This is a genomic window from Pseudomonas sp. BT-42-2 (assembly GCF_025847435.2).
Taxonomy (GTDB): domain Bacteria; phylum Pseudomonadota; class Gammaproteobacteria; order Pseudomonadales; family Pseudomonadaceae; genus Aquipseudomonas; species Aquipseudomonas urmiensis.
On the sequence record NZ_JAOYTM010000004.1, the window covers coordinates 113140 to 217843 of the forward strand.

The 104704-nt window shown below is 60.2% G+C and carries 136 protein-coding genes, 1 tRNA gene and 6 pseudogenes (2 of these 143 running past the window's edge); 77 read left to right on the plus strand and 66 right to left on the minus strand.

What is annotated here, in order from left to right:
- Together serS and cysG are read left to right on the plus strand one after the other, a co-directional pair.
- On the plus strand, window positions 1-238 hold the end of the coding sequence (gene serS, locus OIU19_RS02915; protein WP_264233184.1) for a serine--tRNA ligase. It extends 1043 nt beyond the left edge of the window; the window shows 238 of its 1281 coding nt (coding positions 1044-1281); its start codon lies off the left edge, out of view; it ends in the stop codon at window positions 236-238.
- The gene (gene cysG, locus OIU19_RS02920; RefSeq protein WP_264233185.1) at window positions 239-1630 is read left to right on the plus strand and encodes a siroheme synthase CysG; all 1392 of its coding nucleotides are present in this window, start codon (window positions 239-241) and stop codon (window positions 1628-1630) included. It abuts the gene before it with no gap.
- A 336-nt stretch (window positions 1631-1966) separates the two neighbouring features.
- Here the strand turns inward: cysG and OIU19_RS02925 are convergent, their stop codons facing one another.
- The 5 genes from OIU19_RS02925 to OIU19_RS02945 form a co-directional block, all read right to left on the minus strand.
- Complete coding sequence (locus OIU19_RS02925) at window positions 1967-3277, minus strand: OprD family porin (protein ID WP_264233186.1); 1311 nt, start codon at window positions 3275-3277, stop codon at window positions 1967-1969.
- A 111-nt stretch (window positions 3278-3388) separates the two neighbouring features.
- Window positions 3389-3787 (minus strand): PPC domain-containing DNA-binding protein, encoded by a 399-nt coding sequence (locus OIU19_RS02930; RefSeq protein WP_264233187.1) that lies wholly within the window; start codon window positions 3785-3787, stop codon window positions 3389-3391.
- The gene (locus OIU19_RS02935; protein ID WP_264233188.1) at window positions 3784-4335 is read right to left on the minus strand and encodes a hypothetical protein; all 552 of its coding nucleotides are present in this window, start codon (window positions 4333-4335) and stop codon (window positions 3784-3786) included. The genes OIU19_RS02930 and OIU19_RS02935 overlap by 4 nt, the downstream gene beginning before the upstream one ends.
- Window positions 4332-5915 carry an acyl-CoA synthetase gene (locus OIU19_RS02940; RefSeq protein ID WP_264233189.1) on the minus strand — a complete coding sequence of 528 codons (1584 nt, stop codon included), beginning with the start codon at window positions 5913-5915 and terminating at the stop codon, window positions 4332-4334. The genes OIU19_RS02935 and OIU19_RS02940 overlap by 4 nt, the downstream gene beginning before the upstream one ends.
- Window positions 5912-7081, minus strand: coding sequence for an acetyl-CoA acetyltransferase (locus tag OIU19_RS02945; RefSeq protein ID WP_264233190.1), 1170 nt, complete (start codon window positions 7079-7081; stop codon window positions 5912-5914). Before OIU19_RS02945 ends, OIU19_RS02940 begins: the two co-directional genes overlap by 4 nt.
- A 390-nt stretch (window positions 7082-7471) precedes the next feature.
- Between OIU19_RS02945 and OIU19_RS02950 the strand changes: the two genes are divergently transcribed.
- Genes OIU19_RS02950 through OIU19_RS02960 form a run of 3 tightly spaced genes read left to right on the plus strand, consistent with a single transcriptional unit; the run spans window position 7472 to window position 11187 of the window.
- Window positions 7472-8503 carry a TRAP transporter substrate-binding protein gene (locus tag OIU19_RS02950; RefSeq protein ID WP_186557752.1) on the plus strand — a complete coding sequence of 344 codons (1032 nt, stop codon included), beginning with the start codon at window positions 7472-7474 and terminating at the stop codon, window positions 8501-8503.
- Window positions 8503-10383 (plus strand): TRAP transporter large permease subunit, encoded by a 1881-nt coding sequence (locus OIU19_RS02955; RefSeq protein WP_264233191.1) that lies wholly within the window; start codon window positions 8503-8505, stop codon window positions 10381-10383. The genes OIU19_RS02950 and OIU19_RS02955 overlap by 1 nt, the downstream gene beginning before the upstream one ends.
- 12 nt (window positions 10384-10395) lie before the next feature.
- Window positions 10396-11187 carry an SDR family NAD(P)-dependent oxidoreductase gene (locus tag OIU19_RS02960; RefSeq protein WP_264233193.1) on the plus strand — a complete coding sequence of 264 codons (792 nt, stop codon included), beginning with the start codon at window positions 10396-10398 and terminating at the stop codon, window positions 11185-11187.
- A gap of 206 nt (window positions 11188-11393) precedes the next feature.
- Here the strand turns inward: OIU19_RS02960 and OIU19_RS02965 are convergent, their stop codons facing one another.
- Window positions 11394-12317: a LysR family transcriptional regulator gene (locus OIU19_RS02965; protein WP_264233194.1), complete on the minus strand. Its 924-nt coding sequence runs from the start codon at window positions 12315-12317 to the stop codon at window positions 11394-11396.
- 161 nt (window positions 12318-12478) lie between these two features.
- Between OIU19_RS02965 and OIU19_RS02970 the strand changes: the two genes are divergently transcribed.
- Window positions 12479-13528 (plus strand): sigma-54-dependent Fis family transcriptional regulator, encoded by a 1050-nt coding sequence (locus OIU19_RS02970; RefSeq protein WP_264233196.1) that lies wholly within the window; start codon window positions 12479-12481, stop codon window positions 13526-13528.
- 88 nt (window positions 13529-13616) lie between these two features.
- Window positions 13617-14399, plus strand: coding sequence for an SDR family NAD(P)-dependent oxidoreductase (locus tag OIU19_RS02975; RefSeq protein WP_186555080.1), 783 nt, complete (start codon window positions 13617-13619; stop codon window positions 14397-14399).
- A gap of 65 nt (window positions 14400-14464) precedes the next feature.
- Here the strand turns inward: OIU19_RS02975 and OIU19_RS02980 are convergent, their stop codons facing one another.
- The 8 genes from OIU19_RS02980 to OIU19_RS03015 form a co-directional block, all read right to left on the minus strand.
- Window positions 14465-15427 carry a glutathione S-transferase family protein gene (locus OIU19_RS02980; protein ID WP_264233198.1) on the minus strand — a complete coding sequence of 321 codons (963 nt, stop codon included), beginning with the start codon at window positions 15425-15427 and terminating at the stop codon, window positions 14465-14467.
- 96 nt (window positions 15428-15523) lie between these two features.
- Complete coding sequence (locus tag OIU19_RS02985) at window positions 15524-16537, minus strand: glycosyl transferase family protein (RefSeq protein ID WP_264233199.1); 1014 nt, start codon at window positions 16535-16537, stop codon at window positions 15524-15526.
- Window positions 16534-16869: a TusE/DsrC/DsvC family sulfur relay protein gene (locus tag OIU19_RS02990; RefSeq protein ID WP_264233201.1), complete on the minus strand. Its 336-nt coding sequence runs from the start codon at window positions 16867-16869 to the stop codon at window positions 16534-16536. Before OIU19_RS02990 ends, OIU19_RS02985 begins: the two co-directional genes overlap by 4 nt.
- Window positions 16866-17162 (minus strand): sulfurtransferase complex subunit TusB, encoded by a 297-nt coding sequence (gene tusB / locus OIU19_RS02995; protein WP_264233203.1) that lies wholly within the window; start codon window positions 17160-17162, stop codon window positions 16866-16868. The genes OIU19_RS02990 and tusB overlap by 4 nt, the downstream gene beginning before the upstream one ends.
- Window positions 17162-17521 (minus strand): sulfurtransferase complex subunit TusC, encoded by a 360-nt coding sequence (gene tusC / locus OIU19_RS03000; protein ID WP_186555085.1) that lies wholly within the window; start codon window positions 17519-17521, stop codon window positions 17162-17164. Before tusC ends, tusB begins: the two co-directional genes overlap by 1 nt.
- 1 nt (window position 17522) lies before the next feature.
- Complete coding sequence (tusD, locus tag OIU19_RS03005; protein WP_264233205.1) at window positions 17523-17915, minus strand: sulfurtransferase complex subunit TusD; 393 nt, start codon at window positions 17913-17915, stop codon at window positions 17523-17525.
- Window positions 17916-18063: 148 nt separating this feature from the next.
- On the minus strand, window positions 18064-19443 hold the full coding sequence (locus tag OIU19_RS03010) for a nucleobase:cation symporter-2 family protein (RefSeq protein WP_186555087.1): 1380 nt from the start codon (window positions 19441-19443) through the stop codon (window positions 18064-18066).
- A gap of 231 nt (window positions 19444-19674) precedes the next feature.
- The gene (locus OIU19_RS03015; protein ID WP_186555088.1) at window positions 19675-20346 is read right to left on the minus strand and encodes a Bax inhibitor-1/YccA family protein; all 672 of its coding nucleotides are present in this window, start codon (window positions 20344-20346) and stop codon (window positions 19675-19677) included.
- Between the two features lie 124 nt (window positions 20347-20470).
- Here OIU19_RS03015 and OIU19_RS03020 point away from each other — a divergent pair.
- A tRNA-Ser gene (locus tag OIU19_RS03020) sits at window positions 20471-20558 on the plus strand.
- Window positions 20559-20668: 110 nt separating this feature from the next.
- Here the strand turns inward: OIU19_RS03020 and OIU19_RS03025 are convergent.
- From OIU19_RS03025 to OIU19_RS03060, 8 genes are all read right to left on the minus strand, one after another.
- Window positions 20669-21730: a tyrosine-type recombinase/integrase gene (locus OIU19_RS03025; RefSeq protein WP_264233206.1), complete on the minus strand. Its 1062-nt coding sequence runs from the start codon at window positions 21728-21730 to the stop codon at window positions 20669-20671.
- A 1-nt stretch (window position 21731) separates the two neighbouring features.
- Window positions 21732-21977, minus strand: a complete 246-nt coding sequence (locus tag OIU19_RS03030; protein WP_085614919.1) for a DUF4224 domain-containing protein — start codon at window positions 21975-21977, stop codon at window positions 21732-21734.
- A 39-nt stretch (window positions 21978-22016) separates the two neighbouring features.
- Window positions 22017-22397, minus strand: coding sequence for a hypothetical protein (locus OIU19_RS03035; protein ID WP_264233210.1), 381 nt, complete (start codon window positions 22395-22397; stop codon window positions 22017-22019).
- 52 nt (window positions 22398-22449) lie between these two features.
- Entirely contained in the window at window positions 22450-22857 is a 408-nt protein-coding gene (locus OIU19_RS03040; RefSeq protein ID WP_264233211.1) for a hypothetical protein, read from the minus strand.
- 120 nt (window positions 22858-22977) lie between these two features.
- Window positions 22978-23370 carry a DUF2591 domain-containing protein gene (locus OIU19_RS03045; RefSeq protein WP_264233213.1) on the minus strand — a complete coding sequence of 131 codons (393 nt, stop codon included), beginning with the start codon at window positions 23368-23370 and terminating at the stop codon, window positions 22978-22980.
- Window positions 23367-23879 (minus strand): hypothetical protein, encoded by a 513-nt coding sequence (locus tag OIU19_RS03050; RefSeq protein WP_264233214.1) that lies wholly within the window; start codon window positions 23877-23879, stop codon window positions 23367-23369. Before OIU19_RS03050 ends, OIU19_RS03045 begins: the two co-directional genes overlap by 4 nt.
- Complete coding sequence (locus OIU19_RS03055; protein ID WP_264233216.1) at window positions 23876-24145, minus strand: hypothetical protein; 270 nt, start codon at window positions 24143-24145, stop codon at window positions 23876-23878. The genes OIU19_RS03050 and OIU19_RS03055 overlap by 4 nt, the downstream gene beginning before the upstream one ends.
- Window positions 24142-24330 (minus strand): hypothetical protein, encoded by a 189-nt coding sequence (locus tag OIU19_RS03060; protein WP_264233218.1) that lies wholly within the window; start codon window positions 24328-24330, stop codon window positions 24142-24144. The genes OIU19_RS03055 and OIU19_RS03060 overlap by 4 nt, the downstream gene beginning before the upstream one ends.
- Before the next feature lie 174 nt (window positions 24331-24504).
- Here OIU19_RS03060 and OIU19_RS03065 point away from each other — a divergent pair, with 174 nt between their 5' ends.
- Window positions 24505-24807 (plus strand): hypothetical protein, encoded by a 303-nt coding sequence (locus tag OIU19_RS03065; RefSeq protein WP_264233220.1) that lies wholly within the window; start codon window positions 24505-24507, stop codon window positions 24805-24807.
- A 46-nt stretch (window positions 24808-24853) separates the two neighbouring features.
- On the opposite strand, the gene OIU19_RS03070 is transcribed toward OIU19_RS03065, so the two are convergent.
- Window positions 24854-25777, minus strand: a complete 924-nt coding sequence (locus tag OIU19_RS03070; protein ID WP_264233222.1) for a hypothetical protein — start codon at window positions 25775-25777, stop codon at window positions 24854-24856.
- Window positions 25778-25852: 75 nt separating this feature from the next.
- Here OIU19_RS03070 and OIU19_RS03075 point away from each other — a divergent pair, with 75 nt between their 5' ends.
- Together OIU19_RS03075 and OIU19_RS03080 are read left to right on the plus strand one after the other, a co-directional pair.
- Window positions 25853-26101 carry a hypothetical protein gene (locus tag OIU19_RS03075; protein ID WP_264233224.1) on the plus strand — a complete coding sequence of 83 codons (249 nt, stop codon included), beginning with the start codon at window positions 25853-25855 and terminating at the stop codon, window positions 26099-26101.
- A gap of 217 nt (window positions 26102-26318) precedes the next feature.
- Window positions 26319-26588 (plus strand): hypothetical protein, encoded by a 270-nt coding sequence (locus OIU19_RS03080; RefSeq protein ID WP_264233226.1) that lies wholly within the window; start codon window positions 26319-26321, stop codon window positions 26586-26588.
- 59 nt (window positions 26589-26647) lie between these two features.
- Here OIU19_RS03080 and OIU19_RS03085 read toward each other — a convergent pair whose 3' ends face one another.
- Together OIU19_RS03085 and OIU19_RS03090 are read right to left on the minus strand one after the other, a co-directional pair.
- Window positions 26648-27271: a hypothetical protein gene (locus OIU19_RS03085; protein ID WP_264233228.1), complete on the minus strand. Its 624-nt coding sequence runs from the start codon at window positions 27269-27271 to the stop codon at window positions 26648-26650.
- Between the two features lie 13 nt (window positions 27272-27284).
- Window positions 27285-27803 (minus strand): NUMOD4 motif-containing HNH endonuclease, encoded by a 519-nt coding sequence (locus tag OIU19_RS03090; protein ID WP_264233229.1) that lies wholly within the window; start codon window positions 27801-27803, stop codon window positions 27285-27287.
- A 113-nt stretch (window positions 27804-27916) separates the two neighbouring features.
- Here OIU19_RS03090 and OIU19_RS03095 point away from each other — a divergent pair, with 113 nt between their 5' ends.
- Complete coding sequence (locus tag OIU19_RS03095; RefSeq protein ID WP_114942612.1) at window positions 27917-28321, plus strand: hypothetical protein; 405 nt, start codon at window positions 27917-27919, stop codon at window positions 28319-28321.
- On the opposite strand, the gene OIU19_RS03100 is transcribed toward OIU19_RS03095, so the two are convergent.
- The 12 genes from OIU19_RS03100 to OIU19_RS03155 form a co-directional block, all read right to left on the minus strand.
- The gene (locus OIU19_RS03100; RefSeq protein WP_264233234.1) at window positions 28293-28838 is read right to left on the minus strand and encodes a hypothetical protein; all 546 of its coding nucleotides are present in this window, start codon (window positions 28836-28838) and stop codon (window positions 28293-28295) included. The genes OIU19_RS03095 and OIU19_RS03100 overlap by 29 nt on opposite strands.
- Window positions 28839-29070: 232 nt before the next feature.
- Complete coding sequence (locus OIU19_RS03105) at window positions 29071-29583, minus strand: hypothetical protein (RefSeq protein ID WP_264233236.1); 513 nt, start codon at window positions 29581-29583, stop codon at window positions 29071-29073.
- Between the two features lie 8 nt (window positions 29584-29591).
- Window positions 29592-30209 (minus strand): lambda exonuclease family protein, encoded by a 618-nt coding sequence (locus tag OIU19_RS03110; RefSeq protein WP_264233239.1) that lies wholly within the window; start codon window positions 30207-30209, stop codon window positions 29592-29594.
- Window positions 30210-30212: 3 nt separating this feature from the next.
- The gene (locus tag OIU19_RS03115; RefSeq protein WP_264233241.1) at window positions 30213-30971 is read right to left on the minus strand and encodes an ERF family protein; all 759 of its coding nucleotides are present in this window, start codon (window positions 30969-30971) and stop codon (window positions 30213-30215) included.
- 7 nt (window positions 30972-30978) lie between these two features.
- Window positions 30979-32103, minus strand: coding sequence for a hypothetical protein (locus OIU19_RS03120; protein WP_264233242.1), 1125 nt, complete (start codon window positions 32101-32103; stop codon window positions 30979-30981).
- A gap of 286 nt (window positions 32104-32389) precedes the next feature.
- Complete coding sequence (locus tag OIU19_RS03125; protein WP_264233243.1) at window positions 32390-32605, minus strand: hypothetical protein; 216 nt, start codon at window positions 32603-32605, stop codon at window positions 32390-32392.
- Complete coding sequence (locus OIU19_RS03130; RefSeq protein WP_264233245.1) at window positions 32602-32793, minus strand: hypothetical protein; 192 nt, start codon at window positions 32791-32793, stop codon at window positions 32602-32604. The genes OIU19_RS03125 and OIU19_RS03130 overlap by 4 nt, the downstream gene beginning before the upstream one ends.
- Window positions 32790-33218, minus strand: coding sequence for a hypothetical protein (locus OIU19_RS03135; RefSeq protein ID WP_264233247.1), 429 nt, complete (start codon window positions 33216-33218; stop codon window positions 32790-32792). The genes OIU19_RS03130 and OIU19_RS03135 overlap by 4 nt, the downstream gene beginning before the upstream one ends.
- Before the next feature lie 305 nt (window positions 33219-33523).
- Window positions 33524-33988 (minus strand): hypothetical protein, encoded by a 465-nt coding sequence (locus tag OIU19_RS03140; protein WP_264233248.1) that lies wholly within the window; start codon window positions 33986-33988, stop codon window positions 33524-33526.
- Between the two features lie 416 nt (window positions 33989-34404).
- Complete coding sequence (locus OIU19_RS03145) at window positions 34405-35283, minus strand: hypothetical protein (RefSeq protein ID WP_264233249.1); 879 nt, start codon at window positions 35281-35283, stop codon at window positions 34405-34407.
- Window positions 35264-36079, minus strand: coding sequence for a HipA family kinase (locus tag OIU19_RS03150; protein WP_264233251.1), 816 nt, complete (start codon window positions 36077-36079; stop codon window positions 35264-35266). The genes OIU19_RS03145 and OIU19_RS03150 overlap by 20 nt, the downstream gene beginning before the upstream one ends.
- Complete coding sequence (locus OIU19_RS03155) at window positions 36036-36713, minus strand: helix-turn-helix transcriptional regulator (RefSeq protein ID WP_256806470.1); 678 nt, start codon at window positions 36711-36713, stop codon at window positions 36036-36038. The genes OIU19_RS03150 and OIU19_RS03155 overlap by 44 nt, the downstream gene beginning before the upstream one ends.
- Window positions 36714-36818: 105 nt before the next feature.
- Here OIU19_RS03155 and OIU19_RS03160 point away from each other — a divergent pair, with 105 nt between their 5' ends.
- The 38 genes from OIU19_RS03160 (at window position 36819) to OIU19_RS03345 (ending at window position 62422) form a co-directional block, all read left to right on the plus strand.
- The gene (locus tag OIU19_RS03160) at window positions 36819-37022 is read left to right on the plus strand and encodes a Cro/CI family transcriptional regulator (protein WP_161551469.1); all 204 of its coding nucleotides are present in this window, start codon (window positions 36819-36821) and stop codon (window positions 37020-37022) included.
- 30 nt (window positions 37023-37052) lie between these two features.
- Entirely contained in the window at window positions 37053-37247 is a 195-nt protein-coding gene (locus OIU19_RS03165) for a hypothetical protein (RefSeq protein ID WP_016487783.1), read from the plus strand.
- Between the two features lie 428 nt (window positions 37248-37675).
- Entirely contained in the window at window positions 37676-38401 is a 726-nt protein-coding gene (locus tag OIU19_RS03170; RefSeq protein ID WP_372353285.1) for a Rha family transcriptional regulator, read from the plus strand.
- Complete coding sequence (locus tag OIU19_RS03175; protein WP_264233255.1) at window positions 38398-38637, plus strand: hypothetical protein; 240 nt, start codon at window positions 38398-38400, stop codon at window positions 38635-38637. The genes OIU19_RS03170 and OIU19_RS03175 overlap by 4 nt, the downstream gene beginning before the upstream one ends.
- On the plus strand, window positions 38637-39443 hold the full coding sequence (locus tag OIU19_RS03180) for a hypothetical protein (protein WP_264233677.1): 807 nt from the start codon (window positions 38637-38639) through the stop codon (window positions 39441-39443). Before OIU19_RS03175 ends, OIU19_RS03180 begins: the two co-directional genes overlap by 1 nt.
- Window positions 39433-40239: an ATP-binding protein gene (locus OIU19_RS03185; RefSeq protein WP_264233256.1), complete on the plus strand. Its 807-nt coding sequence runs from the start codon at window positions 39433-39435 to the stop codon at window positions 40237-40239. The genes OIU19_RS03180 and OIU19_RS03185 overlap by 11 nt, the downstream gene beginning before the upstream one ends.
- Window positions 40239-40400 (plus strand): hypothetical protein, encoded by a 162-nt coding sequence (locus OIU19_RS03190; protein WP_264233257.1) that lies wholly within the window; start codon window positions 40239-40241, stop codon window positions 40398-40400. Before OIU19_RS03185 ends, OIU19_RS03190 begins: the two co-directional genes overlap by 1 nt.
- On the plus strand, window positions 40397-40585 hold the full coding sequence (locus OIU19_RS03195) for a hypothetical protein (RefSeq protein ID WP_264233258.1): 189 nt from the start codon (window positions 40397-40399) through the stop codon (window positions 40583-40585). Before OIU19_RS03190 ends, OIU19_RS03195 begins: the two co-directional genes overlap by 4 nt.
- 187 nt (window positions 40586-40772) lie before the next feature.
- Window positions 40773-41072: a hypothetical protein gene (locus OIU19_RS03200; protein WP_264233259.1), complete on the plus strand. Its 300-nt coding sequence runs from the start codon at window positions 40773-40775 to the stop codon at window positions 41070-41072.
- On the plus strand, window positions 41069-41407 hold the full coding sequence (locus tag OIU19_RS03205) for a hypothetical protein (RefSeq protein WP_264233260.1): 339 nt from the start codon (window positions 41069-41071) through the stop codon (window positions 41405-41407). The genes OIU19_RS03200 and OIU19_RS03205 overlap by 4 nt, the downstream gene beginning before the upstream one ends.
- Window positions 41400-41867 (plus strand): recombination protein NinB, encoded by a 468-nt coding sequence (locus OIU19_RS03210; RefSeq protein WP_264233261.1) that lies wholly within the window; start codon window positions 41400-41402, stop codon window positions 41865-41867. Before OIU19_RS03205 ends, OIU19_RS03210 begins: the two co-directional genes overlap by 8 nt.
- 91 nt (window positions 41868-41958) lie before the next feature.
- Complete coding sequence (locus OIU19_RS03215) at window positions 41959-42261, plus strand: nuclease domain-containing protein (RefSeq protein WP_054904553.1); 303 nt, start codon at window positions 41959-41961, stop codon at window positions 42259-42261.
- Complete coding sequence (locus OIU19_RS03220) at window positions 42258-42617, plus strand: endodeoxyribonuclease RusA (RefSeq protein ID WP_264233262.1); 360 nt, start codon at window positions 42258-42260, stop codon at window positions 42615-42617. Before OIU19_RS03215 ends, OIU19_RS03220 begins: the two co-directional genes overlap by 4 nt.
- A 112-nt stretch (window positions 42618-42729) precedes the next feature.
- Window positions 42730-43428: a hypothetical protein gene (locus OIU19_RS03225; protein ID WP_264233263.1), complete on the plus strand. Its 699-nt coding sequence runs from the start codon at window positions 42730-42732 to the stop codon at window positions 43426-43428.
- A gap of 130 nt (window positions 43429-43558) precedes the next feature.
- Complete coding sequence (locus OIU19_RS03230; RefSeq protein ID WP_264233265.1) at window positions 43559-44182, plus strand: hypothetical protein; 624 nt, start codon at window positions 43559-43561, stop codon at window positions 44180-44182.
- 307 nt (window positions 44183-44489) lie between these two features.
- Window positions 44490-44879, plus strand: coding sequence for a putative holin (locus OIU19_RS03235; protein ID WP_046854952.1), 390 nt, complete (start codon window positions 44490-44492; stop codon window positions 44877-44879).
- Window positions 44876-45178: a phage holin family protein gene (locus OIU19_RS03240; RefSeq protein ID WP_264233268.1), complete on the plus strand. Its 303-nt coding sequence runs from the start codon at window positions 44876-44878 to the stop codon at window positions 45176-45178. Before OIU19_RS03235 ends, OIU19_RS03240 begins: the two co-directional genes overlap by 4 nt.
- Before the next feature lie 79 nt (window positions 45179-45257).
- Complete coding sequence (locus OIU19_RS03245; protein WP_264233270.1) at window positions 45258-45731, plus strand: hypothetical protein; 474 nt, start codon at window positions 45258-45260, stop codon at window positions 45729-45731.
- A 156-nt stretch (window positions 45732-45887) separates the two neighbouring features.
- Complete coding sequence (locus tag OIU19_RS03250) at window positions 45888-46499, plus strand: putative metallopeptidase (RefSeq protein ID WP_264233272.1); 612 nt, start codon at window positions 45888-45890, stop codon at window positions 46497-46499.
- Between the two features lie 31 nt (window positions 46500-46530).
- A complete protein-coding gene (locus tag OIU19_RS03255; RefSeq protein WP_264233273.1) occupies window positions 46531-47007 on the plus strand; it encodes a DUF2280 domain-containing protein in 477 nt (158 codons plus the stop codon).
- On the plus strand, window positions 46982-48310 hold the full coding sequence (locus OIU19_RS03260; protein WP_264233275.1) for a terminase large subunit: 1329 nt from the start codon (window positions 46982-46984) through the stop codon (window positions 48308-48310). The genes OIU19_RS03255 and OIU19_RS03260 overlap by 26 nt, the downstream gene beginning before the upstream one ends.
- Window positions 48310-49761, plus strand: a complete 1452-nt coding sequence (locus tag OIU19_RS03265) for a DUF4055 domain-containing protein (protein ID WP_264233276.1) — start codon at window positions 48310-48312, stop codon at window positions 49759-49761. Before OIU19_RS03260 ends, OIU19_RS03265 begins: the two co-directional genes overlap by 1 nt.
- The gene (locus OIU19_RS03270) at window positions 49688-50779 is read left to right on the plus strand and encodes a phage head morphogenesis protein (protein WP_264233278.1); all 1092 of its coding nucleotides are present in this window, start codon (window positions 49688-49690) and stop codon (window positions 50777-50779) included. The genes OIU19_RS03265 and OIU19_RS03270 overlap by 74 nt, the downstream gene beginning before the upstream one ends.
- A gap of 39 nt (window positions 50780-50818) precedes the next feature.
- Window positions 50819-51562, plus strand: coding sequence for a hypothetical protein (locus tag OIU19_RS03275; RefSeq protein ID WP_264233280.1), 744 nt, complete (start codon window positions 50819-50821; stop codon window positions 51560-51562).
- An 80-nt stretch (window positions 51563-51642) separates the two neighbouring features.
- Entirely contained in the window at window positions 51643-52416 is a 774-nt protein-coding gene (locus OIU19_RS03280; protein WP_264233282.1) for a hypothetical protein, read from the plus strand.
- 3 nt (window positions 52417-52419) lie between these two features.
- Window positions 52420-53397 (plus strand): major capsid protein, encoded by a 978-nt coding sequence (locus OIU19_RS03285; protein WP_196184275.1) that lies wholly within the window; start codon window positions 52420-52422, stop codon window positions 53395-53397.
- Window positions 53398-53444: 47 nt separating this feature from the next.
- A complete protein-coding gene (locus OIU19_RS03290; RefSeq protein WP_264233285.1) occupies window positions 53445-53885 on the plus strand; it encodes a HeH/LEM domain-containing protein in 441 nt (146 codons plus the stop codon).
- A gap of 3 nt (window positions 53886-53888) precedes the next feature.
- Window positions 53889-54266 carry a hypothetical protein gene (locus OIU19_RS03295; protein WP_264233288.1) on the plus strand — a complete coding sequence of 126 codons (378 nt, stop codon included), beginning with the start codon at window positions 53889-53891 and terminating at the stop codon, window positions 54264-54266.
- A 3-nt stretch (window positions 54267-54269) separates the two neighbouring features.
- Complete coding sequence (locus tag OIU19_RS03300) at window positions 54270-54662, plus strand: hypothetical protein (RefSeq protein WP_264233289.1); 393 nt, start codon at window positions 54270-54272, stop codon at window positions 54660-54662.
- A 1-nt stretch (window position 54663) separates the two neighbouring features.
- Complete coding sequence (locus OIU19_RS03305; protein WP_264233290.1) at window positions 54664-55338, plus strand: hypothetical protein; 675 nt, start codon at window positions 54664-54666, stop codon at window positions 55336-55338.
- On the plus strand, window positions 55335-55763 hold the full coding sequence (locus OIU19_RS03310) for a DUF4128 domain-containing protein (protein ID WP_264233291.1): 429 nt from the start codon (window positions 55335-55337) through the stop codon (window positions 55761-55763). Before OIU19_RS03305 ends, OIU19_RS03310 begins: the two co-directional genes overlap by 4 nt.
- A 38-nt stretch (window positions 55764-55801) precedes the next feature.
- A complete protein-coding gene (locus OIU19_RS03315; protein ID WP_264233292.1) occupies window positions 55802-56461 on the plus strand; it encodes a phage tail protein in 660 nt (219 codons plus the stop codon).
- Between the two features lie 9 nt (window positions 56462-56470).
- Complete coding sequence (locus OIU19_RS03320) at window positions 56471-56854, plus strand: phage tail assembly chaperone (protein ID WP_186554896.1); 384 nt, start codon at window positions 56471-56473, stop codon at window positions 56852-56854.
- A gap of 62 nt (window positions 56855-56916) precedes the next feature.
- Complete coding sequence (locus tag OIU19_RS03325; protein WP_186555068.1) at window positions 56917-57168, plus strand: DUF1799 domain-containing protein; 252 nt, start codon at window positions 56917-56919, stop codon at window positions 57166-57168.
- 3 nt (window positions 57169-57171) lie between these two features.
- Complete coding sequence (locus tag OIU19_RS03330; RefSeq protein WP_264233294.1) at window positions 57172-60567, plus strand: phage tail tape measure protein; 3396 nt, start codon at window positions 57172-57174, stop codon at window positions 60565-60567.
- Window positions 60567-60905: a phage tail protein gene (locus OIU19_RS03335; RefSeq protein WP_264233296.1), complete on the plus strand. Its 339-nt coding sequence runs from the start codon at window positions 60567-60569 to the stop codon at window positions 60903-60905. Before OIU19_RS03330 ends, OIU19_RS03335 begins: the two co-directional genes overlap by 1 nt.
- A gap of 9 nt (window positions 60906-60914) precedes the next feature.
- On the plus strand, window positions 60915-61664 hold the full coding sequence (locus OIU19_RS03340) for a phage minor tail protein L (protein ID WP_264233297.1): 750 nt from the start codon (window positions 60915-60917) through the stop codon (window positions 61662-61664).
- A 2-nt stretch (window positions 61665-61666) separates the two neighbouring features.
- Window positions 61667-62422 carry a C40 family peptidase gene (locus OIU19_RS03345; protein ID WP_264233298.1) on the plus strand — a complete coding sequence of 252 codons (756 nt, stop codon included), beginning with the start codon at window positions 61667-61669 and terminating at the stop codon, window positions 62420-62422.
- Between the two features lie 217 nt (window positions 62423-62639).
- Here OIU19_RS03345 and OIU19_RS03350 read toward each other — a convergent pair whose 3' ends face one another.
- Complete coding sequence (locus OIU19_RS03350) at window positions 62640-63092, minus strand: aspartyl protease family protein (RefSeq protein WP_264233299.1); 453 nt, start codon at window positions 63090-63092, stop codon at window positions 62640-62642.
- Between the two features lie 580 nt (window positions 63093-63672).
- Between OIU19_RS03350 and OIU19_RS03355 the strand changes: the two genes are divergently transcribed.
- The 6 genes from OIU19_RS03355 to OIU19_RS03380 are packed head-to-tail and all read left to right on the plus strand — an operon-like array spanning window position 63673 to window position 70558.
- The gene (locus OIU19_RS03355) at window positions 63673-64263 is read left to right on the plus strand and encodes a tail assembly protein (protein ID WP_264233301.1); all 591 of its coding nucleotides are present in this window, start codon (window positions 63673-63675) and stop codon (window positions 64261-64263) included.
- A 56-nt stretch (window positions 64264-64319) separates the two neighbouring features.
- On the plus strand, window positions 64320-67895 hold the full coding sequence (locus tag OIU19_RS03360; RefSeq protein WP_264233302.1) for a phage tail protein: 3576 nt from the start codon (window positions 64320-64322) through the stop codon (window positions 67893-67895).
- The gene (locus OIU19_RS03365; protein WP_264233303.1) at window positions 67892-68206 is read left to right on the plus strand and encodes a hypothetical protein; all 315 of its coding nucleotides are present in this window, start codon (window positions 67892-67894) and stop codon (window positions 68204-68206) included. Before OIU19_RS03360 ends, OIU19_RS03365 begins: the two co-directional genes overlap by 4 nt.
- Complete coding sequence (locus OIU19_RS03370) at window positions 68206-69081, plus strand: hypothetical protein (protein ID WP_264233306.1); 876 nt, start codon at window positions 68206-68208, stop codon at window positions 69079-69081. The genes OIU19_RS03365 and OIU19_RS03370 overlap by 1 nt, the downstream gene beginning before the upstream one ends.
- 14 nt (window positions 69082-69095) lie before the next feature.
- Window positions 69096-69953 (plus strand): phage tail protein, encoded by an 858-nt coding sequence (locus tag OIU19_RS03375; protein WP_264233308.1) that lies wholly within the window; start codon window positions 69096-69098, stop codon window positions 69951-69953.
- Complete coding sequence (locus tag OIU19_RS03380) at window positions 69953-70558, plus strand: tail fiber assembly protein (RefSeq protein WP_264233309.1); 606 nt, start codon at window positions 69953-69955, stop codon at window positions 70556-70558. The genes OIU19_RS03375 and OIU19_RS03380 overlap by 1 nt, the downstream gene beginning before the upstream one ends.
- 29 nt (window positions 70559-70587) lie before the next feature.
- Here the strand turns inward: OIU19_RS03380 and OIU19_RS03385 are convergent, their stop codons facing one another.
- Window positions 70588-71451, minus strand: coding sequence for a hypothetical protein (locus OIU19_RS03385; protein WP_264233310.1), 864 nt, complete (start codon window positions 71449-71451; stop codon window positions 70588-70590).
- 178 nt (window positions 71452-71629) lie between these two features.
- Here OIU19_RS03385 and OIU19_RS03390 point away from each other — a divergent pair, with 178 nt between their 5' ends.
- From OIU19_RS03390 to OIU19_RS03410, 5 genes and pseudogenes are all read left to right on the plus strand, one after another.
- Window positions 71630-72052, plus strand: a complete 423-nt coding sequence (locus tag OIU19_RS03390; protein ID WP_264233312.1) for a structural protein — start codon at window positions 71630-71632, stop codon at window positions 72050-72052.
- Window positions 72049-72567, plus strand: coding sequence for a DUF2514 domain-containing protein (locus OIU19_RS03395; RefSeq protein ID WP_264233314.1), 519 nt, complete (start codon window positions 72049-72051; stop codon window positions 72565-72567). Before OIU19_RS03390 ends, OIU19_RS03395 begins: the two co-directional genes overlap by 4 nt.
- 362 nt (window positions 72568-72929) lie before the next feature.
- The gene (locus OIU19_RS03400) at window positions 72930-73976 is read left to right on the plus strand and encodes a TDP-N-acetylfucosamine:lipid II N-acetylfucosaminyltransferase (RefSeq protein ID WP_264233316.1); all 1047 of its coding nucleotides are present in this window, start codon (window positions 72930-72932) and stop codon (window positions 73974-73976) included.
- Window positions 73977-73978: 2 nt separating this feature from the next.
- Window positions 73979-74557 carry an acyltransferase gene (locus OIU19_RS03405; protein ID WP_264233318.1) on the plus strand — a complete coding sequence of 193 codons (579 nt, stop codon included), beginning with the start codon at window positions 73979-73981 and terminating at the stop codon, window positions 74555-74557.
- Between the two features lie 92 nt (window positions 74558-74649).
- A pseudogene (locus OIU19_RS03410) lies at window positions 74650-74823 on the plus strand (DUF2514 family protein); the annotation flags it as partial.
- A gap of 33 nt (window positions 74824-74856) precedes the next feature.
- On the opposite strand, the gene OIU19_RS03415 reads toward OIU19_RS03410, so the two are convergent.
- Window positions 74857-75468: a hypothetical protein gene (locus OIU19_RS03415; protein WP_264233320.1), complete on the minus strand. Its 612-nt coding sequence runs from the start codon at window positions 75466-75468 to the stop codon at window positions 74857-74859.
- 161 nt (window positions 75469-75629) lie between these two features.
- Between OIU19_RS03415 and OIU19_RS03420 the strand changes: the two are divergent.
- Window positions 75630-75755 (plus strand): annotated as a pseudogene (locus OIU19_RS03420) (DUF2514 family protein); the annotation flags it as partial.
- A 4-nt stretch (window positions 75756-75759) separates the two neighbouring features.
- On the plus strand, window positions 75760-75969 hold the full coding sequence (locus OIU19_RS03425) for a hypothetical protein (protein WP_372353283.1): 210 nt from the start codon (window positions 75760-75762) through the stop codon (window positions 75967-75969).
- On the opposite strand, the gene OIU19_RS03430 is transcribed toward OIU19_RS03425, so the two are convergent.
- Entirely contained in the window at window positions 75963-76628 is a 666-nt protein-coding gene (locus OIU19_RS03430) for an SOS response-associated peptidase (protein ID WP_264233322.1), read from the minus strand. The genes OIU19_RS03425 and OIU19_RS03430 overlap by 7 nt on opposite strands.
- Before the next feature lie 107 nt (window positions 76629-76735).
- Here OIU19_RS03430 and OIU19_RS03435 point away from each other — a divergent pair, with 107 nt between their 5' ends.
- Window positions 76736-77029, plus strand: coding sequence for a hypothetical protein (locus OIU19_RS03435; RefSeq protein ID WP_186554871.1), 294 nt, complete (start codon window positions 76736-76738; stop codon window positions 77027-77029).
- A pseudogene (locus OIU19_RS03440) lies at window positions 77026-77232 on the plus strand (hypothetical protein); the annotation flags it as partial. The gene OIU19_RS03435 and the pseudogene OIU19_RS03440, both read left to right, overlap by 4 nt.
- Here OIU19_RS03440 and OIU19_RS03445 read toward each other — a convergent pair.
- Complete coding sequence (locus OIU19_RS03445; protein ID WP_186554869.1) at window positions 77230-77505, minus strand: hypothetical protein; 276 nt, start codon at window positions 77503-77505, stop codon at window positions 77230-77232. The pseudogene OIU19_RS03440 and the gene OIU19_RS03445 overlap by 3 nt on opposite strands.
- Window positions 77506-77658: 153 nt before the next feature.
- Between OIU19_RS03445 and OIU19_RS03450 the strand changes: the two genes are divergently transcribed.
- Window positions 77659-77931 carry a hypothetical protein gene (locus OIU19_RS03450; RefSeq protein WP_264233325.1) on the plus strand — a complete coding sequence of 91 codons (273 nt, stop codon included), beginning with the start codon at window positions 77659-77661 and terminating at the stop codon, window positions 77929-77931.
- 794 nt (window positions 77932-78725) lie between these two features.
- On the opposite strand, the pseudogene OIU19_RS03455 reads toward OIU19_RS03450, so the two are convergent.
- The 5 genes and pseudogenes from OIU19_RS03455 to OIU19_RS03475 all read right to left on the minus strand — a co-directional run.
- Window positions 78726-79376: pseudogene (locus tag OIU19_RS03455) on the minus strand (tyrosine-type recombinase/integrase); the annotation flags it as partial.
- A gap of 40 nt (window positions 79377-79416) precedes the next feature.
- On the minus strand, window positions 79417-79659 hold the full coding sequence (locus OIU19_RS03460; RefSeq protein WP_264233327.1) for a DUF4224 domain-containing protein: 243 nt from the start codon (window positions 79657-79659) through the stop codon (window positions 79417-79419).
- 252 nt (window positions 79660-79911) lie between these two features.
- Window positions 79912-80223: a site-specific DNA-methyltransferase gene (locus OIU19_RS03465; protein WP_264233329.1), complete on the minus strand. Its 312-nt coding sequence runs from the start codon at window positions 80221-80223 to the stop codon at window positions 79912-79914.
- Between the two features lie 259 nt (window positions 80224-80482).
- Entirely contained in the window at window positions 80483-81157 is a 675-nt protein-coding gene (locus OIU19_RS03470; RefSeq protein WP_264233331.1) for a polysaccharide lyase family 7 protein, read from the minus strand.
- Between the two features lie 159 nt (window positions 81158-81316).
- Window positions 81317-81496: a hypothetical protein gene (locus tag OIU19_RS03475; protein WP_264233332.1), complete on the minus strand. Its 180-nt coding sequence runs from the start codon at window positions 81494-81496 to the stop codon at window positions 81317-81319.
- Window positions 81497-82014: 518 nt separating this feature from the next.
- On the opposite strand from OIU19_RS03475, the gene OIU19_RS03480 reads away from it, so the two are divergent.
- The gene (locus OIU19_RS03480; protein WP_264233333.1) at window positions 82015-82338 is read left to right on the plus strand and encodes a DUF1654 domain-containing protein; all 324 of its coding nucleotides are present in this window, start codon (window positions 82015-82017) and stop codon (window positions 82336-82338) included.
- A gap of 166 nt (window positions 82339-82504) precedes the next feature.
- On the opposite strand, the gene OIU19_RS03485 is transcribed toward OIU19_RS03480, so the two are convergent.
- The 6 genes and pseudogenes from OIU19_RS03485 to OIU19_RS03510 all read right to left on the minus strand — a co-directional run.
- The gene (locus tag OIU19_RS03485; RefSeq protein WP_264233334.1) at window positions 82505-82816 is read right to left on the minus strand and encodes a hypothetical protein; all 312 of its coding nucleotides are present in this window, start codon (window positions 82814-82816) and stop codon (window positions 82505-82507) included.
- A 38-nt stretch (window positions 82817-82854) separates the two neighbouring features.
- The gene (locus OIU19_RS03490) at window positions 82855-83712 is read right to left on the minus strand and encodes a S24 family peptidase (protein ID WP_264233336.1); all 858 of its coding nucleotides are present in this window, start codon (window positions 83710-83712) and stop codon (window positions 82855-82857) included.
- An 80-nt stretch (window positions 83713-83792) separates the two neighbouring features.
- A complete protein-coding gene (locus OIU19_RS03495; protein WP_264233338.1) occupies window positions 83793-84353 on the minus strand; it encodes a hypothetical protein in 561 nt (186 codons plus the stop codon).
- 60 nt (window positions 84354-84413) lie between these two features.
- Window positions 84414-84764, minus strand: a complete 351-nt coding sequence (locus tag OIU19_RS03500) for a DUF5329 domain-containing protein (protein ID WP_264233681.1) — start codon at window positions 84762-84764, stop codon at window positions 84414-84416.
- Between the two features lie 65 nt (window positions 84765-84829).
- Window positions 84830-86416 (minus strand): phospholipase D family protein, encoded by a 1587-nt coding sequence (locus OIU19_RS03505; RefSeq protein WP_264233340.1) that lies wholly within the window; start codon window positions 86414-86416, stop codon window positions 84830-84832.
- 411 nt (window positions 86417-86827) lie between these two features.
- Window positions 86828-86986 (minus strand): annotated as a pseudogene (locus tag OIU19_RS03510) (DUF1264 domain-containing protein); the annotation flags it as partial.
- Window positions 86987-87291: 305 nt separating this feature from the next.
- Here OIU19_RS03510 and OIU19_RS03515 point away from each other — a divergent pair.
- The 3 genes and pseudogenes from OIU19_RS03515 to OIU19_RS03525 all read left to right on the plus strand — a co-directional run.
- A complete protein-coding gene (locus tag OIU19_RS03515; RefSeq protein ID WP_264233342.1) occupies window positions 87292-87657 on the plus strand; it encodes a hypothetical protein in 366 nt (121 codons plus the stop codon).
- A 403-nt stretch (window positions 87658-88060) separates the two neighbouring features.
- Window positions 88061-88474, plus strand: a complete 414-nt coding sequence (gene arfB, locus OIU19_RS03520; protein WP_264233343.1) for an alternative ribosome rescue aminoacyl-tRNA hydrolase ArfB — start codon at window positions 88061-88063, stop codon at window positions 88472-88474.
- A 136-nt stretch (window positions 88475-88610) separates the two neighbouring features.
- Window positions 88611-88895, plus strand: a pseudogene (locus OIU19_RS03525) (membrane-bound PQQ-dependent dehydrogenase, glucose/quinate/shikimate family); the annotation flags it as partial.
- Window positions 88896-88952: 57 nt separating this feature from the next.
- Here OIU19_RS03525 and OIU19_RS03530 read toward each other — a convergent pair.
- The gene (locus tag OIU19_RS03530) at window positions 88953-89138 is read right to left on the minus strand and encodes a hypothetical protein (protein ID WP_264233345.1); all 186 of its coding nucleotides are present in this window, start codon (window positions 89136-89138) and stop codon (window positions 88953-88955) included.
- Between the two features lie 338 nt (window positions 89139-89476).
- The gene (locus OIU19_RS03535; RefSeq protein WP_264233347.1) at window positions 89477-90394 is read right to left on the minus strand and encodes a LysR substrate-binding domain-containing protein; all 918 of its coding nucleotides are present in this window, start codon (window positions 90392-90394) and stop codon (window positions 89477-89479) included.
- Window positions 90395-90537: 143 nt separating this feature from the next.
- Between OIU19_RS03535 and OIU19_RS03540 the strand changes: the two genes are divergently transcribed.
- From OIU19_RS03540 to OIU19_RS03550, 3 genes are all read left to right on the plus strand, one after another.
- Complete coding sequence (locus OIU19_RS03540) at window positions 90538-91029, plus strand: GNAT family N-acetyltransferase (RefSeq protein ID WP_264233348.1); 492 nt, start codon at window positions 90538-90540, stop codon at window positions 91027-91029.
- Between the two features lie 68 nt (window positions 91030-91097).
- Window positions 91098-91451, plus strand: a complete 354-nt coding sequence (locus OIU19_RS03545) for an SH3 domain-containing protein (RefSeq protein WP_264233350.1) — start codon at window positions 91098-91100, stop codon at window positions 91449-91451.
- Between the two features lie 467 nt (window positions 91452-91918).
- Window positions 91919-92113 carry a hypothetical protein gene (locus OIU19_RS03550; protein ID WP_264233352.1) on the plus strand — a complete coding sequence of 65 codons (195 nt, stop codon included), beginning with the start codon at window positions 91919-91921 and terminating at the stop codon, window positions 92111-92113.
- 129 nt (window positions 92114-92242) lie between these two features.
- Here OIU19_RS03550 and OIU19_RS03555 read toward each other — a convergent pair whose 3' ends face one another.
- A complete protein-coding gene (locus OIU19_RS03555; protein WP_264233355.1) occupies window positions 92243-93142 on the minus strand; it encodes a LysR family transcriptional regulator in 900 nt (299 codons plus the stop codon).
- A 100-nt stretch (window positions 93143-93242) separates the two neighbouring features.
- Here OIU19_RS03555 and OIU19_RS03560 point away from each other — a divergent pair, with 100 nt between their 5' ends.
- Complete coding sequence (locus tag OIU19_RS03560; protein ID WP_264233357.1) at window positions 93243-94004, plus strand: TSUP family transporter; 762 nt, start codon at window positions 93243-93245, stop codon at window positions 94002-94004.
- A 1-nt stretch (window position 94005) separates the two neighbouring features.
- Here OIU19_RS03560 and OIU19_RS03565 read toward each other — a convergent pair whose 3' ends face one another.
- From OIU19_RS03565 to OIU19_RS03580, 4 genes are all read right to left on the minus strand, one after another.
- A complete protein-coding gene (locus OIU19_RS03565; RefSeq protein WP_264233359.1) occupies window positions 94006-95430 on the minus strand; it encodes a sensor domain-containing diguanylate cyclase in 1425 nt (474 codons plus the stop codon).
- 150 nt (window positions 95431-95580) lie between these two features.
- Complete coding sequence (locus OIU19_RS03570) at window positions 95581-97410, minus strand: SLC13 family permease (RefSeq protein ID WP_264233361.1); 1830 nt, start codon at window positions 97408-97410, stop codon at window positions 95581-95583.
- 149 nt (window positions 97411-97559) lie between these two features.
- On the minus strand, window positions 97560-97958 hold the full coding sequence (locus OIU19_RS03575) for a glycine zipper domain-containing protein (protein ID WP_264233363.1): 399 nt from the start codon (window positions 97956-97958) through the stop codon (window positions 97560-97562).
- 74 nt (window positions 97959-98032) lie between these two features.
- Entirely contained in the window at window positions 98033-98209 is a 177-nt protein-coding gene (locus OIU19_RS03580) for a hypothetical protein (RefSeq protein ID WP_264233691.1), read from the minus strand.
- 219 nt (window positions 98210-98428) lie between these two features.
- Between OIU19_RS03580 and OIU19_RS03585 the strand changes: the two genes are divergently transcribed.
- On the plus strand, window positions 98429-99589 hold the full coding sequence (locus OIU19_RS03585; RefSeq protein WP_264233365.1) for a GGDEF domain-containing protein: 1161 nt from the start codon (window positions 98429-98431) through the stop codon (window positions 99587-99589).
- A 1-nt stretch (window position 99590) separates the two neighbouring features.
- On the opposite strand, the gene OIU19_RS03590 is transcribed toward OIU19_RS03585, so the two are convergent.
- Complete coding sequence (locus OIU19_RS03590; protein ID WP_264233367.1) at window positions 99591-99896, minus strand: RcnB family protein; 306 nt, start codon at window positions 99894-99896, stop codon at window positions 99591-99593.
- Window positions 99897-100012: 116 nt separating this feature from the next.
- On the opposite strand from OIU19_RS03590, the gene OIU19_RS03595 reads away from it, so the two are divergent.
- Complete coding sequence (locus tag OIU19_RS03595; protein ID WP_264233369.1) at window positions 100013-100363, plus strand: hypothetical protein; 351 nt, start codon at window positions 100013-100015, stop codon at window positions 100361-100363.
- Here OIU19_RS03595 and OIU19_RS03600 read toward each other — a convergent pair.
- Window positions 100350-100739: a GFA family protein gene (locus tag OIU19_RS03600; RefSeq protein WP_264233371.1), complete on the minus strand. Its 390-nt coding sequence runs from the start codon at window positions 100737-100739 to the stop codon at window positions 100350-100352. The two genes, OIU19_RS03595 and OIU19_RS03600, sit on opposite strands and share 14 nt — an antisense overlap.
- A gap of 108 nt (window positions 100740-100847) precedes the next feature.
- Between OIU19_RS03600 and OIU19_RS03605 the strand changes: the two genes are divergently transcribed.
- Window positions 100848-101669: a bifunctional 2-polyprenyl-6-hydroxyphenol methylase/3-demethylubiquinol 3-O-methyltransferase UbiG gene (locus OIU19_RS03605; protein ID WP_264233373.1), complete on the plus strand. Its 822-nt coding sequence runs from the start codon at window positions 100848-100850 to the stop codon at window positions 101667-101669.
- On the opposite strand, the gene OIU19_RS03610 is transcribed toward OIU19_RS03605, so the two are convergent.
- The 4 genes from OIU19_RS03610 to OIU19_RS03625 form a co-directional block, all read right to left on the minus strand.
- Window positions 101670-102437 carry an SDR family oxidoreductase gene (locus OIU19_RS03610; RefSeq protein WP_264233374.1) on the minus strand — a complete coding sequence of 256 codons (768 nt, stop codon included), beginning with the start codon at window positions 102435-102437 and terminating at the stop codon, window positions 101670-101672.
- Between the two features lie 23 nt (window positions 102438-102460).
- Window positions 102461-103528 (minus strand): phosphotransferase family protein, encoded by a 1068-nt coding sequence (locus OIU19_RS03615; protein ID WP_264233376.1) that lies wholly within the window; start codon window positions 103526-103528, stop codon window positions 102461-102463.
- A gap of 302 nt (window positions 103529-103830) precedes the next feature.
- Window positions 103831-104148 carry an SCP2 sterol-binding domain-containing protein gene (locus OIU19_RS03620; protein WP_186555108.1) on the minus strand — a complete coding sequence of 106 codons (318 nt, stop codon included), beginning with the start codon at window positions 104146-104148 and terminating at the stop codon, window positions 103831-103833.
- A 54-nt stretch (window positions 104149-104202) separates the two neighbouring features.
- Window positions 104203-104704, minus strand: partial view of a histidine phosphatase family protein gene (locus tag OIU19_RS03625; RefSeq protein ID WP_264233378.1) — the 3' portion only. 209 nt of this gene lie beyond the right edge of the window; the window shows 502 of its 711 coding nt (coding positions 210-711); the start codon falls outside the window, past its right edge — the gene reads right to left on this strand; it ends in the stop codon at window positions 104203-104205.

Sequence of the window (104704 nt, forward strand, 5' to 3'; positions counted from 1 at the left end):
GTACCGCGAGATCAGCTCCTGCTCCAACTGCGGCGACTTCCAGGCGCGCCGGATGCAAGCGCGCTGGCGTAACCCGGAAACCGGCAAGCCGGAGCTGGTGCACACCTTGAATGGCTCGGGCCTGGCAGTCGGCCGGACGCTGGTGGCGGTGCTGGAGAACTACCAGCAGGCCGACGGTTCGATCCGCGTACCGGAGGTGCTCAAGCCGTACATGGGTGGCGTCGAGGTCATCGGCTAAATGGATTACCTGCCGCTGTTCCACAAGCTGCAGGGCGGCCGCGTGCTGGTCGTCGGCGGTGGCGAGATTGCCTTGCGCAAAGCGCGCCTGCTGGCCGATGCCGGCGCCGCGTTGCGGGTGGTCGCGCCTGAAGTCGACGCTGAGCTTGCCGCCTTGGCCCGCGAGGGTGGCGGTGACGTCCGTGTGCGTGGCTATCAGGTCGCCGACCTGGACGGTTGCCGGCTGGTGATCGCCGCCACCGACGACCCTGCGCTCAATGCTCAGGTTTCGGCTGAGGCCCAGGCCCGCAGCCTGCCTGTCAATGTGGTGGATGCACCGGCCTTGTGTACGGTGATCTTCCCCGCAATCGTCGACCGTTCGCCCCTGGTGGTGGCAGTGTCCAGCGGCGGCGATGCGCCGGTGCTGGCCCGCTTGATCCGGGCTAAGCTGGAAGCCTGGATTCCTTCGGCGTATGGCGAGTTGGCCGGTTTGGCCGCGCGTTTTCGGCACAAGGTCAAGTCGCTGTACCCGGACGTCAATCAGCGTCGCGGCTTCTGGGAGACGGTTTTTCAGGGGCCGATTGCCGAGCGCCAATTGGCCGGGCAGGGCGCCGAAGCTGAGCGCCTGTTGCAGGCGATGGTCGATGGCGCGCCGGTGCAGCAGGGCGGTGAGGTGTATCTGGTCGGCGCCGGCCCGGGTGATCCGGACCTGCTGACCTTTCGCGCCTTGCGCCTGATGCAGCAGGCGGACGTGGTGTTGTACGACCGTTTGGTGGCACCGGCGATCATCGAGATGTGCCGGCGTGACGCCGAGCGCATCTATGTCGGCAAGCGCCGCGCCGATCATGCTGTGCCGCAGGAAAAGATCAACCAGCTGCTGGTCGACCTGGCCAAGCAGGGCAAGCGTGTCTTGCGCTTGAAAGGCGGTGATCCATTCATCTTTGGCCGCGGTGGCGAAGAGATCGAAGAGCTGGCCGAGCAGGGCATCCCGTTCCAGGTGGTGCCGGGAATTACCGCGGCCAGTGGATGCTCTGCCTATGGCGGAATTCCACTGACTCACCGCGACTATGCCCAGTCGGTGCGCTTCGTCACCGGGCACCTGAAGGATGGCACCAGCAACCTGCCGTGGGATGACCTGGTGGCGCCGGCGCAGACCCTGGTGTTCTACATGGGCTTGGTTGGCCTGCCGACCATTTGCGCCGAACTGATCCGCCATGGCCGCGCTGCCAGCACCCCCGCGGCGTTGATCCAGCAGGGCACCACGCGCAATCAGCGGGTGTTCACCGGCACCCTGGCAGATTTGCCAGAGCTGGTGGCGCGTCACGAAGTGCATGCGCCGACCCTGGTGATTGTTGGCGAAGTGGTGCAGTTGCGCGAGAAGCTAGCGTGGTTTGAAGGCTCGCAGCAGGTCTGAAACATCGTGGGAGCGGGCTTGCCCCGCGATAGCTTCAGAACCAGCGACATCGTTGCCTGATCTGGCGCTATCGCGGGGCAAGCCCGCTCCCACGTGTTTATGGGGTCAGGCAGATTTGTCGGAGCGGGTGGCGCGTCATGAAGTGCATGCGCCGACCCGGGTGATGGTCGGCGAAGTGGTGCAGTTGCGCGAGAAGCTGGCGTGGTTTGAAGGCTCGCAGCAGGTCTGAAACGTCGTGGGAGCGGGCTTGCCCCGCGAAAGCTTCAGAACCAGCAACATCGTTACCTGCCCTGGCGCTATCGCGGGGCAAGCCCGCTTCAACGTGATGTTATGGGGTCAGAACAACGGCAGCGAATAGCTCACCATCAGCCGGTTCTGGTCCTGATTCCATTCGCTGGGCACGCCACTGCGCAGCATCCCATTGCGCCAGCTGAACGCCAGCCCCTTGAATGTCCCGCCTTGCACCACGTAATCCAGGGCAATGTCCCGTTCCCACTCTTTCTCATCGCCGCCTGCGGCCATGCGGATGTTGGTCCCCTTCAAATACGTCACCGAAGCCACCAGCCCCGGTACGCCGAGCGCGGCGAAGTTGTAGCCATACTGGCCAAACGTGGTGCGCTCACCGGCACGGGTGAAGCTGGTTACCAGGCGGTCGGTGAACAGGTAGATGCTCGACCCTGCCGCCCCCTCACCGGTATTGCCCTGGTTGAGCTGGACGAAGTTGCCACTGTCGGAAACCCGTTGATGGCCAAGCAACACTGAGTGCCCACCCAGGGCATAGGTGAACATGGCGCTCCAGGTATCGTTGTCGATTTTGCCCGGGGTATCGGCCAGCCCGCTCACCTGATAGCCATCGGCACGGCCGGCCGCTGAGTCGTTGCGGCCATCGGCATCGGTCTTGAAGTAACGCAGGTCGGTGGTCAGCGATTGGTTGTCCGCCAGTGCCCATACATGTACCAGGCCGCCAAAGTGCTGCACGTAGTAGTCTTCCAGCTGGGCGGCGTAGTACTGCAGCTTGAGCGCCTTGGTCAGCTGGTAATCGGCGCCGGCAAACAGGAATTGGTTGCTCTGCTGGGTGCCACCGGCCACCGCCAGCCCGGAGCGATTGGTCGAGCCGCGCCCAGTGGTGTGCTCAAGGCGTCCGCCCGTCAACGTCAGGCCATCGAGCTCTTGCGAGGTGATCATCCCGCCTTCGAAGGTCTGTGGTAATACCCGGCCATCGTTGGCCACCAGGATCGGCAGCTTCGGCTGCAAGGTGCCATAGCGCGCCTCAGTCTTGGAGAAACGCAGCTTGCCGGTCACCCCCAGCCGGCTCCATTCGTCCACAGCGCCGCCATCGCTGTCGTCCGGAATCATCGAGCTGCCGCGATGATTACCCGCGCCGCCATCCAGGCGTACCCCCAGCAAGCCCAGTGCATCGACACCAAAGCCGACGGTCCCGTCGGTGAAGCCAGACTTGTAGTCGAGCAGAAAACCTTGCGCCCATTCGGCGGTCTTGCTCTGCCCGGCAGCGCCTGGGCGGTCACGGAAATCGTTGTTGAAGTAGTAGTTGCGCAACGTCAGCGTGGCCTTGCTGTCGCCGATGAAGTCCGCCTGGGCGGCGGGAACCAGCAGGGCGCTGGTGGCGGTCAGCAGGGAAAGGTGCATGAAGGGCTTTCTTGTCATTGTTGTTTTCCTGATGCAGGGAGGCGCCCAAAACACAGGCGCAAGTGGGCCGGGCGCGGTCACACCCGGGTGAAACTGGGGGCTTGGTCTGGCTCAATCAGGCAGCCATTCCTGCAAGGTCAGCTCAATGGTGATGAACGACAGGTTGCGGCCACGTTGCAGCCTGCCGGCGAAGATATTGCCGTCGGCGTCGGCCACCACCGCTTGCACGCGGCTTTCGCCCAGGGCGATCTCACCGCTGAGGCTGAGAATCTCCACTCCAGGCCCCGGCACGTGGATGTCCTGCATGCCACTGCGGCCCAGGTAGTGCAGCTCGGCGTCGATCAGGCTGCCCAGCCCGCCGCGCAATACCGCCAGGCTGATGCTGTGGCTGGCACAGAGCGCCTCGGCGCTGTCGATGATGTCTTCGTTGGGCTTGAGCCGGGCCACTACCAAGCGGCCCAGGCGGCCGCTTTGTACCTGGGATTCAGTCTGGGTTGCTGCAAGGTTCATGACGCCTCCTGGAACACCGGATGGAGCAGGTTGAAGTGGGTTTCAGCGTCGGGCTGGACCTGATAGGCGACCTGATCGAACAGGCACAAGCGCAGCACCAGCGGTTCGCTGCCGACAATCAGCCGGTCGAGCACCAGGTGGCCGCCATGCTGCTGGCCATCGCGGTCGAGAAAGCCCGCGTGGCAGTGCAGCAGCGGTGCTCCAGCGGCGTCGCGACCGACGGTCAGTGCGCCGCTGACGAAGGTGATGTAGCCATCGAGGACCACCGCTTGGCCATAGTCGTAGGGCCGCTGTTGGTCTTGGGTGGTGACCATGCGGTGATAGCTCAGGTGCGCCGCACCGCCACACAGGATGCGCCCGACTGCGCTGCCATAGCGACGGCCCGCAAGCACCTTGAGCAGGCCTTCAGCGACATTGCAGGCCAGCGGCAGGACCACGCGCAACTCCTCGCTGGCGGGTATTTCGCAGTCCAGCAGGCGCGGCTGTTGTGGCTCGCCGCCATGAATGAACACGCGCACGCCGGCGCGCTGCTCGAAATGCGGGGTCATAGGGCAGGCTCCTCGCTGGCTTCGAGCAGGGCGCGGATCTGTTTCTTGACGATCTTGCCGTAGCCCGACTTGGGCATTTGCGACCAGCGGACAAAGCGCTTGGGCCATTTGTAGCGGGCCAGGCGCGGCTGCAAATGAGCCAGCAGCTGCTCGTCGCTGACCTCGGCTGTGACCACGATCACCGCACAGCCACATTCACCCCATTTCTCGTCAGGTAGCCCGAGCACAGCAACTTCGTTGACCGCCGGATGGGTGAGCAGGGCCTCTTCGATCTCCCGTGGGTAGACGTTGGAGCCGCCGGAGATGTACATGTCCGAAGCGCGGCCGGTGATGAACAGGTAGCCTTGCTCGTCGAGGTGGCCGAGGTCGCCGGTGTGGAACCAGCCAAAACGAAAGCACGCCGCGTTGGCCTCGGGGTTGTTGTAGTAGCCAGCAAACACCGCCGGGCCGCGCACGCAGATTTCGCCATCGCTGCCGGTGGGCAGTTGATTGCCATGCTCATCGAGGATCGCCACCTGCATGCCGGTGCGCGGGTAGCCGCATGAGCCGACTTTGGCCTGCGGTCCGTCCTCGGCGTCGTGGCAGTCGGCAGGCAGCACGGTGATGTTGCCGGTGACCTCGCCCAAGCCGTAGTACTGCACCAGCACCTTGCCCAGGGTGCGCAGGGCGTGGCATTGATCGGCACGGTACATCGGTGCGCCGGCATAGATCACATAGCGCAGGCTGCTGTGGTCGTAGCGCTCGACGGCCGGGTCTTCGGTGAGCATCTTGACGATGGTCGGCACGGTGAACAGGTTATCTATCCGGTGCTCCTGGACCAGGCGCCAGGCCTCGTCACAGTCCAGCCGGTCACTGGCGGGCAGCACGCAAGCGGCGCCGCGGGCGACGTTGATCAGCGCGTGGATGCCAGCGCCGTGCGACAGCGGTGCGAGCACCAGCGAGCGCGATTGCGCGTTCAGCCCAGGCATCAGGTCGGCCAGATGGTTGTTGATCACGAAGGCCATTTGCCCGTGGGTCAGCACTCCGGCCTTGGGGTGGCCGGTGGTGCCGGAGGTATAGAAGAACCACAGCGGATCGTGATAACTCACTTCCGCTGCGCGGAAATCCGCTTGCAGCGCAGCGCCCTCATCGAGCAGCGCGTCATAGCTCAGCTCGCCTGTACGTGGCGCGCCGATGGCGATGACCTGTTGCAGGGCAGGGGAGGCAGCGCGTACGGCGTCGACGTAATGCGCCATGCCTTCGTCGTAGAGCATCGCCACCGCGCCACTTGAGCTGCCCAGGTAGGCCGCCTCAGGCGGGGTGATGCGCACGTTGGTGGGCACCCAGACCATGCCTAGGCGAAACGCCACCCAGGCGCTCTCGAACAACTGCAGGTTGTTGCGCGAATGCACCAGCAGACGATCACCCTTGCCCAGCCCGCGCGCGCGCAATGCCGCGGCAATGCTGTCGACCCGGGTCAGCAATTGGCGCCAGCTGTAGCTTTGCCCTGCGCGGATGAAGCCCGGCGCGTCGGGCAAGCGGCGGGCGATCTGGGCAAGCAATTCGCCCAGGTTCATCACATTGTCGATACCGGTGATCATTGCACGGCCTCCAGGATGCTCACGTAATTGGTGACCGCCGCGCCGCCCATGTTGAACACCCCGGCGCGGTCAGCCCGAGGCAGTTGCATGTCGCCGGCCTGCCCCGTCAGCTGCATGGCGGCCATCACGTGCATCGAGACGCCACTGGCGCCGATCGGATGGCCCTTGGACTTGAGCCCGCCCGAGGGGTTGATCGGCAGGCGGCCGTCCTTGCGGCTGATGCCTTCGGCGATGACCCGCGCGCCCTGGCCGCGTTCGGCCAGGCCCATGGCCTCGTATTCGAGCAGTTCGGCGATGGTGAAACAGTCGTGGGTTTCCACCAGCGACAGGTCCGCCAGCGTCAGCTCGGCGAGGGCCAGGGCCTGCTGCCAGGCCCGCGCTGCACCTTCGAAAACCGTCGGGTCGCGCCGCGACAGCGGCAGGTAGTCATTGACCTGGACCGCTGCGCGAAAGCGCACGGCGTGTTGCTGGCCGTTCAGCGCGTCGACCCGGCTGATCACCAGCGCGGCCGCGCCATCGGTGATCAGCGAGCAGTCACTGCGCTTGAGCGGGCCGGCGACAAATGGGTTTTTCTCCGAGGGGGTGCGGCAGAAGTCGAAGCCGACATCGCGGCGCATGTGCGCGAAGGGGTTGAGCGCGCCGTTGGCGTGGTTCTTGGCGGCGATCATGGCCAGCGCATCGGACTGGTCGCCATAGCGCTGGAAGTAGGCCTGGGCGATGTTGCCGAACACGCCGGCAAAGCCATTTTCGATCTGCGCTTCCTCGCGGGCATAACAGCACTTGAGCAGGATCTTGCCGACCTCGGCGGTGGGCAGGCCGTTCATCTTTTCAAAGCCCACCACCAGCGCATGCCGGGATTGCCCGCTGAGCACCGCCTGCAACGCCGAATGGATCGCCGCGGAGCCTGTCGAACAGGCGTTTTCCACCCGCACCGAAGGGGTGAAGCGCAGCGCCGGCAGGTGGTTGGCCAGCAGTGCGGAAGGGAAGTCTTGGTAGATCAGGCCGGCATTGAAATGGCCGACATGCACCGAGTCGATCTGCTCGGCATCCAGGCGGGCATGGCTGAGGGCGCCGATGGCGGCGTCGGCCATCATCTGCTCGGGGTCGATATCGGGAAACTTGCCGAAGGCGGAGTGGTACCAGCCGCTGATAACAGGCGAATCCATGAGGTGCGTCCTCGCTTGATGGAGAGTGCGAGGTCGATAGCAAGGGTGGTGCCAAGGTCTTTTCGAGGCGTCTGCGCTGAGGCTTTGGCGCGTGTCCAGGGTGTCCATTGGTAGCGTTTAGCCGCCTACAGGTGTCGCCTTGGCCGCGCAGGCGACAGTTCAAGGAGACACCTGTTACACCCAAGCGCCGCGGATGCCAGCTCGATCACACTATCTCTACCCGCCGGGTGAAATTTTATTTGCTAGCTAAAACATAGGCTTGAATAGCTTCAGCGGTCTTTGCACGGCGCTGCGCGGAGGTGCTGGCGAGCAGTGGCACCCGTATTGCTAACAACACCTGCATCGTCGCTGCAATTCGATCAATAAGAACAAATAGGTCAGGAGAGCTTCATGAGCGATTTCACCCGCCGTTCCTTCATCAAGACGGCCTCACTGGCATCGGCCGCTGTCGCTGCCGCCGGTATGGGCCTGTACAGCGGCAATAGCCGCGCCGCCGACTTCAAGCTGAAGTTTGCCAACAACCTGCCCATCAGCCACCCGATGAACATCCGTGCCCGGGAAATGGCCAAGGCGATCAAGGAGGAAACCAACGGCGCGCTGAGTGTGCAGGTGTTCCCCAGCAGCCAGCTGGGCAGCGATACCGACACCCTGGCCCAGGTGCGCTCTGGCGCGGTCGACCTGTTCTCGCTGTCACCGGTGATCCTCGGCACCCTGGTGCCGTCGGTGCAGATCAGCGCGGTGGGTTTTGCCTTCAAGGACTACCAGCAAGTCTGGAGCGCGATGGACGGCGCCCTTGGCGAGCACGTGCGCGGTGAGATCGCCAAGACCGGTACGCTGTTCGCCTATGAGCGGATGTGGGACAACGGTTTTCGCGTCACCACCACCAGCACCCGGCCGGTGGCCAGCCCCGATGACCTGCGCGGGATGAAACTACGGGTGCCACCGAGCCCGATCATCATGTCGATTTTCCGCGCCCTGGATGCAGCGCCGACCAGCATCAACTTCGCCGAAGTCTACTCGGCGCTGCAGACGCGCATCGTCGAGGGCCAGGAGAACCCGCTGACCCTGGTGTCCTCGGCCAAGCTCTATGAAGTGCAGAAGTACTGCTCGCTGACCAACCATGTCTGGGACGGTTTCTGGATGCTCGGCAACAGCGCCTCCATCGGGCGGCTGCCGCCTGAGCTGCAAGCGGTGCTGCGCAAGCACATCGAGGCGGCGGTGCTGGCCCAGCGCGATGACCTGGCCAAACTGGAAGGCACTACCCGCGACACCCTCAAAGGCAAGGGCCTGGAGCTGGTCGACTCGCCCGCCGAGCCGTTCCGCGCCAAGTTGCGCAGCGCCAATTACTACGCCGACTGGCACGAGAAGTTCGGCGACGAGGCCTGGGCCATTCTTGAGCAGTTCTCCGGGAAACTGGCCTGATGAGCGCGCCAGCGGTCACGGCCTCCAACGTTTCGCAGCGCCTGCCGGCCCGGGTGCTGATCTGCCTGAACACCTGGACCATGCGCGTGGTCGGGGTCATCGCCGTCACCTTGATGGTGATCGAGACCCTGGTGCTGCTGGCGGGGGTGATCGCCCGCTATGTGCTGCACAGCCCGTTGATCTGGTCCGACGAGCTGGCGTCGTCGCTGTTCATCTGGCTGTCGATGTTCGGCGCGGTGCTGGCGCTGGACCGTGGCGAACACATGCGCATGTCGGCCGTGGTGAACAAGTTGCCGGCTGCCTGGCGCGGCTTCAGTGAAACCTTGTCGGCGCTGATTGTCTGCCTGTTCGTGGCGATGATCATTTCTCCGGCGATGCAGCATTCGCATGAGCAAATGTGGATTACCACGCCTGCCTTGGGCATCCCTGACGGGGTGCGCGCGGCAGCACTGCCGGTGGGCGCGGTACTGATGCTGTTGGCGGCGGTAGCGCGCATGGCACGCTATTCGACAGTGCGCCAGTTCATGGCCGGGCTTGCGGTGGTGGCGGTGGTGGGGGCGGCGTTGTGGCTAGCCCAGCCATTGCTGGCGGCGATGGGTAACTACAACCTGGTGGTGTTCTTCCTGGTGCTGCTGGGGGCGTGCGTGTTTGGCGGTATCCCGATTGCCTTCGCCTTCGGTACGGCGACCATGGCCTACCTGGCCCTGGCCACCCATGCGCCGCTGTCGATCGTGGTCGGGCGCATGGACGAGGGCATGTCGCACATGGTGCTGTTGGCGGTGCCGCTGTTCGTCCTGCTGGGGGTGGTGCTGCAACTGTCGGGCATGGCCCGCACGCTGATCGACTTCATGGCCTCGCTGCTCGGCCATGTGCGCGGGGGCCTTCAGTACGTGCTGTTGGGGGCGATGTTCCTGGTGTCGGGGATTTCCGGCTCCAAGGTCGCCGACATGGCTGCGGTGGCACCGGCCTTGTTCCCCGAGATGAAGCGGCGCGGCTCCAAGCCAGAGGAGCTGGCCGCGCTGCTGTCGGCCACCGGGGCGATGACCGAGACCATTCCGCCAAGCCTGGTGCTGATCACCATTGGCGCGGTGTGCAGCGTATCGATCACCGCGCTGTTCATTGGCGGCTTGATGCCGGCGGTGGTCGCAACGGTCGCTATCGCGGTGGTCTGCTGGTGGCGGTCGCGCAAGGAAGACGGACCGAAGATCGAGCGCGCACCGCTGTCGCGGGTGGCCAAGACCTTCCTCATTGCCTTGCCCGCATTGGCGCTGCCGCTGCTGATCCGCGTGGCGGTGCTCGAAGGCGCCGCGACCGCCACTGAGGTGTCGACCATCGGCGTGGCCTACGTGGTGTTGGTCGGCCTTGCCATGCACCTGTTCATGCGCCACATCGAGTTCGCCCGGCTGTACCCGATGCTGCTGGAAGCGGCGGCGCTATCGGGGGCGATTTTGCTGATCATCGGCATGGCCTCGGCCATGGCTTGGGCACTGACCCAGTCCGGGTTCTCTGCCTCGCTGGTCGAGCTGATCGAGGAAATCCCTGGCGGCACCTTTGGCTTCATGTTCGTCACCATATTGGTGTTCCTGATTCTGGGCAGCGTGCTCGAGGGCATCCCGGCGATCGTGCTGTTTGGCCCGTTGATGTTCCCGTTGGCGGAAATGCTCGGTATCCATCCGGTGCATTACGCCATGGTGGTGATCCTGGCGATGGGCGTGGGCCTGTTCGCACCGCCTCTGGGGGTCGGCTTCTATGCCGCCTGCGCAATCAGCAAGACCTCGTCCGATCACGTTATACGCAGGGTTTGGGGTTACCTGGGGGCCTTGCTGGTGGCCCTGGTGGTGGTGGCCTGCTTCCCGTGGATTTCCATTGGTTTCCTTTAAGAGAGGGCTGTCATGAGCCAAGCTGCGAAAACAACGATGTATGCGCCAGCCCACGGCCGGGTTGCGCTGGTGACGGGGGCTGCGATGGGTATCGGTGCGGCCATCGCCGAACGCCTGGGCCACGACGGCCACAGCGTGGTGGTGGCCGATATCAACCTGGCAGCCGCCGAGGAGATGGTCGCCGGGCTGCGGGTGCAGGGCATCGAGGCCCTGGCCATGGCCATCGATGTGGGCGATGCGCAGTCGATCAGTGCACTGTTTGCCCAGTTGCGCGAGCACTATGGGCGCTGCGATGTGCTGGTCAACAATGCTGGCGTCGCCCGCACCCAGGCGTTTCTCGATACCGAGCTTGAGGGTTGGCAACGGCTGATGAACATCAACCTGACCGGCACCTTGCTGTGCAGCCAACAGGCGGCGCAGTTGATGCGCGAGCAGGGCTGGGGGCGGATCATCAACGTCGCTTCGATCAGTGGCATGCGCGCGAGCATGGGACGTACTGCTTATGGCACGTCGAAGGCAGCGGTGATTGGCCTGACCCGGCAGATGGCGATTGAACTGGCTGAGCATGGCATCACGGTTAACGGCATTGCACCGGGGCCGGTGGATACGCCACTGACCCAGACCCTGCATTCGGCGGCGACGCGTGAGTCGTATGCGCGGGCGGTGCCACTGCGCCGCTATGGTACGCCGGCGGAGATGGCGGGGGCGGTGGCGTTTCTGGCTTCTGAGGATGCTTCGTACATCAGCGGGCATGTGATTCCGGTGGATGGTGGCTTCATGGCTTCGGGGATCCTGGAGATCTGATCCGGCAGTGCCGGCCTCATCGCGGGGCAAGCCCGCTCCCACGCCCCCCGGTACGATGGCTGAACCCGGGGAGCGTGGGAGCGGGCTTGCCCCGCGATGAGGCCAGTGCCGCCACCCCTGCAATCACCCCCCGGTACGATGGCTGAACCTGGGTAGCGTGGGAGCGGGCTTGCCCCGCGATGAGGCCAGTACCGACACCCTCGCAATCAACCCTCCAACCCCCGCTGCGCCAGATCCTCGCGCGTTGCCTGCTCGCCCGCCTGCAACGCCGTCTCGACAAAGGTGGCAATGCACGGGTTGTGGTTATCGGCCTTCCACACTGCCACCACTTCGATCACCGGCGCGTGCTTCAACGGCTTGAAGCTGGTGGTGGCCAGGCGCATGTTGCGCATCGAGCGCGGCACGATGGCGACCCCTAAGCCTTCACCCACCAGGTTGACGATGGTCTGCTGCATGTTGATCTCCATGCCGATGTTCGGCGTCACGCCGTGCTGCAGGCAGTAGTTGAAGATCATGTCGTGCAGCGCCGGGGCAATCCGCCTGGGCACGATGATGAACGGCTCGCCGGCCAGCGCTTGCGGGTCGATCAGCTCGTGTTCCATCAAACGATGCCCAGGCGGTAGCACCAAGGTCATTTCTTCGCGGTACAGGGTCACCGTCTCCAGGCCACTGCAATCCTGCGGCCGGTACATGATCGCCACGTCCTTGTTGCCACTGCTGATGTCCTGGGCCAGGTCCAGCGGCAAGGTCTCGGTCAACTTGAGGTTAACCTGCGGGTACAGCGCTGCGTAGCGGCGGGTGATGGCCGGGGTGATGCTGTAGGCGGTCGACATCATGAACCCCACCGATAATTCGCCAGCCGCCCCGCGCGCAGCGGCCAGGGCATTGCGCTTGGCCTGCTCGAAGGCGGCGAACACCGTGCCGGTGTCCAGGTAGAAGCGCTGGCCGGCTTCGGTCAGCTCGACCCGGCGCCGCGAGCGATCGAACAATTTCACCCCCAGTTCCTCTTCCAGCAGGGCGATCTGCCGCGACAACGGCGGCTGCGAGATGTGCAGGCGCTCGGCAGCGCGGCCAAAATGCAAGGTCTCGGCCAGGGTGCGGAAGTAATGCAAATGGCGCAGTTCGATCACGTTGATGCTCGCAAAGGTATCAATGGATGCTTGATTATGTATTGGAAAATATAAGTGCGCCTACCTAATGTGATCAGGCAACACCCCTTCGGCCCCGGCCGCGCCACAAGCGTCGCCCGCCGACATAGTCACAAGCTATAGAACAATAAAAGGTGACGCTGATGCATTCCCTGACTGACCCTGCTGTGCCGTACGCCACCACCGCCGAAACCGATATCGCCCATGACAGTGACCCGCAGGTGCGCCAGGCCTTTCGCCGCGCGTTGCGCCTGATGGAGCGTGGCATTGCCGTGCTGATCCGGGGCGAAACCGGCACCGGCAAAGAGATTCTTGCCCGTGCCCTGCATGCACACAGTCAACGGCGCAACGCCCAACTGGTGGCGCTCAACTGTGCCTCGATCCCCGAGACGCTGATCGAAAGCGAGCTGTTCGGCTACAGCCGTGGTGCCTTTTCCGGCGCGTTGCCGGGTGGCAAGAAGGGCAAGGTCCAGCAGGCGGATGGCGGCACCTTGTTTCTCGATGAGATCGGCGATATGCCCTACGAGCAGCAGACCCGTCTGCTGCGGGTGATCGCCGAGCGTGAAGTGACCCCGCTGGGCGCCGAACGCAGCCTGCCGGTGAATTTCGCCTTGGTCTGCGCCACCCACCAGGACCTGACCGCGCGGGTGGCCGACGGCAGTTTTCGCGAGGATTTGTTCTATCGCATCGCCACTGGCGTGGTGGAGCTACCGCCGCTGCGCGAGCGCACCGATCGCGGCGAGTTGCTGTGCAACATGGTTGCTCATGAACTGCCCGGTTGCGATCCGCGCCAGGTGATCAGCGCTGAAGTCTGGTCGCTGCTGCTGACCCACGCCTGGCCCGGCAACCTGCGCCAGATGCGCGCGGTGATCCGCTATGCCTGTGCGGTGATGGAAGGTGCGCGGATCCAGCGCGGCGATCTGCCGGTGGACTTCCTCGCCCAGTTGCCGCCTGCCTCAGGCGCAGTACGTGCGCTGATGCCGAATGTCACGCCGATTCGCCCGCTTCGCCCGACGCACGCAGGCGATGAGCGCGCCGATGTGCTCGAAGTGCTGCAAGCCTGTCGCTGGAACATGTCGGCGGCGGCGCGTGAGCTGGGTATCTGCCGGCCATCGCTGTACCGGGTGCTGCGGCGCCTGGATATCCCTCCGCTCAAGGAACAGTTGGCGCTGGGCGCCTGCCGCAACGCCTGATCCGCATCACCCACTGATCGCACAGATCCAACGCCCCTTGCCGTGCAGGGGGCGGGCCTGACTTCGACCTCATGAAGGAATAACAACAATGAATGCCGCTGCCGCTTACGCCCCTTTGAACTTCACCCTGACCGGTCGCACCGCATTAGTGACGGGCGCCGCCCGCGGGATTGGCCACGCCATCGCCGTCGCGCTTGGCCACTGCGGGGCGCGGGTCGCCTTGGCCGATCTTGACCCACAGGCCGCGGAGCGTGCGGCCGAACTGCTGCGTGCACAGGGGATCGAGGCTATTGGCGTGGGGGTGGATGTGGCAGAGGAGCAGCAGGTACAGGCGATGGTCACGCAGGTCGAGCGACTGTTCGGTGGCGTCGATATTCTGGTCAACAACGCCGGAATCGTTTCTACCGCGCCGCTGCTGGAGCTGACCACGGCGGAGTGGAATCGGGTCATGGCCATTGACCTCAATAGCGTGTTCTTTTGCGTCAAGGCGGTGCTGCCGGGAATGATGGATCGGCGTGCCGGGCGGATCATCAATATCGCCTCGGTGGCCGGTAAGCGCGGGGGAGGGTTGTTGGGCAACAGTTGCTATGCGGCGGCCAAGGGTGCGGTGATCGCCCTGACCAAGGGCCTGGCGCGTGAGGCGGGGCCGTTCGACATTACTGTCAATGCGGTGTCGCCGGCACTGACTGATACCGAGATGACCAGCGTGCTGGCGCCGCAGGCTCGGGCCCAGGTGCTGGCGCAGATGCCGCTGGGGCGTGCTGGGACGCCACGGGATATTGCTGCGGCGGTGTGCTTCTTGGCGTCGGCGGAGGCAGGCTTTGTCACCGGCGAAATCATGGATGTGGATGGCGGGTTCATGCGCGACTGAGCGATGCTACGGGCGCGAAGGTTGGAGGCGCGGGACAAGCCCGCGCCTCCATATCGATGTCTACCTTAGCGGCCCTGCCAGATGCCGTGGCCAGTGAGGCGCTCACGATCATGGGCCAGGCTGAAGTCCTGTAGCGGCCCTTTAGGCACGATGCCATTGGGGTTGATGGTCTTGTGGCTCATGTAGTAGTGCTTCTGGATATGCTCCATATCCACGGTGCCTGCCACTCCAGGCCACTGATACAGCTCACGCAGCCAGTTGGACAGGTTCGGGTAGTCGCTCAACCGGCGCAGGTTGCACTTGAAGTGGCCATGGTAGACGGCATCGAAACGCACCAGCGTGGTGAACAGGCGCACGTCGGCCTCGGTCAGGTATTCACCGGCCAGATAGCGCTGGCGGCTGAGCAGCGCTTCCAGGTAGTCCAGTTCGTTGAACACCTCGTCGAACGCCGCTTCATAGGCCTCTTGGGTGGTCGCGAAACCTGCCCGGTACACGCCGTTGTTCACTGCCGGATAGATGCGCTCGTTCAACGCTTCAATGGTTGGGCGCAGCGCTTCGGGGTACAGGTCAAGACGATTGCCGGTCAGCTCATCGAAGGCACTGTTGAAAATGCGGATGATCTCGGCCGACTCGTTGTTGACGATGCGCTTTTCCTTCTTGTCCCACAGCACAGGCACGGTCACTCGGCCGGTGTAATTGGGGTCATCCTGGGTATAGCGCTGGTGCAGGTAGTCGAGGCCGTCGAGCTGATCGCCGCTGGAGCCATTTTGCTTATCGAAAGTCCAGCCGTGCTCGCCCATCAGCCAACTGACCACCGAGACGTCAATCAGCGGCTCCAGGCCTTTGATCGCGCGGAAAATCAGGGTGCGGTGTGCCCACGGGCAGGCCAGTGACACATACAGGTGATAGCGGCCGGCTTCGGGGGCGGGCAGCTGATTACGCCGTTGTGCGTTCTCGCGCTGGAACGCGCCGTCCTTGCTGGTCTGGTACCACTGGTCATGCCAGCGGCCATCAATCAAAAGGCCCATGGTGAGCTCCTCGGAACAAAGTTGTTTGTCGTTGGAGCCCAGTCTAGGGCTTATCGTTCGAATAAATAGCGCAAAGACTGCGCTGTTCTTATCGAATTAATTGATATTTTTGCGCTCTGCCCAGTAAACACGGGCATTGCTGAAAGCTTGCTCGCGATCTTGCCCAAGCCCGCGCAGGGCCAGGGCCATGGTTGAGATCACCGCCATTTCGCCGTAGCTGTCTTGCGCTTCGCGGCGCCAGACCGCAAGCAGTTGCTCAGGCTGCAGGCTGGCCGGTTTGACATGGCGCTGGGCGCTCATGGCCGGCCACTCTTCGTCCCAGTTCTCGCCGCCGCTGGTGCCGTACAGATGGCTGGCAACGTCCGGGTTGATCTCGATCTCGCCGCCATCACCTTTGATCACCACGGCGTGGTCGCCCAGCAAACGGCTGGCCTCGCGGTGCACCGCCTGGTAGCCAGGGTGGAAAATGCTTTGCAGGCCGCAACGCGCTGCCAGCGGATTGAGCACCCGCGCCAGCGAGTGAATCGGCGAACGCAGGCCCAAGGTGTTGCGCAGATCGATCATCCGCTGCAGCTGGGGCGCCCAGTCCTGCAACGGGAAGAAGGCCAGGCGCTGTTCATCGAGGGCGTTGCAGACCGCTTGCCAGCTGCGGCACAGCGGAATTTCCAGCAGAGTCAGCAACTGCTCGGTGTACATCCGGCCTGCGGTGTGGGCGCCACCGCCATGCAGCATGATCCGCACGCCATTGCCGGCCAGGCACTTGGCCGCCAGCAAATACCAGGGTAGATGGCGCTTCTTGCCGGCGTAGCTGGGCCAGTCCAGATCGACAGCGATGTTCGGCGCTTGCAGGTGCGTGCGCAGCGCCTCGGTGAACCCGGCCAGCTCCTCGGCGCTTTCTTCCTTGTGCCGCAAGAGCATGAGGAAGGCGCCCAGCTGGGTATCCTCGACCTTGCCTTCGAGCAGCAGCGCCATCGCCGCGCGGGCCTCTTCCCGGGTAAGGCCGCGGGCGCCGCGCTTGCCTTTGCCTAGGATGCGCACGAATTCGGCGAAGGGGTGTTCGGCTGGGGTTTCCAGGGTGAGCGGGCGCGGCTCGGTGCAGAGTTCGGTCATATGCAATTGGTCGGCTTGGGCAGGCCCGCCAGCTTGGCGGCGAGTTTGGCGGGAGTGCCGTTGAACAGGCGATTGAGGTGTGGGCTGTTGCCTTTTTCCGCGCCCAGCTTGAGTGCGGTGTACTTGATCAGCGGGCGGGTGGCTGGCGACAGCTCGAACTCCTGGTAGAACTGGCGCAGCAGTTCGAGGATCTCCCAGTGATCCTGGCTCAGGGCGATGTCTTCGCGCGCAGCCAAAGCCTCGGCGACGGCGGGGGACCAGTCGTGCAGGTCGACCAGAAAGCCGTCCTTGTCCAATGCGATCTGCTGATCGCCGACAGTCAGGGTGCTCATAACCAGCTATTTACCTTGTCATACTTGAGCGACAGCGCAACGAAGGCTGGGTAGTCCACGGCTTTGGCCAAGGCGCTATCAATGCCGCGGGCCTGCAGGTCTTCGTCGAGCGCGTACAGCCGAGCCTCCAGGCTGGCCGCTTGCAACAGCCGCTGTGGCTCAGTGCCGTTACGCAGGGCGTAGACCGCATCGCCGCACAACAGCAGCGCATCGTCAGCACCCAGCAAGCGCAGGCAGCTTTGCAGGCGGTTGTCGCCAAACGGTGAGTGGGCAATTACATGCAGGGTCGTCATCAGAGCGTTACCACCTGGTCGAATCGGGCAATCAGTGCGGCCAGGGCCGCGTCGTCCAGTACTTCTACCGGCAGCGCCAGTTCGCCACTTTCCAGGCCGCGCTCGGCCAGGCTATGACCGCAGGCGAACAGCGCTTCGACGCCAAACATCGGCAGTGCCTGCAGGTTGGCCGCAAGGTTCTTCTGCTGCACCTGTGCCGGTTGCTGACCTTCGGCCAACTGGAATACGCCATCATCGAGAAAGAGCATGCCCAGCGGCAGGTCGAAGGCGCCGCCGGCCAGGGCAATGTCCAGGGCTTCGCGGGCAGAAGGGCCGTTCCACGGTGCCTGACGGCTGATGATCAATAAGGATTTGGCCATTTCAATCGCCTCCGAAACAGACCAGGCGGTCGGCCATTTGCGCCGCCTCGTGCAACTGGCCAAGGCCCGACAGCTCCCACGGCGCTGGCAGGTTCACGGCGGGGCGCTGGTAGCGGTTGGCTTCGCTCTCGTCCAGCACGCCACGGCGCAGGGCCGCGGCGATGCACACCACAGCGTCGAGCTGATGCTCGCTGATGAAAGTGCGCCACTGCGCGGCGACGTCCAGTTCATCCTGGGGTGCGACGACGTTGGCCGAGGCGCTGTGCACCCCGTCCTGATAGAAGAACAAGCGGGCAATCTCATGCCCGCCGGCCAGCGCCGCCTCAGCGAAGCGCAGGGCGCGGCGCGAGGAGGGCGCATGGGCTGGGGAAAAAACCGCAATGGCGAATTTCATGGGAGGCTCTTGCAACGTAATGCGGCCATGATAAAGCAAAAAAGCCCGGATAGAGTGCGGGGCAAGCCCGCTCTCACGTCAACCCTACCAACAGGACGAGCAACGTGAGAGCGGGCTTGCCCCGCGATAGCTAACGGTCAGTCGACGCTTAGTGCTGATCCTTGCTCTCTGGCAGGAACCAGTTCAGCACCAGGGCGCAGATGCCGCCGGTGGCCACACCCGACTCGAGCACGTTACGCAGCGCTGCGGGCATATGCGCAAGGAACTCCGGCACCTGCGCCACGCCCAGGCCCAGCGCCAGGGACACGGCAATGATCAGCAGGGCACGGCGATCCAGACGGGTGCTGGCCAAGATATTGATACCCGAAGCCGCCACGGCGCCGAACATCACCATCGCCGCGCCACCCAGCACTGGCTCAGGCACTGCCTGGATTACCCCGGCAACGCTTGGGAACAGGCCGAGCAACACCAACATGGCTGCGATCCAGATGCCGATATGACGGCTGGCGATACCGGTCAGCTGAATCACCCCATTGTTCTGGGCGAAGATCGAACTGGGGAAGGTATTGAACACCCCGGCCAGCAGCGAGTTGGCGCCGTTGACCAGCACACCGCCCTTGATCCGCTGCATCCACAGTGGCCCTTCGACCGGCTCGCGCGACACCTTGCTGGTTGCAGTGACGTCACCAATGGCTTCCAGCGAAGTTACCAGGTAGATCACCAGCATCGGAATGAACAGCGCCCAGGAGAAGCTCAGGCCGAAATGCAGCGGCATCGGTACCTGGAACACAGCAGCCTCGTGCATACCGGTAAAGTCCAGGCGGCCCAGATAGCCGGCCAGGGCATAGCCAACTGCCAAGGCAATGACGATGGCGCAACTGCGCATCCACACTACCGGAATGCGGTTAAGCACCACGATAATCGCCAGCACCACGCCCGACAGCAGCAGGTTCTCGCCATTGGCGAAGGTGCCATTGCCCATCGCCGTGAAGCCACCGCCCATGCTGATCAGGCCCACCTTGATCAGGGTCAGGCCTATCATCAGCACGACGATGCCGGTCACCAGCGGGCTGATCAGGCGTTTGACGAACGGCAGGATGCGCGACACGCCCATCTCGACGAACGAACCGGCGATTACCACGCCGAAGATCGCCGCCATTACCCCTTCAACCGGCGTGCCTTGCTTGACCATCAGCGCACCACCGGCAATCAATGGCCCGACGAAGTTGAAACTGGTGCCCTGCACAATCAGCAGCCCCGCACCAAACGGGCCGAAGCGCCGGCACTGGACGAAGGTGGCGATACCCGAGATCACCAGCGACATCGACACGATCAGGTTGGTATCGCGTGCCGACACGCCTAATGCCTGGCAGATCAGCAGGCCCGGGGTCACGATCGGCACGATGATCGCCAGCAGATGCTGCAGTGCAGCCAGCATGCCGATCAGCGGCCGCGGCTTGTCCTCAAGGCCAAGGACCAGTTCATTGGCAGGCGCTGGCGCGCCGGGCCCGTGTTCGATGGAACTCATGGGAAGCTGCCCCGGAAGAAAAAAGGAGCGCATTCTACGGGGCGCTAGGCAATTGGGGTAGGCCCCAGGCTCATTTGTCGCTTACTGGCCGATTTCGTGTTCGCCCCCCGCAGTTTCAACCGGTGGGAGCGGGCTTGCCCCGCGATGAGGCCAGCGCATACAACACACCTTCTGGGGCGCACAAAAAAGCCCGCCGAAGCGGGCTTTGCGTTACTCGATTACCACCATCGATCAGTCATCACGACCCATGATGCCAAACAGCTGCAGCAGGCTGATGAACAGGTTGTAGATCGATACATACAGGCTGATGGTCGCCATGATGTAGTTCCGCTCGCCGCCATGAATGATGGCGCTGGTCTGGAACAGAATGCAGACCGACGAGAACAGCACGAAGCCAGCGCTGATCGCCAACTGCAGGCCGCTGATCTGGAAGAAGAAGCTGGCAACCACAGCGCCGAGCAGGACGAAGAAGCCCGCGGTGATGAAGCCGCTGAGGAAGCTCATGTCCTTACGGGTGATCAGCACGTAGGCCGACAGGCCACCAAACACCAGCGCGGTCATGGCAAATGCCGAGCTGACCACTTCAGCGCCACCGGCCATGCCCAGGTAACGGTTGAGGATCGGGCCAAGGATGAAGCCCATGAAACCGGTGAGGGCGAAGGTGGAAACCAGGCCCCAGACCGAATCACGCAGCTTGGCGGTGAGGAAGAACAGCCCGTAGAAGCCGATCAGCACCACGAAGATGTTCGGGTAACCGACGCGCATCTGCTGCGCGACGAACGCCATCACACCGCTGAAGGCGAGGGTGAGCGCCAGCAGGCTGTACGTGTTGCGCAGGACCTTGCTGACCTCCTGCTGCTCGACCTGCTGGCCGTGTTGTACGGCATAATCCTGTTCGCGCATGGCGACACTCCTGTGGGGTTGAAACCTATGGATGCTGTGAGCATACCAGAGCCGCCGCAGGCCGCGACACAGAGAGTTTGACAGCTTGTTACATTACGGTATTATGGCGCCGCAAATCTGTTCCGGAAGCGTGGCCGAGTGGTTTAAGGCAACGGTCTTGAAAACCGTCGATGGGCAACTATCCTAGAGTTCGAATCTCTACGCTTCCGCCATATTCAAAGCCCTGATTATTCAGGGCTTTTTGCGTTTTTGGGACATAGGAAAACTTCCCATGGGAACACCCTTGGGAATGGTTTATTTCGGAAGCGCTTCCGATACTTTCTTACTTGGTCGGTTTCGCCAGGGCTCCAACTCGACGATATACCCGCTCGGTAATGTCGCCCTTGGTGTGGCCCAGCAGCAGGCTAGCGTGGTCGACATCGACGATTTCGGATGCTGCTTTCGGGCGGATGTCACGGAACTGGAATTGGCTAATACGGCCAGCCAGCACCTGGTCGCCTGCGGCTACCGCTTGTTTCACCGCTTCCTCTCGGGCATCGTCCCAGCGATGGCGAAGCATGGCGGCCGTGACGCGTTTTCCCGATTCGGTAAGCAAGAGATACGGCGAACCGTGCGGCGCGTTCCGCTCCAGCATCTTCCGGATTAAGGCGCCCAGGCCGCTTTCGACCCCATCCACTTCGAGCATGATTCTCAGCTTCTTGTGGGTCTTCTTCTGCTTCACGCCGAGGGCTTTATCCTCGATGTCATCCCTTCTCATCACCAGCACGTCCGCCGGACGCTGGCCCGTCAAATACGCCAGGTCCATGGCGTCCTTCAGCTCACCCACCGCTTTCGCGTAAACCGCGTTCCAGATCGCATCGTTCGCATAGAAGTCCCTGGGCACTTCCTTGTTCTTGCGGACTCCCTGACATGGGTTCTCTTTGGAGGTGAGCCCCCATTCACGTGCAGTGTTGTATACGTGGGATAGCAAGGCGATCTCCCTATTTGCGCGTACGGGCGCCGATCGTGCATCCCGGTACCGGGCGACAAGCGCTGGCGTGATGGCCTCGATGGGAGCTTTGTCGAAGAATGGCCGCAGTTGGCGGAGCTCCGCGAGGTTGTCTTTCTGCGTACGCTCTCCCTTCTTGGGGATGATGTCTCGCTCGTAGCGATCAAAGATCGCTCCCATCAGCAGCAAGTCACGCGGTTTTTCCCGGGCTTCCAGTTCGGCCCATTTCATTCTGGCCAGACTGAGGTCCGTGCCCAGGGCGATTTCCTTGCCGTCCTTGTCGCGGTAGTAGTAGCTGATCCACGCCTTGTTTGGGTTCTTTTTGCTCTTGCTGGTGCGCTTGCGCCGGTACACGCCCGGCGGCAAATCCCTGTTCTCTGTGCTACGGGGGCGCATATCACCTCACCTTTGAAAAGTCTGGCGTCCAAGCTGGCACGGGGGGCGGGGGTGGCGGTGCCAGCGGCACCACCTCAAGGGTTACGCCCAACTTCATGCGGGCATATTGGCGACCCACTAGGGGCCGGCCGCCGCGGCTCTCGACGAAGTGCCAGCCGCGCTCGTTGAGCCAGCGGCGCTGCCAGCCCCTGGCCTTGTAGCCGGTCAGGTCGGCCAGCTCTTCGTCCGAAAGGATCTCGGTTTCCATGGGATGGTCTCCACGCCGCCGGTGGCGGCAGGTTGGTGGTCAGGACTTGGCCGGGAACCACTCGTTGTCGTATTCGAACTGCGTTACGCGCCTTGGCTCGATGTGAGGAAGTGATTGCTTGAACTCGTGGATTGAGCCGTGCGCACCGGTGAAGTCCTTCACCTCCCGCAGGAACACCTCTTTGAAGATCTGCAGCAGGTGATCAGCAGCCTCCTCGGCAGCTTCTTCGCGATAGAATCCAGCGATGGTTATTCCGTCATCAACTAGCCAGACAGTCCTCCTTGGGCCTGTCTCAACCTTTTGGATCTTCTCGGCCATCTGCTGATGGGCGTAGCGGATCTGATCCAGCGACATCTGGCTGATCCACTCATCAGTTCCAATGCGCTGGGTGTGTCCGTAATCGCACTTGATTTCAGGCATGCGGACATCCTCGCCCGCGCATGTCGGCGGGCTTGAGTAGTAGGGGGATGGGTTAGGCTTGTGGCGCGGTCGACTCTTGCCACTCGATGATGTCGGCGCCGAAGTCTTTGCTGGTGAAGGTGATGTTCCCGAACGGCCAGCGATAGGCGAATGGGCCGGTGCGCTCGCAGTTGGCCAGGACGCTGCCGCAGGATAGGCGGATGTCGATCCGCTCCAGTCCAGGATCCTCTTCTGGATCTGGCGGGCACCAATTGCCTGCGAGCTTGCGGATCTTCTCGACAACGGCGTCGATCTCGAATCCGCCCCGCGATTGGCCGACAAGCGATGCAACTCGCCACATGCCGGTTTGCCAGCGGTCTTTCCTGACCAGAGCGCCGTCTTCGCGGAACTCGTAATCTTCAACCTTGGCGTCGCGAAACTCCGGCTTCCTGAAGTCCAGTTCTGTCACTTCTCGGCTCATCGCGGCCCCCTGTAGATCAGGTAGGGCATGTAGGCGAGGGCGATCATTTGCGTTCCTCTTTGGACGGATGAACCGGGCACGGCCAGCGCAGTGAGCCGTCGCCGGATGGGCAGGTGCAGGTCATGGCATCAGCTCCTTGGGCACTTGGGCGGTATCGCCGAGCCTGGCGGCGACGATGGCGCGGCAGGAGGCGATCAGAGCGCTGTCACCAGCCTGGCAAAACTCCCCTTTGTCGGTGATTACCCAGCCAGCCCAAACATCGTCAGTGCTTTGTGGGCAATGAAGGCTGACCATATGCTTCTCGATCAGCGGCCCGCCCAGCGCCCAGTCATCCCACGGGTTGTACCGCACCTCGCGAATCGTGACCTCGCCGGTGTAGCGGACGAACACCCGCCACGGGTTGCCGTAGATGGGTGGGGCGAGGAGCACATCTAGGCCTTCCGCCTTGCCTACGGCCCAGCCCAGCTGCTCGCCGACCAGGTCTGCCGTCTTCACTTCGATCAGGTCGGTCATCGCTGCACCGCCTGCCAGAAAGGCCCCTTGTTTGTCACCAGGCCCTTCCGCTTCAGGCGCTGGCACGCCTTACTGATCTCCTCGCGAGACTCTCGGATTGCGCCGCGCATTGCGTGGGCAGTTGAGCCCTCAATGCGAAGCAAGTGCCCCAGAATTCGCTCATCTGTGCCGCCATTGAGCATTCTCTGGCCATACTTGGCCGCAACTGTCGCCACTGCCAAACGCAGAGCACTCATCCGCGCGCCGGGTTCGTCTGCATGCGACACCTCACTTTGCTTGAAGCCGACATAAGGAACATGTGTTGTGGCGCGAGCGAGGTGATGCAAGCAGCAGATGTCCATCCTGAGCTTTGCGATGATGAGCATTGTCTGCCGGTCATCCTGCATCGGCAGCCAAATCTCGCGGCCTGTCTCGGGATCGTCGTAGTAGAAGGCGTCACTGCCGCGCCGGTACTCCAGTTCGAAGCCCAGGGCCTTGGCCGACAGCTTGATGATTTCGTCTTCTGTCACAGCTCATACCTCTCATCAATCCAGCGCCCAGGCGCCAGAGCGTGTGTAGGTTCGGGTTGGGTTTCGTGCGGGGAGAGCTGGCGCTGGTTGCCGGCCTGCAGCTGGCTGTCGGGGATGCAGCTCAAGCCGCCGAAATAGGACCAGCACGTCACTGCGCGCTGGTCGTCGTGAAACACCTGGAAGACATAGGGCAGGCCTTTTGTTTCGCTAGGGTCTGCGCTGGCGCCGGTGGCCAGCAGCAGGAGGCAGAGGGCGAGGCGGGTCATTCCTTCACCTCGATCGTCACGTCGTCGTGGATGCACTCGATGTCGCGGAGATCGTCGTCATCAATCTGCGATTCCCTCAGGTCGTTGCTTTCGAGAAGCTCCTGAACTTCGTCGTCCGGCACGTCGTGCAAGACCCTTTTGAAGTTCACGATGGCTCTTCCGGTCAGGATGATTGTTTTTGGCACAGGCACTCCTTGGCCGCCATATCGCGGCTGAAAGTTGTACAAGGGAAATGGTGAGGTACAGGGTTTAGGTCCGGTGGTCCGATTCAGCTCACAACCCCGCGTAAAGTGGTTGCTCGCCGCTTGTGGAGGACTATGGTGGCTTAGTGCATACAACTAAAGTCGAAGGAGGACGACATGAGAATTCGCGGTGGTGTTTTTTGGTCTTGGGCTGACCCGACGCTTCACCATAGGACTCATGACGAAACACTGGATGACGGAACATTCATAGATGTCCAGGTGCGACTGTCGCGGATAGGCAACACGCAGATGTTTATTGGGGTCTATGCGCCTTCAGGCATGCCATTGCATGAAGAGGCCTTTGATTCTCGCCCTGGCGAGTCAATGACCAGGGCAATGGCGTGGGGCGTTGGCCTTGCTCGCCGGGTTGCTACTGAGGGTGCCCGGAGCACGCCTCGTGCTGCGACCTGCTCGAAATAGAGGGGAGAGGGGTTACAGCGTAAGGAGTACAGAAGTACTCCTATGGTCAAACTGAAGGGTTTTCTTGGCAGCGACGGCATTTGCCGCACGCGGTGCCGAGCTGCCAAGCGCCTTTGCACACTGGCTCGTCTACCTCCGACGGCGCGCTATGCCCCGCACTGGCGGAAAGCATGTCGCGCAGCTCGGCGCGGGTTTTGGCTCTCTCTTCAGGGTCAACGTTGGCCCAGTGGTAGCCACTGATCTTCCGTAGCATCGCATCCCGCCCAGCCAGCTGGGTGCACGTATTGAACTCATTGCGCCGCGACTCTTGGAGTTCCAGGCGTAGGGCGTTGATATCGCTTGTTGCGGTCGGGTCGCCCTTGGTGCGCTCAACGATGAACGCGACGATGTCAGATAGGTAACCGGTGGCCACGGATGGCTGCCCATTGGAGGCCGCGACAAGGCGCTCGACGTATGCCTTGATGTCGCCTATGGCGTTCTTGGCGTGGCGATGGTTGAGGGCGTTGGTGTCTGCGCGGGACTTTTGGCGCTCAACCTCGCCGGTATCGAACATCGGCCCGACCGGCACCGCCGGCAGCCCAGTCGCCTCTGCATCCCGCTCTGCCTCTTCTTTGGTCCACCAGATGGCTGTACCAACCATCCAGGCTATAGGCTCGGCGTGTTGTGGGCTGGGCTCAGGTGCAAGGTGGTGCCAGGTATCGACCTTGAACTCTGCGGGGCGCAGTCCGAGCCGGGTACCGTCTTCCATGATTGCTGTGACGGCGCCATGGCTGTTCGTCCACACGGGATAGGTTTGACCTGCCTTCGCCACCGGCGCATCGCCCTTGATGTAGGCGAGCCCGATGCCCGGCATAGGGTCGGCGGTGACGGTCTTCAGCATCCGGACCGTGCGCGGCACTCGATCTCCGAAGGGGTAGCTACCGCTGCGCTTGTGCAGTGCTGGGCAATCGATTTGGTTTTCTGTGGGCATCGTAAATCCTCGGATCCTGGATAATTCGGCTGCTGATGTGCTTTGCTAGCAGCTCACAACCACAGAGCAGTGTTTATGAGCACTAAATTTGTCGGGGGCGCAGCTATTTGGGCTGGCGCTTCTCAACTGCAGGGCGGCTACTACGCGGTTCTTGGCGTTCAGCGGGGAGATGAGCGTTCTCTTCATGCAGTGATTCGCAATCCGAGCTATCCAACTCTCGAGCGCGCTTTCGAGGAGGCGCTAAAAGCGGTAGAAACCGTTGAGGCAGTCAGTGCTGAAAACTTGATCACTCTTTCAGGCGGGCTCGAGATCCAAGCGGCCTGAATGTCTCCACCCTCGCCGGGGAGGCGTTATCGTTGAATAGGGGAAGGCTCTGGCGGGCAGCGCTTGGGTGGCGTTACTCGTTGAAGTGGGGTATTGATTGCGTGCGCTGTAGCTGGGAGGTTTCAGGGGCTCGGCGCGCCAACGGTTGTTGCAAAGATTTGCGGCAACATCACGCAATCAATTTGAGGTCGAAGCTATGGGTATTGCGAAGAGACACATGGAAGAGATGGAAGATAAAAGAAACCTGGCACTTCGGATCGCCGTTGACGCCGGCGTTTTGGACGAGTGCGAGTATCACGATGGGACATACACCGAAGGGTCAAACGACATCGAAGAGGCTTATAAGCTCGGAAACGCACGAATCACTAGCGGTGAACTCGAAGGTGCTTTCGACAGCCGACGAGAAATGACGGATCTCATCAAGGAGGTTGTCACCGAAAACTGCGCCGATGAATGCTATTCCTGCGCTCGGCACCGGGACGAATAAAATAGCCGGTTAGCTGGCACTGCCCGATCAGGTTTTCGCTGGCGGGCAGCGCCGGAGCGTCACGGGCAGTTGTTCGCGCCGCAGTTCTGGCAGTCGTTGAGGAATCGGCCGTCCCAGCTGATGAAGCGGCCGCAGCCGTGGCAATTGAGCGGTCGCTCCCAGGGCTTGCGCTGCTTTCTTGGCACCACCAGCTCAATGCCGGTGCCTTGCAGGGCCTCTTTGATATTCACGTCCCGCTTGTGCACCAGACGCCTGGCCTTGGCCTCAAGGTAAGAAAACGGCCAGATCACCGCTTCCTCTGGGGTGTTGCCGATCGATTCAGCGGCCTCAAGGGTGAGCGGGTGTGCCTTCTCGAATCGGAACGTGTGACCTATTGGCCACCTGGCAAATGCAATGTCGTTACCGTTCCAGCGCCCTGGCACTTGCAGGACCACAATGCATCCTGGGCTCAGGTGGTCGCGGGCTTCGTCCAGGCTGATGTACTGGTGGTCGACGCCGAGATGTGCGCGGGCATCAACGTAGTCCTTCGGCCAGGGAATGTCGGTATCGCGGTGGCCGCAGGCCTGCTCCTGGGTGAACAGTTCGGCCTTGCCGAGGCTGGTGGTGTAGCCGCCGCCCAAGGCCCAGAACATCAGCCCATCCCCGACATCGGTACGGCTGTCCTGCAGGTAGAACTGGGTCATGGCTTTCTCCTCTTCACGCCTTCATTGGCATGCAGTCATGCCAGCGATATCCGCCATGACGACGGCGCCGGCCTTCAATGCATCGCTGAATTGACCCGCGATGGAAGCCATCTTCCAGGGCTTGGCGAATGCTCGGGTAGCAGAGCGATACCGGGCCGCTGGTGCTTTCAGCAACCACTGGGCGCACGCGCTTCAGCAGCACTCGGCATGCATGGATGTTGTTCTCGCCGGATGAGGTCCATTCGAGGTTCTCACGGCAGTTGTTGTCCTTGGCGCCATCAATGTGGTTGACGTGAGCAAGGCCATCCGGGTTTGGCAGGAACGCCTCTGCCACGAGGCGGTGGACATACACATTGGTCCGTTGGCCCTTGATGCAGAGCACCAACTTCATGTATCCGCCCCGGTCGGCAAACTGCTTCAGCAGACGTTCAGGCACTCGGCCTACGCCTTGGGCTACCGATTTGACCTGACCTTGGGAGCTGACCAGGTAGGATGACTCGAAGCCGGGAACCGGCCTCCATTCTGGATGCATGGGTTATCTCCCGAGCATGCGCCGCCCTCCGTGGCCGGATGCGGCATGGTGGCAATTTGGTTTGGGATGGGGTATTACGGGTGACCGGCATGGGGCCGGGTCAAGGAAGTCATATGCCAATCACAATTACATTCGACATAGAAAATGCTTCGGTCAGAGACTCTAACGACCGAAATCGAATTTATGCGGCCTTTGAAAGGCTTGGATGGGAGAACATCGGCGGCTCTGCTTGGCGCTATCCAGCGCTGGGTAGCGAGAACCCTTCCGAAGATTGGTTCAACCACGTGATCCCGGCAATGATGTACTTCCGGAGCATGGTTGAGCACGCTGGCTTAAATGTCACGACGTTCACCGTGGACGCTCACTCTGAAGCCGGGTTCCGTGGTAAGCAGCAGCCCAACATTGGGGCTGCAATCCAGCCTGCCGCTCAAATCGAGATGTATGAGAGTGGTGCGGATAAGCTGTCTGAAGAAAGGCTGCGCCGCTTCATCAGTGATGCTGCAAATAGCTTGAACTGATTTCCAGTGCCGGCTTGATCACTTCATCCCCCGGATCCTGCTGAATCATCAGCATGCTCTTCCGGTCGAAGGCCAGAGCCAGGCGCGGCGATATGCTGATCTCGTGTCGCGGCGGGGTAAGAAATTTCGCCGCGTGCAGCCTGCCCAGCGCGTGTATGCCGTGAATCAAAGCCTCGATCATCTGGCTGTATGTTGCGTCAGCCCAGCCGCAGATCGCCCGCAGGTGCTGCCCAGTCCGCTTCCTGGCTGAAAGCCGAATTGGCTCAGTCCGCGCCACAGATCTGTGAGCTTCGATTTCGTGGCGCGCGATCCGGAACAAGGCGTGATGCCCGAGCGCTTCGATGTGATGAATCATCAGCGTCATCGCCTCGCCCTGTTCCTCGATCCCGGCCCACTCCATCAGCTCCAGCAGGGCCTGTTTAGTCCCTGGTCGAACCTTCAAGCGCAGGTCTTCTTCCTGTAGGAGCTCGGCTTTCTCGCGCCGCCGCCTGTCCCGCTCTTGCGATGTCATCGCCATACGGCACCTCCTTCAATCCGCTTGGCGGTAGGTTGAACTGCTCACGCCGCCTGTGTAGCTGTAGGGCGCGCTTCATTTTCATGCGATAGCTCCATGTCCATGTCGTTCCAGCCGGCAAGGAACCAGGAACCGTTTACCGTGGTTGGTGCGAATGGGTTGGCCAGCTTTCCGCCGCCGTTTCGGCGACATTCTCGCCCTAGGTAATACATAGTTGGGTGAACGCCACGCTTGCTCATGATTTCGCCCAGCGCTTCTGGTTTGGAATCTCGATTCCGTACTTGCTGGCGATCCGATTGACTGTGGTGTGTCCAATCTCAAGCTTTTGCGCAGCGCTATTGCGCGATGACCCTGAGGCAAGAAGCTCTCGGATACGCTCTGCCAGCATGGCATCGCGCTCTTCAGCATTCGCGTTTGGTGTGTGCTTGCCTCGGTTGCCTGGAACAAACGCAAAACCGAATCGCTTTGCCATGTCCCAAAGCGAGGACTGGGAGACCCTGAGCTCTTGCGCAGCCTCGCGACATGTCATGGTCTTAGCCATCTCCGCCACCATTTCGGCTCGCGCCCTGGCCCTTTCCTGCCTAGTGCCATCCTGCACTGGTTGTGGTCCACGTCGTCTTTTGGGTGCTGGATCTGGATGCTTGCGCTGAGGTAGAGGCTGGTAAGTGAAGCCCTCCAGAACAACGAGCTGACCGCCAGATGCAAAGAAGGCCGCTTTGGCGGCCTCCAGGTCGATTGATGGGTTCATGCTGCCCCCTATGCTGCGATGCCGAGCACCCGATTCATGCGCTCGTCGAGGATTTCGTAGAAGGTCTTAACGCGCTCCGACAGCTTTCGGATCATCGCCTCGTCACGGTATGCGCGCTTAACGAACAGCGGCATGCCCGGCCAGTAGCAGATGAAGTCGATCCACTCGCGCTCCGACACCCACAGGCCGCCCTGGCACTGGGCGACGTGCTCTTTCGGGATCTCGCCGCCCAGGATCACGTCGACCTGCAGCTTCGGAAGCTTGGTCTTGATCTCGGTGAGGCCCTTATCGCCGACCAGGGCGTCTGGCGAGTAGCCGATTCCGTGGTTGAGGATGATCCCGACCTCGGTCGTTTCTACCTCTTCGCTGTCGCAGTAGAGGTCCCGCGCAACCCCTTCCAGTTCATGACCGCGCTCGGTGTGGCGGTTGCCGCTGAAAGGGTCAGCTGCTTCGCCGGTGATGCGCTCGCCGATCAGCGTGTTCATATAGGTAAAGGCGCCGGCACCGAAGCCAGCCTCGCCCCTGCCATTAACCAGCAGGCAGTCAAGCTCGCTGCAGGTGATGATGCCAAGGCGCAGGTCAAGCCAGGCCTGGGTACCTTGTTCGACGTCTGAGATGATCTGCATGGTTTACTCCTGCGGACGGTTGGCCGACTTGGTGAGGCGGGCGAGCACAGCATCGAACTCGGATTTGTAGACGTTGGCGGCGCAGCCGTACTTGGCCGTAAAGTGGTCGACCAACACTTGACTGCATTTCTTCAGCAGCGCATCGAGCTGTGCTGCTTGTCGCGGGGTGATAACCGGCTCGACAGGATCCTGCGTAGGAACAGCCCCTTGGCCGTCATCGTCTTCGCCGGTTGTGGTGAAGTTCAGCAGCGCACCTGCTGTATAGCGCTTCCCGTAGCTAACCGAACTGGCAACGGCCTGGACGGCATTCTTGCTACCAGTAGCATCGGCTGGCAGCAGGATTGAGGTCGTTTCCCTGTGTCCATCGCGATGGCTAAGCACCCCCTCAACCTCGATGCCTTTGTCGGTACGTGGAATTCGGAAGGTGAGTGCAAAGCCGTGCCTCGCCAGGATGGGCTTCAGCTCTTCGTTGATGTCCTCCCACAGGGCGTAGGTGGATTGGACGTTCTTGTACTTGTCCTTGATGGCCCCGCGCTCACGGATAACAGGAAGCTCTTCTTGCATTGCCGCTAGAGCGGCATCGAACGCTTGCTGAGCCTGTTGTGCCTGGTGCTGGCGGTGCATGGCCATCAATCGCTCCATCTTGTCGATGTCTGCGTTTGGCGACATTGCGACCTGCTGGATGATCTGCAGGATGGTCGCCGACTCGGCAGCTACAGCCGGCGACTGGGATTGGGGTTCGACCCTGGCTACGTTGCTCATAGCGACCTCAGAAGTTAATGGTGATGTTCGGTACTTCGCGGCGGGCGATCTTGAGAACGATGGCCCTTGCCAACTCCTCGGTGATGCTCAATGTCATCAAAGCTGTTTTGGCCTCGCCCATGACCTTTGCCTTGTGGGCCTGGTCGCGCTCGCGGGCTTCTTGCTGGCGGAGGATCTCGGCGGCCGCTGCATCGGCACGGCGGCGCTCGTCCTGGCGGGCCTGCTCCGCTGCTTCTTCGGCCCGGCGTGTCGCTGCCTGGCGCTCTTCCTCTGCTTGGCGCAGCGCTGCCTGGCGGTCGGCTTCGGCCTGAGCGGCAGCGCGCTCTGCTTGCTCGGCCTGCAACTTGAGCTGAAGGCGCTGGTTTTCGGCTTCGCGTTCTTGCGCAGCTGCCTGGTCAATCAGTTCCTGCTCCCGGCGGGCAGCTGCTGCGCGTTCGTTGGCGGCACGCTCATCAGCTTCACGCTGGGCCTTTTCTGCCGCCTCGCGAGCGATGGCAGCTTCCCGGTCGGCTTTCTCTCGGGCTTCGGCTTGTGCGCGAAGCTGGGCCAGTTCTGCCTGCTCGGCTTCGAATGCCTCCCGCTTGGTCAAAGCAGCGCGCAGCGCGGTAAGCACCTTATCTTTCACGGCGCCGGCCTCGGCCTCGAATTCCTCCCAGTGGGCGCCCAGTTGCATGCCCTCCGCCTCAGCTATCAGGCCTTTGATATGCAGCGAGGACAGTTCGCCCAAGTCATCTGCAAGGGTCTTCAGCCAGTTCAGGCGGTCGTTGTGGCGGTCGATGCGTGCATCCTCGGCGGCTTCCCACTCGGTGAGCGGCCGGCGCGTTTCGTCCCGCAGTGCGTCCATCTTGGTCACGAACTCGCGCAGCTCAGCCTCGACCACCTTCGGCATTTCCTTGAGACGGCGCAGGTAGTCGCGGCCCGGCTTCTCGACCGCGGTCTTAGACTTGCTGACCTTGGCAGCCAGGCTGGCGATGCGCTCGCGGCCCTTGCGGGTTTTCAGATCAGGCACTTCGCCCAGGACCTCACCCTTAACCAGATCGATGAATTGCTGAAGGCCGCCGGCCACGTAGATGGCCGGGGCGTTGTCTTCGCTGATCTCTTCGATCGCGATCAGTTTCTGTTCTGCGGACATTAGAAAACCTCGCGCCAGGCCGGCGCCGTCAGTTGAAAGGGGAAATGCCAGCTCACCCAGGCACGGAGGTACGCTCCAGGCCATGGCTGCGGCGGATGCTTGCGCGCTCTCGCCGCTTACGCTCCCGAAGGGGTACGGCTATCCCGAAGGCCCGCCGTGCGCCGGGTGTGAATTCAAGAAGTGATGGTGCCGGCAAGAGCGCTCAGGAGGAGCCAGCCGGTGCAGAAGGTGAGGGCGATGAAGCTGCCGCGCCAGGTAGCGAATCGGCGGGCCCGCTGGTACCCAGTCACGCCCGGACCTCGTAGGCCAAGGTGCACATGCCGCAGAGGTAGGCCCGGCCCGACCAGGCCGCCGGGTTCTCGATGTGTGCCAGGCGCGCTTGATTCATGGCGTCCGCCATGGTCAGGCCCTTGAACACCAGCAGGATGCGGTCATCTGGCAGGGACTGCGCAGCCTCGGCCACCTGTTCGTCGATGATCGACGGGAAAATAGGCGTGGTCATGCAACCTCCTTGCGCCCATCAACGATCTTGTTGAGGCGCCCGCAGTAGTGGTTGAACTCTTCGATGGTGATGCGCTGGTCGGCCAGCATTTCAGTCAGCTGGCGCTGGATATCTGCGCCCCAGCTGAGTGATGTGGCGGGATGCATGAACGCATCCAGCTGCTGGTCAATCAGGACATGCGGACTCAAAATCCACACTCCTGAACATCCAGCACTCTGTCCCGCTCTGCGGCTACAGCCTTGGCGGCAATCGGGCGCAGCAAGTCACTGGCGATGTCCTTGAGCACGCCAGGCCCACCCAGTAGGTAGCTGCACAGCTCCATGATGAAGCCCGAGCTGCCGGTGCCCATGCCCGCCATGACCAACTTGCCGAAGGCGTCCTGCTGGTCCAGGCCGTCGATCTGGCGATTGTTCAGGTGGTCCTGAACCGCCCGGGCCATGTCTGCCTGAGTGATTTCGCCGCACTCGCCGCGGTAACCCCAGCTGACTCGATACCCCAGGACCAGCTGAGCCGCGTGCGTTTCGATCCACTCCGCCTGGGCGGATTCATCGTCGCTCACCGCCGGCGGCATCCGGTGGTCGTACTCAAACTGTGCTGCTCGAAGTGCGCCCATGGCGTCCTCCTGGTGGTTGTGTGCGGCCGCATTGGCCAGGAGCCAGGCGCGGGTGACCAAACCCACCGTGAAAGGTGGCCTGGCGCCTGCCAATGCGGTCGGGGTGAAGGGAAGGGGGGGCGGGATGCATCGGTGGCCACTCTCCGGGGCAAACCGGGTGTCGGGACACCTCACCAACGGGCGAGACGCTACCCACGCTCACAATTCGCGGCGATCAACTCGCGTTCAGAGTGGCCACCGATGCAGCCTGCGATGGGGAGCAGGGCATCTGGCAGTTAACGACAGGCTGTCGTGGCGCTGGTTGTTCAGTTGAAGTAGCGCCGCTCCAGCGTGATCTTCTCCGCTTGCGGCACCGGCGTAACGTTGTACCGATAGGCGTCCGTGGTTTCATCGATCACGAAGTTGAAGCGGTGAGCAAGCTCGCGAAGCGCCTCAAGCGAGATTGAAATGACCAAGCCGTTGAAGCTGGTCGAGACCGTGTCGATGCCAGAGGCCTTAAGCACGTGGCCTGGATTGCTGCTCCAGGCGCCGGTGACCTCCTCGACGCTGCCGTCGCGCATCTTGAACTTGCCGCCGCAAGCGCCACCGCTGCCGGCAGAGCAGTAATCGACAAGGCCTTCGCCCTGAGCCAGGTAGAGCGAACCGAAGCGGTCGTAGACCAAGCCGGCCTGAATCTCGTCGCGGACGTTCTGATCGCCGCGAAGCCGCATGTTCCAGCGGCGGTTGTACCAACTCAGCTCAACGCTGGTAACGGCATCTACGATTTTCATGCGTGTTCTCCAGTGGATTCCCCCTGATGCGCCCCGCTTGAGGCGCACCGGGGAATCGTCTGTGTTGCTGTCCCATTACCGCCGGGATGGCGGGGCGCATTGCATGCCCGGGTCGTTCTCTCGGTTAAGGCGTTTCACCTTCGTCAGCCGTACAGGGTGATCCCTGTCGTGGGCAGCCTTTCGGGGCTGTCTGGCGCCGGTCGCCGGTAGAGGCAATGCGGTCTGTTGGTTGTTGCGCTGATTGTTAAAGAGCGGTGAGGCTTGAGGGCCTCCCGAGGGGCTGTGTAGCGCCTCGATGGAGATAAATATATCCATGGGATATACATTGGTCAACTCCATTGGATATAAAAATTTCTTTGGGAATGAAAAAGCCCGCGCTAGGCGGGCTCATCTTGGGGGGAGTAATTCCGTAAGGGCTAAGCTACGGCGCGCTCCAGCCTCTGGATTTCTTTCGCACCGTCGAATGCGCTGTGAACCGTGAGCAGGTCAAAACCCTTCTTCTCAGCCATGTCTTGGAGCTGCAGAATTCGTTCGTTGTAGCTTTTTCTGGTAGTCGGCCTCGATGACTCAATGCTTGATTCATACGGAACCACCAGCATCATTGCAGCGCGATGCTCATGTCGGATAAGGGCATCATGGTCCTTGAGCTGTTCAAGCCTGAAAACCTTCGCTGTAGCGGTTTCGAATAGAGACCCAAGGCGATAGTTGGGAGAAATGCTACAAACGTTCACCGCTACCCTTGAAGAGAAGTAGTCGCACTGAAGAGAAAGGGATGCTCCGCGAATCGTCACGTCAACCATAGCATTGAAATAAGGGGTCAAGCCGGCGTCAACCCGTTCCATTGCTTTGCAGACGCGCTTCCAATAGGAAGAGCGATCATGGCTAGATTTTCCTCCCTCCGCATGAATATGACTGAGGCTTGAGCACAGATCGGATCCTTGAGAGATGACGTCCTGCAGGTCATAACCAATCCCTTCGCGAGCCTCACCAAATATCACTCCGTGAATGCCTGAGGTTTGGCCCTTGATGAATCCCCGTTTTGCATGGCGCATAGCCTTGGTAAGCGCGAGGCTCATCATAGCCTTCATACCAGGAGCGGAGTCACCGTAGAGGCATTGAAGCGCTTTATCAGTGATGGTCAGCTCGCCAGCAACTTGACCGTTTGCCGCAGCCACAATTCCTATGGTCAGTCGCTCGCCGGATTCGACGACGGGCTCGAGATAGACTGGAGCCCATTGGGCTTCGCAGGATGGGAATTCCGGGATTCCCTCAAAATCAGGCACGTGGACGTTCATTGGATAGATCTATGTGAACTTGGCGGAGTCCTAGGCCGCTTTCTAGCAGCGCAGGCATATGGCTGAGTCGGTCCTGTAGGAACTGCATTACTTCGGTAACGTGAGCTTCAGTGACCTTGCATGGGCCTGGGAGAGACCCGCTGCCATGAGCATGGTAGTCGATCTCAGAGAGGCAAAGGGCCTCCTCTTTCAGGCGCTGCTCGGTCCTGCGAAGCTCGAAATTGCCCAAGTCTTCGGATAAGCGAGCAAGTAGGTAATTCTGGACCTTTTCATGCGCTCGAACAATCGGGTGACGTAGCGCTTCCTCGTGGTCAATGAGCCAAATTTTTCCATCGGCGCCCATGAGAATGTTGCGGAGGTTGCGGTCCCCGTTGGCGATCAACTCATCGAACACGATAGCCATACGCACGTGAGCCCACTTGTTAAGCAGGTCATTAACATCATCTAGCCTGGCGATGCGAGAGATAGGTGCCGCGCCGCAGTCCAGACTCGCTACGCAGAGCTCGTAGTCTGATGCGGTACCGACCGTCTGGCCGCGTGCATATACGGGAATCGTTACGGGGATCGGAAGCCCCAACGATTGCCCTAAGAGCGAGCTCAGCACCTCTGCGTAAATCAGCTTTGCTGGGAGCATCTTCACGTAGGCGTTGAATCGTTCGCGACCTTTTACCTGGACGGTGCCATAGTAAAGGGGATGCTGCCCACAGACCGATGGGTCCGACACACGCTTACCTGTTAGGAACAGCCCTAGATCAATCTGGCTTGGAACCCGTTTTTTTGTTTCGAGCATGGACATTTTTGCTGCCCTGTTCCTTCAGATTTTCTTTGGTTTCTCCATGCTTAACCATGGAGAGGAGGTCATCAGGGCTGCCTCCGCTTTCTGCAGCCTTGAAGGCTGCCCCGATAAGGCCTGCGATATGGCCTGAAAAGCTCGTTCCAGGCTCAATACCATTCATGTGAATGATTTCATTGCGAAGCTTGATTAGGGTCTCAACCTGCCTCCGAGTCAGGCTTTTTGCCGAAGCCTGAGCAGCTATCACAGAAATGGCAGCCGTGACCTCTAGAAGCAGCTCGTCCGCATGCGAAACCCATCGCGATGTAGTTTCTGGCTCTCTCGGCAAGCCCTCTGGGAACATCGTTGAGGCTATCGCTTTGATCTCGGCATCCAGTCTCTTGCTATACCTCCCAACCGGTATTCCAGTTAGGGAGTAGATTTTTGCGGCCATTTCCTTATTGAGCGGCCTCTTTCCGTTCAGATGACCGTTCAGGTTCCCCTGGGTCATTCCTAGCTCTGCGGCCAGTTTGTCCTGGGTGAGCCTCATGTCCTTCGGCAAAGAGGCGTTGTGAACCCTAAGCGCCTCTTTAAGGGCGGCGCACTCGGCTTTTTCCCAGTCTTCCAGCTCTCGCCGGTCAGTGCTCGATCTCGTCATTCCGCAATCCTATTGCCATTGGAAATACTTTGCTATTTCCAATGGGCTTGATAAAAATATCCCTTGGATATAATCTTGAGCCGAACACAACCTGAGGGCGATGACATGCGCCGCATACCTCTCAGCCAATTCGCAGATGAGCAGGGGCAGACCCGAGCGGCATGCCTGCTCGGCATGACTCAGGGAGCCCTGAACAAAGCTCTTCGAGTTGGCAGATCGATTTTCGTGAATGAGGGCCCTGATGGCGCCTTCACAGCAGAAGAGTTGCGTCCGTTTCCGGTCCAGTCCGCGAAAAGAAACGCCGCTTAACCAATTCCAACCGCAAGGAGCAGTACCTGTATGGCCTATCACGACCAAAGTCACCTGAAAGACCGGGAGATTAAGTCGCGCTACGACGAGGAGACCTATGAGGCGCTTAAGGCCGTAGCTCGGCTGCACAAGCTTCAGCTGGCTGTCTTCGTGCGCATGTGCGTCGAGGAAAAACTGGAAAGCATCATCGAGAGCGATGTTAACGACAAAAGCCAGACGGCCTGAAGTCCCGGAAGGAGGCCTACGTGCACGAAACCACGATCTGCCATGGGATCGATGGACGCCTCTACGAAAAGCTTGTGCGACTGGCGAAGCAGGCAGGCATGTCGCCTGAGCAGTACGCCGCAAAGCTTGGAACAGAGCGCTTCTTCGAGAAGACCAGGCCGAGGGGATCCGGAAAAATCCGAAACCTTCCGGTGCCACAAAGGAGTCAGGACTCAATAGGGCCTGAAAAAGGAGGGACTGATGAAGGCCCAGACTAGCGAATCCGCCGAATCGCGGACACAAAAAAGCCGCCTGGCGGGGCGGCTTCTTCTAAGTACAGCGGTAACTCATCTGTGAGGTGAATCATGACTGAATCGAAACTCTCAGGCAAGGGGCTCATCAGTCCCGCGCCACAAAATGAAGGTAATGAAAACGTGGCGCGGCAAACCATGAGTTCGCGAGAGATTTCCGAACTCACCGGAAAACGCCATCCAGACGTGAAGCGCGACATCCAGGCAATGGCTTCCGACCTGAAAGTCGATGTGAGCAGTTTTGCTCACATTTACCTGGATGGCCGCAATCGCAGGCAAACCGAATACCTCCTCGACCGTGAGCACACTGAGTGCCTGCTGACTGGCTACAGCGCCATGCTGCGTATGCGCGTAATTCGCCGCTGGCGGGAGCTTGAGACGATAGTTCTTGATCCGGCCAAAAAGGTGAACGGCGCCAAGGTCAACGGCGAGATCGCGATTTTTGAATGCTACACGCGCCTGCTCAAGCCTTCGCCTTCCAGCCAAATGGCCATGTTGAACAGGATCGCCGCCAACAACGGCCTGGAATCCAGCTTCTTGCCTAGCTACGCCATCGATGCGGCTCCAGATGCTACTGACGGCTCATCCATGCAAACCCTGCCTCTGACTGATCTGCTGAAAGATCGGGGCATTCGCAGCACGGCCAGGGTATTCAACCGGTACCTAGCCGAAAAGGGGATCATCAAGAAATGCCAGCGAAACAGTACTAAGCGCGGCGTCGTGGAGTTCTGGGCGATCACTGAAAAGGGCCTTCATTTCGGAAAGAACCTAACCAGCCCTAACAGTCCACGCGAAACCCAGCCTCATTGGTATGTCGAGCGGTTCGATGAACTGGTGGAGCTTGTAGGGAAAGGTCGCCCATGAAGCTCGTGACGATCGTTGTAAAAAATCCTGTCGATCCGATACGCCTGGGCATGCAAGTCGTTGGAGGCCGGGTCACTGCTGCTGGAGTGGGTGATTACTGTGCTTACACCGAGCTTATGGAGGCCGCTCAGGATCTCGTGCTGCTGCTCGAGAACGGAATCCCGCCTGGGCATGAGTCTCTCGACGCGGCAGTGCGAACTGCCCGCGAGATAATCACCAAGCTGGAGGCCCAATGATGGCCCGTTCAAGAAATATCAAGCCAGGGTTCTTCTCGAACGAACACTTGGCAGAGCTGGACTTTGCCACTCGCCTCCTGTTCATCGGGCTATGGACCGAAGCTGACCGGGAGGGGCGCCTGGAAGATCGCCCGCGCCGCCTGAAAATGGCCCTGTTCCCGGCTGACAATGTCGACCTCGATCGTATGCTCGACGACCTGGATCATTTGGGCTTCATCAAGAGGTACACCGTTGGCGAGCTCAAGGCCATCCAGGTGGTGAATTGGGCGAAACACCAGAACCCGCACATCAAAGAGGCGAAGAGCACTATCCCTGAAATGCCCGTAGTAGACGCATGCCAGGGAAAGCATGAGGGAAGCACGGTGCAAGCACCAGACTCGCACAGTTCTTTCCCTGCTGATTCCCTCTCTCTTGATTCCGGATTCCTGATTCCTGATTCCCTCAACTCGTCGCCCGCGCCGGTGGATTCCGCCGTTTTGTTTTCGCGGTTCTGGAAGCTGTACCCGCGCAAAGTCGGGAAGGACAAAGCCGAGAAAGCCTGGGCAAAGCTCAAGCTGACCACTGAGTTGTTCGACACCATCGTCACGGCTCTGGCGAAGCATTGCCTGTTGCCTGGCTGGACCAAGGACAAAGGCCAATTCATCCCGCACGCGGCCACCTGGCTCAACGGGAAGCGTTGGGAGGACGAGGTCGAGGTTCCTGCTGACAACGTCCACCACCTGCCCACCAGCCGTCATCACGGCTTCGCTGAGCGCGACTACACCTCAGGCTTGAAGCGTCGGGAGGACGGCAGCTATGCGCTCTGAAAAAGTCGTCCAGATCGATCAAGGCGCAGTCGTTGCCCGCATCCAGCCAGCCGAGTGTGAGAAGCACGGCCCCTTCGAGCAGAAGGTAACCATGCTGATGGGCAAGGCTCTGCGAAGCCACTGCCCTGAATGCGCTCGAATCGCCAAGGAGGAGCGCGAATCCCGCGCCGAGGCCGAACAGGCCCTGAACGTTCGTTTGGCGATCTCCCGCAAGCTGGGCGACTCGCTGATCCCGAAACGCTTCGCTGATCGCTCGCTGGCGAACTACAAGGCCGACCACAAGGGCCAGGCCGAGGCTCTCCGCTTCTGCCGGCACTACGTGAAGACATTCGATCAGATCGCCGAGACCGGCCGTTGCATGGTGCTGCTGGGCAAGCCCGGTACCGGCAAGACCCACCTGGGCGCTGGCATGGCAAACGACCTGATGCGCAACACCTCACATTCAGCCGTGTACCGCACTGTCGGCTCGATCCTGCAGGCGATCCGAGCGACCTACGACCGCTCCAGCGAGGCGACGGAGGCAAGCATTCTGGCCAGCTTGATCGAGCCGTCCCTGCTGGTTCTGGACGAGGTCGGCGTGAGCAAGGAGCAGCCGAGCGACTTCGAGCTGACGACCCTGTTCGCGATCATCAACGGCCGATACGAGCAGGTGCGCCCAACCGTGGTGATTTCCAACCTGGGACCCGAGCAGCTGCCGGCGGCCATGGGCGAACGCTGCGTCGACCGTCTGCGCGAGGGTGGAATGATCGTTGTCCCGTTCGAGTGGGAATCACATCGCGGCAAGGAGGGCATCTGATGCGCAAGCCCAGGGAGTTCATCTGGGTAGTGGTGATGGTATCCGCTCTGTTGGCGAGCCACTGGTTCGCTGCTGGCATGGGAAAGAGCTTCGCCCTGGTCTGCGTGCGGATCGTAGGTGAACAGCGCAGCTTGGAAGCGGCCTTGGAGGAGTGCAAATGACCCCTGCACAAGAAATCACAGTCGCCCAGCTCAAGAGCCAGGGCTTCGCGCAGGTCGTGGAAGGCCGAGAGATCGTCCGCATGACCGGCGCAGACCGCCGGGTCGTTATGGCTGATGGCACCCAGAAGCGTGGGTATCACGTTGAGTTTGAGCGCGCCGGGCAGCCGGCCGGGGAGGGGGTGTGATGGGAAATCGAATTCGAGAAATGCCCAAGGCCGTTCAAGAAGCCTTGGGCGAAGAGCAAATTTGCCCGGTATGCCAAGGGTCTGGTGCCCGCGCGTTGCGCATCGGTTTCGAAGAGTGCCGAGCCTGCAAGGGTAAAGGCTGCCTCGTGATTGTGGTTGATCACACAAGCCCATGGAGTGAGCGGAAATGAACAACATGCGCGAGCAGTTCGAAGCAGCATGGCGAGCCCGTTATCCAGAGCATGGCGATATCGCGCTGAAGCGAAGCGGCCTCGACCCTGAGGATTACTGCAACACCCGAGTGAAGGATGCGTGGTGGGCCTGGCAGGCCTCCCGCGAGGCCGTGATGGTGGAGCTGCCGCCCAGAATCAGCGCGCACAACACCACCGAAGGGGGCTTTGTTCGGCCCGAGGCGGAGCACTACGACGAAGCAATTGAAGACTGCCGCGCAGCGATCGAGGCCCAGGGCCTGAAGGTGGCTCCATGACCACTCAAAACCCAAATTCGACCCTTCTGGTCGAGCGCCTGCAAGCCCAGGACGAAGAGATCAAGCGCCTCAACCGCCAGCTCGACGGCGCCAAGGACTACATCAAGCTGATCGAGCAGAACCTGGCCAGTGTCCGCGGCTCGTGCAAGGCCCAGGGCGAAGACCTGCGCAAGATACGCCACTCCAGCGCGCAGTACTTCCGGGCCATCAGCTGGATGATCCACCACTTGAACCTTGGCCAGGTGGGTATGCCTGGCTGGGTCCGTCAGACATTGCGGCATGTTCTGGATGTTGAGCAGCGGCCGCTGGTGAAGAAGGAGGTGGCCAATGGCTGAGGTTATCGCGAAGCCGCGGCACTTCTGGTCGTCCGGTCCGTCCCGCGTGCGTGACGCGTGCAGGCTGGCGTACCTGTTCGCCACTGAGCTCTCCGTGTCTGGGGCTATTGAGATCATCGTCCGCCAGGTGAAGTCCCGCCGAACCCTGGAACAGAACGCAAAACTCTGGGCCATGTTGGCCGACATCTCCCGCCAGGTTGAGTGGCCGGTGAACGGCGTCATGCAGAAGCTCGACAGCGAAGACTGGAAGGCACTGATGACCGCTGCTGCCCGCCAAGAGGTGCGGATGGCCTCCGGCATCAACGGCGGCGTTGTGATGTTGGGTGTCAGCACCCGCCGGATGTCCGTGGCTGAGCTGGGCGACGTTATCGAGTGCATGTACGTGTTTGGCTCCGAGCGCGGGGTTCGCTGGAGCGAGCCAAAAGGGCAGATGCCCGAGCAGTGGGAGGCCGCGGCATGATCTGGATCATCGCTCTGATATTGGCTCTCACCGGTGAGCCTTTCGCCGCACTAATCGCCTGCTTGATCGGCCTGCTTATGGGGGGTAAGTGATGCGCGTAGTCAGCAAGAAGGTGCGCGAGAGCGCCCGCGGCCAGGACTGCACCGTGCGCATTCCCGGAATCTGCAACTTCAACCCGGAGACTACCGTGCTGGCCCACCTGCCATGCGGGCAGAAGGGCATGGGCATGAAGGGTTTCGACACCGTGGCGGTTTATGCCTGCAGCGCTTGTCACGACGTGCTCGACGGTCGCGGCAAGGGCGAGGTGGACTGGTCCGACATGCCTCGTGCAATCGCTGAGACTCATGAGGCCCTGATTCGGGCCGGAATTTTGACCGTGAAGGGGGCTGCATGAAGGAACTGATACTGCCGTGGCCACCGGCCGCATGCAGCCCGAATGCCCGAGTGCATTGGACCAAGAAGAGCAAGGCGGCCAAGTCCTACCGCGCAGCCTGCCACCTGCTCGCCAAGCATGCTGGTATCCAGGCGCCGAAGGGTGGCGCGCTGCTCATGCTCGAGTTCGTGCCGCCGGATCGCCGCCGGCGCGACGACGACAACCTGCTGGCAATGTTCAAGGCGGGCCGTGACGGCCTGGCAGATGCCCTGGGCATCGACGACAACGTGTTCGCCACCCAGATCAGGGTGAGCAAGGAAACGATCAAGGGCGGCGCTGTACGCGTCCGCATCCAGGCACAGGAGCAAGCAGCATGAACTGGGGATTAATCGGATGTGCATTCTTCGGTCTCCAGGTGGCTGTATGCCTGCTGACCTTGGTTATGGGGTTGAAGATCGCGGCTAGCCGCAAGCGTGTAGGGGGTGGGGAATGAATTACCAGAACGTGGTATCGGCAGTTGTCCGCGCCCTGGCGGCTGAGACAATCAACAGCGCGGGCGGGTGCAATGTGGAGCCGCGGGTGCAGACCAGCAAGCTCAAGGGCGAGATATCAGGGAAGGATGCAGCCCTGTTGGCTGATTCCATTGTGCACAAGCTTCTGCACGCACAGCTCAGCCCTCGACACTGGAACGCGCTGGTGGCGAAGTACAGCACCCACCGTGGGCGCAAGATCGATTCAATCGGCCGCCTGGTTTCCGTGGTGCCTACCCCGGCACCTAAGCTGTTCACCCAGCAGGCGGTGTTGGTTTGGGCCGTGCCGGAGCAGAAGAAGGGCGTGCAACGTGTTGCGACACAGGCCAAACCGGTCAAGCCACTGGAATGCGCCGAGGACTGCGGCTGCAAGGATGGTTGCAAGCTGGAGTGGCGTAACCGTGCGGCTCGTCAGGCGGTGGAACGGGCCAATGCTCACGCCAGGGCTGTTGCTGAGCAGCGATCTGGCGAAATGATCGTGCTCGCCGAATCGAATTACGACATGACCAACTGGGATTCCCAGGGCCTGACCGAGCGCACATACCAACGCTGGAACAAGGCTATCAAGGATTCCCTCGAGTCGATGGTCGACGAAGCTCTGGTCGAGGCACAGCACATGCTGGAGGCAGTTGGAGTTCTTTCCGGCGAGGCTGCGTGAAAAGCCCCTCAAAAGGGCTTGCAATATCATGTCGCCACGTCGTAAATTTGCTCCATCCTATCATTCCTTCGCGTGTTGAGGAGTGGCCCACAAAGCCCGGTCATAGCCGGGCTTTTTACTTAGGCATCCTATGGAACCAGTACAAACCGCTTCGATAGCTATTTCCTGGCTTGATGTTGGAAAAATTGTTCTCGGAAGTGGTGTGGTGGCAGGCATTGTGGGATGGATAAAAGACTCCTGGAACAAGCGCTCTGATCGCCGTCGCGAGGCCAAGTACGCCGCGATTGAAGCTCTCGCGATGCTTGATTTGTATGTGTTGGAGTCTCGCAAGAATGTAAGGCGTTACTACGAGGATTCAGCAGGCCTTACTCCCGAAGCTCACTACCAGATGTGGCCAAGCTGCAGTTATCCAGATTTTCTGTTTCCGCAAGAGACTCTTAAGCGTTTGTCTGCAGAGGATGCATGCCGTATATCTTGGCTCTCCACAGAGAAAGAAGTTGCTCATCAGTACCTTGCGGCCATCCATGAAGACGAACTAGATCCAACCAGGGTTGAGGGGCATCAAGCGAAAATGGTGGGATACTTTGGCTATGAAGCTTTTCTGCTTTCAAAGAGCATGAGGGCGCGATACCGACTATCCAGCATGCCTCGAGCCATGAATGCAGATGACCACTTTGATGACCTCTTTTCGTACTGGCTCTCAACGAAATCAGAGTTTGAAAAGCGATCTGAGCTGTTGCGCCGAGAAGGTTGAGTAAAGCCCTGCGTTGACAGGGCTTTTTTACGCCTGCAGGTATGACGATGAAGCCATCAACCGCCTGGAGCCTCCTGGCATTCGCCCTGGGCCCTACGCCGCGACATCAGCGCCAACGTCTTCCTTGGCTGCGTCTTCATCATTCAGGGCTTTAAAAGGCCCGACGGTTCGGCCCAAGAGCGCCGGGCTACATTCCTGGCTGCCGCACTGAGCGCTGGCATCCTCCTTTTCGCGCTATGGGCACTCGCCACCGGCCTCGACATCCGCGGCCCGGCGCCATTTCGCTACAAACACTAAGGGACTGAACATGGCCGATGCCGCTACCCCAGCAGCTTGCACGGTTGTAGGGTTGGGCGGCATAGCCCTCGCAAGCTGCCTCCCCACGATCGACCTCAACGCTGTTGTCTGCGCCTTCGGTGGCGCGCTGCTCTTCATCCTCTGGGCGAAGGACATCAACCTGTGGCAACGCCTCGGGTACTTGCTCGTCGGCTGGATCGGTGGCTACTACGGCTCTGCCGAGATCCTGGCCCAGGCCTGGACGAAGACCAGCGGCATTGCTGCCTTCGCCTGCGGCCTGGCCACGGTCCTGGTGAGCATCAGCGTTCTGGAGTCGTTCAACACCGGCAAACTGCCGAAGTGGGTAACCGAGCTGCCAGCAGCGATTGGCAGCCTGTTCCCCAAGCGAGGGGGCCAATGACCCTAGAGCAAGCCATCACGCTGGCCCATGCCGGGTTCTGCGGCGGGATCTGCTTTGTCATCGCGTTCATGTACCGGCGCGGCGGCTCGAGCTACAAGTTCCTGCCCAGCCTTTGCGCCTTCTGCCTGGCCTCCCTGTTTGGTCAGGAGTGGCTGAGCATCATCGGCGCGATCCTGCTGTACGGTCAGTGGCCGGTTACCTCGGTGCCCAGTACGCTGATCTTCGGGATTCTGTTCATCCTGGCTCTGCGCTCGAAGGGCAACGTGGCCAGGTTGTTCGATCAGTCGCGGCGTCGATAGTGCTGATGCCTCGCATCTCTAGACAGGCTGGATGCTGGCAAGGCACCATCAAACCCCTTTAATTTGTCAGGGCATCAGAATGGAAGTCTGCCAGAAAACATGGGCGCACCTTGGATTGCTTCAGGTCGTCTTCTCAGGATTCGAGTCGCTACTGGACTATCAGTTTGTAAAGCATACCAATACGCCTCTGGAAAGCTTTCCGGAGAAATTCGGAGGTAAGACGCTAGGTAGGAAGATCGGGCTGCTGAAGGATTTAGCAAAAAACCATGCCGGTCTAGCGCTCACCGCCACGAAAGCTGAAATTCTGTTCAGCGACTCGAACAGGAACACCTTTGCTCACGGGCGGTACTTCACAAGCAAGACAGCGGGGGGCGTGAAGGCTGTAAATGTAAAAACGTACCCTGTATCTAAAGATGACGTCGTAGATATGACGCGGGACGAGTTCGTTGACTTTGTAAAAGAGTTTTCTCTTGCTGTCCATGCGTTTCAGGTTGAGATTGGAGTGCAGGAAGACGAACTGATCGAGTTCACTACCAAGCTCACCTCGCCGTGAGGTAGCAAGTCGATTGTTGACTGGTAGGAGAGGCTGAGGAAGTCAGCCTCTCCTTTGCAAGTGGCACCACAAAACAACCAATTATTAGTTTCAATTATTTTGTGTCGAGCGATCCAGCTAGGCGTTGTCCTCGTACTCTGAGGTTAGGAGGCAATTTTGACGACTAGACCATATCCGTCAGCCTCTCAGCATGAAAGCGTCTTCCTAACACTTCGCCCAGCGCCCGAAGTTTGGCAGTGGATTCAGAGCGAGATCCTGGCCGACACCGGCAACATCCATAACCCAGAGCATGCCCACCTAATCGACGCCAACATCGGCGTGCTTTGGGCGTCCAGCGGGTTCCCCAAGCAAGGCAGGGTAGTGCTGGGCCAGGCCGAGCAGCTGATGTTCCGCGCTGGTGGATGGCAGAAGGCCAGGCAAGAGCAGCAGATGCGGGAGTGGTTTGGCGAGGAGCCGGCCTATCTCATCACCCTGGCCGCCGACTACTGCGCCCAATGCACCGACGCTGAGTTTTGCGCCCTGGTCGAGCATGAGCTGTACCACATAGCACAGGCGACGGATGAGCATGGCGCTCCCAAGTTCACCCAGGAAGGGCTGCCCAAGCTCTACCTGCGTGGCCATGACGTCGAAGAGTTCGTCGGCGTGGTGAGGCGCTACGGTGCCAGCAACGACGTACAGCAGCTGATCGACGCTGCAAGCCGGCCGCCTGAGGTGGCCAAGATCAACATTTCGAGGGCCTGCGGAACCTGTCTACTCAAGTCGGCTTGATCCTTGACAGCCCTTGACGGAACCCAAATCTATGGCAGCCCTGAAAAATGAGGTGAAGGCCTTCATCGTTCAGGCCCTGGCCTGCTTCGATACACCGACTCAGGTGTCTCTGGCCGTCAAGGATCAATACGGGGTCGAGGTGTCTCGCCAGCTTTGCGAGCGGTATGACCCGACGAAGTATTCTGGCCGGGACCTTGCCCAAAAGTGGAAGGACTACTTTCACGAGTGTCGAGCGCGCTTTCGGGAGGAGACCAGCGACATCCCGATCGCCAACCGGGCCTACCGGCTGCGCGGCCTGAGTAGGATGGCCGAGAAGGCCGAGAACATGCGCAACCTGGCGTTGACAGCCCAGCTGTACGAACAAGCGGCCAAGGAATGCGGCGACATGTACGTCAACCGCAAGATCGAACCCGACAAGCCCCTGGGCTCCCAGGCGGACCAGCAGCACGCCGTTGCTGAGTACACGCTGGAGCCAGACGAGAATGTCCCGACTACCCCGTACCTATGACCCGCCGGTGAAGCTGACGCCGAAGCAGGCGAACATCTACGTCTGGGGTTTTCAGCCTGAGGCGCGGTTCCGTGATGCGGTGTGCGGGCGCCGATTCGGCAAGACGTTCCTCGGCAAGGCCGAGATGCGCCGCGCGGCCCGACTGGCTGCTGAGTGGGGCGTGAGCGTTGAGGACGAGATCTGGTATGGCGCGCCGACGTTCAAGCAGGCCAAGCGGGTCTTCTGGCGCCGGCTGAAGCAGGCGATACCTGAGGCCTGGCGCGCAGCCCGGCCGAACGAGACCGAGTGCTCGATCACCCTAAAGTCCGGCCACATCATGCGTGTGGTCGGTCTCGACAACTACGACAACCTGCGGGGTTCCGGTCTGTTCTTCGTCCTGGTGGATGAATGGGCGGACTGCCCGTGGGCGGCCTGGGAAGAAGTGCTCAGGCCAATGCTTTCCACCTGCCAGTACACGATCCCCCAGACAGGGGAGTCGAGGAAGGGCGGGCATGCGCTGCGGATCGGCACTCCGAAGGGCTTCAACCACTGCTACGACACTTATCGCGATGGGCAGCCGGGCGGAGAGCAAGACCACAAGAGCTGGCAGTACACCTCGCTGCAGGGCGGTAACGTCCCGGCCGAAGAGCTGGACGCCGCGCGCCGCAAGATGGACCCGCGTACGTTCCGCCAGGAATACGAGGCTGGGTTCGAGAACTACGCAGGGGTGGTCTACTACACCTTCGACCGAGTCGAGTGCCGTACCAGCGAGCGCGTCAAGCCGGGCGAGGCCGTGCACATCGGCATGGACTTCAACGTCATGAAGATGGCCGCGGTCGTGTACGTGGTCCGGGACGGCCTGCCGCTGGCGCTGGATGAGTTCCACTCGGTGCGGGATACGCCCGAGATGATCGAGAAGATCAAGGTTCGGTTCTCCGGCCACAGCGTCTCTGTGTACCCAGACGCCAGCGGCCAGAACACCAGCAGCAAGAACGCCAGCGAATCGGATCTGTCCCTGCTCAAGAAGGCCGGCTTCACAGTGGTGGTCGACTCGCAGAACCCCGGAGTCAAGGACCGCATCAATGCGGTCAACTCCATGTTCCTCAACACCTACGGGGAGCGGCGCTTGAAGGTCAACATTGACCAATGCCCGCAGCTTACCCAGTGCCTGGAGCGGCAGACCTACACCGACAAGGGTGAGCCGGACAAGGACCCCAAGAAGGGGCACGACCACATGAACGACGCCGCGGGCTACTTCATCGCCAAGCGGTTCCCGATCAAGACTCAGTCCGCCGGCACCCGCCGCATCGGAGGTTTGGCGTAATGCCTGTTCAATCCACCAACCCAGACTACGACGCTCACATCGAAGAGTGGCGGATGATGGACGACGCCCTGGAGGGCGAGGTCGCTATCAAGCGCAGCCCACGCAACCTGCCCAAGCCCAGCGGCATGACCGAGGCCGAGAAACTGGACGGCGCCGGCAATGCATACCTGTACCAGAACTACACCGCCCGGGCCCAGTATGAGCACTGGGTGCGGGACTCACTGCGTTCGATGATGGGCCTGGTCTCGCGGCTGATCCCCGAGGTGAAGTTACCTGCGGGCTTGAAGGGCTTAGAGGACAACGCCACGGCTGATGGCTTCGGCCTGACCCAGCTGTTCTTGCGGATCGTGCGCCAGGCCATCTCCCATGGCCGGGTGCCGCTGGTGGTCAACATCGATGACGCGGGCCAGCCGTACTTCGCTACCTACGCAGTGCGCAACGCCATCAACTGGGACACCGCTGACCAAGGTGGCCGCCAGGACCTGGTGCTATCCGTCTTCCGCGAGTTCAGGCGCAAGGAGCAGGATCGTTACAGCCACGAATGCGAGACGGTCTACCGCGAGTTCTACATGGACGGCGCGGTCTGCCGTACAGGTGTGCGCAACGAGGCTGGCGAGCTGATCGAGGACGACCGGCCACTGGGTACCGTCGATGGTAGCAACAACCTGGTGCGCGGCCTGGACTACATCCCGGTCATCTACTGCGGCTCAACCGACAACTCGCCGGACGTGGACGAGATCCCACTGCTGACCATGGCACGGGCTGCACTGAAGTCCTACCAGCTCAGCGCCGACTACTTCACAGCGCTGCACCAGACCAGCCACCCGCAGCCGTGGGTATCCGGCCTGGACGAGAGCGTGGAGCTCAGTGTGACCGGGCCATCTGCAGCCTGGGACCTTGGCCCCAGTGGGTCGTGCGGTTACCTGGAGTTTCAGGGCGCCGGCATCCAGGCTGTCCGCACGGCGATGGAAGACCAGAAGAACGCCGCCCTTGAGGCAGGCGCCAAGGTCATGGACGTGTCAGGTACCGAGTCGGGCGAGGCCCGCAAGACACGCCAGAACGACCAGCACGCCACGTTGCACAGCATCGTCATCACTGCAGCCGCCGCCATCGAGCAGGCCCTGCGGTATGCGGCGGAGTGGACAGGCTACGACCCGGACCAGGTCGTCTTTACGGTCAAGCCTGAGTTCGTGATCCCAGAGGTCAACGCCCAGGTGCTCGCCGAGCTGCAGAAGAGCGTCATGGCCGGCACCATCAGCGCCGAGACTTATTGGCAGTACCTCACCACCGGGAAGCTTCCCGAGCGCCCCTACGACGAAGAAGCCGAACTGATCGGCGACAGCCACGGCGCGGGCGGCGTCAACCTGGACAAAGACGATGGCGACGAAACCGGACCAAACGGCGGACGAGAAGCTGCTGGAGCAGGTAAGCCGCCACTCGGTGCTGCTTGAGCGACTCAAGGCTGGCGAGGTCAAGAAGTTCGAGACCTACCTGCGCAGGGCTGACAGCCATGTCCGTGACCAGCTCACCCGCAAGGAGCTGACCACCTACGGCCGGAGCCGGCTTGAGGATTTTCTTGGGCGGGTGGGCGGCAAGCTGCTGGAGATCTATAAGGCCTTCAGCGACCGGATGCAATCCGACCTGGTGGACATCGCGCAGTACGAGGCTGCATTTGAGGGCCGCAGCCTGGCAAAGGCGTTGCTGATCGACGCGGCGATGCCGGCGGATTCGCTGCTCAGGGCGGCGATCAACACGCAGCCCCTGCAGGTAGCCGGGGTCGACGGCGGCAAGCTGCTCAAGCCTTTCCTGAGCGGATGGACCCGCACCGAAGCCGACAGGGTAACCAACGCCATCCGGATGGGTGTCGTGCAGGGCCAGACCAATGCCGAGATCACCCAGGCCGTGCGCGGTACTGCGGCGCAGAACTTCACGGACGGCGTGCTGGCGGTCACGAACCGGAGCGCCCGGGCAGTAGTCCAGACCGCAGTCCAGCATGTGGCCACCACCGCACGCATGGAAACGCTCAAGGCCAATGCCGAAGTGGTGCCGAGCTATCGGATCGTCGCCACGCTTGACCGGAAAACCAGTGTGCAGTGCCGGAGCCTGGATGGCCGCGAGTACGAGATGGGCAAGGGGCCTGTGCCGCCGTTCCACATCCACTGCCGGACGACCATCACGCCGATCACCAGGTTGTCGGCGCTGTTCGGGCAGGGCGCTACGCGTTCCTCCGTTGGCGCAAATGGCGGCGCACAGGTCTCGGCAAGCCTTAGCTACTACCAATGGCTGAAAACGCAGCCTGCGGCGTTCCAAGACGCCGCGCTGGGGCTGGTGCGCGGCAAGCTGTTCCGCGATGGCGGGCTGACGGCGGAGCGTTTCGCCGTTCTGCAACTGGACAAGAACTTCAAACCGCTGACGCTCGACCAGCTAAAGGAGCTGGAGCCATTGGCGTTCCTGCGTGCAGGAATTTGAGGTGTTAAAGTGCCATCCTTGATTTTTGAGGATGGAACCATGAAGTGGTTGGCGATTTGCTTAGCTCTGGCTGTGTGCGCGTTGTGCGGGGTCTTCGGACTAGTTGTAGGAATAAATCTTAATCCATCATCCACTGTGCGCTTCGTCCCTAACCTGGGAAGCTTGGGTGATTGGGTTTCAGGGCTGGGGGCCATGGCTGCTTTAGGTTTTGCTATGTGGCAATTCTACTTCCAGCGCAGTAAGGACCGGATCTTCACATCGCTTGTCGAAAAGGTGGCTGAAAAGCTGTGGCGGGTAAGGGTGGTATCAGAAGGGCTGATACCGGTCACAGTGCTTGGTGCAGAAGTGCAGCTTAAGAGTGTAGTCCTTTCGCTGCCTGACTTTTTCAAGGACAAAGCAGGCTTCAGCGTTCCATCAAAGCTCGAGCGGGGCGATGTTCAACAAGTCATAGATCTAGATGCTGGGAATTTTGAGAAATTCTCGAGCTGGTTCATGGATTCGGTTTTCGAAGCGGTGAAGCAGCAAGGCCTTCAGCCGAGAGATATGAGTTATGGCGTCAACGAGGCCTACTTCATGGCTGTTGACACGCTGATATCAGATGGCGCCACGCTAGTGGTAAAGCTCGCTCATGATGAGGTCTGTCAGCCACTGCCAGCGTATATCCTTGAACAGTTGTCACGCCCTCAGATCCGGCAAGTGCGAGATCAAGCCCTCGAAGATGGCAAGCGAAAGCTCAAGGATGATCAAGAATTTTTCAAAGAGCTGCACCAGACCGACAAATAGTGCCCTTTCCATAAAAACCCGCTCCGGCGGGTTTTTTTATGCCCGCAAGGCGGGTCAACCAATCCCAAGGGGATAGCCACATGCCTTTTGACTTCGACCCGGCCGCCCACGGCCTCACCCTCGACGAGACCCAAACCGCTGCACTGAAGGCAGCGCTTGGCGGCGAGGTGCAGAAATTTCTGGACGGAGAGGTCTCGGGCCTCAAGTCCAAAAACACCGAGCTTATCGGCTCCAACAAGGCCATCAAGACCGAACTGGACAAGCTGAAGGGCCAGTTCGACGGCCTGGACATCGAAGCGGTCAAAGGTCTGCTGGCCAAGGCAGGTCAGGACGAAGAGACCAAGCTGATCGCCGAGGGCAAGCTCGACGAAGTCATCAGCCGCCGCACCGAGCGCCTGCGCACCGACCTGGACAAGCAGGTCAAGGCCGCCAACGAGCGTGCGGACAAGGCCGAAGCGTTCGCTGCCAAGTACAGCGACAAGGTGCTGACTGACTCCATCCGTGCTGCCGCCATCAAGGCCGGCGCGCTGCCCGAGGCTGCAGAGGACATCATCCTCCGCGCCCGCGGCACCTTCAAACTGAGCGAAGACGGGGAGCCCATTGCCACAGACCGTGCCGGCGAAGTCGTGTACGGGAAGGACGGCAAGACCCCGCTGTCTCCCCTCGAATGGGCGGAATCGCTGCGCGAAACCGCTACCCACCTGTGGCCAAGGGCTCAGGGTGCCGGGCAGACCGGCGACAACGGTGGCAAGGCCACGAAGAAATGGGGCGAGTACACCGAGACCGAGCGCGCTGCGATGGCTCGCGACAACCCCGACGCTTTCAAAAAACTCCAAGCCACCCGAGGGACCTAACCCATGGCATCTACCCAACTGTCGGACATCTTCGTTGCCGACTACTACGGCACTCTGGAGCCGGTAAACTCCCCAGAAAAGACCGCCGTCTATGAGTCGGGAATCATCACCCGTTCCGCGACTCTGGATGGCATCGCCAAGAACGGCCAAGGCACTTCCGAGATCAGCTACTGGCAGGATCTCGACGCCGATGAGGCGCCGAACATCTCGAACGATGACCCAGACGATCTGGGCGAGGTTGGCAAAGCTGAGCAGGGCAGCATGCGTGCCCGGACCCTGTATCTCAACAAGGGCTACGGCGTTTCCGATCTCACTGCTGAGCTGGCCAACTCCGAGCCGATGCAGCACATCCGCAACCGCTTCGGCACCTACTGGACCCGTCAGTGGCAGCGCTACCTGATGGGGGCGGCCCGCGGCGTGATTGCGTCCAACATCGCCAACAACGGCGGCGACATGGTCAAGGATGCCGGCGCATCGATCAGCGCAAACGCCTTCCAAGACGCTGCCTTCACCGCTGGTGACGCCGCCGACATGTTCGCCGCGATCGGTGTGCACTCGGTCGTCATGAACCAGATGGTGAAGCAGGACATGATCGAGTACCTGCGCGACTCGCAGGGCAAGATCATCCTGGCGACCTACCTGGGCAAGCCGGTGTTCATGGACGACGCCCTTACGTACGCGCCGGGCCAGTATCTGTCGCTGTTCTTCGGCCAGGGTGCTTTTGGCTATGGCGAGGGCACCCCGCATATGCCGGTCGAGATGCAGCGCAAGCCGGATGGCGGCAACGGTGGTGGCGCTGAGGTCTTGTGGGAGCGCAAGACCTACATCCTCCAGCCGGCCGGCTTCAGCTGGCAGGGCAGCGAGAACCGCAACCTCAGCCCGACCGCAGCCCAGTACGCCGCAGCAGCGAACTGGAAGCGCGTCTTCGACCGCAAGCAGGTTCCGTTCGCCGCAGTCATCAGCGGTACCGCCACCCCTTGACCCCATGATGCGGGGCGCCGGCTTGGCGCCCTGCGCAGGAGATCTGCATGAAAGTCATCTACACCAACACTCCGGGCAGCGAGCGCGGCACCTGCTATCGCCGCCTGGACCAGTTCTTCGGCGTGATCGACGGCGCGACCTCGGTGTCCGTGCAGGGCGATGCTCCGCACATCGGCGAGGCGTACAAGCGCCAGGGCATCAGCGTGAGCGAGATCGAGGAAGGTCTCCGCTTGGACGGCCCGACTATCGTCCACTGGCTGGAGCAGGGCTACAAAGCGTCGGCCTACCCGCCGAACGGCTATGCCTCGGTCAGCAGCCAAGCGGAGATCGACAAAGCGATCGAGGACGAGGGCGGCGGCGACGATGAGACCGACCCGCACAAGATGAAGGTCCCGCAGTTGAAAGCCTGGCTGACGGCCCAGGGCGTCACCTTCGACGCCGCCCTCAATAAGCCCGAGCTGCAGGCCCTCATCCCGTCGAAGGAATAAGCCATGACCGACTTCATCACCGTTGCTGACGTCGACCAGGCGCTCGGGCAGGGCTGGGCAGGCGACGGTGATGCGGTTCTCGCCGTCTCCATGGCAAATGCCTGGCTCACGGCCAAGATCAAGCGTCTGGTGCCGGAGCCGGTACCAGATGCCATCGTGACTGCCGGCGCGCAGGTGGCCAAGCTGGCTGCAGCCGGCAAGCTCTACAAGGACACCCAGCGCGAGGTGCAGAGCAAGTCGGTGTCGGCCCAATCTGGCACCTCGACCAGCAAGACCTACGTCGTGGGCTCCGTCGACCGCTCCGCTGGCGAAAACTTCGCCCTCGACCTCATCGCTCCATGGATTCGCCGCTCTGGCACCGTGATGCTCAAGAGGACATGACCTATGGGCATGCGCGATGAAATCCAGGCAGACCTGGCGGAAGCGTTTGATGATCCTGACGGGCTGGCCGATGCGGTGAAGCCTGTTGCAGGGAGCCGTACTGTCAAGGGCGGATATGACCCCGAGATCGGCGGCACCGTCCCGGCCTCGACCATCCATTACACCGGGCGCGGCGTGTTCGGCAGCTATCTGGCCAAGGAGATCGACGGCACACGCATCCAAACCGAGGACGTGAAGCTGTTGGTGCTCCAGAACGAGCTTTTCGAGGGTCAGGTTGGCGGCGTCACCGACGTTCCGGCGTCGCCCAAGATCGGCGACCAGGTGAGCGGCTACCGCGTGCTCAACGTTTCCGAGGACCCGGCGCAGGCGACCTGGACTATTCAGCTGAGGAAGTGACATGGCGCGCGGCTCACACATGTCCCATCGGTACGGCGGGCAACAGGGCGGCTTCGCTGAGGCTATCCGGGCATTCGCCGAGCAGGCGGAGCAAGCCCTGGACGCGACCTTCCGCGAGATCGTGATCGAGATCGGCAGCAGTGTTATCCGCATGTCGCCTGTAGGTAATCCTGAGCTATGGGCGGCCAACGTGGCCCACCGGGCTAGGGCCAACAAAGCCGCTGATGACTACGACTTCAAGGTCGCGGTGCGCAACACCCTGATCAACCTGAACCAGGACAACTTCACCAAGGCCGGCAAGCTGCGTAAGGGCGTGAAGTACGCGAAGCCCCTGACCAAGGCCGAGCGTGTGCAGAACTTCGCTGTGAACGGGTTGGTTGCAGGTCAGGGCTACGTCGGCGGACGGTTCCGGGGCAACTGGCAGTTCTCCATCGATTCACCCGCGACAGAGGAACTCGACCGCATAGACCCGTCGGGCAGCGAGGCCATTACCGCGCTCATCACCCAAGTGCAGGCGCTGACCATCGGCCAGACGGCGTACATCGTGAACAACCTGCCTTACGCCATTCCGCTCGAGTACGGACATTCAACGCAGGCTCCGGCCGGCATGGTCAGGGTAACCCTGGCCAACTTCCAACACATCGTCGACGAAGCCATCAGGAACAACAGCGTATGAGCCAAGCACGAGTCAGGCAGGCCATCGAGATCAAGTTGATGGCCTGGGCCACGGCGCGCCCTATCCGGGTCGCGAACTTCGAGCAGGGGTTCGTGGCCGGGGCCGACGAAACCTACCTGCAGGCGTTCCAACTGCCAGCGGGCACCACCTGTCGCTATCTGGGCAGCGATGCCTACGAGTACACCGGCGTCTACCAGGTGAGCATCGTTTGCCCGGCGGGCCAGCCGTTGGCTACAGCCGAGGCCTTGGTGGACGAGCTTTCGAGCCTCTTCAGGGCGGACTCGGAACTCAGTCGCAACGGCTTCGAGGGCTTGGTCACCGAACCAGTTGACCAGGGCCCAACCATCACCGAGTCGGCGACCTACACGGTCCCGGCCAGCTTCACCTACCGCGGTGTCGCGGACCAACCGCCCGCTGGGGCATAACCAACCGCCGCCCGGCGGCAACAACGAGGAAACACTCCATGGCCGCAAAATTCCCGCTGCCGAACGGCGCCGTGCTGGAAATCGCCAGCGTTTTCGGCGCAGCCGTCGCCTTCACCGCCCTGACCAATGCCGCGCCACCGGTGGCCACCGCTGCCGATCACGACATCACAAACGGCGACGTCATGCTGGTCAGCTCCGGCTGGGCGCTCATCGCCGACCGCGCTGTCAGTGCCGCAAACGTGGCTGCCGACACGTTCGCGTTGAAAGGCCTCAACACCACCAATACGGACAAGTACACCCCTGGCGCCGGCGTGGGCTCGGTCCTCCCCGTGACCGCTTGGGCACAGATCTCCAAGGTGACCGCGTTCACCTCGGCTGGCGGTGAGCAGCAATACCTCACCGTGGGGTATCTGGAAGATGACGATGACCGCCAGTTCCCGACCAACCGCAACCCGATCACACTGTCGATCACCGTCGAAGATCAGCCGGCCGCCGCCTACGTCGCTCTGGTCGAAAACTACGGCGACAGCAAGGAGCTCGTTGTGGTGCGTCTCAAACTGCCAGGTGGCGACCAAATCCTCTATCCAGGTTACGTGAGCATCACCACCACCCCGACCATGGACCGGAACAACCTCATGACGCGCACCATCAGCATCGCGCTGTCGGGCCGTCCCGTTCGCATTCTGGCCGGCGCATAAGGAACCCTCATGGCGAAGATCAAAATCGCGCAGAACCCCACTTTCGCTGCCGTGGTGCAGGTTCCGCGAATTGGCGCCGAGCCGGCGCCGGTGGAATTCCAGTTCCGCTACATGAACCGCGTGGCCCTGTCGGCAATGTTCGACCGCTGGAACAAGGCCCGCGATGCCTGGGCGGAGAAGGCCCATAAGGACGGGGCGACGTGGGAGGAGGTCACCACCGGTGAGATCGCTCTGCAGGCCGAGCAACTGGGCGAGATCGTCACTGGCTGGGATCTGGAGGACGAGTTCAGTGCCGAGGCCATTGTTGACCTGGTGCGCACCTGCACCGGCGCTCCGAAGGCGGTCATCGACGCCTACCAGGCCGCCTACAGCCCGGCCCGCCTGGGAAACTGAGGGCGGCGGCCCGGGCCTGCTATGAGTCTGGTCCGTCCGCCGAGCAACTGGCGGCGCTGGGGCTGACCCCAGAAGACATCGAAGAGGAGGAAGTGGAGGTATGGCCCGACGCCTGGCCAGCCTTCCGCCTATTCGATGCCCTGGCCACGCAGTGGCGGGTGGCTTCGGGCGGTCCGTCCGGCCTGGACTACACCGCTATTCCCGCAACAGCCGCAATGCTCGGTATCAAGCGCCGCGACCTCACCGACATTTTCCCCGATCTCCGCGTCATGGAGGTTGAGGCCCTGGCCGTCATGGCCGAATCGATGGAGTAGATCATGACCACCATTGCCTCTCTCGGTCTTCAGATCGACTCCGGTGATGCCGTCGAGGCCAAGGACAACCTCGACCAGCTGACGGATGCCGGCAAGCGCAGCGAAGAGTCAGCTGGACGAACTGGGCGTGCCTGGGAGACTGCTCTGGGCAGCCTGCAGGGTGACACCCGGCAGATCGTGCAGGAGCTTCAGGCGCTCAACGCCAAGCAGACAGAGCTGGCGCAGCAAATGGCGACCGTGGGGCGAGCCGTTACCAACGCATCCACGGCGTTCAGCAGCGCCGCCGCCAACATGGGGGCTTTCCGGACTGAGGCCGCGCAGGCGGGCAAGGTGCAGGAAGCGCTGACCAGCGCTACTGACGCCGGTGCCCAGGCCGGACGGCGCGCTGCCGAATCTGCCGACGAGCAGCAGGCAAGGATTCTGGCTGTGGCCAAGGCCTCGCTGGAGGCCAGCCAGTACGTTCAGTCGCTGAACCGGGCGACCGAGCAGAGCGCCGAGGTCACCGCCCAGGCGAATGCCGTGCTGTCGGACAGCGCCAGCCGTCAGGCGGCCATCAACAGCCGGGCCCAGGCCCTCATCGCCACGGAGGAGCGTCAGGCTGAGGCGGCGAAGAAGGCCGCCGGCGCGCATCGGGAAGAAGGTCAGGCGCTTGAGGAACTGCTGGGCAAAATCGACCCGACCGTCGCAGCAATGAGCCGCCTGGACCAGATGGAGCAGAAGCTGAAGGGCTTCCGCACCAGTGGCGCGCTCGATGCGGAGACGTTCGGCGACTACCAGGCGAAGATCGACCAAGCGCGTACCGCGCTGGGCAGCGCTGATACCGCACTGAACAAGACCGGCATGACGGCCAAAGCCACGGCTGCGGCATTACGCGGCGTTCCTGCGCAGTTCACCGATATCTTCACATCCATCGTGGCCGGTCAGCCGATCATGATGGTTGCGTTGCAGCAGGGCGGGCAGCTCAAGGACATGTTTGGCGGCATCGGACCGGCTGTGCAGGCCCTCGGCGGCTATGTCTTGGGCCTGGTGAACCCGTTTACCGTCGCAGCTGCAGCGGTTGCAGTGCTTGGATACGCCTACTACTCCGGCAGCGAAGAGGCTGTCGAATTCCAGAAGGCGCTGATCACGACCGGCAATGCCGCCGGCACTACGTCGGACCGCCTATCCGGGATGGCGCGCGAGGTCGCGGCCACTGTTGGCACCACCGGCGCTGCGGCAGAGGTGCTCACCCAGCTGGCCAGCAGCGGCAAAGTAGCCTCTGCCAGCTTCGTCGAGATCACCGAGGCTGCACTGGAGTGGCGATCGGCAACCGGCAAGGCCGTAGAGGACACCGTCGCAGAGTTCGTGAAGATCGGCAAAGACCCGGTGACGGCGGCCAAGGACCTCAACGAGCAGTACAACTTCCTCACCGCTGCGACCTACTCGCAGATCGTTGCATTAAAGGAGCAGGGCGACTCGATCGAGGCCGCCAAGCTGCTCACTGATACCTACGTCGACACCATCAAGAACCGCAGCAAAGAAGTCACCGAAAACCTCTCGATCTGGGAGCGCGGCTGGAAGGCACTGCGGGGCGAGGTCGCTGCAACGGTCGATTCGGTCAAGAACATCGGTCGTGACCAGGATATTGCTAGCCGTATCGTCGAGACGCAGCAACGTCTGGCAGCGGCGCAGAGTGCGGTGAATGGTGATCCTGACGACACCGCAGCACAGAAAAAGCTGACCGACGCCAACCTTGAGCTCAAAGCACTCATCCAGCAGCGAGACACACAGCAAGCCATCGCGCGGGCACAGGAGCTCGACGCCCAGCGGCAGCAGGCGGCCATAGTGGCGATCGGTAAGATCGACGCTCTGGAGAAGTCCGCCAGGACCAACGCTGAAAAGCGAGCTGATGCGCTGAAGGAGTACAGCAAATCTCTCGAAGCGATCCGCAAGGTCAATCCGGATGATGAGCGGCTGAAACCCGAGAACATCGCCCGGGTGCAGGCTGACATCGCCAAGCAGTTCAAGGACACCGGCGGGCGAACCGCTTCCGTCGACCTCTCCGGCTTCAACGACCAGAAGAACGCCCTGGCCGCCATCCTGGCCGAGTACAAGAACCACCAGAAGGAGCTGGATGCCGCGCAGAAGGCCGGGATCATCTCCCAGGACTCGTACGCTGCCCAGCGCGCCGCGATCATCGAGCAGCAGAAGGCCGAGGTCACCAATGCCTACGAGGCGGAGATAAAGGCGCTGGAGGAAGCCAAAGGGCGCAGCAGTACCACAGCCCAGCAGCGCATCCAGCTGGACCAGAAGATTGCCGACGCGCGGGCCAACATGGTCAGGGCGCAGAAGGATGCCGACTCGGAGTTAGCCGTACTGGCCTCGAACGAGGAAGGTCGACTGCGCAAGCAGGCTCAGGCGGTGCAGACCTACACCAGCGCACTTGATCAGCAGGTGCAGGCATTGCGCAAGCAGGGGCAGCGGTCTGCCGAGGGCCTCGGGTTGGGCGATCGCCAGCGCAGTTTGCAAGATCAGCAAAACGGCATCACCGACCGCATCAACCAGCAGCGCCTGGACCTGGCCAACCAGTATGGTGATGGCTCCCGCGGCATGAGCCTCGATGAGTACAACCAGAAGCTGGCAGCCCTGAGCAAAACCGAGCGGGACCTGCAAGAAACTACCATCGCCAACTACGACCTTATGACCCAGGCCCAGGGCGACTGGCGCAATGGCGCATCCTCGGCCTTCCAGAACTATCTGGAACAGGCGCGGGACGTGGCGGGCCAAACCAGAACGCTGTTCACCAATGCCTTCAGCTCCATGGAAGACGCGGTGGTGAACTTCGCGATGACGGGGAAGTTCTCGTTCGCAGACTTCACCAAGTCGGTCCTGGCGGATATGGCGCGGATTGCCACGCAAAGGGCTATAGCAGGTATCGCCGGCAGCATCTTGGGTTCTGTAGCTGGAGCCTACTTTACCCCCGGTGGTCAGACGGTGAGCACGAGTGGTTTCAGCGAGGGCGGATTTGTCCCCAACGCCAAAGGCGGTGTCTACGACTCACCGAGCCTGTCGAAATTCAGCAACCAGGTGCACGACACGCCGCAGTTCTTCGCATTCGCGAAAGGGGCTGGGGTGTTCGGCGAGGCTGGGCCTGAGGCGATCATGCCGCTCACCAGGACCCCCGACGGAAACCTCGGCGTTCGTGCTATGTCGAGCGGAAACGGTGGCGGTACATCGATCTCGATCAATGCTCCGGTGAGCATCAGCATTCCAGACCGCAGCGATGAGGGGCTGGCCCTCGACCAGACCCTGCTACAGCAGAACATGCAAAAGCAGATGCAAGTTGCGGCCGAGAAGGCTGTTGCCGATTCGTGGCGCCCTGGTGGCGTTAGCTACCGCAACACCCAAGGGAGACGCTGATGGCGATCGAAACATTCCGCTGGCCGACCGAGCGCGGCGAAACGCCTGACATCAACTACCGGGTTCGCGAATCGCGATTCGGTGGCGGTTACCGGCAGGTGGTGGGCGATGGGCCAAACAATAAAGAGGACAGTTACCCAGTCACCGTGACCGGGACGAAGGCTCAAGTCCGCAAGGTCATGGAGTTCTTCGACCGGCACTGTGGTGCCAAGGCATTTCTCTGGTCTACGCCGCTCGGCGATCTTGGGCTGTTCACCTGCCCTGACCCCAAACCCACCCCTGTTGGCGGCGGCCGATTCAAGGTCACCGCTACCTTCGAGCGGGCTTTCCACCCATAAGGAACAAGCATGTCACTGATCAAGGACATCCAGACCCTGGAGCCCGGCAGCGAGGTGCTGCTGTTCGAGCTGGATGGCTCGGACTTTGGTGCCGACATCCTGCGGTTCCATGGGCATGCGATACCGCACACGCCACAGGAGTTGGCGACTGCCGGCGCCAATGCTGACCAGCTAACCGCCAAGTCGATCTGGTGGCAGGGCAATGAATACGGCGCCTGGCCCATGCAGATCGAGGGTATCGAGGCAAACTCCGACGGTACCGCAGTGCGGCCCACGCTGTCGGTGGGCAACGTCAAAGGGCGGATCACGGCACTGTGCTTGGCGTTCGATGACCTGCTTGAGTTCAAGCTGACGATGCGCCACACCATGGCGCGATACTTGGACGCCTCGAACTTCCCTGATGGGAACCTCGAGGCTGATCCCTCCGAGGAAGCGATCGAGGTCTGGTACATCGACCAGAAGGTTTCCGAGAACGGCACCACGGTTGCGTGGGAGCTGGCCAGTCCTGGTGATGTCGGCGGAGAAACGATTGGCAGGCAGATGACCCAGCTCTGTCACTGGGCTATGACCGCCGGATACCGCGGCCCGAATTGCGGCTACACCGGCCCTTACTTCGATCTCGACGGTAATCCTACGGACGACCCAGCCAAGGACCAGTGCAATGGCTGCCTGGACTCAGGCTGCACAGCTCGCTTTGGCCAGGGCAACCAGTTGCCCTTTGGTGGCTTCCCGGCCGTTTCCCTGATCGCACGGAGCTGACCATGCGCAAACACATCCTTGCCGCCGTGCAAGCGCACGCTGCGGCAGAGTATCCGCGCGAGTGCTGCGGGCTCATCCTCGCCGTGGGCCGATCCCAACGGTACCTAGCATGCGACAACACCGCCACCGAGCCGGCCGAGGAGTTCCGCATTTCGCCGGAGCAGTATGCGGTCGCCGAGGACCAGGGCCAGGTGATCGGTATCGTGCACTCGCACCCTGACGCCACCAGTAGGCCGTCGCCGCGTGATCTCGCCATGTGCGAGGCTACTGGCCTGCCCTGGTACATCCTGTCGTGGCCAGAGGGCGACCTGCGCACTATCACCCCGACCGGCCACACGCCACTGCTGGGTAGGCCTTTCGTTCATGGGGCCTGGGACTGCTGGCAGGTCTGCGCGGACTGGTACAAGCGCGAGTGGGGCCTGTTGTTCCCCGCTTACGCCAGGGAAGAGGGATGGTGGGAGCAGGCAGACGGCCCGAGCCTTTACGAGCAGGCCTACGAGGCCGCTGGCTTCTACCAGGTCAGCAAGCCGCAGCGCGGCGACATGATCGTCATGGCCGTCGGGCGTACGGCTCATCCCAACCATGCCGGCATCTACCTGGGCACCGACGCCCAGTTACAGGAGGAGCATGCCCAGGTCTTCGGCCCTGGCCCTTTCATGCTGCACCACCTGCTCGGAAGGCCATCAGAAATCATCGTGTTCGGCGGGCCATGGCTCGACCGGACGCGCCTCGTGTTGCGGCATCGAGACGTTAAATGAGCACAGTGTCTGAGGAGTCAACAGTGCGGAAGAAGTGCGATCTGAATCTGGATCTCAATAGAGTCTGCAAGGTCTTGTGTGGAGATGACTGGAGAGCTAATTCAACTGGTTTTGCGGTGGACCGCCCAGTAAGAACTGCGTATCAACCTGAAAACCAAGTATGTCATGCCGTCATCTCAACCCAAGACCGGGATGCTGCGCTTGCTACACGGCTAGGTTAATCGGAAAACTCAAACAAATAATCGTGGGTTTGGGCATCCATGATTAGTCGACCTTTCTGAAGAAAGGACATTCCCAGAATAACTTGATATTTTCGCCCTGTTGCCGCTAGCGGAGGCGCAACGAAGGCACCCTGGAGAGTTTTGACGGCGCCGTTCGTTTTTACCCTATAGCCGATGTTGTAGTGGCGGACGTCGACGAAGCCGCCTACTCCGGAAGTAGTGGTTGTGCCAGCAGGCGTCAGTTGTAAGAGCTCAGCAAAAGCGCTGTCGATTACTCGATGGTCGGCCCCTGTGTCCATCAAAGCCAAGGCTTTTGATGTGGTCAAGCCATTTGGTGTGAAGTGCTCTACCTCGATCTCAATTACCGGCCTGAGATCGAGTTCTTGGGGAAGCTCGGAAAGCGAGCCATCGTCATTCAAAAACTTAACCCTTACGACATTGTCATCCACAACTGCTCTCGGTCGCACTTTCGATCCAGCTCCATGATTGATTCGGTCTACTGGTGCCCAGCACGCAGTGATGTCGCAACGCTACTACGGCGGTCGGCGAACCGGTTACTGTCTTTTCATCCACACTGGATACCTGGCCAGCCTCGCTGCTACAGTCGCGGTTTTCAGGGAGGGATCACATGCGAATTCTGATTGGGGCGGCGGGGTTGGCGCTGCTGGCGGGATGTGTATCTCCTGGCGATCTGGAAAGGAACAATCCCAGCATAAGTTCGACTACGGGAAAGGATCCCAAGCGCTACGCGCTTTGCGTTTTCCCAAAATGGCAGGCCGCGCGCGCAGACTCGTCCATGGTGGAAACGGAAGACGGGTACAGGCTGTGGGTTGCCAGCGGCAATATGGCAGACGAACTTCTCGATATCAAAAGGACCCCGACGGGCAGCTACGTGGTTCTACGGCAACGCATGGCGTGGTCGCCTGGGCTGGGCCGAAGCGCCATTGAGGGGGCAGTGAAATCCTGCCTTTAGTCAGTTAAGAATAATGAGAGCCGCCTATGGGCGGCTTTTTTGCGTCTGGAGGAAAAATGGCCGCCACAGCAGCACACTATGAACGTCTAACCGCAATCAAACTCTCTGGATCGCTCGCCGTGAAGTTCGGCCGACTGCATAGACGGTTGCTGGAAACTGGTAAGTCATGGGAGGTCTTCAAAGCGCTAAAGGCTACGATCCCTGGCTTCGAGGAGGAGATCAAGCGACTCGACCGGCTGGGAATGGAGTTCGCTATTTTCAGAAACGGTCGGAATGTTGGACAGGACGAGTTTGACCGAGGCGGAGTGCGAGAGGTCCGAATCGTCCCGGTTGTCGCCGGTAGCAAACGCGGAGGCATACTGCAGACTGTGGTGGGAGCAATTCTGATCGCAGCATCGTTCATCCCTGGTTTTCAGGTCCTCATGCCTATTGGCATATCTTTGGTTGCCGGTGGTGTCATCCAGATGCTCAGCCCCCAGGCTAAAGGCCTCTCCCAAAGCGCAGCACCGGAAAACCTGCCAAGTTACGCATTCGGTTCAGCGCGGAACACCACTGCCAGCGGCAACCCGGTCCCTATCTGCATCGGCGAGCGCCGATGGGGTGGGGCGGTGATCTCTGCGTCGATTCGGGCCGAAGACAAGAAGTAGCAACGTACCAGCGAACAAGCCGCTTTGGGGCGGCTTTTTTATGCCCGGAGGAAAGCATGGGCTCAGCACAGCAGCTCGATATTGCTGGGGCAAAAGGCGGCAGCAGCAAGCCGAAAACACCAGTTGAGGCGCCGGACACTCTACAGTCGACCAACATAGCCAGTATTCTTCTGGCCGTTGGTGAGGGCGAGTTTGACGGTACGCCGACCGACCGCGATATCTATCTCGACAACACGCCGATCATGGACGCCAGCGGTAACGTGAACTTTCCTGGCGTGAAATGGGAGTGGCGCCGCGGCATTGTCGAGCAGGAATACATCAAGGGTATTCCGGCGATCGAGAGCGACACCACGGTCAACGTCGAGTTGCGTAGCGATGCTCCATTCACCCGTGCTCTGAGCAACACCAAGCTGTCGCGCCTGCGCCTTCGTTTCAGTTGGCCACGGCTGGTCAGTCAGGACAGTAGCGGCAACACCAACGGCTACCGCATTGAGTACGCCATCGACGTCGCGACCGATGGCGGCGCCTACGTTGAGGCCAACCGCGGCGCCGTGAATGGCAAGACCACCAACGGCTACCAGCGCTCAGTCAGCGTGGATTTGCCGGCGGCAACCTCTGGTTGGATGTTCCGCGTCCGCCGGATCACGCCGAACCAGAACAGCGGCACCGTAGCCGACACTATGACGATCGCTGGCTATACGGAGATCATTGACGAGAAGCTGCGCTACCCGAACACTGCCCTGCTGTACATAGAGTTCGACGCCCAGCAGTTCCAGAACATCCCGTCCGTGACTGTGAAGTGCAAAGCCAAGCGCTGGCCGGTACCGAGCAATTACGATCCGGTGACCCGTACCTACACCGGGGTATGGGACGGCACGTTCAAGCAGGCCTGGACCAACAACCCGGCGTTCGTGACCTACGGCCTGTGCGTTGAAGACCGTTTCGGCCTGGGCAAGCGCATCAAGCCGTGGATGGTCGACAAGTGGGAGATGTACCGCATCGCCCAGTACTGCGACCAAATGGTGCCGAACGGCGTTGGTGGTGTGGAGCCGCGCTTTCTCTGCGATATGAATCTGCAGGGTAGGGCTGAGGCCTGGACGCTGCTGCGTGACCTGTCAGCGATTTACCGTGGCATGGTGTACTGGGCACACGGCGCTCTGTTCATGCAGGCGGATATGCCGCGTGCGCAAGACATGGACTACGTCTTCACCAGGTCTAACGTCATCGATGGCGACTTTGTCTATGGCGGTGCCGAGCGGAACACCCACTACAGCCGGGCCTTGGTCAGCTACGACAACCCGGCGAACAATTACGACACCGATGTGATCCCGGTGACCGACAACGCGCTTCAGCGCCGATACCGGGATCGACCGATTGAACTGTCGGCCATCGGCTGCACCCGTGCGTCCGAAGCCCAGCGCCGCGGTAAGTGGGCGCTGCTCAGCAACAGCCAGGACCGCACTGTTACCTTCAAGACCGGTATGGAGGGCCGCATTCCGCTACCGGGCTTCGTGATCCCCGTTGCTGATGAATTGGTCGCTGGTCGACCGAATGGTGGCCGGATCTCTGCGGCTGCCGGCCGGGTGATTACCCTGGACCGTGACACGCCGATCAAGGCCGGCGACCGATTGATCCTGAACCTGCCGAACGGCTCCGCCCAGGCGCGTACGGTGCAGTCGGTGAATGGCCGGGCAGTGACAGTGACCACTTCCTACAGAGTGCAACCTGAACCGCAACTGCAATGGGCGATCGACTACGACGACCTGGCCATCCAGCTGTTCCGGGTGCTCAAGACCACCCGCACTCAGGAGGGTGAATACGAGATCACCGCGCTCGAGTTCAACCCGAGCAAGTTCGCAGCGATCGACACCGGTGCCAAGCTGGAAGAGCGCCCAATCAGCGTGATCCCGATCACTACCGTGCCACCTCCGGCCAGCGTAACACTGACCTCGGCCCATGCCATTTCCCAGGGCATCGCGGTCAGCACCATGACCATTGCCTGGCCTGCGGTGGAAGGCGCCGCGGCCTACGACGTGGAATGGCGCAAGGACAACGGCAACTGGGTACGCCTACAGCGCGTCGGGGCGACATCCGTCGACGTGGTGGGGATCTACGCGGGTGCCTACCTAGCCCGCGTACGTGCGGTCAGCTCGTTCGACATCACGTCGACCTGGCGCGACTCCATGCTGACGGAGCTGAAGGGCAAGGAGGGCTTGCCACCGTCGGTGACGTACCTGACCGCTACGTCGCTCATCTTCGGTATATCGCTGAAGTGGGGCATTCCACCTGGTGCTGAAGATACCCAGCGGACCGAGATCTGGTACAGCCCAAACAACAGCCTTGAGACAGCCACCAAGCTGGCAGACCTGGCCTATCCGCAGACCGAGTACGCAATGCAGGGGCTCGCTGCTGGCGTGACGTTCTTCTTCTGGGCACGCCTAGTTGATCGCACGGGCAACATCGGCCCGTGGTATCCGGTCGCCAATGGTGTGCTCGGGCAGTCCAGTTCAGACGCCGGTCCGATTCTCGAACTTATCAGCGGCCAGATCACCGAAAGTGAGCTGGGTCAGGATCTGCTAGAGAAGATCGAGAAGATCCCAGGCTTGCAGGAGCAGATCGATGCTCTGGATGGCCTGAAGGCCTACGTTCCAGAGCAGGCTTACGAGTCGGGTGAGATGGTCGTCGTTAACAGCAGGATCTACCAGGCTGTGCACGACGTACCAGCAGACCCGGAAGGTGGTAATGCGCCGCCGAACGTCAGCTACTGGATCGATGTTGGCCAGTCGCTGGAGACAGCCAACGGCTTGGCCCAGCAGGTGGCAACCAACACGGCGGACATTAGCGAGTTGGACGGCGTAGTCACGGCCCAGGCAACCGCTTTCGAAGCGCTGCGCGCTGCGTACCGGGATGATAATGGCGAGGGCGACCTGGCGGATGCTCTCAAAGGTTGGGACAGCACTGCCGCGATCGCTACTGAGAGCAGGGTTAGGGCGACAGAGGGCGAGGCCATCGCCGAAAGACTGACCACGTTTGACGCTAAGGTCGCCTCGAATGAAGCGAACATTACCCAGCTTGAGCGGGTGGTGGCCACCAACGAGAGCGCGACGGCCCAGAAGATCTCTCAGATGGGCGTGACGGTTGGTCAGAATACGGCCGCCATTCAGGAGACCTCGAAGGTCACGGCTGATTTGTCCGGCGATCTCAGCTTGATGTGGAACATGAAGTTCCAGATCAACGCTAACGGCCAGTACGTCTACGCCGGACTCGGGGCCGGTATCGAGAACGGGCCAGGGGGCCTTCAATCGACGCTGCTGTTCACGGCCAACCAGATCGCCTTCGCCAATCCGACCACGGCTGGCGCTTTGGACTACCCCTTCATCATGAAGAACGGCCAGAACTTCCTGGGCCCAACGTTCATCGAGGATGGCTCGATTAATAACGCCAAGATCGGCAACTTCATCAGCTCGACCAACTACGTTGCCGGCCAGCAGGGATGGATCTTGAACAAGAGCGGCACGTTCGAGATCAACGGCACGGTGGCGGGGCAGGGCCGCCTGCTGATCAACAACCAGCGGCTGCGGATTTATCACGCCAACGGCAACCTGGCGATCGACCTGGGAGTGAACGTATGACAGCAGGCCTCAAGGTCTACGACCCGAGCGGCATGCTCCTGCTCGACATGACCAGCTCGATCAGCCAGATGCTCGGCTATGTGGACACGGGAGCGGCCAACGGGTCGCTCTCGATTCCCCTGGCGCCGGCGGGGAAGACACTTTTCTACGCCATCACCGAGCTGTCGGCGCAGAACAAGTACCTCGGCAAGCGCCCTGGCGTAACGCTCACACCGGGAGCAACCACCGCAACCCTGTCCTGGCAGTACTCCTACGCCGGAGGATGGGGGTTTTACTCGCTCAACTGCCGAATTCACTACGGGTATCACTGATGTCAGCAGGCTTGAAGGTTTACAAGGAGGACGGCTCTCTCCTTTTCGACACAGAGAAGATCACCTACGGACTGCTGAAAAGCGGAAACTTGGCCTACTTGCTCAATTGGCCAAGGCTGTCGTACAGGTCAGCCAACCTTCCACCCAATGAGGGGAGCAGCTATAGCGAGTCATCGACTTCCGATGCTATCCATGGATTCAGCGTTGAAGGCGCCATTGCCCCTATCGTGTTTATTGTCGGGTCCGGAATATCTTGCGGATCGTCCAGAGCTGGCAATACCACAACGTTCTACTACATCGGGGCCAGTCCATCGACGAAGTTCTATTACTTCGACACCATGAGGAACACGCTTAGTGGCGCTGGACTGAAGTGTTACAGCGAAGACGGCACGCTGACATTCAATTCGCTGCAGTATCCGCTCAACATCGTCGCTACCGTTCGAGCCCCTGCGCCGCCTGCCCCTGTGATTGCCAATGGCATAGCCAACTACGCCGTGCCGTTTGTAGGCGCAACGCGGTTGGCCACAAGGTTCATCAACTCAGGCCCGTATTACTGCGTTTCACGCGTATTCATCGCGGTAGGGAGCGGGGAGTTTGCCACTTCCACCACGTTCTCGCGCAGCTTTGGGCAGGGGATGATGGATGGCATGTCATCACCTGGAAATCCATTCCCGGCGTACGCCGCTCAGCAGGCCCATATGGATGGAGCCTATGGCGCTAACGGCGGGATCTACTTCATGTCGTGTGATGCCGCCAGAACCACCATGTACTGGGGCGCGCCTGTGACCTACAACCACTACTACGGCATCCCCACAGACAGATACCCGGAAGCGCTGGTAATACGCACTGACAACCTTCCTTTTCCATTCAACTGAAATCGGAGTACCCCATGCCCTGGTACAGAGTAGGCAGCGTGGCGATCACGGCTGGCCAGAATACGGTGACCGGTACCGGCACCAATTTTTCCACGAATGCGCGGGTAGGGGATGCGTTCCAGGGGCCGGATGGCCGTTGGTACGAGGTCACCAACATCGCGAGCGGTACTGTGCTGAGCATCCTGCCGGCCTACCAAGGCGCGACGGTAAGCGCTGGCGCATACGGTTTGGCGCCGATGCAGGGCTATGTGAAGGAATCGGCTGATCGCCTGCGGCAGCTGGTCGACCAGTTCGGCGCCACGTTGGCTTTGTTTGGCGGCGCCACTACAGCCCCAGTCTTGCGCCAGAACATCGGAGCAGCGGAACGTGGCGCAAATAGCGATATCACTTCGGTGACGGGGCTGACTACAGCACTCAGCGTCGCGCAGGGGGGGACTGGCGGAAAGACCCAGGTAGACGCGCGAGCCGGTCTGGGGCTAGGTGCGGCTGCGGTGGCGGCCATTGTTGGCCCGGTCAGCATGAGTGGCGGCGCTCCCAATGGAGCAATCATTGAGCGCGGTAGCAATGCAAACGGCGAATACACAAAGTACGCTGATGGCACCCTCATCTGCTCTGCCATCATTACGGCGACTGCGGTTGTTATAGATTTCGCTCACTTCGGGGGATACCGATCGGGCCAGACAACTTGGGTCTTTCCGGCTAGCTTCGTGTCGACGCCGTCTGTCATTCCCGTGGCGCAAGTTAACCAGTCTAGCGGTGCCGCATCCGGCAACAATGGAACAACACAGGCCGGGCTGTTCTTCCTCAGCAACACCGCCCAAACCGCAGCCACCCGTATCGTCAACGTCGTCGCTATAGGGAGATGGTTCTAATGATCATCAAGCTCACGCCCTCGTCCCCCCTCTCACGTAACACTACCCTTCAGGTGATCAAGAGTGGCGACGCGCTCACAATCAACAACGTCATGTTTGATTTCTCGCCGCTCGGCGTGGATGCATCACTTCCTGCAGGCGCTGTTGCGTGCGATGTGATTCTTGCGCCGGTCTATCGATCAGGTAGCGAGCTGGTGGTGCAGCTCATCCTGCCATGCTGGGATGACTCGCCGGAGGCAGCTCGCTTTCCTCTCGACATCACTGGTCCCGCGGATGGCGCAATAAAGTTACCGGGCTTGGAGATCACTGACCCGCAGGCCGCCGCAACCGGGCTGATTGACTGGTCGCAGGAGATCACCGCTGAGATGAAGGTCGCGGCAGCGGCCGAACAACTGCTCGCCGCCGCCCAGGCTGAAACAGCCCGGCTCCGTCAGGTAGCCGATAGCGCTATTGCACCGCTGCAGGACGCCGTTGACCTAGAAGATGCCACCGCAGAGGAAGATGCTCTCCTGAAGCTCTGGAAGAAGTACCGGGTCGCGCTCAGTCGACTTCCCGAGCAGGAAGGCTACCCGGTTGAAATTATTTGGCCATCATTTCCCTACTAGGAGGGCGCAAGGCAGATAATTGTAGTGCTTTACGGAATTTGGCTAAATTCAATTCTCTCTATGTTTGCCAGAATATTTGGACAGACGACTGATCTATCGCCTAGTCTCATGAAACCACTTCCTTCGCATCCGCTAGCAAAGCCTCCGTCAATTCTATTAGAGGCAACCAAGTAACCGAGCATAGGCTCCGGATCGTTGTATATGACAGGGGATAGGATTTCCCTAGGGTAGGAGGCGGTAAACGAAGAGGATTCCCCTGATTTCAAGTGTGTTGTGATCAGAATTTGTGCTCCTTGCCTGAATTTTTCTTCATCAAATGAGGAGAAGTCCATCCATACAAGCAAGTCACTTACCTCTACAGTTAGTGTCTGTCCAATGCACGTTTTGGATATCGGCTCTGGCGGAATCCATATACCTCTGGTTTCTTTCTGATCTTTAAATTTTATATGTTTTTGGCGACAAATTTTCTTAGCCAGCCTATCTGGCATTATTTTTTCGTACCTTTGAATAACTTCTTCGATGCGCTCTACATACTCGCAAGGACCAGAATACTCCCTCTGTAGCCTGATGTCTTTGGCAGCTGAAACGCGTCTGTAAAATTCATCAGGGTCAGTAATCATTATGCAGCATTCTTTACCTTCACTTTGCGCCCAAAACAAGGAGTCGGAAAGAAAGTGGGATGTGCTGCAGTATATAAGGCGATTTCGAACTTGAAAAAGGATTTCGTTTTCACCTTGAACTATAATTGTGGATCCTTCGTACTCATCATGGATAAGTCCGCTGGTCTTAGCGGCATCTCTGAAATGGTCCATGTTGGACAGAAATATCTTGTTGTCAAGCATCATTTCTGCGTGCGATTTTTTTTGGAATTTGAATATTGGGTGCTTTATCATGAGATTTCGCTATTAATCTGGTTTTCTATTGTATGAGTAACACTGCGAGGTACTGCCGGCCTGTATCTTAGTGGCTAAATAAAAACTCACCCTATACCGCTCGTCGCCCCCTCTTACCTGAAGTAAAAGTCGCACAACGTCCGCCGCCTGGCGGTATTTTTTTGCCTGGAGAAAACCCATGACCCATTCGCTTCCCCGCGGAGTGCGCAATCGCAACCCTGGAAACATCGATCACAGCCCGGCCAATAACTGGGTTGGCCAGATTGGCAAAGAGCCGGGCGGCCGATTCGTCATCTTCGACACCCCCGAGAACGGTATCCGTGCCCTGGGCAAGCTGCTGCAGACCTACTACAACAAACACAAGCTGCGGACCGTCAAGGACATCATCAAGCGGTGGGCGCCCGAGGTTGAGAACGACACGGGGGCATACATCCGCACTGTGGCTGAGCGCTGCGGCCTGGGCCCGTCCGATCAAATCGCCAATATCAAAGACCCCAAGATCTTGGGCGGCCTGGTGCAAGCGATCATCAAACACGAGAACGCCAACTTCGAATACCCGCCGGCAATCTTTGCTGAGGGCCTGCGCAGGGCGTTGAAATGACCTGGATAAGCGCGGTACCGGCCTGGTGCTGGTGGCTGATCGCCCTTGTGATCGTCGCTGGAGGCCAGGAAATTCGCGTGGGAGCGGGGAAATCTGATGCCAGTGCAGCGCGCACCGAACTGGCTGACTACCGCCTGCAGGTCTCCGAGCGAGACAGGCGCGCCGCCGCCGTGGCCAGAACAGAAGAACAGCGCCGCCAGGCCGTGGCGGACGAGGAGGGTGAGAGTGCACGACAGAAACTTGAAATGGCCCAAGGCCGCGCCGTTGCTGCTGAGTATGCTGCTGGCGGGTTGCGCGGCGAAATCGCCCGACTGCGCGACGGCCGAGCAGCAACCTGCGACACCATCACTGCCCAGCAGCGCCAGGCAGAAGCCTCTGCCGTCGTGGTGCTCGGGGGATTGCTTGAAGAGTCTGACCGAATGGCGGGAGACCTCGCAAAAGCGCTTGAGCGAAGTCGAATAGCCGGCCTGACGTGCGAATCTATCTACAGTGTGATCTCAAGAGAGGGGAGATAGGTTATGAACGGTTGTCGCTGTGGCCCTCCCAGGGCTCGTCCTCGCTTGATCCAGCGGCGGAACATTGAGTCCCTTTAACGCTGATGAACATCTCTCTCTAGCGCGAAGGGCGATCCACGGTTGGTCAGTAGCACGACGGCCGCGCCGGGGGGATTGCTCAAGGGGCTTGCTTGGCTAGGTGCACTAAGTCCATACTTCGGATACGGTGGCAGCCCCTAGATACGCTAATACCCCGATGCATACTCAAGGGTTGAAACATTGCACAGCTTATATATTTTCTAACGATATTATTTGTTATGCCGTTTATAAGGACGGATTTCTATCTGTTGGCCTTGATTTCCATAGTTTGCAGGGTTTGATAGTTGATAAAGCCAAAAGTACTTCATGTTGCTTGTCTTGATAAATTTATACCGCCTTTCATAGACTTTGTTGAGGTGCAGAAGATTGGTGATGGCCATCTTTTTTGTATTTCGGGGGATGAATCCAGATTTCCCGTGAATACTAAGATGGGAGTGATGCGTTTGACGAGCTTGGCTTTGTTTGTTAAAGGCCTCCCTCGCTTTGTAAGATCTATGAATTGTTCGGGCAAGATAATCCTGCATGGGCTTTTTGATTGGAAAGTTTTAATACTGCTTTTTTTGCAGCCGTGGATTTTAAAAAAATGTTACTGGGTTATATGGGGTGGTGATCTTTATGCCTATGAGGGTAGGGTTAAATCGTGGCGCTGGCGTATAAAAGAATTCTTGAGGCGGCCGGTCATTAAGAATCTCGGACACTTGGTGACATTTGTTCCTGGTGATGTGGAACTTGCCAGGCGCTGGTATGGTGCTAAAGGTCGTTATCATGAATGTTTCATGTATCTCAGCAACGTTTATTATGATCGTAATATTTTATCTGCAAAGCATTGCAGCGTAAATATTCAGGTTGGGAATTCTGCAGATCCAAGCAATGAGCATATAGAAATATTAACGAGATTGGCGAAGTTTGCAGGGGAAGATATTAAAATTTATGCTCCGCTGTCTTATGGTGGTGATGCTTATGCTAAAGATGTGGTAACGGCCGGAAAAAATCTATTTGGAGAGAAATTTATCCCTCTGTTAGGCTTCATGGCTTTCGAGGACTATCTAGCATTTTTGGCGAGTATTGATGTAGCTGTTTTTAACCATCGTCGACAGCAAGCCATGGGTAATACCATTTCCTTGCTAGGAATGGGCAAGAAGGTCTACTTGCGTGAAGATGTTTCTACCTGGGATGTTTTCAAAAGGAGGGGCATAGAGGCGTACAGCCTTTCTGACTTGTCATTGACTACACTGGATGCAGATATTGCGTCAAGAAATAGGGCTTTAGTTTTAAAAGAGTTTTCGGAAGAGGCTCTTAAGATGCAGTTAACTAATATCTTTAAGGATTGATGATGCCGTATTATAGTCAGGAGCAATTGGAAGCGTTTGGGTTTAAACGCCTTGGGTCTAATGTGAAGATCAGCGATAAGGCATCAATATATAATGCGAATGAAATTGAGGTCGGCGATAATTCTCGGATTGATGATTTTTGTGTTGTGTCCGGTAAGATTTCGATCGGTTCCCATGTTCATGTTGCTCCTTTTTGCCTCTTGGCTGGAGGAGAAAAGGGAATTGTCATGGATGATTTTTCAGGTCTGGCGTACAATGCGCAAGTCTTTACTCAATCCGATGATTATTCGGGTAGAACCATGACTAACCCGACGGTGCCAAAAAACTATAAGTCTGAAATAAAAAAGGAAATTTATATAGGGCGACACGTGATAGTTGGTGCTGGCTCTGTTATATTTCCTGGTGTTACGTTAGCGGAAGGTTGTTCTGTCGGTGCTATGACTTTGGTTAGGAAGAGTACGGCACCTTGGGGTGTTTATGTAGGTAATCCTGCCCGTAGAGTGATGGAAAGGAAAAAAGAACTATTGGCAAAAGAGCAAGAGTTCTTGAAAGAGAAAGGAGCAAAGCAGGCTGTGGCGTAATTTGCCTTTAGTGTGGTTCTGTATGTTAATCGGTCAATGTGGAGTGAGTGATAATCACTGACTCCACATTGACCGGCAGTTACACCTGCATTGATACTGCCGCTATCGCCCGAAGCCAGGCAGCCACCCGCGCCGCCATGGTGCTCTCCGACCTGCTCGCACGGGCTGATGCTCGAGCGGGAGAGCTGGCGAAAGCTTATGACCGCGCCCGGATAGCTGGCCGCACCTGCGAAGCTTCATACGACGCGCTTCAACGTCATGAGTAAGAGGGAAAGTCATCCTTTATAACTGCTGGCGTTTCAGATCTTAGAGAAATCCCGATTACCATCTTGGGTTGCGGGTTTAGCAGTCTCTTCGATCTCGAGCGTCTCAGACGCGTCTTCAAATACGGACACTGTCACCGCATAGCGGCTTAAATCACCTTCATCTCGTTGAAACTTCATGACTACTTTCTCGCCCTCCCATTTCACCACTTCAGACTGGAAAGAGGCGCCTGATGACATTTTTATCCAGCGGCTGGTGACAACACCGGGCTCTCCATATTTGTCGGTCAGCATTTCGCCTACTAAGTGCAGACTGTTAGCGCTACCGCTGAGTACGAGCTCTGTGAGCTTTCCATGGGGCGCGACCGCGACCATCCCATAACCAGGAGATATTGGCAGATATGGTAACCCACGGATCTCAAAACGATCAGGGGACGACGTAGCTAGGCGGCAAAGCGTTTTTTGGCTACTTGATTCGTCAGGGCAAGAAGGCATCTGTGCCGTGAAATCGCCATGAAGGTCTATTCCCAAAAAATCGTTTGGCTCCTTGAGCCATGAGCTGGATCGCTCATTTAGTTCAGGTTGGGCCCATGCAGGGGCGGCGCTCAGAAGGCTCGCGCATACGGCCAGGATGATAAAAGGCTTCATCATTTCCTTCCTTGGATGCTACTCAGATATAACCAGCGCTAATCTGGGAATGTGTCAGGAACGCAATTATGCCCACACATTCTTATCAGGAACAGGTTTTATCACCCTGAATTATGGGGGTTGTGCGATAAAGCGCAAATTGAGCCCTAAGGAACTACCGTGTTCTCTCCGACCGCCTAGAGGCTGATGCTCAAGTGGGAGAGCTGGCGCAAGCTTATGACCGTGTCCGGATAGCAGGCAAGACCTGCGAGGCATCCTATAATGTCCTGGTCAAGCCATTAGGATAGGCCAGTGAAGCGGACCATCGAAGGAATGATTGAGGCGGGCGAGCCCCTGATTCAGGAGGCGACTGCCGCGCTTCGCCGGTACCACCAAGCCCAGGCCGACGGTGAGGCGCCCGAGCAAGTGGAGCGGCTACGCCAGATTGCGGAGTCGGCTTACCAAGCCGTGACCGACTACCAGCTATACGCGTTGGGGCATCAACCGTTGAGTCATCACTGAACTGGCTCGATCAGATCCTGCCCTTGGTTTCGCACATTGCCAACAGCTGTGCTAACGCGATACCACTCGAAGGCCTCGGCGGTCTCGCCAAGCTGCAACGCCATTTGCTCTGCCTGCTCCATGGGTGTACCTAGCGCGACCCACTCGCGGGCAAGCTCGGGGGATAGCACCACAGGTCTACGATCGTGCACGTCCACCATGCCGCCTTGGGCATCGGCGGTGATGATGACGAAGCCATCATGCTCGTTTCCAACGAACTGGCCGATGCTGGCGCAGAGGGAAGGGCGCCCGTCGCGCCGTCGGATGTAGTACGGCTGCTTCTTCGATCCACCTTCATCGACCCACTCGAACCACCCGTCGACCGGCGTGATGGCGCGGCTGGGCCAGATGGCCCGGAAGAACGGGCCGTGCGCGACCTTCTCGACCCTAGCATTGATCGGTGGCGCGCGATCGGTTGCCCAGTGCGGTCGCCATCCCCACTTCAGCAGATCGGCGCGTAGGCCTGCTTCACCCATGCGGAGCACAGCTACCGGGGTGCTTGGGGCTACGTTGTACCTTTCCAGCGCTTGGTCGCCAACGTTGTTATGCCAAGACTCTGGCAGGCTTAAGGTCTCAACGAAGTCGTGTATTCCCCGGTATTGGGTTAGCCTCCCGCACATACACCGCCCTCCTGTATGAGCACGTAAGCATAGTCCGCCGAGTGGTACTGGCGCGGTAGCGGTGCTCAGTGGTGGAATACTGTATCGATATACAGTATTGGTGTTCTATGTATTTCCTCATCGTTCGGCGGCGCGAGCGCGGTGTAGCCCTTCCTCCAGAAAAGCTTCGGAAGGTCCAGGCACTGCGAGCCGACATTCATATCGGAGATCACCACAGCGAGCCGCTTGGCCGCGTATCGACACAAGCCTGGGTGTTCAACTCGGCGCCTGGCCCCGACATCATTCCTAGGCTGCACGATGCAAAGGTCAACGGCATGGCCCAGCTCGGAATCAACATCAACGGCCTGGAAGATATCGACGGCGTGCTGTACGCGCAGTCGTGGTGGTGCCGGACGGTATGATCAGCGGACTGCCAAGAGCCTGGCTAGATGAGCTCAACGACCAGTTTGCATTGGCAACCGATCCAGATGGACGGGCCGCTGTTCTCTGCGCGATGGCGATGGCCGCGCATCGGCGCCGAGAGGTTGATGCCGATCAGCTCAGTGAGATGCTTGAGTTTGCCGAGGCTGCTAGGGTGTGGGCCCTGCTGGAGCATGAGCAGTCAGGCGGCGTGTTCCATATCGACCAGACGCCATAGCTCTTCCTCAATGTACTCCGCATAGCGCTCAGCTACCTCGGCGCATCCATTCTGGCCGAGGTCATGAACATTGCCATCGGGATCGAACCACTCTCCTGAGATCGCTTGGAATTCAAGCTCCCGGTAGCCAAGGGCGTCGGGATCGTTTGCCCAAGCGGTGAGGTGAAACGGCTCGTCCACCAAGCTAGTGACTTCGCAATGGAGCACGCAGGCCTCGGCCTCAATGTCGACATCATACATTCCGCCTCCCCCGACTCCCGATGCACCGGCGTCGATGTATTCGGTGGAGTACATAGGCAAGGAATGGTGCCCCGTTAGCGACGAGAAGTCGACCAGCCGGCCTGGCCTGCCAGCCCATCTATACTGGGCTCTCCAGCAAAAGGAGAGATGATGGTGAGTGGTCGTTACGGAAGCCCTGAGCACGGCGAGTTCCTGCCGGGCATTGTCATGCCGCCGGAGATCCATGGGCTGCTCCGACAGCGGATCGCCGAAATTGAGACGGGCGATACGGCGGTCAACTGCCTGATCGCTCAGGCGCGGGCTGAGAGCTTGGTCGAGGCGTTGGAGGTGCTGAAGGTTTTGCCGGCCCATGCGATAGAGCGGTTGTATTTAGTGATTGAGCATTCCACTAGGGCCAGGCTCACTGAGCTTGATGGTCAGGTTTAGGGCTGGCTGTGTGAATAGCCATGGAAAGAAAGGGGGTCTGTCGGCAGAACGCCGGAGGAGGGATGTTCGGCTGTCTAAAACTCGAAGGGTACATATCGGATTTACTGGGCGAAACTCGCCCAAAGTCGCCAATGCATATTAGACAGCTTCGACGCATAGGCCGCTAACGGCGCGGCCTGAGGTTGATTTTCCACACTACTGCTGCAGTACTGGAAGCTGACAAAGTAATGCTTGGGGGAATCTGCGGTATGATGTGCGGCCAATTGCCATCATATGGAGCACAGCTTGAACCCTATCACGTTTGTCTACTTCGTCATCCTCGCTGTTGTCTCTGCGACAGCATTTGGTTTCTATAACACGATCGCTGACCTCAACACTCAAGCCGTGTCGTGTATCCGTCTTCAAGGGGCTGAGCAGGATAAGTGCTTGAAGGATGCTGCACTGAAGGCGCAGGCCTTGTCCACCGTTGTGCGGGCTGTCACCAACACTACGGAATAGCTTCGAATTTCGATTCCAAAACTGAAGCGGCGGCCCTTGTGGTATGCGGCCTGTAGCCGTGCCGTTTCGTCTTTGTTTTGGAATCGATTTCGCCACTGACGCCGCATGGATAGGGCGCTTGTAACACGGTCTTGAAAACCGTCGATGGGCAACTATCCTAGAGTTCGAATCTCTACGCTTCCGCCACATTCAAAGCCCTGATTATTCAGGGCTTTTTGCGTTTTTGGGGCATAGAGAAAGTACCCATGGGAACGCCCTGGAGAATGGTTTGATTTGCCAGCGCTGACAATACTTCGCTACTTGGTGGGTTTCGCCAAGGCTCCAATTCGGCGATAAACCCGCTCGGTAATGTCGCCCTTGGTATGCCCCAGTAGCAGGCTGGCGTGGTCAACATCGGTGATCTCGGAAGCTGCCTTCGGACGAATGTCGCGGAACTGGAACTGGCTGATCCGGCCGGCCAGAACCTGGTCACCGGCCGCGACTGCTTCCTTCACTGCTTCCTCTCTGGCGTCATCCCAGCGATGGCGCAGCATGGGCGCGGTAACCCGTCTGCCGTTATCGGTCAGCAGCAGGTAAGGCGAGCTATGTGAAGCATTGCGTTGCAGTATCTTCCTGATCAGGACGCCCAGGCTGCTCTCCACGCCATCGACCTCGAGCATGATCCGCAACTTCTTGTGGGTCTTCTTCTGCTTCACGTCGAGCGCCTTGCCCTCGATGTCATCCCTCCGCATCACCAGAACGTCCGCTGGACGCTGGCCCGTCAGATACGCCAAGTCCATGGCGTCCTTCAGCTCACCCACTGCTTTCGCATACACCGCGTTCCAGATCGCGTCGTTGGCGTAGAAGTCCCGCGGTACTTCCTTGTTTTTGCGCACGCCCTGACACGGGTTCTCGTTGGTGGTGAGCCCCCATTCCCGGGCGATGTTGAAGATATGCGACAGGGTGCCCGGCGGCAAGTCCCTGTTCTCTGTCTTCCTGGGGCGCATTTCACCTCACCTTCGATATGTCTGGTGTCCACGTGGGGGTGGCCGGCGGCGGTGGCGCCATTGGGACCACCTCAAGGGTTACGCCCAGCTTCATGCGGACGTAGTGGCGACCCACCAAAGGCCGCCCGCTTCGGGTCTCAACGAACACCCAGCCGCGCTCTTTGAGCCAGCGGCGCTGGTAGCCCCTGGCCTTGTAGCCGGTCAGCTCGACCAACTCTTCGTCCGAAAGGATCTCGGTTTCCATGGGATGGTCTCCACGCCGCCGGGGGCGGCAGGTTGGTTGTCAGGCTGCTGGCGCAGGGCTGACGATGTAGTAGCTGGTGCACCTGCAGCGCGGGCACACCATGGTGCTGGCGCCCTTAAGCCATTTGCAGGGCGCGAGCACGCACTCGCTCTCCTTGTGCTGGTTGCGGCACCGGGAGCACTTCACTGTGATATCGGACACGGTTCATCCTCGCCCGCGCATGTCGGCGGGCTTGAATAGTAGGGGGATGGGTTAGGCGCGCGCTTCGAAGAGTTCGATCTGCGCTGCCGGGGTATCGTGGATGCTGATTGCCTCGGCGATGCGCTGCTGGGCAATATCGATGTACCCAAGCGGGTTGCCATGTTCGTCGGTGTCTTTCTCGATGCCGATGAAACGTCGGCCCAGCTGGATGCAGGCAACGCCGGTCGTGCCGCTGCCCATTGTGTTGTCGAGCACCACCTGGCCAGGATTGGTGTAGGTGGCGATCAGGAAGCGCATCCAGCCGACTGGTTTCTGGGCTGGGTGGAAGTTGGCGGTCTGCTTGTCGCTCGAGAAGAACTGCACCTCGCGGCCCCCTGTAGATCAGGTAGACCAAACCCACCGTGAAAGGTGGCCTGGCGCCTGCCAATGCGGTCGTATGTGAAGGGAAGGGGATGCGGGATGCATCGGGGTGTGATCTGGCGGGTCCGTCTCATCCTCGGCGGGAGCGACCCCCCGATTTGCAACCATGTTGCCGCGCTTAGATGCTTCGACTCAGATCACACTCCGATGCAGCCTGCGATGGAGAGCAGGGCATCGGGCCGTCTTTCCGGCTGTGATTGAGTTAGCTGTGGGTCAACGAAAGGCTGCTGATGACGCAGATTGAGCCGTCCTCGGCCGGCGTGGCATCGGTGTAGTCGATCTGGTTGTAGACCCCCCCATGGAACTCAAACAGACGAGAATCCCACGTGTCGTCGAGCTGCAACGCTCCGGATGAGCCTGATACTCCGTTGCACTGAGCTGCAACGGTGACCAGCCCTTTCGCGGTGACGTGGATGCTTACGGTGAACTTCGCTCCGAGCGGTACACCTTTGAGCACAGTCGAGTTAACGGGGGTAGTCTGGTTGTACGTGGTGCGGAAGCCCATGGTGATGTTCCCCTTGTTCCAGAACACCTTCACCGGTGGGCTGTCATCACCGCGGACATGCATTTGCGAGATCACCACCTTCTGCGCCGAGTTGACCTTGGTGAGCGTCATCTGCTGACGATTCCAGTGATTCGGTGCACTGGCCAGGGTCCAGTCGGTGGATTCGGACCATTCGCAACGGGTCCGATGCGTGCTTTTGCTCGAGGCGCCCTTGGTTGGTGCCGAGAACTTGATAGAACCGTCGCTCAAGACCTGTACGACGCTCGGGTATTGGGCGATCGCCACCGCGCCGCTCACCTCGAGGGCGACAGGGTTTGTCGAAGATACTGGCACGGGGGTGGTGATCGTTAGATTGCTGATGTTTACGGTCATGGGTTACTCCTGACGATAAAATCATTGGCCTGGCACGATTGCCTTTCAACCGTGATGCGTGCATCCGCATCCCTCTGTGCACTTTGGAAATGCGCAGAAGGATGAGTTCGCGAGTAATTCGAGCCGGCTAGGCCCTGTCGCCAAGGCCAGCCAGTGAAATCAGTCGTTAAATCCAGGCTTGTCGCCAAGCCGCTTTTGACGCTCCGCAACCAATGCTTCTGCGTAATCAAATGCCATTTCGGCAGCCTCTCTAGGCGAGCCTGCGCCGCCTTGAGAAATCAGGCCCAGCAGCGCCGCAATGGCAATCCCTTCTTTGTCTTCGAATTCAGCTCGAGTCATGGCGTGTCTACTCCTTGGTTGGATTCCCAAAGCACCCGGTCGCCCAGGTGCTTCAGTGAATCGTTCTGTGTTTCTCCGCACCCGCTTACCAGGTCATTCACTCAGTTCGGTCAACACCTCGTCCGCCGTCGCAGTGGGCTGCGCGTTGGTTGTCTTTCGGGACAATCGGATCGCCGGTCGCCGGTAGAGGCAAGTGCGGTTTTGTTCATCGGTTTACTGACCTCCCACCGATAGAGCCGGGAGTGACCTAACCGGCTGGGCCGGGTAGTCGGGCATGGCGCTGGCTGTTAAAGAGCGACGGCCGGTGAGGGCCTCGGCAGTCCCTGGTTGGTGACTGCTTGAGGTGAAATTTAGCTATACGCTAAGGCTTTGTCAATAGCTCAGAGCTAAATTATTTTCGCTGAGCGACAAAATTCCTCCTGCCAGAGATTTGTTTCGCGGGATCTTTACCGGGCGTTTAGCACTGAGATATGCTTCTCAAAATACTGTACAAATATACAGCATAGGGAGAGGGAGCTATGCCAAAACAGAATAATTCGGCGCCCAAAAAGCGTGAGGAAATGTCCGGGTTAGAGCGCCTGAGCTTGCGAGTCTCTTCGATGATCAACCACCCGATCGCGCAGACGCAGCGCTGGGTTACGATCCATCGCCTGGACACGGACGGGGAGGCTGAATGGGAGGAGGTGATCGGGCTGATCGCTGAAGTGTCAGAGCTTGATCTGACGTTTAATGACGACGGAACGGTGACCGTAAGGTGGGAGCGAAGCGCGCTTCAGGAGCGAGACGACTTCATCATCGAGGAGGACAGCGAGGTTGAGGTGGAGGAGGAAGCGCCTTTCTGATGGGCACGTAAAAGCCCGCCGGGCTTTTTGTCACGCAGATTACTTCGGGATATGAGCGAGGATAGGAGCCAGATACTGCTGAACAACCCACCAGCCAGCACCAAATATCGCGAGCGCACCACCGAGCGCCCAGGTGGCAGCTTGCCCTTTGGTGACTACGTTCTTATCAAGGCCCTCGATACGGGTATCGATTTTTCCGATAGCCACTTTGATCTCGGTAACACTCGTATTGAGAGGTCAACTGGGTTTCAAGCCGCTCCAGTTGCTTGCTCATTTCTCCACCATCCTCGCCTTTTTCGCCGAGAAGCTCGGCGATTTTCGACATAATATCCCGTGTTTCGCCTAGCGCGCGCTCCTGACTATCTAAAATCAGATCCCAGTCTCTGGTTCGAGCTCGCATCGATCTTGAGTGAGCAACTGGGGCAAGACCTCTCGATTTTGAGTCCTCAGGCTTTGATGATTCATCGTCCTCAGCCATTTGTCATCCTTACACAGCATAGCTCGGCATGCTAATGCCTACACCAAGTGAGCATTCCACACCAGCAGCACCCTGGCCTGGATGTAGGTTTCTTCCCGACGGATCATCCGATCCTTATGCTTCGGGTTGTCCGAGATCATCTCGAAGTACTCCTCGTCCGCGATCTGCAGTCGCTTGATGTACTCGTGTCCACCCCAGGAAAAGTAGTAGATCCCATCACCCGCGAATTCCCGAATGCTGACGTCGACGATCAACGGGTCACGATTCTTGATCGTGGGCGCCATTGACTGACCCCATCCGGTGACTAGCTTCAGGTGATAGTGTTCTTTGAACTCTACGCCCAGCTCGCGCAAATGCTTTGGGCTTACCCGAACGTCTTGTAGCATCTCCGGAAACTCGTGGGTGACCTCTCCGCCACCCATGGCTCCCCGCACATCGTAGTGGGCGATCCACACCTCATCGCCGACAAGTCCTGGCCGAATAAAATCAGCCTTCACTATCGCGGTATCGCCAGCCTCTTCCTTGGCATCTGGCTCCGCTGCGGCCGCCAGAAGGCGTTGCCGAGTTTCCTCAGGAATGCCTTTCCCACTCTTGGCGAGCATCTGCTTGACCAGGTCGGCCGCCGAAAGCGCGGGCTCGGACGCAGGCTCAAAGCCGTTCAGGTCGGTGTTGGTGATGACATCTTCACGCGGGATCGAGTCGAACCAGCCACGCGGCAGCCCCTCAATCTCCTCAATTCTCCGGGCCACATCATCGCCCAGGTTCTTCGCTGTCTTATCCGAAAGTATCTGGCTCAGATGCGCAGGGGCCATTGCCCAGCGCTCCGCGCAGGATCCCTTTCTCTGGCTGCCGATCAGCTTGACCAGGTTGTGCTTGCGAATCTCGTAGATATCCATGGCGCGAAGAATGCCAGTGTTTAGCTCTCTGCTAAATGTGCGCAAAGTTAAATTCTCCTTGCTCGAATATTAGTCATGAGCTAAATTACGCCACATGTGAGGTGCGGGAAAGCCTCCTCCAGAAAACGAGCCCTAAGGGCGCCGGTAAGCTCCGTGATCAGATGCGTCAATATCCCTTTACCTTTGTCCAGGGAATCGAGGTCGAGTTTACCGGCGACGCGCTCTGGGTTAGTGATTGGGGTACCTACATCAAGCGTTTCGCCCCGACACAAAGCCAGGATCAGGTTTTTGTCAGACTGGGTGAGTGAGCCCTCATAGAAATAGCCGAGGTAGTCGCTGTAATCCGTGCCCAGGAAACCGCGATGAAGCAGGTAAGTGATGAGTTTGCAGTCTTTTAGCTGCTCGGCGAAGGTCTCCCCATATCCGCTCATGCTCGCTTCCCTGAATGGCATGGTTTTCAGCTTCGTGATCTGCTTTTGCAGCAGTGCAAGCTTGGTGTCGATTTCTTCCAGGGAGATAGCGAGGCGAGCTGCCCGTGTTTCGTACGAAAGCTCTTTGAGGATAGCCACAGGCTGCAACGCATTCCCCTTAGGACTGCCGTAACTGTTCATATTGTGGATAAAGTAACCGGAATGCTCCATCAGCCCCCGATTTGATGAACTGCTGGGTCGATTCTACTGGGAGCGGAGGACTCAAGAGATTTAGCGAAATTCCCGTTGCCTTTGGAGCTCTCGGTGTAACCAGATGCCAGCCGGTTGCGTACCTTCTGAGCATCGCACCTCATAGGCACGGCCACTCATACTGCTTTTAGTCGCAGCGAGGTCAATGAAGTCTTCCGCGCTTTTCACCCTGTTCTTGCTTTCGAGATAATTCAGCTTCTGCTCCAGGTGCGCTCGGGCTCGGGGGCCTGAGTATTCGGCGCCGTTACGGACAAATGTGCAGTCACTGTTCTCTACAAACTCGAGCAATCCCCGTATCTCATCAGCGGTTTGAAGCAGGGCTACTACTCGCGAGTCAACGATGATTGCGATAACGCAAACACTCACCGCCATCATCAGTTGGCTGATTACCCGCCTGGGGCCTCTCGTCCACATCCGCATGATTTGTCTTTCCCATGCTATAGCATCTTTTCAAGCCCTATCGTGCTGCTGAGCCAAGAATTGAAGCGCCGCCACCAGCCCCCCGGTTCAGTGGTCAACGTGCGTTGTTGGCCATTGTCTTCGGTAACCCAGACCAGGTGATCATCTTGCAGCCGGGCCTGATAACTTAGAGCAGGTGCCATACCCTCCATCGCCAGTTCGCGCACCCGTCCGGCGAGCTGCGGATCGTCAACCAATACACCGACCTCGGTATTCCACAGCAAAGAGCGCGAATCGAAATTGAACGAACCGACAAACGCTTTTTGCTGGTCGAAAACCATCGCCTTGGTATGCAGGCTGGAGTCGGAGCTGCTAGAGGGGCCGCTGGAGGAGCCCTTGCGAGAGAAGCGCGGCTTGGTATCGCTGTCACTTCGATCACCGGCTTGACGACGTAATTCGAACAGCTGCACACCATGCTCAAGCAAGGTCTTGCGATAGGGTGCGTAAGCACCGTGCGAAGCCGGTACGTCGGTGGCCTCCAGCGAGTTGGTCAGCAAGCTGATCGACACGCCGGCGTCGGCTCGACGGGTCAGGTAAACCACCCCCGGTTGTCCAGGCACCATGTAGGCCGATACCAAGATTAACTCCTTGCTAACTCCGTTGAGCTCGGGTGCCAATTGGGTGGCCAACAGCAAGTGCGGAGCGGGTTCACCACTTGCCAATACTTTGCTCGGTGCATCCCACATCGCTTTGTTCCAGGCCCAGATCAACTCCGTGCGCCAGTTGTTCAGGCGTGGCTGAGTGGTATAGCTCATCAATTGCTGATAGAGCGCGTGCTTCTGGGTGCGCGTTTCCTCCAAGGAGGCATCCAGCCGAGTCCGAAGATCTTTCAGGTCTTTGCTCGAGGGCTTGAACGATATGAACTGCTCGATGGGCTTGCTGAGGACACTGTTCCAGTACTCATCAAAACTATGTCCCAACTGTGCTGCGACCGGGCCGACACTGAGCATGTCAATGTCAGTGAAATTTCTGTTGGGCTCGGCATCGAAATACTCGTCACCCAGATTGCGCCCTCCAACGATGGCCACGCAATTGTCTACCAACCATAATTTGTTGTGCATACGCCGGTGTTGCTGAGAGAGGTTGAATAGCCGACCCATCGTGCGTGTCACGACGGTACTGCGGCCAAGATGGAGAGGATTGAACACGCGGATCTGTATATGCGGATGCATCGTCAGTGTCGCGATGGTTTGCTCCAGGTCATCGCTGGTTGTGTCATCGAGCAAGATCCTGACGCGCACGCCACGGTCGGCAGCGACGAGGAGCTCGCTCAGCAGTATTCGAGTACTTATACCGTCGTGGACGATGTAGTACTGCAGGTCAATGCTGCTTTGGGCACTGCGAGTCAGCTCCGCGCGGGCGGCGAAAGCTTCGGCACTCTCCGGGAATAGGCGAAAGCCCGATTGTCCTTGATGTGGGACAACCTGGGCCTGGATAGATCGGCCGAATGCCGAATCGTTCGCAGGCAAGGCGTGACTGGGTTCGTAGGGAATGTAGGCTGTTGTACAACCACCAAAGAGAAGCGTGAGTGACAGAAGGGCAATCTCGAACTGTTTTATTCTCACGGAGCGCACCCCGACGATGATGATGAGGGTCTCGGATCCCGAAGAATGGCCATTCCCTTACCACCAGCATCCGGCCGTAACGCCCGTCTGCAATGCGTCTTCGATCTACGGTGTTGTTTAGGAAGCGTAGTTCATCCTCTGATGACAGCGGACTCGGCCTTAGCTGCGCCGGAGGCAAGATGGAAGCTCCTGACCTCAATGCGATGTTTGAGGTTGGCCATGAGGTGGCAACCTGTTAAGCCCCCACTGTCGTGTTATCCATAGCAAGCGGAGCGCGCCGGCCAACGGAGGGCTAAAGGCGTGAGGATAAAAGCCCGACAGGGCGGTAACCTGGCTATGCCAGGTTGCGGTTCACGACAGCCGTCCCCGAAGGGGCACGCACAATGGCGGAGCTATACACCTCTGAATTTGCTATTGGCTGGAACGGCTGTTGGTATTCGCCGGAGTCGATGTAGCGGGGCGGTGCAGATGCGCGCCAGTTGGATCGGTGATTTGAATGACGTTACCGTGCTGCCAGCCATCAGCCTGGGGATCAGCTGCAGGAATACGAATGTCAGCCCGCTCAGCTTTTGATAATCGATTGCATTTGTTGCACACCTTTTGCGCACCCTAGGGTGCGCTTTTTTGTCTGCGTGTACGCTCGAGGCTCCCCACGACCGGCTACGTTCTGTAACGCGCTTTTGATGCAGGCATTACTTAACCCTAATGGGGGCTCGAGGCAGCCAGTCAGTGCGGCGCCAGGTAAGGCGTGCTAGAGCTCCTCACCTAAGCTAGCCGAACTCTATGACCACTCGTGACTCGGCCTGGGGAGTAGGCAAGTGGGGGTCGTGTGTAGCAATTTGCGTTGTGGAAAAGGGGGTGAGTGGCTGAAGATCATGAAGCGCTCACTGGCAATTTTGGGTAGAAAGCCGGGGCGGATTTTGGCGTCGATCTCTGTGGGAGAGGCACTGCGCTACGAGCAGGAGACGCTACAGCGTGCCCCCATCAACATGATTTGCAAGAAGTCGACTCGGTACGTACGAGCTTTGGTGACCGAACTTGCGGCCAATGATCCAGCAGCGCCTACCATCAACCAGTTCGGTGCCCGGCTTCCTGCTGAGTTCTGTCATCGAAGGCTAGGAGTGAAAAACCAGCCCTTTAGGAAGGCAGTGGGCGAAGTAATGGCAAGTGGTCAAGGCTTCGTTTTCTGGTTGGATGCGTTGGCCATCTGCATTGTCGGTTGTCTTCATTGGTTGAATTGAGGCAGTTGGTTAAGCGGAAAGCCAGCGACACGAATTAACTCAACAATGGTGCAGTGTCGGACAACTGTAACTCAATGATTTTGCCGGAGCTTACAAGTGTGCAGTCAGATGCGTGCTTGGTGGGCGGGGGAAGATTCCTTGGAAAGCCATGGAATCGTTGGGGTTGGCGAATTTTGGTAGTTTTGATTTGCAGGGTATACAGGGTTTGTGGGAGGAGGGATACCTTGGATAAGGGTTCGAATCTCTACGCTTCCGCCATAATTTTTAGTACAAGCCCCGATTATTCGGGGCTTTTGCGTTTCTAGGGGTTTGTAAGAGCGCCAGCAGCGGCCGCAATTGCGTGTTGCCCTATGGGAGAGCGGCGGAGGCTGTGATAATGGGGGGCAATCACAAGGGCCAAGTCATGCTGACCATCTCCAATAACGTGCATCTGCCGGATGCCGAAATCGAACTCACCTACATCCGTGCACAAGGTGCGGGTGGGCAGAATGTCAACAAGGTGTCCAGCGCGGTGCACCTGCGCTTCGACATCCCGGCCTCATCGTTGCCTGAGTTCTACAAGGAGCGGCTGCTGGCGCTGCGTGACAGTCGTATCACCGGCGACGGTGTATTGATCATCAAGGCCCAGCAGTACCGCACCCAGGAGCAGAACCGTGCTGACGCATTGGCGCGTCTTGCCGAGTTGATCATCGCAGCCGGCAAGACCGAGAAGAAACGCCGCCCCACCAAGCCGACCCTTGGCTCCAAGACCCGCCGTCTCGAAGGGAAAGCCAGGCGCAGCACTGTCAAGGCTGGTCGGGGCAAGGTGGAGTTCTAGCGCAGGTGGTGGAACGTTGCTGGGGAGTTTCAGTTCTGGTAATGCCAATATCGCCTGAGTGAGCAATGTAGGGTTGGGATCTCCTACACCAGCGATCTTTCCGATGCCGAACCTGGGTTACTGCCTCAGGTATTTCCCGCTGGGCATGCCGACGCTGGGCGGGCCGACCTCGACTGCATCGGGCCTGGTGTTCTTCGCCGGTACCCAGGACTACTACCTGCGCGCGCTTGATTCGGCCACTGGTAAAGAGGTGTGGAAGGCACGCTTGCCGGTGGGCGCCGTGGCCGCGCCATTGATCTACGTATCGCCAAAAACCGGCAAGCAGTATGTGCTGATCTCGGCTGGTGGGATGAGCCATTCGCCTGATGTGGGGGACTACATCATCGCCTATGCGCTGCCAGACAACGTCTCCAAGCACTAAGCACGCCTGACAATAATCCCCGTTCCCGGGGATTATTTTTGCCTGCTGCGGCTGAGCTTATTGCAAGGTCGGTGGCTTAAACGGGCCCTGTAACTGGCCTAACGTTGCTTCGATGCCGGCAATCACCTTTTCAAGGTTATCGGCTTGTTCATCATTGCCCATCGCTCGCAGGTGATCACGCTGTTGTCGCAAGGTAAGCAGGTTCTTTTGCAGGGCGACCGCTGAGGTAGTAAACGTTTCCATGTCTGTCTCTGGCTGATGGCATCCATGCCGTTGTAGGAATATCCGGACCGTATCAGCCAATTCCAGGCAGTGGAACTGCGTTTTCATACAGGGATTGGTCTGTCGCGGGCTTCATCCTACTAAGCCGCCAGAAGCTTCCTACAAGCCTAGGTGAGCCGGTATTGCTAAGTGTGTTCAGGATTGCGCCGGCAGGCCAGTGAACAAGCCGCTTGGCGTTCATATAGCCTCCCTCGATCCTGGTGCTTGCCAGGCAGGTCGTTTATCTGTGTCTCGCGCGAATGGCGAAACGTTATGTTGCAAATAGGCTCGCTCCACTTAAGGCGCGTGGAGGCCCGGCGTTAACCAGGCTCGTGCTGTAGTACTTCCTGCAGCAGCCACTGCGCGACCAACGTGCTCGCCGAGCCCGCTGCTGGGGGCTGGGCCGTGAGCAGGTGAAACCCAGCTGCGCTGTGCAGTTCGTGCCCCTCGAGGGCAATCACCAGGGTGCCGGCCTTCAATGCGTTCTCGACCAATAACTGCGGTACCAGGGCGATCCCCATGCCTTGCTCGGCGGCCTCGATGGCCAGGATGGTCTGGGAGAAGGCCGGGCCGCTGAAGCGGGTGCCGGGCAGGCCGTAATGATCGAACCAACGTTTCCAATTGTTGTGGCTGTCTGAAATCAACGCTACGTCGCTGAGTTCTGCTGGCTGTTGCCAGCGTCGCTCCCCGCGCAGCGACGGGGCGCACACGGGCACGGCCTGGCCGGCTAGCAGCGGGCGGGCGTGGGCATTGGCAAAGGGCGGTGCACCCCAGCGCACGGCCATGTCCACCGCGCCTTTACCGCTGAGCGGGCGGGTGCTGTCGGAGGCATCGATCATCAGCGCGATCTGTGGATGCGCGGCAGCCAGGCGGCCCAGGCGCGGGATCAGCCAACGGCTGGCGAATGCCGGAGTAGTGCTCAGCAGCACTTGATGCGGGTCTTGCGGGGCATCGCGTTCGAGCAGTTCGCGGCTGGCATCTTCGATGATGTGCAGCGCCAGGCGGACCCGCTCCAGATACTCACTGCCCGCGCGGTTGGGCCTCAAGCCGCGTGGCAGGCGCTCGAACAGTGCTTGGCCGAGTTTCTCTTCGAGCGTGCGTACCTGCTGGGCCACCGCGCCGGGGGTGACGTGCAGCGCTTGGGCGGCGGCGCGGAAACTGCCCAGGCGCGCCGCCGCCTCAAAGGCGACCAGGTGATTGATCACGTAAGGCGTGGTGCGTCGTTTGGAAACGCTCATCCAGTAGTTGTCCTGCAGGCTAGGCCCGCTGATCGAGAAGTTTGAAGTGCCCGCCGATTCTGGCCCGAGGGTGCTGTGCTAGCAACCTGAAGGTGCTCAGTTGCGCTAGCATGTCGGCCTTCAACTGTTTTGCGGATTTTGCCATGAGCACTGCCATCTTTCGCCACGCCACGCCCCATGACGTGGATCGCTGCTTCCACATCGAAACTAGCGCCTATGAGGGCGACGAAGCGGCCACCCGCGAGAAAATCGCCACGCGCATTGCGCAGTATCCCGAGGGTTTTGTGATCCTTGAGTTGGACGGCCAGGTGATCGGTTTCATCAATAGCGGCTGCGCTGAGCACGTGGTTATGTCCGATGAGGCGTTCAAGGAGCTGGTCGGCCATGATCCGCGCGCCGCCAATGTGGTGATCATGTCAGTGGTGGTCGACCCGGCCTTCCAAGGCCGTGGCTATGCGGGCTTGCTGATGACGCGGTTCGTCGAGCAAATGCGTGAGCGCGGCAAGGCGAGCATTCACTTGATGTGCAAGGACCAGCATGTGGGCCTGTACGAGAAGTTGGGTTATCGCTATGTGCAGCCGTCGGCCTCTGATCATGGCGGCATGGCCTGGCATGAAATGGTGATGGCGCTCTGAGCAGGTGCGTCAGGTTTTGTCGCATCGCCTGCTAGGATCCGGCCTTTTGGCTAGCCAGGGAGAGGCTTGTGAAGTACGTCGTGATCGCAGCACACCGCTCTGAATACCCACGTCCGATCCGTTTTGCCCAAGGTGAGATGCTCGACATCGGCCCGCGCTATGCCGGTGAGCAAAATTGGCAGGACTGGTACCTGTGCAGCTGCGCTGGGCAGGAGCCTGGTTGGGTGCCGGCGCAGGTCATCGAACGGCTCGGTGTTGCCCGGGGCAGGGCGCTCGAACAGTACTGTGCTCACGAACTGGATGTCGATCCGGGGCAGCGGGTGCTAGGTTTGCGCCCGCTCAATGGGTGGCTGTGGTGTCGCCGCGAGGCCAACGGTGAGCTGGGTTGGCTGCCGGCCGAGAAGCTGCGCCCGGTGGACTGATCGGCTCATCTGATCCGCTTTTTTTCCACCAACCTGCATCTGTAACCGTATCAGCGAAACGTCGAAAATGCTTACCAGGCCCAGCCTTCCAAACCGGTGTGCGCTGGGCAAGTTGCGCTGCTCTGCACCCGCATCGGCCAGCTCCGGCATTCTGTTATCACACTGTAGAGGTTCCAATGGGCAAGCTCTCGCTGTTCCTGGGTGGTTTTCTGCTGCTGACAATCCTCATTGGCCTGCTGGGTACCATTCCGCCCACCTGAGGCCGCACGCCCTATCCTTGAGGTCCGTCCTATCCAGCAGAGACGGGCCTGCACCTCTCAACGGGCTTTTTGCCCGTTTTTTTGTACCAGTTGGATAAGTGGTAGCTGCAAGCAATTCTCAAGTGCGAATGGCTCGTGTAATCTCCCGCCGCCATCAAAGGGTCTCACGCTAGAGGACCCGTCACTTGCCTTGGAGTTGAGATCTACATGGAATGCAAGAAGGGCGCTGCCGCGATGCTGGCGTGGCGCAACCGGTTTCTCGCAGAGGCTGGCCTGCAAGAGGATGATTACGACCAAGCCTTGCGCTGTGCCGAAGAGCTGGAACGCTCGGGAGTGATCAGTGCAGGGGAGTGGATCGAATTGGTCAAGCAAGCCAATTCGGCGTTGCTGCGTGCGCGATAAGTCGTTCTTTGTGCGAGGAAAACTGTCCACAGAAAACGTGGGTAGGTCTGTGGATAAATCGCTGTAAGTAAGGCCGGTTGCGGCCTCTGTTAAATTGGGCAGAATTTGAACAGTGATTGGCTTGCTGTATCACGGCTTGCCGCGACGCAGCGCTTGCAGTAGGTCGCGCATCCTCGCCGGCAACTCCCCGGCCGGGTACACCGCATGCATTTGTGGATCGTCGCCACTGCTTGAGGTCAGGTGATAGCTAGGGCAGACGCGCACCAACCGACCTGCTGCGACCTGTGGTTCACCCACCCAGTCAGCCAATCGAGCGATACCGGCCCCAGCTAGGGCGCTGTGGAACACCGCGCTTCCGGCGCTCAGGCGCAAGCGAGGGCGTGGCTGCAAGCGGGTGATCTGCCCGTCGCGGCAAAAATGCCAAGCCTTGAGAATGCGCGGGGCGGTGTGCAGGATCAGCGCGTGTTCGCTAAGTGCTTCCGGCTCCTGCGCAAGGCCTGCGCGGGCCACGTAGTCTGGGCTGGCGTACAGGTGCCGACGGTAGCTCCACAGGGGGTAGCCGATCAGTTCGCTGGACCGCGGGAAGGCGCCGCGCACCACGAAGTCGAACTTGCCTTGAAGCGGGTCGAGGCTCTGGTCGCTGAACTGCACGTCCAGGGTGACCTGCGGGTGGCGGCGAGAGAATTCAGCCAAGACCGTTGGCAGCACGTGCTGGCCAAGCAGTTCAGGCGCGGCAAAACGAATCCAGCCCTGCGCCGTACCACTCAACGCCGCCAGTTCATCGGCCGCATCGCGTTGCACATCGAGCAAGCGCTCGGCGTGTGGCAGCAAGCGTTCACCCGCTTCGGTCAGGGTGACGGCGTTGGCGTTGCGGTTGAGCAGCTTGCTCCCGGCGTTGTCTTCCAGTGTTTGTAGCGCCCGGGTGATCGCGCTAGGCGAGCGGCCCAGGGCGCGGGCAGCAGCGACGAAGCTGCGCTTGTGCGCGACGCTGACGAAGGCCTGGATTTCGCGCAGCATGTCCAATGCCATGAGTGGCTCCTTGTTGCAGTTTTCGCAATATGGCATTTCAGCACAAGCGCGTGGCTTTGATTAGCCTTGGGCTCTGTTTTTTCTGCCTGGAGCCCTCGCCATGATGGATGTTGTCCTGCTGTCGCTGTTTGCCTTCGCCGCTGGCTTGATCGATGCGGCGGTGGGCGGGGGCGGGCTGATCCAGATTCCGGCACTGTTCAATGTGCTGCCCAGCGCCCAGCCGGCGGCCCTGCTGGGGACCAACAAGCTGGCCTCGGTGTGTGGCACCGCGTTCGCCGCGCGCTCGTTCATTCGCAAGGTGAGCTTGGACTGGGGCCTGATCGTGCCGGCGGCGCTGAGCGCCTTCGTCATGTCGTTCGCCGGGGCGGCGACCGTGTCATTGGTGCCGCCTAGCGTGATGCGCCCAGCGGTGCTGGTGATGATCGTGCTGATGGCGGTCTATACCTTCTGCAAGAAAGACTTTGGCACCTTGCACAAGCCAGCGCAGATCGGCCGTAAGGAGCAATGCCTGGCGGTGCTGATCGGCGGTGCAATCGGCTTTTACGATGGCTTGTTCGGGCCGGGTACCGGCAGCTTCTTGATCTTCCTGTTCATCCGCTTCTTTGCCCTGGACTTCCTGCACGCCTCGGCCTCGGCCAAGCTGGTCAACATCGCCACCAACCTGGCGGCGCTGGTGTTCTTCATTCCCACCGGTAACGTGCTGTATGCCATGGCCTTGCCCATGGCGCTATGCAACATCCTCGGCGCCCTGACCGGCACCTGGCTGGCGGTGCGCAAGGGTGCAGGGTTTGTCCGTGGGCTGTTCCTGATCCTGTTGTGCGTGCTGATCGCCAAGCTGTCGTGGGACTTGCTGGCTGGATGAGTCAGACCACCTGGCGCTGCGGCTCGGCCTGTTCGACGCGGTTGCGGCCATGGGCTTTGGCGCGGTACAGCGCTTTGTCGGCGCGTACCAGCAGTTCGTCCAGGCTCGGTGCCGGGGTGTCGGCAGTACAGCCGTCCAGGCCAATGCTGACGGTGATCTGCAAGCGCGGGTCGTTATGGGTCAGGTGCAAGTCCTGGATCGCCCGGCGCATGCGTTCGGCGGTGAATTTGGCGCGTTCAGGGTCAAGGCCTGGAATGATCACCACGAACTCCTCACCCCCCAGGCGGGCGAATAGCTCTCCGTCGTGCAGTTGGTCCTGCAAGGCGTTGGCGAACTGGCGCAGCACCTGGTCGCCTACGCCATGGCCATGACGGTCGTTGATCGTCTTGAAGTGATCGATGTCGAGCATCATCAAGGTCAATGGCAGCGCCTGGGCGTGCTGTTGGCGGCTTTCGAGCAGGGCATTGGCGCGGCGGGTGAAGGCGCTGCGGGTGAGTGCGCCGGTGAGGTGGTCGATGGTCGCCTGATGGGCCAGGCGGGCGAGCAGGCTGCGGTTGGTGTTGCTGACACAGGCGACCACCAGTGGGCCGAGCACCAGCATGGCGATGCCTAAGCGCGCTGACATCAGCGTGGTCACCCCTGGAACGCTCTGCGGCACGCTGAAATGCATGAGATTTTGCGCCACGGCAACGATCAGCGTACTGCCGGCAGTCAGTGCCAGCAGCGACACCAGAAACGGAGAGTAGGTCCAGGCGCACCACAGCAGCGCGGCAATCGGGAAGGCGATGGCACCCGGCCCGCCGAAGGCGATGCTCAGGGCCAGCGAGGCCAGCAGCACCAGCATCGGCGCCAGGCGAATCGCCTGGCCGCTGCCGCGTAGCAGCGCGCCGGTATTGGGCGCGGTCAGCAACGCCGGCAGAACCAGCACGCTGGTGGAGAACTGCTCGCTGAACCAGGCCAGCCAGGTGGCGCGCAGCGATTCCTGGAACCACGGCGCCGCCATCACGCAGGCCATGCTCGCCGCAACCATCGCGCCCGCTGCGCAGGCACCGAATACGCTCAACACCCCATGCGGCGTGCGCATGCGTCGGTGCAAACGCGGCAGGCGCGACAGCAGCAGCCAGATGGTGACGATCACGCCCAGGTTGCACAGGTTGAACCACAACGCCGGCGGCCAGGTACTGCCACAGGCAAGGTCGGCGCCGACCATGGCTACCCAGATCAGGACGAAACCGAGCGGATTGGCCAGGCGTGGATAACGCAGCAGCACCCCCGCCAGCACGGCGTTGACCGGCCAGAACAGCGACAGCGATTCGATCGGACGGGCCAGTATCCCAGCCAAGGTCAGGATGAAGGTAAGGCTGAATAGCGCGAGGTGAGGCAATGGGCGCGAATGAGCTGGAAACACCATGGGCTCTACCGGCAAGCGGAGACGGAATCCAGGACAACGACTTCAAGGCACCTGGGACATATTCGTATCAGTGTGTTTCGAGAGCAGGGTTGATGTCAATTGGATATTATCGCGGCACAATCCAGACCGATAATGCCATTTTGCCGCTATTCGCTGACATCACCTTTACAGCCCGAAGAACCACGGCACCATCAACACCGTTACCAGCATCACCAGTACGGTAAATGGCACACCGACTTTTATGAAATCGGCAAAGCGGTATTGACCTGGCCCCAACACCAGGGTGTTGACCGGCGAAGACACTGGCGTCATGAACGCCGCCGAGGCTGCCAGGGCCACGGTCATGGCAAACGGGTAGGGCGACATGCCCAATTGGCTGGCGGTGCTGATCGCCACGGGCGCCATCAGTACTGCGGTGGCGGTGTTGGAGATGAACAGGCCAATCACCGCCGTTACCACGAACAGGCAGGCCAATATCGCGCTAGGCCCAGCGCCGCCGAGCAGCCCGACCAGGCCGCTGACGGCGAGGTCGATACCACCGGTTTTCTGCAATGCCAGGGCAAACGGCAGCATGCCGACGATCAGCACCAGGCTTTGCCAATGGATGGCCCGGTAGGCGCTGTTCATGTCGATGCAGCGGCCAGCGCCCATCAGCAGGCAAGCGATCAGCGCGGCGAGCACGTTGGGCACCACGCCGCTGACCATCAGGCCGACCATCACCGCCAGGCTGATCAGGGCAAAGGGCGCGCGGCTGCGGGCTGGCGCGACCTGATCGATCTCGGCAGGCAGGCTCAGTACCAAAAAGTCTTTGGCTTGGCTCTGAAGCTGGCGCACCGCTTTCCACGGGCCGACGACCAGCAGGGTGTCGCCCAGGCGCAGTTTTTCTTCGACCAGTTGCTCCTCGATGGCCGCCTGATCGCGACGCAGGCCGACCACGTTGAGGTCGTAGCGGCTACGGAAGGCCAGTTCCAGGATGCTTTTGCCGATCAGTTGCGAGCCCGGTGGCAGGGAGACTTCGGCCATGCCCACTTCCTGGGATTGATCGATGAAGTAGGCGGCCTTGAAGTGTAGGGGTTCGAGCTGCATGGTCTGGCACAGGCTGCGCAGGTCGTCGCGGTTGGCGAACAGGTCGAGCAACAGCACGTCGCCTTGGTGCAGCACGGTGCCGGAGTCGGCGGTAATCACCCGGGTGGTGAATTTATGCTGGCGCTCGATGCCGATCACGTTGGCGCCGTGGCGGGTGCGCAGCTCCAGCTCGCCCAAGGTATGTCCGATCAATGGCGACTGCGGGCGGATGCGCAGGCGGCGTTCGCGGCCGTTGAGCTTGTAGTCCAGCACCAGGTCGAGCAGGGTGCGCCGGGTTTCTACGCGGCCATCCTTGCGCACTTCACCGATGAGCCAGCGCCGGGTGAGCAGCATGTAGGCCACGCCCAGAGCCAGCACGACCAGGCCGAACGGGGTGAAGCTGAAGAACGTGAAGCCTTGCTCGCCGTGGCGCACCAGCTCGCTGTGCACCACCACGTTGGGCGGCGTGGCGACCAGGCTGAGCATGCCGCTGATTAGCCCGGCGAAGCTCAAGGGCATCATCAGTCGACTGGGCGAAATGCTCAGGCGCGCGGCAATGCTCAGCACCACCGGGATGAAGATCGCCACCACGCCGGTCGAGCTCATGACTGAACCCAGCCCTGCGACCGATACCATCAACAGCACCAGCAGGCGTGCTTCGCTATTGCCAGCACGGGCACTCATCCACTCGCCGATGCGATAGGCGATGCCAGTGCGCACCAGTCCTTCGCCGATCACGAACAACGCCGCGATCAGCACCACGTTAGGGTCACTGAAGCCCGCCAGGGCTTGCTCAACGGTGAGGATGCCCGACAGCGGCAGAAACAGGATCACCAGCAGGGCGACCACGTCCATGCGCGGTCGGTTGATGACGAACAAAAGGACGACGACGGCCAACAGGCCTAGGACCGTGAGCAGCTCAGGGTTCATCGGGAGGGGGTGTTCCTTCACTCAAGGGGGCACGAAAGACAGTAGCAGCCAGTGTGCCATTGTGGGGTGAAGGGTGTATTGATGTGTTGCAGGGTTTTTGTGGCCAAGGCAATCGCGGGGCTTGCCCCCGCGATGGGTGGGGCAAGCGATCAGTGGCGATGGTGACGACGCTTGTGTTTCTTCTTGCTGCCGTTGTTGTCGCCCAGGTGGTTGCCGATGGCACCGCCAGCAGCGCCGCCCAGGCCGGCACCGACGGTCGAGCCGGTCGAGCCGCCGAGCTTGCCGCCCAGCAGCGAGCCGCCAGCCGAACCCAGGCCACCACCGATCGCCGCTTCGGTGCGGTTGCCCTTGCGGGCACCTACCGCACTGCCGGCGGCACCGCCCAGGCCGGCGCCAATGGCTGCGCCAGTGCTGCCGCCAATTTGCTGGCCAACCACGTTGCCCAGGGCGCCACCGAGGCCGCCGCCAATGGCCGCAGTACCGTCACCGGCAAAGGCGCCTTGGCACAGCAGCAGGCCGAGGGCAACGCAAGGCAGAGTCAAACGCATGTTCATGAACCTCAAAGCAATCATCAAAGTAGAGTGCCGCGTCACGGGCGGCAAGCCAGGGTTGGAAAGACGTTTCAGCGGTAATCGCGGTCACGGTAGCGGCGATCATCGTCACCACGGTCATGACGGTGGTGATGGCCGCGATCGCGGTCACGCCAGCCATCATCATCGTCGTGGTAATGATGGCTGTGGCAACCAGCGGCGAGCAGCATCGCGGCAATCAGCGGGAGACTTGCAAGGCGGGTGATCACGATATAGGTCCTTGATCCGCATAGGTTTACGGGGTAACCACTAAGACCGGAATCGCTCAATTTGGTTTCTGCACGGTAAAAATATTTCTCCCGCGCAACATCGTCACGTGCCTGGCGGCTGCTGTTCTGTCCCGCTCGGTCATGGCTGGGTTGAGCGCTGGCCCCTAGACTTGAGCCAGGCCGCATTGAAGACGGCTGTCTGCCACACGGTGAATCACGATGATCGCCCATACCCCGACGCTGTTCGCCGCCGTTGCCCTGGTCGCGACCATCCTGGCCTTTTGCCTGTTCCTGGTCGGTCAGTTCAACCGCCGCGACAACCTGCTGCTGACCGGCTGCGGACTGCTCGCCCATGCCCTGGCGTACGTCTGCTATACGCTGTACGCCCATGCGCCGCTGTGGATCAGCTATGGCTTGGGTAACAGCCTGCTGTCGCTGGCCCTGGCGTTCTATTCGGCGAGCTTGTTCCGGGTGCGTGAACAGCGGGTGCCGTGGCGCTCGATCTTTATCATTCCGGCAGTCATGTTGCTGGGGTTGATGCTGCTGCTCGACACCTTGGAGCCGCGCATGCTGCTGGCGACCTTGGTGCTGATGCTGCAATGCTTGTTGATCCTCTGCTGGGCGCGACGGCACGTCGAGCGTCCAGGCCGGGCGCACCTGCTGCTGGTGATTGGCGCGTTGATCAGCCTGGTCGGGCTGGGCATGCGCGCCGTGGCGGTGGTGCTGGGGGAGGCGGCGGACATGCGCTACGACACCAGCAATCTCAAGCAGACGGTATCGGTGGCCATTGGTACGGTGACGGTGATGATGTATTCGATAGGCCTTGTGCTGATGGCCAAGGAGCGCAGCGAATCGCGCTTGCAGCATATGGCCTTGCGCGATGTGCTGACCGGCACCTACAACCGCCGGGCGATTCTTGAGCGCTTCGCTGTGGAGCTGGAGCGGGCAAGGGGCGAACACAGCAGCCTGGCCGTGGCGATGATCGACATCGACCATTTCAAACGCATCAACGACCTGCACGGCCACTTGGCCGGTGATGAGGTGCTGTGCCACTGCGTGCGCCAGTTGCAGCAGCGCTTGCGCTTGAACGACAGCCTTGGCCGTTATGGTGGCGAAGAGTTCTTGCTGCTGTTGCCCAATACCGATCGAGAGGGCGCCATGGCGGCGCTACAGGGCTTGCGTGAGGCGATCGCCCAGAGTCCGGCGCGCTTTGCGGGCGATGACATCGAGCTGCGCTTCAGTGTCGGTTTGTGGTGTGGCATCCCCGGCGCCGAGGACAACGCCGCCAGCCTGCTCGGCCAGGCCGACGCTGCGCTCTACCAAGCCAAGGCCGGTGGGCGCAATGCCGTGCATATGGCGGCATTGCTCGGCCCGTGCTGACTCAGGAGGCGGGCTGAATGGCCAGCACCACGCCGTTGGTGATCTGCACCAGCACATAGTGATCGCCCATTTTCACCCAATGGCTATCCTTTTCCGGGGCGGGTAGGCCTTTACCTTTCCAGTCGGCAATGGCTGCGTTATCGCGTTTGTACTGATCTGGCGCTTTGTCGCCAACTTGCAGTTCGCGGTTGTGGGTTTCTGGCGCGGTGACGCTTTGCTCAGCACTTGGCGCGGCCGTGGCGGTCAAGGGCAGGATCGGCAGGGTGGCGCTAAGCAGTACGGCCGATAGCAGTGGACGCAGTTTCATAGTGATCTCCTAATGGCAGGCATGCCCTCTATGCGACAACAACCTGCTCGGGACAATTCACTCGACATGGCCGCCAGTGCTAGAGTCGCGTTCTTTTTTTGCTCCGAGGATCGAACATGCGCGCACTTTTGCCGATGGCCGTAGCGCTGATGCTGGTTGGTTGTGCTTCATCGACCATGGAAGCCGCACGCGGCGGCGCGCCGACTGCGCAATTGGCTTCACAGAAGGCCCCGCAGATCGTCTCGCAATGCATCCAGTTCAGTTGGCAGGAAGAGGCCACGTTCGGCGTTGATGCCAGCGGCTATCTGCAGCCGCGCAAGCAGGGCGGTTACACGGTCTATACCCGAGAGGCGCAGTCGTTCGTCGACGTTTACCCCGACGCCAACGGCACCCGGGTCGACTATTACGCACAAAGCAATGACAGCATGGCCCTGCGCCGTCGGGCCGCAGCCGCTACTTGTCTGTAAGGGGTTGAGGGCGATTCCACACTGGGCAGCGATCCTCGAAGGCGTGGAAAACAGCTTCCAGTCCAGGGCTGTCGGGTTGATCGAAGCAACCGAGCAGCAAGGCGACAGTCGGGGCGTCATCTATGGCACCGAGGCTGCTGCCGCAACGGCGGCAGAAAGCGCGGCTGGAACAATCAGAGGAGCGCCAGGTATCGGGCGCACCGCCAGGCCCGGTCCAGCGCACCTGATTGCGAGCAAACTCGACCCAGGTGGCGGTGAGTGCCCCGGTATGTTGTTGGCACCAACGGCAGGAGCAATGGTGTGGGGTGGCGGCGGGGGCATCGGCGGCAAAGCGGATGGCGCCGCACAGGCAGCCGCCCTCGTATAGAGTTGGCATGAGATCCCTTCGTGCGCAGGTGAAATGTCCGCAGTTTATAGTCCAGTTGTAATGGAGATGTCGCGCCGGCTAAGTTGTCTATTTGTATCAGTGACAGGGATGTAGCTCATGAGTCGATCCAACGATCTCAATCGCGCCAGCTGGGATGAACGCGCGCCGTTGCATGCGGCGTCGAAAGACTACGAGGTCGAGCGCTTCATCGCGTGCGCCGAGCACCTGTCCGAAGTGGTGCGCTTCGATCTGCCACAGCTGGGCGATATCCGCGGCCTGCGCACAGTTCATCTGCAATGCCATATCGGCACCGATACCTTGTCTCTTGCGCGTTTGGGCGCTGAGGTAAGCGGTCTGGATTTTTCCTCGGCATCGCTGGAGCAGGCGCGGCGATTGGCTGAGCGCTGCGGGGCGGCCATCGACTACGTCGAAGCGGATGTCTATCAGGCCGACCAGGTACTGCCGGCTGGCAGTTTCGACCTGGTCTACACCGGCATTGGCGCCTTGTGCTGGCTGCCCAGCATCGAGCGTTGGGCCCGTACCGTCGCGGCGCTGCTCAAGCCAGGTGGGCGGTTGTTCTTGCGCGATGGGCATCCAATGCTGATGGCAGTCAATGAGGATCATCACGACCGCCTGCAACTGGACTACCCCTACTTCGAGCGAGAGGTGCCGACCGTGTGGATCAACGATCAGACCTACGTCGAGACTGATCAGGCCCTGATCCAGACCGAGACCCACGAGTGGAACCATGGCTTGGCTGAGGTCATCACCGCGTTGCTGCAAAATGGCCTGCGCTTGAGCGCTTTGCACGAGCATCAGAGCATTCCCTGGGAGGCGCTGCCAGAGCAGATGGTCAAGGGCGCCGACGGCGAATGGCGCCTGCGCGAAGCGCCCTGGCGCCTGCCGCTGAGCTACACGCTGCAGGCGCTCAAGGACTGATCAGGAGAGAAAGCCGCCGTCGACATTCAGTGCTGTGCCGGTGGTGTAGCTGGAGGCATCGCTGGCCAGGTACAGCACTGCACCGGCCATCTCGCTGGGATCGGCCACGCGCTTGAGGGGGATCTGTTGCAGGGCGGCGTTGAGGATGGCGTCGTTTTTCACCAGGGCGGAGGCGAACTTGGTGTCAGTCAGCCCCGGCAGCAAGGCGTTGCAGCGGATACCGAACTGGGCGCACTCCTTGGCGAACACCTTGGTCATGTTGATCACTGCGGCCTTGGTCACCGAGTAGATGCCCTGGAACAGCCCAGGCGATACGCCATTGATCGAGGCGACGTTGATGATGCTGCCGCCACCGTGCTCGCGCATCAGCTTGCCGGCTTCGACCGACATGAAGAAGTAGCCACGGATGTTCACGTCCACGGTTTTCTGAAAGGCGCTCACGTCGGTGTCGAGCACGTTGCAGAACTGCGGGTTGGTGGCGGCGTTGTTGACCAGGATGTCGAGGCGGCCGAACTGTTCACGAATACCGGCAAACACCTGCTGGATCTGCTCCAGCTCGCCAATATGGCAGGCCACCGCAGTGGCCTTGCCGCCCGCTGCGATGATGGCGTCGGCCACTTGCTGGCAGCCCTCGAGCTTGCGGCTGGAGACGATCACATGGGCGCCCTGTTGGGCCAGCAAGTGGGCGATGGCCTCGCCGATGCCACGGCTGGCGCCTGAGACGAAGGCGATCTTGCCATCGAGGTCGAACAGTTGGGTCTTGGACATGCTGTTTTCCTTGTTGTCTGTCGTCAGAGTGCGGACTTGCCGATCACTTGCAGGGTCATCTGCTCCAGCAGCTTGTTCATGTGAATGAACTGGGCAAAGCGCTTGTCCTGGGTCTGGCCATGGTAGAACCGGTAGTAGATCTGCTGCACGATCCCGGCCAGGCGGAACAGGCCATAGCAGTAGTAGAAGTCGAAGTTGTCGATAGCGATGCCCGCGCGTTCGGCGTAGTAGTCGACGAACTGGCGACGGGTGAGCATGCCCGCTGCGTTGCTTGGCTGGCGTCGCATCAGCTGCACCGGCGCTGGGTCATCGGCTTCGATCCAATAGGCCAGGCTGTTGCCCAGGTCCATCAGCGGGTCGCCGATCGTGGTCATTTCCCAGTCCAGTACGCCAATGATGCGCATCGGGTTTGCCGCGTCGAGGATGACGTTGTCGAAGCGGTAGTCGTTATGCACGATGGCGGGGCGTGGATGGTCGGCGGGCATTTTTTCGCGCAGCCAGGCGATGACGTTCTCCCAGCGCGGTGCGTCCGGGGTCAGGGCTTTTTCGTAGCGGCTGCTCCAGCCTTCGATCTGCCGTTGTACGTAACCTTCAGGCTTGCCCAGGTCGGCCAGGCCGCAGGCGTTGTAGTCGACCTGGTGCAACTCGACCAAGCGCTCGATGAAGCTCTTGCACAGGGCCTCGGTGCGGTGGGCATCCAGATCGAGTTCGGCGGGGATGTCCGAGCGCAGGATGATGCCCTTGACCCGATCCATCACGTAGAACTCGCCGCCAATCAGTGACTCGTCGGTACAGTGCACATAGGCCTTGGGGCAGTAGGGAAAGCCGCTATTGAGCTGGTTGAGGATCCGAAACTCGCGGCCCATGTCGTGGGCGGACTTGGCCTTGTGGCCAAATGGCGGGCGGCGCAGGACGAACTCGCGGTTCGGGTAGCTGACCAGGTAGGTGAGGTTGGATGCACCGCCGGGGAACTGGCTGATGGCCGGGCTTCCCTGCAAGCCCGGGATGTGGGCTTTGAGGTAAGGATCGATGACAGTCGCATCGAGTTCTTCGCCGGGGCGTACCTGGGTGGACTGGTCAGTGAGCGTCATGCGTTATCCTTATTCTCGTTCACGAGGATTATTGGCTAATCTAATGGGCCTTCCGTGCTGGTACAAGCGTGCCAATGGCATATAGCTGTGGGTGTTGCTGGTCGATCAACGCGCCTGATATTGAAGCCATAGAGGCAGTCTTGCTTTCTTCGCCAACTACCCAGGCACCCCGCTAACCGTAGGTTCAGCACCATCCCTGTGGGAGCGGGCTTGCCCGCGAAAAGCGCGCCGCCATGCCCCGGCCAGGCAAAAAAAAACCGAAGCCCGCGCAGGCTTCGGTTTTCATCGATCATCCCGGACGCTTAGCCTGGGAACAGCTCGCTGAGCTTCATCGACAGCATCATGTCGCCTTCTACGCGCAGCTTGCCGCCCATGAACGCTTGCATGCCGTCGGTCTCGCCGCTGACGATGCCCTTGAGGGTCTCGCTGTCGAGCACCAGGGTGCAGTTGGCGTCTGGGTTTTCGCCTTCCTGGATGTCGCAGGTGCCGTCTTTGACGATCAGCGCATATTGCTTGTCTTCGTCAGTGATGTTGAAGCCGAACACCAGGTCCAGGCCGGCGGCGGCGGCGGGGTTGAACTTTGCTTTCATCGCTTCGACGGCTTTAGCTACATCGCTCATGGCGTATTCCTTGTTAAGTAATATTCGCGTCCGCAGGGACACAACAGGCCGGGCTCATCGATAGGTGATGAGCTCCGGCGCCCGCAACAGCTGCACATGTGCTTGGCTGTTGAAGGAAGCCAGGGTCACGTCGCTGCCACGAAACTTCAGTTGGCTGAGCGAGGTGTTGATGATCTGCCAGTTCAGCGCAAATGCCTGACTGGGGGTAATTCGAGTCACCAGGTGGAGCAGGGCGGCGATGGTGCCTCCGGAGGTGAAGATGGCGATATTCTCACCGCTGCCGGCGCGCTGCAGGACCCGTTGCAGACCGCCTTGAACCCTTGCGGTGAAGGCAGACCAGCTTTCCAGGCCATCGTCAGGGTGCTGGCCATCGTGCCAGCGTTGCACCATCAGGGCGAACAGGCGCTGGAACTCACTGCGATTGGTAGTGCCGTTACGCAGGATGTGCAGCGCTTCAGGCTCATCTGGCAGCAAGCCGGGAAGCAGGGTGCGGATCACACCGTCAGCATCGAATTCGTTGAATGCAGGGTCGGTTTCGACCGCCGGCACTGGGCAA

Coding starts and splice junctions, on each gene's coding strand:
- cysG (WP_264233185.1), top strand. CDS start 239: ATGGATTACCTGCCGCTGTTCCACAAGCTGCAGGGCGGCCGCGTGCTG.
- OIU19_RS02925 (WP_264233186.1), bottom strand. CDS start 3,277: ATGCACCTTTCCCTGCTGACCGCCACCAGCGCCCTGCTGGTTCCCGCC.
- OIU19_RS02930 (WP_264233187.1), bottom strand. CDS start 3,787: ATGAACCTTGCAGCAACCCAGACTGAATCCCAGGTACAAAGCGGCCGC.
- OIU19_RS02935 (WP_264233188.1), bottom strand. CDS start 4,335: ATGACCCCGCATTTCGAGCAGCGCGCCGGCGTGCGCGTGTTCATTCAT.
- OIU19_RS02940 (WP_264233189.1), bottom strand. CDS start 5,915: ATGATCACCGGTATCGACAATGTGATGAACCTGGGCGAATTGCTTGCC.
- OIU19_RS02945 (WP_264233190.1), bottom strand. CDS start 7,081: ATGGATTCGCCTGTTATCAGCGGCTGGTACCACTCCGCCTTCGGCAAG.
- OIU19_RS02950 (WP_186557752.1), top strand. CDS start 7,472: ATGAGCGATTTCACCCGCCGTTCCTTCATCAAGACGGCCTCACTGGCA.
- OIU19_RS02955 (WP_264233191.1), top strand. CDS start 8,503: ATGAGCGCGCCAGCGGTCACGGCCTCCAACGTTTCGCAGCGCCTGCCG.
- OIU19_RS02960 (WP_264233193.1), top strand. CDS start 10,396: ATGAGCCAAGCTGCGAAAACAACGATGTATGCGCCAGCCCACGGCCGG.
- OIU19_RS02970 (WP_264233196.1), top strand. CDS start 12,479: ATGCATTCCCTGACTGACCCTGCTGTGCCGTACGCCACCACCGCCGAA.
- OIU19_RS02975 (WP_186555080.1), top strand. CDS start 13,617: ATGAATGCCGCTGCCGCTTACGCCCCTTTGAACTTCACCCTGACCGGT.
- OIU19_RS02980 (WP_264233198.1), bottom strand. CDS start 15,427: ATGGGCCTTTTGATTGATGGCCGCTGGCATGACCAGTGGTACCAGACC.
- OIU19_RS02985 (WP_264233199.1), bottom strand. CDS start 16,537: ATGACCGAACTCTGCACCGAGCCGCGCCCGCTCACCCTGGAAACCCCA.
- OIU19_RS02990 (WP_264233201.1), bottom strand. CDS start 16,869: ATGAGCACCCTGACTGTCGGCGATCAGCAGATCGCATTGGACAAGGAC.
- tusB (WP_264233203.1), bottom strand. CDS start 17,162: ATGACGACCCTGCATGTAATTGCCCACTCACCGTTTGGCGACAACCGC.
- tusC (WP_186555085.1), bottom strand. CDS start 17,521: ATGGCCAAATCCTTATTGATCATCAGCCGTCAGGCACCGTGGAACGGC.
- tusD (WP_264233205.1), bottom strand. CDS start 17,915: ATGAAATTCGCCATTGCGGTTTTTTCCCCAGCCCATGCGCCCTCCTCG.
- OIU19_RS03010 (WP_186555087.1), bottom strand. CDS start 19,443: ATGAGTTCCATCGAACACGGGCCCGGCGCGCCAGCGCCTGCCAATGAA.
- OIU19_RS03015 (WP_186555088.1), bottom strand. CDS start 20,346: ATGCGCGAACAGGATTATGCCGTACAACACGGCCAGCAGGTCGAGCAG.
- OIU19_RS03025 (WP_264233206.1), bottom strand. CDS start 21,730: ATGCGCCCCCGTAGCACAGAGAACAGGGATTTGCCGCCGGGCGTGTAC.
- OIU19_RS03030 (WP_085614919.1), bottom strand. CDS start 21,977: ATGGAAACCGAGATCCTTTCGGACGAAGAGCTGGCCGACCTGACCGGC.
- OIU19_RS03035 (WP_264233210.1), bottom strand. CDS start 22,397: ATGCCTGAAATCAAGTGCGATTACGGACACACCCAGCGCATTGGAACT.
- OIU19_RS03040 (WP_264233211.1), bottom strand. CDS start 22,857: ATGAGCCGAGAAGTGACAGAACTGGACTTCAGGAAGCCGGAGTTTCGC.
- OIU19_RS03045 (WP_264233213.1), bottom strand. CDS start 23,370: ATGACCGACCTGATCGAAGTGAAGACGGCAGACCTGGTCGGCGAGCAG.
- OIU19_RS03055 (WP_264233216.1), bottom strand. CDS start 24,145: ATGACCCGCCTCGCCCTCTGCCTCCTGCTGCTGGCCACCGGCGCCAGC.
- OIU19_RS03065 (WP_264233220.1), top strand. CDS start 24,505: ATGAGAATTCGCGGTGGTGTTTTTTGGTCTTGGGCTGACCCGACGCTT.
- OIU19_RS03070 (WP_264233222.1), bottom strand. CDS start 25,777: ATGCCCACAGAAAACCAAATCGATTGCCCAGCACTGCACAAGCGCAGC.
- OIU19_RS03075 (WP_264233224.1), top strand. CDS start 25,853: ATGAGCACTAAATTTGTCGGGGGCGCAGCTATTTGGGCTGGCGCTTCT.
- OIU19_RS03080 (WP_264233226.1), top strand. CDS start 26,319: ATGGAAGAGATGGAAGATAAAAGAAACCTGGCACTTCGGATCGCCGTT.
- OIU19_RS03085 (WP_264233228.1), bottom strand. CDS start 27,271: ATGACCCAGTTCTACCTGCAGGACAGCCGTACCGATGTCGGGGATGGG.
- OIU19_RS03090 (WP_264233229.1), bottom strand. CDS start 27,803: ATGCATCCAGAATGGAGGCCGGTTCCCGGCTTCGAGTCATCCTACCTG.
- OIU19_RS03095 (WP_114942612.1), top strand. CDS start 27,917: ATGCCAATCACAATTACATTCGACATAGAAAATGCTTCGGTCAGAGAC.
- OIU19_RS03100 (WP_264233234.1), bottom strand. CDS start 28,838: ATGGCGATGACATCGCAAGAGCGGGACAGGCGGCGGCGCGAGAAAGCC.
- OIU19_RS03105 (WP_264233236.1), bottom strand. CDS start 29,583: ATGAACCCATCAATCGACCTGGAGGCCGCCAAAGCGGCCTTCTTTGCA.
- OIU19_RS03110 (WP_264233239.1), bottom strand. CDS start 30,209: ATGCAGATCATCTCAGACGTCGAACAAGGTACCCAGGCCTGGCTTGAC.
- OIU19_RS03115 (WP_264233241.1), bottom strand. CDS start 30,971: ATGAGCAACGTAGCCAGGGTCGAACCCCAATCCCAGTCGCCGGCTGTA.
- OIU19_RS03120 (WP_264233242.1), bottom strand. CDS start 32,103: ATGTCCGCAGAACAGAAACTGATCGCGATCGAAGAGATCAGCGAAGAC.
- OIU19_RS03125 (WP_264233243.1), bottom strand. CDS start 32,605: ATGACCACGCCTATTTTCCCGTCGATCATCGACGAACAGGTGGCCGAG.
- OIU19_RS03135 (WP_264233247.1), bottom strand. CDS start 33,218: ATGGGCGCACTTCGAGCAGCACAGTTTGAGTACGACCACCGGATGCCG.
- OIU19_RS03140 (WP_264233248.1), bottom strand. CDS start 33,988: ATGAAAATCGTAGATGCCGTTACCAGCGTTGAGCTGAGTTGGTACAAC.
- OIU19_RS03145 (WP_264233249.1), bottom strand. CDS start 35,283: ATGAACGTCCACGTGCCTGATTTTGAGGGAATCCCGGAATTCCCATCC.
- OIU19_RS03150 (WP_264233251.1), bottom strand. CDS start 36,079: ATGTCCATGCTCGAAACAAAAAAACGGGTTCCAAGCCAGATTGATCTA.
- OIU19_RS03155 (WP_256806470.1), bottom strand. CDS start 36,713: ATGACGAGATCGAGCACTGACCGGCGAGAGCTGGAAGACTGGGAAAAA.
- OIU19_RS03160 (WP_161551469.1), top strand. CDS start 36,819: ATGCGCCGCATACCTCTCAGCCAATTCGCAGATGAGCAGGGGCAGACC.
- OIU19_RS03165 (WP_016487783.1), top strand. CDS start 37,053: ATGGCCTATCACGACCAAAGTCACCTGAAAGACCGGGAGATTAAGTCG.
- OIU19_RS03170 (WP_372353285.1), top strand. CDS start 37,676: ATGAGTTCGCGAGAGATTTCCGAACTCACCGGAAAACGCCATCCAGAC.
- OIU19_RS03175 (WP_264233255.1), top strand. CDS start 38,398: ATGAAGCTCGTGACGATCGTTGTAAAAAATCCTGTCGATCCGATACGC.
- OIU19_RS03180 (WP_264233677.1), top strand. CDS start 38,637: ATGGCCCGTTCAAGAAATATCAAGCCAGGGTTCTTCTCGAACGAACAC.
- OIU19_RS03185 (WP_264233256.1), top strand. CDS start 39,433: ATGCGCTCTGAAAAAGTCGTCCAGATCGATCAAGGCGCAGTCGTTGCC.
- OIU19_RS03190 (WP_264233257.1), top strand. CDS start 40,239: ATGCGCAAGCCCAGGGAGTTCATCTGGGTAGTGGTGATGGTATCCGCT.
- OIU19_RS03195 (WP_264233258.1), top strand. CDS start 40,397: ATGACCCCTGCACAAGAAATCACAGTCGCCCAGCTCAAGAGCCAGGGC.
- OIU19_RS03200 (WP_264233259.1), top strand. CDS start 40,773: ATGAACAACATGCGCGAGCAGTTCGAAGCAGCATGGCGAGCCCGTTAT.
- OIU19_RS03205 (WP_264233260.1), top strand. CDS start 41,069: ATGACCACTCAAAACCCAAATTCGACCCTTCTGGTCGAGCGCCTGCAA.
- OIU19_RS03210 (WP_264233261.1), top strand. CDS start 41,400: ATGGCTGAGGTTATCGCGAAGCCGCGGCACTTCTGGTCGTCCGGTCCG.
- OIU19_RS03215 (WP_054904553.1), top strand. CDS start 41,959: ATGCGCGTAGTCAGCAAGAAGGTGCGCGAGAGCGCCCGCGGCCAGGAC.
- OIU19_RS03220 (WP_264233262.1), top strand. CDS start 42,258: ATGAAGGAACTGATACTGCCGTGGCCACCGGCCGCATGCAGCCCGAAT.
- OIU19_RS03225 (WP_264233263.1), top strand. CDS start 42,730: ATGAATTACCAGAACGTGGTATCGGCAGTTGTCCGCGCCCTGGCGGCT.
- OIU19_RS03230 (WP_264233265.1), top strand. CDS start 43,559: ATGGAACCAGTACAAACCGCTTCGATAGCTATTTCCTGGCTTGATGTT.
- OIU19_RS03235 (WP_046854952.1), top strand. CDS start 44,490: ATGGCCGATGCCGCTACCCCAGCAGCTTGCACGGTTGTAGGGTTGGGC.
- OIU19_RS03240 (WP_264233268.1), top strand. CDS start 44,876: ATGACCCTAGAGCAAGCCATCACGCTGGCCCATGCCGGGTTCTGCGGC.
- OIU19_RS03245 (WP_264233270.1), top strand. CDS start 45,258: ATGGAAGTCTGCCAGAAAACATGGGCGCACCTTGGATTGCTTCAGGTC.
- OIU19_RS03255 (WP_264233273.1), top strand. CDS start 46,531: ATGGCAGCCCTGAAAAATGAGGTGAAGGCCTTCATCGTTCAGGCCCTG.
- OIU19_RS03260 (WP_264233275.1), top strand. CDS start 46,982: ATGTCCCGACTACCCCGTACCTATGACCCGCCGGTGAAGCTGACGCCG.
- OIU19_RS03265 (WP_264233276.1), top strand. CDS start 48,310: ATGCCTGTTCAATCCACCAACCCAGACTACGACGCTCACATCGAAGAG.
- OIU19_RS03270 (WP_264233278.1), top strand. CDS start 49,688: ATGGCGACGAAACCGGACCAAACGGCGGACGAGAAGCTGCTGGAGCAG.
- OIU19_RS03275 (WP_264233280.1), top strand. CDS start 50,819: ATGAAGTGGTTGGCGATTTGCTTAGCTCTGGCTGTGTGCGCGTTGTGC.
- OIU19_RS03280 (WP_264233282.1), top strand. CDS start 51,643: ATGCCTTTTGACTTCGACCCGGCCGCCCACGGCCTCACCCTCGACGAG.
- OIU19_RS03285 (WP_196184275.1), top strand. CDS start 52,420: ATGGCATCTACCCAACTGTCGGACATCTTCGTTGCCGACTACTACGGC.
- OIU19_RS03290 (WP_264233285.1), top strand. CDS start 53,445: ATGAAAGTCATCTACACCAACACTCCGGGCAGCGAGCGCGGCACCTGC.
- OIU19_RS03295 (WP_264233288.1), top strand. CDS start 53,889: ATGACCGACTTCATCACCGTTGCTGACGTCGACCAGGCGCTCGGGCAG.
- OIU19_RS03300 (WP_264233289.1), top strand. CDS start 54,270: ATGGGCATGCGCGATGAAATCCAGGCAGACCTGGCGGAAGCGTTTGAT.
- OIU19_RS03305 (WP_264233290.1), top strand. CDS start 54,664: ATGGCGCGCGGCTCACACATGTCCCATCGGTACGGCGGGCAACAGGGC.
- OIU19_RS03310 (WP_264233291.1), top strand. CDS start 55,335: ATGAGCCAAGCACGAGTCAGGCAGGCCATCGAGATCAAGTTGATGGCC.
- OIU19_RS03315 (WP_264233292.1), top strand. CDS start 55,802: ATGGCCGCAAAATTCCCGCTGCCGAACGGCGCCGTGCTGGAAATCGCC.
- OIU19_RS03320 (WP_186554896.1), top strand. CDS start 56,471: ATGGCGAAGATCAAAATCGCGCAGAACCCCACTTTCGCTGCCGTGGTG.
- OIU19_RS03330 (WP_264233294.1), top strand. CDS start 57,172: ATGACCACCATTGCCTCTCTCGGTCTTCAGATCGACTCCGGTGATGCC.
- OIU19_RS03335 (WP_264233296.1), top strand. CDS start 60,567: ATGGCGATCGAAACATTCCGCTGGCCGACCGAGCGCGGCGAAACGCCT.
- OIU19_RS03340 (WP_264233297.1), top strand. CDS start 60,915: ATGTCACTGATCAAGGACATCCAGACCCTGGAGCCCGGCAGCGAGGTG.
- OIU19_RS03345 (WP_264233298.1), top strand. CDS start 61,667: ATGCGCAAACACATCCTTGCCGCCGTGCAAGCGCACGCTGCGGCAGAG.
- OIU19_RS03355 (WP_264233301.1), top strand. CDS start 63,673: ATGGCCGCCACAGCAGCACACTATGAACGTCTAACCGCAATCAAACTC.
- OIU19_RS03360 (WP_264233302.1), top strand. CDS start 64,320: ATGGGCTCAGCACAGCAGCTCGATATTGCTGGGGCAAAAGGCGGCAGC.
- OIU19_RS03365 (WP_264233303.1), top strand. CDS start 67,892: ATGACAGCAGGCCTCAAGGTCTACGACCCGAGCGGCATGCTCCTGCTC.
- OIU19_RS03370 (WP_264233306.1), top strand. CDS start 68,206: ATGTCAGCAGGCTTGAAGGTTTACAAGGAGGACGGCTCTCTCCTTTTC.
- OIU19_RS03375 (WP_264233308.1), top strand. CDS start 69,096: ATGCCCTGGTACAGAGTAGGCAGCGTGGCGATCACGGCTGGCCAGAAT.
- OIU19_RS03380 (WP_264233309.1), top strand. CDS start 69,953: ATGATCATCAAGCTCACGCCCTCGTCCCCCCTCTCACGTAACACTACC.
- OIU19_RS03385 (WP_264233310.1), bottom strand. CDS start 71,451: ATGATAAAGCACCCAATATTCAAATTCCAAAAAAAATCGCACGCAGAA.
- OIU19_RS03390 (WP_264233312.1), top strand. CDS start 71,630: ATGACCCATTCGCTTCCCCGCGGAGTGCGCAATCGCAACCCTGGAAAC.
- OIU19_RS03395 (WP_264233314.1), top strand. CDS start 72,049: ATGACCTGGATAAGCGCGGTACCGGCCTGGTGCTGGTGGCTGATCGCC.
- OIU19_RS03405 (WP_264233318.1), top strand. CDS start 73,979: ATGCCGTATTATAGTCAGGAGCAATTGGAAGCGTTTGGGTTTAAACGC.
- OIU19_RS03415 (WP_264233320.1), bottom strand. CDS start 75,468: ATGAAGCCTTTTATCATCCTGGCCGTATGCGCGAGCCTTCTGAGCGCC.
- OIU19_RS03430 (WP_264233322.1), bottom strand. CDS start 76,628: ATGTGCGGGAGGCTAACCCAATACCGGGGAATACACGACTTCGTTGAG.
- OIU19_RS03435 (WP_186554871.1), top strand. CDS start 76,736: ATGTATTTCCTCATCGTTCGGCGGCGCGAGCGCGGTGTAGCCCTTCCT.
- OIU19_RS03445 (WP_186554869.1), bottom strand. CDS start 77,505: ATGTATGATGTCGACATTGAGGCCGAGGCCTGCGTGCTCCATTGCGAA.
- OIU19_RS03460 (WP_264233327.1), bottom strand. CDS start 79,659: ATGGAAACCGAGATCCTTTCGGACGAAGAGTTGGTCGAGCTGACCGGC.
- OIU19_RS03470 (WP_264233331.1), bottom strand. CDS start 81,157: ATGACCGTAAACATCAGCAATCTAACGATCACCACCCCCGTGCCAGTA.
- OIU19_RS03475 (WP_264233332.1), bottom strand. CDS start 81,496: ATGACTCGAGCTGAATTCGAAGACAAAGAAGGGATTGCCATTGCGGCG.
- OIU19_RS03480 (WP_264233333.1), top strand. CDS start 82,015: ATGCCAAAACAGAATAATTCGGCGCCCAAAAAGCGTGAGGAAATGTCC.
- OIU19_RS03485 (WP_264233334.1), bottom strand. CDS start 82,816: ATGGCTGAGGACGATGAATCATCAAAGCCTGAGGACTCAAAATCGAGA.
- OIU19_RS03490 (WP_264233336.1), bottom strand. CDS start 83,712: ATGGATATCTACGAGATTCGCAAGCACAACCTGGTCAAGCTGATCGGC.
- OIU19_RS03495 (WP_264233338.1), bottom strand. CDS start 84,353: ATGGAGCATTCCGGTTACTTTATCCACAATATGAACAGTTACGGCAGT.
- OIU19_RS03500 (WP_264233681.1), bottom strand. CDS start 84,764: ATGGCGGTGAGTGTTTGCGTTATCGCAATCATCGTTGACTCGCGAGTA.
- OIU19_RS03515 (WP_264233342.1), top strand. CDS start 87,292: ATGAAGCGCTCACTGGCAATTTTGGGTAGAAAGCCGGGGCGGATTTTG.
- arfB (WP_264233343.1), top strand. CDS start 88,061: ATGCTGACCATCTCCAATAACGTGCATCTGCCGGATGCCGAAATCGAA.
- OIU19_RS03530 (WP_264233345.1), bottom strand. CDS start 89,138: ATGGAAACGTTTACTACCTCAGCGGTCGCCCTGCAAAAGAACCTGCTT.
- OIU19_RS03535 (WP_264233347.1), bottom strand. CDS start 90,394: ATGAGCGTTTCCAAACGACGCACCACGCCTTACGTGATCAATCACCTG.
- OIU19_RS03540 (WP_264233348.1), top strand. CDS start 90,538: ATGAGCACTGCCATCTTTCGCCACGCCACGCCCCATGACGTGGATCGC.
- OIU19_RS03550 (WP_264233352.1), top strand. CDS start 91,919: ATGGAATGCAAGAAGGGCGCTGCCGCGATGCTGGCGTGGCGCAACCGG.
- OIU19_RS03555 (WP_264233355.1), bottom strand. CDS start 93,142: ATGGCATTGGACATGCTGCGCGAAATCCAGGCCTTCGTCAGCGTCGCG.
- OIU19_RS03560 (WP_264233357.1), top strand. CDS start 93,243: ATGATGGATGTTGTCCTGCTGTCGCTGTTTGCCTTCGCCGCTGGCTTG.
- OIU19_RS03570 (WP_264233361.1), bottom strand. CDS start 97,410: ATGAACCCTGAGCTGCTCACGGTCCTAGGCCTGTTGGCCGTCGTCGTC.
- OIU19_RS03575 (WP_264233363.1), bottom strand. CDS start 97,958: ATGCGTTTGACTCTGCCTTGCGTTGCCCTCGGCCTGCTGCTGTGCCAA.
- OIU19_RS03585 (WP_264233365.1), top strand. CDS start 98,429: ATGATCGCCCATACCCCGACGCTGTTCGCCGCCGTTGCCCTGGTCGCG.
- OIU19_RS03590 (WP_264233367.1), bottom strand. CDS start 99,896: ATGAAACTGCGTCCACTGCTATCGGCCGTACTGCTTAGCGCCACCCTG.
- OIU19_RS03595 (WP_264233369.1), top strand. CDS start 100,013: ATGCGCGCACTTTTGCCGATGGCCGTAGCGCTGATGCTGGTTGGTTGT.
- OIU19_RS03600 (WP_264233371.1), bottom strand. CDS start 100,739: ATGCCAACTCTATACGAGGGCGGCTGCCTGTGCGGCGCCATCCGCTTT.
- OIU19_RS03605 (WP_264233373.1), top strand. CDS start 100,848: ATGAGTCGATCCAACGATCTCAATCGCGCCAGCTGGGATGAACGCGCG.
- OIU19_RS03610 (WP_264233374.1), bottom strand. CDS start 102,437: ATGTCCAAGACCCAACTGTTCGACCTCGATGGCAAGATCGCCTTCGTC.
- OIU19_RS03615 (WP_264233376.1), bottom strand. CDS start 103,528: ATGACGCTCACTGACCAGTCCACCCAGGTACGCCCCGGCGAAGAACTC.
- OIU19_RS03620 (WP_186555108.1), bottom strand. CDS start 104,148: ATGAGCGATGTAGCTAAAGCCGTCGAAGCGATGAAAGCAAAGTTCAAC.